The organism is Rhodospirillaceae bacterium, assembly GCA_018662005.1.
GTDB lineage: Bacteria > Pseudomonadota > Alphaproteobacteria > Rhodospirillales > JABHCV01 > JACNJU01.
Window position 1 is genome coordinate 57,672 of the sequence record JABJHA010000002.1, and the last position, 115,343, is coordinate 173,014.

Genomic DNA, 115,343 nt, shown 5'->3' on the forward strand with positions numbered 1-115,343 from the left:
GGAAACGGCTACCCGGTCAGTGCTGTGGCCATCAATCACGAGACGGCAGGTGAGTTGGAAGGAGGGACTTTCAAGTACGTGCAATCTCACCAGAATGACCCACTAGGGGCCGCCGTTGCCCGTACGGTTATAAAGTTACTGGATGAAAAGGGATTGATCGACAGAGCGGCCATTTTGGGCAAAAAAATCCTGCAAGAACTAGAAACACTCACCATGAGCAAACACGTCACAGAGGTTCGCGGACGCGGTATGATGTTTGCTGTTGAGTTCGCGCAAAAAACAGTTGGCGACAAGATTTATGACCAGTTGTTGGATAGGGGCTACATTGTCTGCAACAGGGGAGGAATGTTTCGGCTCGACCCGCCACTGATGATAGAGGAATCGGATATCCTTGAATTTGTAAGTGTGTTCAGGGGCTTGTTGGCCGATATATGATGACGTTGATCGTATTGTCGATTTCGTTCCCTACCGCTCATAATCCAAACTTGGGGCCAGCCAGCGTTCGGCTTCTTCTATGCTGATCCCTTTGCGGGTGGCGTAGTCTTCGAGCTGGTCTTTTGAGATTTTACCGATGCCGAAGTATTGCGCTTCCGGGTGGGCGAAATAGAAGCCGGATACCGAGGCCGCCGGCAGCATGGCCATGCTTTCGGTCAACGAAATGCCGGCCTGCGCCTCCGCATCAAGCAAATTGAACAGGGTCGATTTCTCCGTGTGGTCCGGGCACGCAGGGTAACCCGGGGCCGGGCGGATGCCCTGGTATTTTTCCTTGATCAGCTCTTCGTTGGCCAAATCTTCGTGGACCGCGTAGGCCCAGAATTCCCGGCGCACCCGCTGGTGCATGTGTTCGGCGAAAGCCTCTGCCAGACGGTCGGTCAGGGCTTCGAGCAAAATCGCGTTATAATCATCGTTTGCCGCCTTAAAGGCCTCGACCCGCTCGCGCATTCCATGACCCGTGGTCACGGCAAAACCGCCGATGTAATCGGCGACCTTGGTTTCCCTGGGGGCGATGAAGTCAGCCAGCGAGAAATTGGCGCGATCGGAATTCTTAAGCATCTGCTGGCGCAGAAAATGCAACGTCGAGGCAACATCGGTACGGCTGTCGTCTTTATACAATTCCACATCGTCATGACCGACTGTGTTGGCAGGAAAAAAGCCGATAACGGCGCTGGCATCGAGCCATTTCTCTTCAATGATTTTCTCGAGCATGGCCAGGGCGTCGTGAAACAGCGCCCGCGCCGCCTCACCGCTGGTCTCGTCTTCCAGAATTGCCGGATAGTTTCCCTTCATCTCCCAGGTTCGGAAGAATGGCGTCCAGTCGATGCATTCGACCAAATGGGTTAAATCGTAATTTTCAAAAGTTTTGACGCCTAAAAAAGTTGGCTTGGGCGGCGCTGCGTTCGACCAGTCGATGTTCAACCGGGCCTGCCGGGCCGCTTCCAGCGTATGTTGACGTCCGCTGCGGTTGCGATTGGCATGGCGTTCACGCAAATCCTCATAATCGGCGGCCACCCCGGCCACATATTCTATACGCGAACTGTCAGATAGCAGGTTGGTTGCGACGCCGACGGCGCGTGACGCATCGTTGACGTGGACGATGGGGCCTTCATAATTGGGCGCAATCTTGACCGCCGTATGAACCGGCGAAGTGGTCGCCCCGCCGATCAGAAGCGGTATATCCAATTCTGCGCGCTGCATTTCGGCGGCAACTGTACACATTTCATCGAGCGACGGCGTAATCAGGCCGGACAGGCCGATCATATCGACATTTTCCTGTTTGGCGACTTCCAGAATTTTGGCATAGGGAACCATGACGCCCAGATCGATGACCTCGAAGTTGTTGCATTGCAGAACCACGCCGACAATGTTTTTGCCGATGTCATGAACATCGCCCTTGACCGTCGCCATCAGAATTTTGCCCTTGGCCGACGAGCTGTCGCCGGAGGCTTTCTTTTCGGACTCGATAAACGGCAGCAAATGGGCCACCGCCTGTTTCATCACCCGCGCCGATTTAACCACCTGCGGCAGGAACATTTGACCCGAACCGAACAGGTCGCCGACCACATTCATGCCATCCATCAGCGGCCCTTCAATAACCTCGATGGCGCGATCCGTAGCCTGACGGGCTTCTTCGGTATCCTCGACCACGTATTCCGTGATCCCTTTGACCAGGGCGTGTTCCAGTCGCCCCGCAACGGGGGCTTCGCGCCAGCTTAAGTCAGGGACCATGTCCTTGGCGGCGATGCCTTTGGTAGCGTCGGCAACATCAAGCAAGCGTTCGGTGGCATCATCACGGCGGTTAAGAACCACGTCTTCAACCCGTTCGCGAAGTTCCTCGGGGATATCCGCATAAATCGCCAACTGACCGGCGTTGACGATACCCATGGTCATACCGGCGTTAATGGCGTGGTAGAGAAACACCGAGTGCATGGCCTCGCGTACCGGGTTGTTGCCGCGGAACGAGAACGACATGTTTGAAACGCCACCGGAAATGGAGGCGCCGGGAAGATTTTCTTTAATCCAGGCGCAGGCACGAATGTAATCGACAGAGAAATTGCGATGCTCGTCAATGCCCGTGGCAATAGGGAAAATATTGGGGTCGAAAATAATATCTTCAGGCGCGAAGCCAACCCGCTCGGTCAGCACTTTGTAGGAACGCCCGCAAATGTCGATCATCCGCTCAAAACTATCGGCCTGACCCTGCTTGTCAAAGGCCATGACGATAACGGCGGCACCGTAACGCAAAACCTCTCGCGCCTGGTTGGCGAAGATATCCTCGCCTTCCTTCATGCTGATCGAGTTTACCACCCCCTTGCCCTGCACACATTTAAGCCCGGCGACAATAACCGGCCATTTCGACGAATCAATCATCACCGGCACCCGGCTGATATCGGGTTCGGAGCCCAAAAGGTTCAGGAACGTGTGCATTTCCTTCTCTGCATCAAGCATGGCATCGTCCACATTGACGTCGATAATCTGGGCCCCGCTTTCGACCTGACCCCGGGCGATATCAAGTGCCGTTTCATATTCGCCTTCGCGGATCAGCCGGGCAAACTTGGCTGAACCGGCAACATTGGTACGCTCACCAATATTGATAAAGCCTGTGACGTCATCAATGCTTAAGGGTTCCAGCCCGGACAAATGGGCATGACCGTCAGGGCTGGCATAGAGCCGAGGCTTGATACCATCAACCGCCGCTGCAATGGCGTTGATGTGACCCGGCGTGGTGCCGCAACAACCGCCGACAATATTGACAAGGCCGCTTAAGGCGAATTCCTTGAGCATATCGGCCATATATTCCGGGCTATCGTCATAGCCGCCGAATTCATTAGGCAGACCGGCATTGGGGTGGACGCTGACGGCGATCTGAGCGACGTTTGAAACCGCCTGCACATGGGGACGCAAATCCTTGGCACCGAGGGCGCAATTGAAGCCGATGCTGATGGGTTTTACATGGGCGACGGAATTCCAGAACGCTTCGGGTGTTTGCCCGGTCAGGGTGCGTCCCGAAGCATCGGTAATGGTTCCCGACACCATCACCGGGACATGGATGTCGTGGTCATCAAAATATTTCAACACAGCATAAATAGCGGCCTTGCAGTTCAAGGTGTCGAACACGGTTTCGATCAACAGAAGATCAGCCCCGCCTTCAAGCAATCCATCTATTTGCTCCGCGTATGCTGCGACCAGATCATCAAACAGGATATTGCGATAACCCGGATCATTGACATCAGGCGATATGGAAGCGGTTCGATTGGTCGGCCCCAGGACACCGGCGACAAAGCGCGGTTTATTCGGCGTTTTCGCCTGCGCCTCGTCAGCAGCCTGTCGGGCAAGACGGGCCGAAGCAACGTTCATTTCGCGGACCCGGCCTTCAAGCCCGTAATCGGCTTGAGAAATCGTCGTCGCATTGAAGGTGTTGGTTTCAACAATATCAGAACCGGCATCAAGGAACGCGCCGTGCAATTCCTTGATCAGATCAGGCATGGTCAGGCTCAACAAATCATTGTTACCCTTCAAGTCCTGGCCATGATCTGCAAACAACTGGCCCCTGTAATCAGCTTCAACCAGTTTTCTGTCCTGGATCATCGTCCCCATCGCCCCATCAAGGACAAGGATGCGTTCGGTCAGTAGTTTTTGGATCGGGTTGTTCATATCAATTATTTCCTGACGCCCAGAATGTGACAGATTGCATACGTCAGATCGGCGCGGTTTAGAGTGTAAAAGTGAAAATCGTTGACGCCGCTGGCATGCAGAATGCGGCATTGTTCGGCGGCAACCGAGGCGGCGATAAGTTTGCGTGTTTCCGGGTCATCATCCAGACCGTCAAATAATTCGGTCAACCAGTCAGGAACAGTGGTGCCGCTCAATTTCGAGAATTTTTTCACCTGTGTAATGTTTGTCACCGGCAGGATGCCCGGAACGATAGGCACATGAATGCCAGCCGCGCGGGCCCGCTCAAGGAACCTGAGATAGGTTTCAGGTTCAAAGAAATACTGGGTGATGGCACGGGTCGCCCCGGCATCGATTTTTCGCTTCAGGTTATCAAGATCTGCTTCCGGGTTTTTCGATTCCGGATGGCTTTCAGGGTAAGCGGCGACACTGATTTCAAAATCAGCGACTTTTTTCAGACCCGACACCAGATCGGAGGCATAAGCGTAGCCGTCCGGATTTGCTTGATACGACCCTGCACCTTCGGGCGCATCGCCACGCAAGGCGACGATGTGACGAATGCCAGCTTGCCAATAACGTTTGGCGATGTCGTCGATTTCCTGACGGTGGGATCCAACGCAGGTCAGGTGGGCAGCCGCTTCCAGGTTGGTTTCCTTGGCGATCTTGACGACGGTTTCGTGGGTTCGCTCACGGGTCGTTCCCCCTGCCCCGTAGGTCACCGATACAAACGATGGTTTAACCGGGGACAATCTGTCGATACAGGACCACAGGGATGCTTCGGCTTTTTCGGTGGCAGGAGGGAAAAATTCAAATGAGACTTTGACTCCTTCAGGCAGCGGCAATGCGACGATCATGGACGGATGGGGCCTGCGACCCGCTGCGGTGACGTTTAATAATTCCTGATAACGGCTGGTTTTTTCTCTTCTGGTCATGATGCAGAATTTCCACTGTCATTCTTTTGCCCCAACCAGATGGCGACCGTCAGCGGGTCGCCCGTCAGATGCTCGCTTTTCAACAAGGACATGCCGCTTGCCTTGAACCATGCGGCTACTTCGGCTTCATCAAAACCCAGACGCCGGTGGGCATGTTCATCGCGCAGGCTTTCCTCGCCATGGGGAGCAAAATCAACCAGTAAAAGCAGACCGCCCGCCTTTAGCACACGCGCCGCCTCGCCCACAGCCCGGCCGGGACGATCAAGAAAATGTAGGACCTGATGCATGGTCACCGTGTCGAAGGCGCTCGCCTGAAAAGGAATTTGATACATATCAGCCTGACGCACAGCGCAATTATTGCGTCCTGCCCGCTCAAGATTGGCCCGCGCGACGCTCAACATTTCCCGTGAAAGATCAATCCCCTCGCCCTTGATCAGGCGCTCCCCAAAAAGCTCCAACATACGTCCTGTACCAGTTCCGACATCCAGCAGTTCATCAATTTGGCGCCCGTCAAGCATGTCGAGCAAGACCCGCTCAACAACACTGTCATCGACATGCAAAGAGCGCAGTTTGTCCCAGCTTTCTGCATTACGGCGAAAATAATCAGCCGCCGCCCGTTCACGCTCATTTTTAACCAGCGACAAACGTTCCAGATCCCGAGCAAGCGTCCCGTCATGATCGGGCAACATCGCATTTAACTGCTCGGCCAGATGGGCAGCAGCGCCTTCCTGCGCCTGCCTGTGGAACACCCAACTGCCTTCCCGAATGCGCTCAAGCAACCCTGCTTCGGTGAGCAATTTCAAATGTCGGGACACCCTGGGTTGGCTTTGTCCCAATATTCCAACGAGCTCACTGACCGTCAACTCACCATGGGCACACAACGCCAGCAGACGCAGCCGGGTCGGCTCCGCCGCCGCACGAAGGGCGCTCAACAAGGGTTCGATGGACTCCATAATGTGGCTCTTTCTGCTCCGATTTCGGGGTTTAAGAGGCTGAAAATTGAATTTAAATGTTATTAAATCAAGATATAAGCATATCTTTATATGGTTTTGACAAAAAGGTCCATTCCTTTTTACAAACCTTGTACAGGCATGTTTTTATTTAAGAATCCGGACTCTTGATAAATTTTACCTAAAATCGGGGTTGCCGTTGTTTTGGTCGCGAAGCTTGATGCCTTCATCTGTGTGGCTTTTTTGCAACATAGGTCTCCGCTCGTTTTGAAAGCGGGCTGTCTGCGCTGGTTTTTATCTGAATGCTATGTTATTTCATTAGTGGATTCGCATCGCCATTGGTTCCAATGACGACGTGGGTGTTGCAATCGGGACGCACTTAATGATCCCGGAGTTGAGGTTTTGTTATTTGGTGGTTTTTTTTGCTGCTTCCGAATGGCGTTTTACGACGCGGTTATAAATAACGACGGGACGTGTTTTTTTAGATGCTTATTCGCTTATTGGAAACAGTCACCAAATCCCGGTTAGGCTCACGCTTCCTGGTTCTGGCTTTTGCTTCTGTGCTGATGGTTGGTTGCGCAACAGCGCCCGATTCCAACGATCCCGAGGCCGTCGCTGAATATCAGGAGATCAATGATCCCGCAGAGCCAACCATGCGAGCGATTTTCGCCTTCAATCAGGCTCTCGACACGGCCGTTCTGAAACCGGTTTCCAATGTTTACCGTAACGTTGCACCTGATAAGGTTCGTACTGGCGTTCATAATTTCCTCAACCATCTGCGCACCCCGGTGATTTTCTTCAACGATGTCCTGCAGGGCGAGTTTGAGAGCGCCATCACCACCCTGGTGCGCTTCCTGATCAACACCACAGCTGGTATATTTGGCCTTAACGATACCGCTAGCGATTTGGGCATCGAGTTCAAGAACGAAGACTTCGGCCAAACCCTGGCTGTCTGGAACATGCCCGAAGGCCCTTACCTGATGTTACCGGTCTTTGGTCCCTCCAACCCGCGTGACGCCATCGGCCGGGTTGTCGATTTCTTTATTGATCCACTTAACATATGGGCCAGAAATAACAATGAAGACTGGACCATCCCGACGCGCACCGCCGTTGATGCAATCGATTTCAGAGCCCTTCATTACGACGCCATTGAAGATCTTGAAAAATCCTCTCTTGATTTCTACGCGACCATTCGCAGTCTCTACCGTCAGCGCCGAACAGACGAAATCAACAACGGCGAGGTTGATCCTTCGACGGCTGTCCCAAGCATTGGGCAATTCATGGACGACGAACCGGAACCGCGCACCAACGACGAGATTTCACAAACTAACTAGCAGGGGGCACAATGACAATCTGGCGTCCCTTGATTTCCTTTCTGCCCGCTTTCATCGTATTGGCCGGGCTTTCTTTTTCGCCACATCCAGCCTTGTCGGCCTCCTTTGAAGAGGAAGCAACAACCTTCGTTCAAGAGCTGGCCGAAAAGGCGATCCGGGAACTAACCGATAAGGAAACGCCACGGATTGAGCGCATCGAACGCTTTCGGGCATACTTCAATGATCATTTCGCCGTAAGCGGCATCGGTAAATGGATATTAGGCCGCCATTGGCGTAAGGCCAGTGAAGCAGAGCGTGCCGAATACCTGAAACTTTTTGAAGACCTGATGGTGGTTTCCTACGTAGATCGTTTTGCCGCCTACGTTGGGGAGCCCCTGCATATTCACAAAGCCACCCTACTGGACGAAAAAAACGTCACGGTGTTTTCCGACATTCACCAGAAAGATGGCGTCAGCGCCGTGCGGGTTGACTGGCGGGTTGCCCGTAAGGACGAACTTTTAAAGGTCGTCGATGTGATTGTTGAGGGTACTTCCATGAGCAACACGCTGCGCTCGGATTTTGGTTCAATCATCCGTCAGCGCGGCGGCAAGGTTGCAGGCTTGCTTGAAGCCCTGCGTGAAAAAACCGACACCCTTAATAAAGAAGAAGACGGCTAGAACAGGATCAAGCCCCTCAAGCGCCGGGCGGGGCCGTTCGGCTCCTTGCCCCGCCGCATAAGCGGCGGCCCGCAGTCGCGGGCTTGGGGGAGCCCGAAAAAATCAACAACAAAATGAAACTCCTGTTGCCAAGTGAAACTTGACTTCCAGAGGCTTAAGCCAAGCGAACGGAGTGAGCGCCCGGCGACTGAGGGGCATCCCTAACGTTTAAGTGGCTTGTACTTAATACGATGCGGCTGGTCGGCGTCTGTGCCCAGGCGACGATGACGGTCGGCTTCGTAGTCTTCGTAATTGCCCTCGAACCAAACCACCTGACTATCCCCTTCAAAGGCCAGCATATGGGTCGCCAGCCGGTCCAGGAACCAGCGATCATGGCTGATGATAATGGCGCAACCGGCAAAGTTGGCGAGCGCGTCTTCAAGGGCGCTGAGGGTTTCAAGATCAAGATCATTGGTCGGTTCATCAAGGAGCAGAACGTTGGAGCCGGACTTCAACATGTTGGCCAGATGGACGCGGTTTCTCTCGCCACCTGAAAGCTGCCCGACCTTCTTTTGCTGGTCACCGCCCTTGAAATTGAAGCGGGCCACGTAAGCGCGACTTTGCACCGAGTGCTTGCCGAGCATGATTTCATCATGGCCGCCGCTGATTTCTTCCCACACGGTTTTCTTGTCATCAAGAGAGTCGCGGGACTGGTCCACATAACCAAGCTCGACGGTTTCGCCCTTACGAAGCGTTCCGCCATCGGGTTCTTCAGAGCCGGTTATCATTCTGAACAGGGTCGTTTTTCCGGCGCCGTTGGCGCCGATAACACCGACGATCCCGCCCGGTGGCAGTTTGAAGCTCAAATCTTCAATCAGCATCCTGTCGGCATACCCCTTGTTAAGACCTTCGGCCTCAATCACCAGGTTGCCAAGGCGCTGCCCCGGCGGAATAACGATCTGTGCACGGTCTGTATTGCGCTCTTCAGCCTTGGCCAGCAGGTCATCATAGGCCGTGATGCGGGCCTTGCTTTTTGCCTGACGCGCCCTGGGGGAGGCTTGAATCCATTCCAGTTCTTTCTTCAGTGTGCGCTGTCTTGCGCTTTCTTCGTTTTCTTCCTGGGCCAGACGTTTGCGTTTTTGTTCCAGCCAGGCCGAATAATTTCCTTCGTAGGGAATGCCTTTGCCACGATCCAGTTCCAGAATCCAGCCGGTGACGTTATCAAGAAAGTAGCGATCATGGGTAACGATCATGACCGTGCCTTCGTAATCATGAAGAAAGTGTTCCAGCCACGCCACCGATTCGGCGTCCAGATGGTTGGTCGGTTCATCGAGCATCAGGATGTCCGGACGCTCCAGCAACAATTTGCATAAGGCAACGCGACGACGTTCGCCGCCCGACAGGGTGGTGACGTCGGCATCACCTGGGGGGCAACGCAACGCGTCCATGGCAATTTCGATGGTCCGTTCAACTTCCCAGCCACCCACGGCATCAATTTTTTCCTGCAAATCACCCTGTTCGGCGAGCAGATCATTCATTTCATCGTCGTCCATGGGTTCGGCAAAGCGAGCGCTGATTTCATTAAAGCGCTCAAGTAATTCCTTGGTTTCACCCAGTCCTTCCATGATGTTGGCTTCGACGTTCTTGGTCGGATCAAGTTGTGGTTCCTGTTCCAGATAGCCTACACGAATACCATCGGCGGCCCACGCCTCACCGCCAAAGTCCGTATCGATACCGGCGACAATCTTCATCAACGTTGATTTGCCGGCCCCGTTGGGACCAAGCACGCCAATTTTGGCGCCAGGCAGAAATGAAAGTGTGATGCCCTTCAATATTTCCTTTCCGCCGGGGAAAGTTTTGGTCAGGTTTTTCATCACGTAGGAGTACTGATAGGACGCCATTTAGGTCTCCGGAACTTTAATTCAAATGGAACAGGGGCCGTTTGTAACCTATTGCGCAAATGAATCCAAGACGCTGCAAACAGGTGGCGGATATGTTAGGGTAAAGGTGCCATGAACCATCACGCGACCAGCTTGAGAACCATCATCGCCGCCACCTTTGCCGGCTTGATAATGCTCGCCCTGATCATTGCCGCGCTTTCCTGGACATGGGCCGGTCAAACCGCTGCCCTGGGCGTGCTCGCCCTCACTGCCGTCCTGCTGCCGACATGGCTGGCCCTCGACCGGGTGATGGCGGCGCGCCAACACGATCACAGAAATTTGCCCGAAAGGCCGGAATTCTATGACCACGATTTGCTCAATCAGCCGATGCATATCGAGGAGTTGGGCGGCAGGTCCCTTAAATCCCTCACTTATGTGGTTTTCGATACGGAAACCACGGGTCTCAGCCCATCGGGCGGTGATGAAATTATTTCTATCGCCGGGGTTCGGGTTCGTGATGGCAAGATCGAGCGGGGTGATGTCTTTACCTCGTTGGTCAACCCCGGGCGAGACATACCCAAGGCTTCCATCCAGTTTCATGGCATCACCGATGACATGGTGGCCGGTGAGCGGGACATCGCCGCGGTACTTCCGGAGTTCAAGACTTTCATCGGCGAGTCCGTTCTGGTTGCCCACAACGCCGCTTTCGATATGAAATTCCTGAAATTGAAGGAAGAACATTGCCACATTGTCTTCGATCACATCGTTCTTGATACCTTGCTTCTGTCGGTGTTCATGCACGACAAAACAACGAAACACACCCTGGATGCCATCGCCGAACGCCTGGGTGTGGAAATTGAAGGTCGGCATACAGCCCTGGGCGACTCCATGGTTACCGCAGGTATTCTGTTAAGAATGCTCGATATGTTGGAAACACGTGGAATTAGCACCCTGAGGCAAGCCATCAATGCCTCCAACCAGATGGTCGAAGTGCGCAAACAGCAGGAACAGTTCTAGAGCATAAAACCAACGATCAAAATATGTCCGCGGTGAATTCGGATTTTACCCGTTTGCGCAGGTCATCAATGATTTTCAAGGCTTCTGTCAGGCGTTTTTGTTGACGCCCGGACAGGGTTTCCGGATCGACATGGTAGCCGACATGTTTGCCTTCTTTGAAATCCGATATCTGTTTATCAAGCAAAATTCCGGTCAGCAATTCAAAAGCGGCAGCCAATGTCTCGCGCTCGGTTTCGTCGAGAATTCCTTTTAAATGAAGCGCTTCGATGCGGCTTAAAGTCGCGGCTTCGGTGATCGCTTCACGCAGGGACAAAAGACGAATGGCCTCGACCATAGGCAAGGTGCCTGTGTGCTTGAGGTTGATCTGGCCTTTGAATTCCTGCTCTTCATCATCGGTTATGAAGCCGCCAAAAAACCCCAGGGCGACGTTATGATCAGCAATTTCCGAGAACATTGCCGATAAATAAAAATGATTTGCGGCAATCATTTTGGCAACCTGATTGCGCAGCTCGATGGCCAGGTTGACATCCCCATAGACCGATTGAAAATCGAAAAAGATATCCGACAGGCGAATGGCGACAAAGTTATGCTTGCGGCCCCACAAATCGATTTGCCTGACCCACTGTGAAGCCGTTTTACGCCATAACGGATTGATCGCCATGCAGTAGCCCTTGCACAGGGGTAAACCAACACCATCCAGCTCCCTGGTCATGCGATCAGCCAGCTCCATGAAAAAACCATCAACCCGGGTGTGATCCTCATCTGGATAATCTTCAAGAATGAAACCGTTATCCTGATCGGGAAACAGATAGTTTTCACCGCGTCCGCCCGAACCAAAAACAATGGCCGCAAACTTTACTGGTGGCGCGCCAAGCCCTTCGCTTTCCATGTCAGCCAAGCAGGCATCAATCACGCGCCGGTAGATAAGATTGTTCACATGAGTCAACAAAGCCTGCACTTCAGAAGCAGGAAGATTGTCATCAAGAAGTTCACGGGCAAGATCAACCTGGGCTTGCTTGACTTTTTTCAGGCCATCAATGCTGCCCCGGTGGGTCAACTGATCAATTTGGCCCATCATCTTTTCATTGGTTACGGCCATGGCGTCATGCAGATCGATCATGCCCATTGGGTTCCCATCTTCATCGACGACAGGCATATGCTTTAAGTCATAACGGCGCATCCGGGCGATCGCGCGGAACAGATAATCATCTGATGAAATAGACATCACCGGTGTCGTCATCACCTGTGCCAACGGGGTGTCCCCAGGAACCTGAAATGCGACCCGGCGGCTGATGTCCTGTTCGGTAACTATGCCAACAACCATGCCTTGTGCGTCGGTGACGACAACACTTGAAACACGTGCCTCCCGCATGGCCTCGATGGCTTCGGACACGGGGTTGGACGGGCCCAGCACAAGCGGTGCCTGGCGCATGAAATCACGAACCAATTTGGAAAAAATAGCCGTTTGAGAGCGCACCGAATCTCACTCCGATTCTGTCAATTTTTGACGTTTTTCGTTATTATTCAAAAACTCTAATATAAAAGTTAGTTCTTTTGCTCATTTTCCAAAAGAGTCACGCTTTAACATGATTTTTTCAAGCCGTGTTTACTAAACTTTACGCGTCAGGCTATAAAACCACATTAAATCAATAAGATAGAAAAATTAATGTGAAAAAATTCAGGTTTTTTTCAAGAACTTGCCCACCTTTTTTCTTGTAATAAAGTTTCAATTTTCCGAATTGTGAGAAACAACGTTTACAGCGTTGTTTATAATCCTTGGAAATGTTATCAAATTACCAACTTTTATTCGGCTTTTTCACGTTGTTACGCCGGATTAGTTGAGTACTTTTCGCAGTTAGATGCGGCATTTGACTTAAGTAATTCATTTAAGTTGGCGGCCCGTTTAACACAACAGGGACTAGATTAAGGGGAGAAATATCTTGTCTGCTAAAGTTGTATGGCTATTCAGCTTTGTTGCGATCTATTGGGCCTACTGTATTTTCTGGGGCATCAAAAGTTCGCGCATGGCTAAAACTGCCAGTGATTATTTTATTGCTGGTCGTCAGATTTCAATGTGGGTGTTTGTTCTTGCGGCTACCGCGACATCCTTTTCCGGCTGGACCTTTATGGGTCATCCGGGACTGGTTTATCGTGATGGCTTCCAGTATGCATATGCATCCTTTTACACCATCACCATCCCGTTCACGGGTGTTCTATTCCTGAAGCGCCAGTGGATGCTGGGCAAACGCTTCGGTTATGTAACGCCCGGTGAAATGCTTGCAGATTACTTCCAGGGCGATGGCATTCGCATCCTGACGGTCTGTGTGGCGTTGTTGTTCTCGATCCCGTATTTGGGCGTTCAGCTTGGGGCCTCCGGCTTCCTGTTCAACGTTCTGACCGACGGCATGATCGACAAGAACGTCGGCATGTGGGTTTTGTCAGCAGTCGTGCTGATCTATGTCGGCACCGGCGGTCTACGCGCCGTGGCTTATGTGGACACACTACAATGTGTCCTGCTGGCGCTTGGTATTGTCATCACCGGCTTTATCGCGCTTAACGCAGCTGGTGGTTGGGATTCCATGCAGCAAGGCCTCGCCGCTCTCGGCAAGACCGACATCGGCAAATGGGGTTCAACCAAGGGCTATGGCGGCGGTGACTATAACGCCTATCTGGCCATTCCCGGCGTCATTCAATGGACAGCTGGTCTTGGCAAGGAAACCCCGGTTGGCGGTCTTTGGACCGGCGTTATGTGCCTGACATATATGTTTGCCCTAATGGGTATTCAGTCGGCACCGGCGTTTACCATGTGGTCTTTCTCCAACAACAGCCCGAAACCTTTTGCGCCTCAGCAGGTGTGGGCCTCTTCCTTCGGAATTGGTTTCATCTTGTTCTTCTTTACGGCGTTCCAGGGCATGGGTGCTCACCTTTTGGGCGCCAATGGCGGAGTGACTGAAGCCGGCTTGGCGTTGAATAATATTTTACCGGACCTGACTGCTAACAAGCAGGGTGGACTGGTGCCGCATTACTTCAACTCCATTGGTGACAGTTATCCGTGGCTTGTCGGTATCCTGGCCGTATGTGCGCTTGCCGCCATGCAGTCAACGGGTGCTGCTTATATGTCAACCGCCGGCGGTATGCTGACGCGTGACCTGTACAAGCGTTACCTGAACCCGACAGCTTCACACACGACGCAGAAACTGTTCGGTCGTATGGGCGTTCTGTTCATCGTCCTGTCGGCGCTTCTGGTTGCCACCTACTCCCAAGACGCACTTGTGCTCCTTGGTGGTCTGGCTGTCGCCTTTGGCTTCCAGATGTGGCCATCGCTTGCCGCAGTAACATGGTTCCCGTGGATTACCCGTCAGGGCGCCACGGTTGGCCTGTTCTTCGGTCTTCTCGCAGTTATCTTCACCGAGAGTTTCGGTGCAGCCATCGCCGGCACGTTCGGCATGGAACTGGCGTGGGGTCGCTGGCCGCTGACCATGCACTCGGCCTTCTGGGGTATGTTGTTTAACCTTGGCTTCTGTCTGCCGATTTCGGCTATGACGCAGACCGACGAGGCAACGGCACACCGCATGAAGTACCACAACTTCCTTCGGGAACACGCATCGTTGCCTGCCGACAAGCAGGGCCTGAAACCGATCGCCTGGATCATCACACTTGCGTGGATGTTCTTCGGCATCGGCCCTGGCGCCGTTATCGGCAACGACATCTTCGGCGCACCGAATGTGGGCGTTGAAGGGTGGACTTTTGGAATGCCGTCAATCTGGGCCTGGCAGATCCTGTTCTGGATCCTGGGTGTTGGAATGATGTGGTTCCTGGCCTACAAGATGGAAATGTCAACCGTACCTGAACGTGAAGTTGAGGCATTGGTGGACGATATCGGTGATACAACGTTAGAAGCACCGAGCAATTAAGACTTCCATCGTCTGAAAATCGGGGAAGGGCCTTGGCCCTTCCCCCTTTTTTTTAGAGCAACCTGCGTTTAATCAAATGCAGTTTGATCTAACATCCCATCACTAAATAGAAACAAATACCCCTTTTTCCAGGCTGCGGTAACAATCATGCAAGTTTTATTTAACGCAGAATATCAATGGCTTTGGACATTGGCCCTGGCGCTTGCCCTGTTTTTACCGGTCAGGCAGTTAATCTGGGCGCTGACAGTTCGTCGTGCCGACGCCAAGGGCGCCAATGTCGATGAGGCCGAGAGCCTGCGCCTGAAGCGCCGCTCAGGTGTGACTGCGGGCCTTCTGTGTTTTCTTTTTTCGGTGCTCTACGTCAACAGTCTTTTTTAGTGGATAGATTCTAACTTATGCCCCCCCTGAATCCTTTTTCCAATCCTCAGGTTACCCGCCGTTTCATCATCCTGATGGCGCTCGCCACTTTTGCCATGTTCAGCATCTGGGCCGTGGTTAAATCATACACACAAACCCCGGCCGGCGATTACGAGGTGCGCCAGGGCGATATCTTCCTCAGCGACAAAAAATACGACGAAGCACTGGAACGCTTTAATGCCGCCTTAATCGTCTCGCCGGAACATCGTGGCGCCATGATGGGCCGCGCACTGGCTTTCATGCTGAACGGCAGAACCCAGGAGGCGGAGGCCGAGTTGACTAGCCTGATCGGCTTTTTGAAAGGAAATCTGGCCGCCGACGACCGTACCGGTATCGGCACGTTGGCCGCTGCATATAACAACAGGGCCATCATATATGACCGACAGTGTCGTCATAAAGAAGCCCTGGCCGATTATATTGAAGCCTTGAAAACAGACGAAGGCGCGGTAAAAGGGCCGGGCCTGATTGACAAGATTCTGCATGCCCCCGATCCATCAACGCCCCGAAAGCGGGCGCTTTTCCTGCATCAGCGCGTTGATGACCTAAAAGAAGGTGAGTGCCTGACAAATCCCGAGCTGGATGCCGAGGAACGTGTGTACAAACCCTAAAACTGGACGACTTCAAGAACGTCCTGAAAAAGCACCAGAAAGAAAAAGACGGCGGCGATAGAACCAAACAACAAGTGCACAAAATCCGTGTTTCCCTCTTCGTCACGAAAACGGATGCCGTGCAAGGCGATAAACCCGGTTACGGCCAGGAACACCATATTGATAAAGGACTCGTACTGACCGGCGAATTCAAACATGACAGGGACGTTAACCTGTCATGGCGGCGCTGGCAACATGCCCGTTTGCTGAGGGACACCTAAATCGGGAAGCGACGAGTTTTGGCTGATCGAAGCCGGAATTTTATCAGCGCGACCGAACAGAATGCTGGATTTATTAACTTTTAAATCTTCTTCATTTAGGTACGGCGGAAACTGGCTTGCCGGCTTCGTCACCGACAGATCGGCAAGGATGATGGCCCCGCCAATGAACAGGGTCAACATTCCGACAGCAGTCCAGAAACGGCGCACCCCGCCTGGTACCGATGATCGGTATTCGTGGTCATAGACATGAAAGTCAGGCGCATTGTCGTTGAGTGCGTTATTGGCCTCGGCATGGATAATCATACGGGCGTAATGGCGGGCCCAGTGGGGCACTTCGTTCTTCAGCATATATGATGAAAACAATTGTGAGACCAGGGCTTCAGGCAAATCCCTGTTGTGCCAGCCCTGATAGGCAAGTTGCAGCAATTGAAACTCGCCCACTTGCAGGATATTGGCGGCCTTTGCCACCAGCGTACGCTCGCCCAGTTCCATCTCTTCGCGGTCTGGCCGCATCAATGTCTGTAACAGGTTCATCAGTACGTACCCTTGTTCAACCCCTTCATCATATATAATCCTTGGGCAAAGGATATTCACGTTTAAGTCAACCAAATAGTCCCCAGTCGATAAAATGTTCGGTTAGCGTTTCTGTGTAGTTTACTTCTTTTTTTATGATGACGACTCCTTTGGGGATATCCAGTTTTTCTTCCTCCCGGGAATCAGCGCTGCTTATCAGGATAAATTTAGTGCCACGTGTTGCCCTGATGACAGAAAGTGCGCCAGCCAGGTCGACTCCCGACATATCGTCAAGGAAGTTACCTGAAATTACGACATCTGGACGGATGGATAAAACCGATGAAATTGCCTCGACGCCAGTTGCAACGAATGACACTCCGAAACCACACGATGACAATTCCTGGCCGATGATTTTTCGTTGAATATCGCGGGGCATCGCCAGCAGGATATTGACCTCCCTGGAAGGGCGAATAGCGGCGATACGGTTGTGGGCGCGCGGAAGACTGCGCACCAACCTGATATAATCTTCTTCATTTGGATTATGGCCCGATTCGGTGACTTCCCTGATTCTGTCCAGAAAAACCTGAATCTCGTCTAGATACGGGGCAACATCTTCCAGGGCCTCTAGGAAATCCTCGAGCCGGTGAGCGAACACGCTGATGGCCGGGAAGCCAAATGTCGCCGCCATTCCCTTTATGGAATGCACGTGACGTTGCAAATTGTTGTTTTGATTTTGGAAGTCACCGCGCCCATCGCGCATGTTTGCCAGCGCTTTTTCCGCTTCTTCAATATTGTCAAGACATTCGTCGAGAAAATCAGCGCTCAGACCGTAAATGATCGCATCTACATCAACCTTACCAGGTTTTTCCTGAACCATATTCGTAAAAACCTCCGCCTTTCTGAATCTACATAAATATAGAAAGCCCGGATATTTTTCTCTAGCCTTGAATCAATACCCTTATAAAAAATTGGGGTTCAGGCTATACATTTACAAGTTGGAAACCAATAACTGCCGGCGGAAACATGGAAGACAGCACACTTAAATTTATTGATACCTTAAAAGAATTGGCCCTTGGTTACGGCGTCGACATTGTCGGTGCCATCGCCATTTTGATTATCGGCTGGATGGCAGCAGGCTGGGCCCGGCGCTTGACATTGAGCGCCTTGGGAAGGGTTCCGCGTATCGATGACACGCTCAAGCCAATCCTCTCCAACAGTGTGCGTTATGTCATTTTGGCATTTGTCATCGTCGCCGTGCTGGCCCGCTTCGGGGTTGAAACAACGAGCATCATCGCCGTCTTTGGCGCAGCCGGTCTGGCCATCGGTCTTGCCCTGCAAGGAACGCTGTCCAACATTGCCGCCGGTGTCATGCTTTTGCTGCTGCGCCCTTTCAGCGTCGGGGAATATGTCGATGCCGGAGGTGTGTCGGGGACGGTCGAGGAGATCGGCCTGTTTACGACCCGTTTCAAAACCCCAGCCGGCCTATTCGTTGCCGCCCCCAATTCGAGCCTTTGGAATTCGACTATTACCAATTATTCCCGCAACCCCCTACGCCGCATTGATCTGGTCATCGGCATTGGCTATGACGACGATCTGAAGGGGGCGATGGCAGAGATGGTGGGTCTGATGAATGCTGACGCGCGCATTCTTATAGATCCTGAAGCCCAGGTTTTTGTTACCGAACTGGCCGACAATTCAGTCAATCTGACTTTAAGAAGCTGGGTTAATTCCGGCGATTACTGGGCAACGCTTACGGACCTGACCCGCGACGCCAAGTTATGCCTTGATGAGAAAGGCTATTCCATCCCCTACCCGCAGCGCGATGTCCACATGCTCTAAGTCTGCGAAAGGAATTCCTTGAATTCCAGATCGGCGGTGATGACGTCATCCATGATGAAATATACCAGTTCCTTTTTCAGGCTTTCACAGGCCATGTTATTTTCCGATGCCATTTTGGCAAATTCCAGCATGTGGTCGAGCTTGTCGTTCAAATCCAGATGATGTTTGCGGTGTTTTTCCACATCAGGATAATTTACGGAAACCAGAAGCGCCTCCTCGCGGGCGAAATGACGCTTTGACAAGGCTACAAATTCCGCCACCTGGGCCTGGCAATCATCCGTACTGCCAGCATCGACTTTTTTAATAATGGCATTGACCTGATCAATCATCTTCTGATGATCCTTATCAAGAGCTTCCGATTCCAACTCGAAGGATGCTGTAAGTTCAACCATTACTGCGCTGCTTTCACCAGAGAGGATGATCCGCTTTCTTCCCCATCAAGCGGGAAAACAAATGCGTAATCAGGATCGATTATCGCCTTTATTCCCAGCGCCAGTTCGGGCTCAAAAGCATGATGAACGCGAACATAAAGCTCGCTTGATGATCCCGACGCCAGACGCACTCGAACAATATTATCATGACCCAGCAAATGGGTCGATAACAACTCAACGGCGGTGCCGCTTGCATCCTCATGGCTTTCAAGGACGATGCCTTCCGGACGGATCAGAACCTGAACCTTTGTGCCATCGGCCATATCGGGTGCTGCGACGCTGCCAAGCGGCGTCTGGACCTGGGCATGACTGACAACACCGTCAAAACGGTTCATCAATCCAAACATCTTGGCGACGAATTCATGCTTGGGGTGATAGTAGATTTCATGAGGCCGGGCGGCCTGCAGGATACGACCATCGCTGCCGAGAATTTTTATCCTGTCGGCCATAAACATGGCTTCTTCCGGGTCATGGGTGACCATCAGGGTGGCGACGCCGAATTGTTTCAGAACACCAAGGGTTTCTTCGCGAATGCGGGCCCGCATGTTGGTATCAAGGCCCGAAAACGGCTCGTCGAGAAGCAACAATTTCGGTTCCGGGGCCAGGGCCCTGGCCAGGGCGATACGTTGTTGCTGGCCACCCGATAACATGTGCGGGTACTTCGATGCCTGATTGACCATATCGACCTGATCAAGCATTTCCATGGCCCTTGATCTGGCCTTGGCGGGTGCTGATCCGACCATCCCAAAAATGACGTTGTCGAGAACACTTAAATGCGGAAACAGTGCATAGTCCTGAAACATGAAGCCAATGCGCCTTTTTTCGGGCTCCATGTGGACAGTGTTTGATGCAACGGTGACATCATCGATAACAATGCTGCCTTCCTGCAAGACTTCAAGGCCCGCGGCGAGGCGCAACAGTGTCGACTTGCCGCAGCCTGACGGTCCCAAAAGGCATACCAGTTCGCCAGCCGGAACCACAACGGCGACCTTGTCGAGAACCTTGTGATCGCCATAAGCATGGCTGACACCGTGGATCAGAAGACCCTTCATGCGATTTCATTTCCCGGTCTTGATTTTCTAATCGCGTAGCTTAGCAGAATAACCGGAATAATACCGGTACCAACGATCGCCAGGGCGGCAAGCGAAGCCTCACCCAATTGCTCGTCAGAGGCAAACTGATGAACGTATGTCGCCAGGGTCTGGAAATTAAAGGGCCTGAGGATGATCGTCAGCGGCAGTTCTTTCATGCCATCGACAAAGACCAGCATTCCCGCCGTCAATATGGATGTCTTCATCAGTGGCAGATGGACCCGGCGCAGGGTGGCAAATGGGCCGTGCCCCAAGGTGCGCGCCGCGCCGTCCATGCTCGGTGTTATTTTCGTCAGGCTGGCCTCGACCGTACCAAATGAAAGCGCAAGAAAGCGGACCAGATAGCCAAAAATAACCGCCGCCACGGTGCCGCTAAACAGTAATCCTGAGGAAAAACCGAAGTGCTGGCGCATGAAGCCATCGATGGAATTATCCAGGGACGCCAAAACGGCGATCACGCCAACAGCCAGAACCGAGCCGGGCACGGCGTAACCCAGGGCGGCAATTCGGGTCATGACTTTCAAGACCGGGCCACCCTTGATACGGACCCCATAAGCCATAAAGATGGCAACAATAACCGCGATCAATGCCGCCGTACCCGATAGCAACAATGAGTTGCCCGCCGTCTGAATCACCTGGACAACGACATCCCCATCGAAGTGGATCACAGCATATGTTGCAAGTACGATGCTGGGCAGGGCAAATCCCAACACCACCGGCAGGGTGCAGACGACGGTTGCCAGCAAGCCCTTAATACTGCCGAGCTTATAACCCGGTAAGTTCTTGTAGGTTGTCGTTGTTTGATGAAAACGCTTTTTACGGCGCGCAAAGCGTTCGGCAAGGACAAGGGCGATGACGAACAACAGCATCAACGAGGCCAGTTGCGCGGCTCCGGCGATGTTACTCATATTCATCCACACATCAAAGATACCAAGGGTGAAGGTATAGACGGCGAAAAAATCGACGGTGCCAAAGTCATTTAGGGTTTCCATCAACACCAGCGACAGCCCGATAACAATAGCTGGCCTGGCCAGCGGCAGGGCGACGGAATAAAAACTTTGCCACTGGCTGCGCCCAAGCACCCGACTGGCTTCAAGAACGCCGACGGACTGTTCCAGAAAAGCGGCCCGCGCAAGCAAATATACGTAGGGGTACAGAACCAGTGTCATCATCGAGACGGCGCCCCCCAGAGAGCGAATTTCCGGGAACCAGTACTGTCGTATGGATGTCCAGCCAAACAGATGCCTGAGCGCCCCCTGCACCGGTCCTGCATATTCCAGAACGTCCGTATAGACGTAGGCGATAACATAGGCAGGCATGGCCATGGGCAAAAGCAACGCCCATTCAAAAAACCGCTTTCCCGGAAACCGGTAAATGGTAACAAGCCAGGCACCGCCCACACCAATGAAAAAGGTTCCAGTACCGACACCGATCATCAACTGCACGGTGGTCGTGATATAGAGCGGCAGAACCGTCGACGTCAGATGACCCCAGATATCATCGCCCGGCGTGAAGGCAAGAATAATGACCGCAACAATCGGCAGCATAACGGCCGTCGAAACTGCTGCTGTGCCTAACGTCCAGCCATCTATTTTCAAGCGCCACCCGGTATTGCCTGCAAGGGTTTGGCTGGTCGTCATTTATTGATTAAATCCGACTTCATCCATGATCTTTGAAGCCTCCGTCCGCGCTTCGGCTATGGCCGCAAGGAATACGGTGTCGGCCTTGAACTGGCCCCATCCGGCGACCAGGGGATGTAGGGGGATGTTCGCCCTCACCGGATATTCAAAGTTACCCATGGCATATAGTTTTTGCGCAGCGTCGCTGCTCAAATATTCAATCAGTTTGACAGCATTGGCTTTATTTTTTGCGTTCTTTGTCACACCGGCGCCACTGATATTAACATGCGCTCCCCTGCCTTTCTGGTTGGGAAAAATGATGTTTACCGAATTCGCCCATTGCTTCTGTTCAGGTTCTTTTTCATTGGTCGCCATCTTGCCCATGTAATAGGTATTGCCAAGGGCAAAATCACAAATACCCTCAAACACTGCCTTGACCTGCGAGCGATCATTGCCTTGAGGCCGGCGCGCCAATGCTGCTTTAAGCCCGCGCGCCCAGTTTAGGGCTTCCTGGCGACCCTTGGCCGCGATGATCGATGCCAAAAGCGAGATGTTATAGATATGCTTGCCCGAACGTGTGCAAATCCGGTCCGCCATTTCAGGACTGGCCAGATCCTCGTAAGACGTAACCTCGCCGGGTTTCGTTCTTTCCTTGTGAGCAAAGATAACCCGGGCCCGCACCGTCAATCCGAACCACAGGCCGCCCGGATCGCGAAGGTTGGCCGGAATATTACGTTCCAGAACAGACGAGGCGACCGCTTGCAGCAAATCCGCTTTGGCATGATTGTGAAGATTGCCGATATCACTGGTCAGGATCGCGTCGGCAGGACTGTTGCGACCTTCGAGTTTAAGCCGTTCAAGCATCCCTTTTTTCATGTAGACAAGATTAACCTTGATGCCGGTTTCCTTACTGAAGGTTTTGAGCAAAGGGTCAATCAGAAAGGTCTGACGTTCTGAATAAAGATTGACTTCGTTTTCTGCTGCGTGGGCAATTGATGAATGGGCCAGCACGATGGCAAAAAGTGCTGTGACGCCGCATTTCCAGGGGGTTTGCATGATTAAGTGTCCTTCGTTATCCTCAGCACAGGTTTATAGTTGAGAATGACTTGCAATTGCAACAACATAATGCAACGCAATAAGCCTACTGTCAATAGGGATAATTAGTACGGCAATTAAAAGGGTTCAGGTGTGCTCGCACCTGGCACGGATTTGCCTGATTTCATCTTCCGGAATTCCCAGAAACTGCAAAAAAGCCTGATGCTTTTTAGGGGCGCTTTTCTCAAAACCCCTATGCCAGGCCAGCATGTCTTTTTCTGAAAAGCCCGATGCGACCAGCAAGGCAGTCCAGCGTTTTTTATCCATAACCCCCAGATCCTGCGGCGGCTGACGCTTTAACAAACTTAAGACAAGTTGTTGCTGCCCGCGAAGACCGGCCATTTCTTCTTCCAGCTCCGCCAAACGCCTGTTTAACGCCTGATCAGGGATCCTCTCCGGTGAATCAATAATCTTTTTAATTCCGGCCAGCGGCAGACCCGCCTTCCTGTACAGGCAGATCAACTCAAGGTTCTTGCAATCAGCTTCACTGTATGCCCGATAGCCATTTTCCGCTCGCGCTGCCGGACACAGCACCCCCACCTTATCGTAATAAAGCAGGGTGCTGCGCGACAACCCGAAGCGACGGGCGAGTTCTCCAATACTTGTCATGGCGTCTTTCGTGTTTAAGCAGCCAGACTCATTCGCTGGCCGGTCGAAAGGTAATGATTGAGCATTTTTCCCAGCATAGCCATTTTTTCATGATAGCCGTCCACGTCAAAATTTTCGACAAAGCTGTTTCCGGCATCACTTGTACCAATGAGCATCTGGGCCCAAACCATATCGGTCGTTCCATTATCGTTTGGCAACAAAGAAAGATCGTATTTAACCACGTACAGGTCGGCCGCCATTTTGACAAACTCAATGGCGCGTGGCGGTTCGTAACGATTGATCAGCCAGGTTTCTTTCTCCGCATTAGGGAAATCCGTTTCAAAAACACAGTTGGCTTCGGCAAATCCTGATACCGAATGGATAAGCCGACACGACCAGCTTTCAATCCAGTCGTATTCGCGTACGGGACAAAGCAGGGGGAAAATTTCCGTAGCCGTAGCATTGACGCTAAAGCGATGAGAGACAGTTTTGCAGGCACCGGCAGTGTTTGACATGATAAATCCTATCCTGATTCAAGATTGAAGGATTATCACTCTCAACTATGAAGTCGTAGTCGGGTCAATCAGAAAAACAGCCGATTTAAAAATAAGCCGCCAGATTGCTCCTGATGCGCTCCAGCACCTGAATATCGCTACCCTCGGCGGTAAAATCCTTCCCGGTAACGGTCTCGTACAGGCGAATGTAGCGACCGGAAAATTCAACCAGTGTCTCATCGGGAATTTCCGGGATCGGGTCTTTATAGGGATCGCAACGGGCATTGACCCACAAACGCAGGAATTCCTTATCCAGACCGTCGGGGTTTTCTTCCGCCGCCATCTTCGCAGCATAGCTGTCATTAAGCCAAAAGCGGCTGCTGTCCGGGGTCAGAATTTCATCGGCCAGACAAACGTCACCATTTTCATCAAGGCCGAACTCGAACTTTGTATCAACCAGGATCAAACCCCGCTCCGCAGCAAGCTCTCGCCCCCGTGCGAAAACGGAGAGAGACAGTTCGGCCAGTTCATCCCATCTACTTTGCGATAACAAGCCCTGCTCGACGATTTCGGCCGGGGTTACCGGCGCGTCGTGCTCGCCCTGGGCGGCTTTGGTTGTCGGGGTCAGAATGGTCGCCGGGAGTTTCTGGTTTTTAACCAGCCCGTCCGGAAACGTCACCCCGTACATCTGTCGCGCACCATCACGGTACATGGGCCAAATCGAGGTATTGGTTGATCCGGTCATATAGTCACGGACGACCATTTCGACCGGCAGCATCTCGAGATTTTTACAAACGACAACGTTGGGGTCGGGGTATTCAATGACATGATTGGGGCAAATGTCGCTGGTCTCCTCAAACCAAAAGCGGGCGGTCTGGGTCAACACCTGTCCTTTAAAGGGAACGGCAGCGAGGTTCTTGTCAAAAGCGCTCTGGCGGTCGGTGGCGACAATGACCATGCGGCCATCTTCCAGCACATAGGTGTCACGGACCTTGCCTTTGTAATGATTGGGCAATTCGGTAATGGTGGCTTCGGTCAGAACGTTTCCGATCTGCGAGCGAATGATGTCATTATCAATCATAGTGTTTCTTTGATTCCTAAAATTATCTAAGCGATTTCAGCGTTAAATTGTGCACCACTTTCACGCAACAACTCCCACAGGGAAAGAGCAAAACCGCGGGGTAATAAAAGTTCGTATCCTTGTTCAGAGCGCCATAGCGTTACGCCCGTGTGGTGAAAAGCGGTTGAGGCAACGGCTCCGAGGGGAAAAGCGGCCTCTCGTAAATCCAGTGGCAGATGACGATTTAACAATATCGCCGCCTGCGGCCCGGAAATCCTGAGATGGCTACGCGAATGCGACAAGTCAAGAGACGCCCCTTGCGCTGCTGACAGGGCAGAAGATAACTCAAAATCATGATATCCAACAAGCCACCATTTAAGAGGCTCAATGCGCAAAAGTGTTCCTTTTTGCGTCACCGCAGCCCGGCCCGGACCGGGCGCCGCCTCTGCCCCAATAATGTCCGCTGCCTTGACAGCCACAGAGCCCAATGTGTCGGGCCAGGCCGCCAGTTGAATGAGTGACAAACCCACCATTTCGGCCAACGTCACCTCGCTATCGTCGTGACCGGTTTTTGAATAATGTCCGCTTAAGGCAGAAACGCGTTCAACCATGCATCCGCTCCCCGCCAGGGTCGACCATGTGTGGCGAGACCACTTCGACCTCGACATTGCCCTTTCGCAAAGGATCGGCGGCGACCAGCGTTTGTCCTGCCCAGGCTTCATGACCACCCGAAACAAATCCAATGCCAATCCAGTGGCCCAGTTCCGGCGAATGGGTGACCCCGGTTATCCAGCCTTCGCCAAAGCCGGAAACCGTGTCCGCCTTGCAAAGAAGCGCGCCGCCATTAAATGTTTGCGAGCGATCCTTGGGGAAAACACCCACGAGCCGGGGCCTGTCTTCACGCAGCATCTCGGGGCGCTTGCGAAGGGTATCGCCAATATAGGACTTTTTATCCGATGCCATTTTACCAAGCCCGGCATCATCAATGCTGACGCGACCATCCAGTTCGGCGCCGGTAACATGACCTTTTTCAATGCGCAGTGTGCCCAGAGCCTCTGTCCCGTACAGGCACCCATCCAGCAGTTGCGCTTGGGTCCATAACATTTCCATCATGGCGTTTGCGTAATCGGAGGGTACGTAGACCTCGAAAGCCATTTCACCGGAAAAACTGATCCGGGCAATGCGGCACGCGATACCGCCCTTAAGCGTGGTTTCAATAACCCCCATAAACGGGAACGCATCATTTTCCATCACCGCCGGGTCTTCGACGCAGGCTGCAAGGCAGGTGCGGGATTTTGGACCCGCCACAGCGCAGCCCGCCCACTGGTCGGAGACAGAGGTCACATGAACCTTCAAATCAGGCCAGCGGACCTGCAGCAATTCTTCGAGCCAGACCATCACCTTGCCCGCATGGGCGGTCGTTGTGGTCATGAAATATTCGGTTTCGGATAAACGCCATGTCGTCCCGTCGTCCATGACCAGCCCGTCATCACGCAACATGATACCGTAACGGGCTTTGCCGATAGGCAACTTGGCGAAGGGATTGGTATAGACACGGTTGAGCAATTCCGTCGCGTCGGGCCCCTGAATGGCGATTTTGCCAAGCGAGGTGACATCACAAAGACCAACCGTGCTTCGTGTTGTCGTCGCCTCGCGAATATAAGCCTCGGTAATGGTTTCCCCGTCGCGGGCGAAATACCAGGGTCGCTGCCACAATCCGGCATCGGTCATGGTCGCGTTATGGTTCAGATTCCAGTCATGCATGGGGGTGCGCCGCAAGGGCCGGAAATGACCACCCGAATTTCGTCCGCACAAAGCGCCAATACTGACCGGCGTGTATGGCGGGCGGAAGGTCGTGGTGCCGACTTCCGGTATCTGCTTTCCCAAAGCCTCGGCCATCAGTGCCAATCCGATGATATTGCCCATCTTGCCCTGATCGCTGGCCATGCCCAGGGTCGTATAACGCTTCAGGTGCTCGACCGATACGAAGCCTTCCCGGTGGGCGAGACGCACATCAGCGGCGGTGACGTCATGTTGAGGATCAACAAAGCTTTTAAGCTTTTTGCCCGCAACCTTGACTTCATAGAGCGGACGGATGGGATTTTCCCAGCCGCCGACCATAGGTGCTGCCATAGAGGGTGCGGATTTTCCAAAATCCTTCACTGCCGCCGTCCCGGCGACCATGCCGGAGACTTCGCAGTCGTCCAGGTTCCATATCCCTGCCGCCGATCCGGCCATGTGGATACGGTCGCTAAATTCCTCGGCAATAAAACAGGCGTTTTCAACATCCCAGGACAGTTTGCCGCCCCGGTGGGAAAGCAAACTTGCGACAGGTGACCAACCACCTGAAACGAGGACAAGATCGCAAGCCCGGTCTCCCCCGGCCTTCCAGCCCTCACCATCGGCAATGGCTACTTTCAGGCCGCAAGCCGCTTTTGTCCCCAGCGCTTTCATCGGCGCTGTCGCCAGTTGTATGGTGACGCCGTCCCTTTCAGCCGCCTCGCAAAGGGCATGGGATACCACTTTGCGGGCATCCAGCACGCCCACCCTGGCGCCTGCCCGGCTCAAGTCACCAGCGGTTTGATAAACCGAATCATTATTGGTGGCGATAGCAATGTTTTCACCAGCCAACACACCATAACGGTTCAGGTAGGCGCCTGCGGCAGCGGCGGTCATCACGCCGGGCCTGTCGTTATCGCCAAAAGCGATACTGTGCTCCAGCGCGCCGGTGGCAAGAATGGTGCTTTTCGCCCGCACCGTCCAAAATCGCTGACGGGGTAAATTCTGCGAGCCTGATGCCATATGATCGGTGACCCGTTCAAGCAGGCCGGCGACGCCGTATTCGTATAATCCAAAAGCCGTGGTCCGGGTCATAATCCGCACATTAACGGCCTTGATCAGGGCGATCAGATTAGTCCGTTTGGTTTCTGCTTCGCTGTCCGACCGGTTCAGTAAATCACCGCCAAGCTCGAAGTCCTGCTCAACCAGAATAACATCGAGCCCTGCCCTGGCGGCCCCGACTGCGGCGTTCAGGCCCGCCGGCCCGGAACCGACAACCAGCACGTCGCAATGATCATGGGCGTGTTCGTAACTGTCCGGGTCAGGGGCGCTGGGGGCGTCGCCCATACCGGCGGCTTTTCGGATCAGTTTTTCGTAAACCATCCAGATGCCCGTACCCCTGCCGCTACCCCATTCAAATGGCGGGATGCCCATAAAGGTTTTGTAATAAAATCCGGCTGCAAAGAACCGGCTGAACAAGCCGGTCACCGCACCAAAATCAAAACCGACGCTGGGCCAGGCGTTTTGACCACGGGCAACAAGACCATCGTAAAGCTGTTGCGTCGTCGCCCTGACATTGGGATCGTGACGAGCGCCCTCGCCTATACTGACGATAGCCCCTGATTCTTCGACCCCGGCGGACATCACACCACGCGGCCGGTGATATTTGAAACTGCGACCAACCACCTGCTGGTTGTTGGCCATCAGGGCCGAGGCCAGGGTGTCGCCAGCGAACCCGGAATACTCCCGGCCATCCCACTTGAAGGAAAGAGGCTTTGAGCGCTCGACCCGACCACCTGTGGGGAGACGCCGGGCGCTCATGTCTCGTCCTCCAGCGCTTTGGCCATGCCGGCATGGGCCGGGCGCACGGAACGAATTTCATGGCTCATGGTGTCGCGCTCGACAACCAGCCACATGCGGCAACCGTTTAGATGTTGCCAGGTCTCAAGCTGCATACCGCAAATGTTTTGGCGCTGGAAAACCGCGTTGTGCCATTCCGCGATGGGCGCATCAAGGGCGGGGTACGCAATCGTGGCATCGCTGCCATAGCTGAATTCGCTGTGGTCGCGCTCGCCGCAGAAGGGGCATGGAATGCGAATCATGGTGTTACATCCTCAACCATGCAATTTCGGGTCAGGGCCGGCGCCGCGCTCGTCAATATTGTAACCACGCTCGAAGCGTTTAAGATCATGATTAACGATAAACGGGTGGGGGCGGTCATTGGCGATCAGGTCGGCAAAATACCAACCCGATGCCGGACTGGCTTTAAAACCGCCATAGTTCCAGCCCGCGTTCAGATAAAGATTTTCCAGCGGTGTCTTGCAAATAAACGGTGATCCGTCCATGGACATATCCATCACCCCGGACCAGTGGCGCAGCAAGCGAACCCGGCCCAGGCAGGGCAGGATCGACATGGCGCATTCGGCGACATCCTGAACGATCGGTAAATTGCCGCGCTGGGCATAGGACTTGTACCAATCCAGATCACCTCCAAAAACCATGCCGCCCTTGTTGGACTGGGAAATATAGAAATGAGCGCCGCCGACACCAAAAACAACAACCTGATCAAGTAGTGGCTTTAACGGTTCGCTGACGAAAGCCTGCAACTTGTGAGACTCGATCGGTAAGGTGCCAAGGCTAGCCATATCCCACAGGCGTGAACTATTGCCGGCAACCGCAAAACCGACTTTCTTGCCCGTTATGGTTCCGCGTGAGGTCTCAAGGCTTTCGACCTGCCCGTTGGATCTGGTCACCCCGGTGACTTCGCAATTCTGGATGATATCGACACCCAGCTGATCGGCGGCCCTGGCGTAGGCCCAGGCGACTGCGTCATGGCGAGCCGTTCCTGCCCGCTTTTGCACCGCAGCCCCGGTGATCGGGAAGCGTGCGTCCGGGCTGTAGTTAAGAAGCGGCACGTTGGCCTTCAGGGTATCCAGATTCCAAAGCTCACCGTCAGATCCGGTCAGCCGCATGGTGTTGTAACGCCGGGCTGCGGCATCCCTTGCCGCCGGGCTGTGCAACAGGCTGATATGGGCGCGTTGACTGAACATCACATTATAGTTCAGGTCATGGCTGAGGTTTTCCCACAGCTTCAACGAATGCTCATAAAACTCACGATTGCCCGGCATCATGTAGTTTGAGCGGACAATCGTCGTATTGCGCCCGGCATTGCCACCACCCAGCCAGCCTTTCTCAAGCACCGCGATGTTTTTTAGGCCGTGATTTTTGGCAAGGTAATACGCCGTCGCCAGACCGTGAATCCCGGCCCCGACAATTAGCACGTCATAGTGTGATTTTGGTTCAGGGTCGCGCCATTGGCGCTGCCAACCCGTTTGACCGGTCAACCCGTTCCAAAAAACATTCCATCCGGAAAAACGCGTCATTGTAAAAAGTACTCATGAATGAATGATGGCAAAAACAAGAAATCCATCGTCTGAAATTATGTCTTATTTTTTCTTGATGGTAAAATTGATTTTAGGGCGGCCGCGTACAGCTGTTTACTCGAAACGCCAGTTCCGCCAAGTGGAATAAACGTCACCTTGGCTTGATCATGGCGATCCCGACGTAACATTCTGTAGGCGGTGAACAGGGCCAGCATTCCCGTAAGCGCAGCACTTGACATAAACATCCCCTCAGGCCCGAATTTTCCCATCATTTGCGCAGCGACGATAGGACCAACGCTGGCTCCGGCCCCATAGGCAAAAAGCAGCCCGGCTGCCACCTGAACCAGTTTATCGGGTTCGGCCATGTCATTAATCTGGGCCACACACAAGGGATAGACCGTGTAACAAAAAGCACCGAAAAAGGCCCCAACGACATACAACCAGATCGGCGATTGGCCGGTTGCCCAGATAACGGCAAGAGCCGCGGCAACGGTTGTAACCGTAACAATGAGCAAAATGGTTCGCCTGTCATATCTATCCGACAGGCGTCCTATGGGAAACTGCAACACCATACCGCCCATGATGATGCAAGCCATGAAAGTAGAAACACCCAGCAACGACAGTCCGCTGTCTTTTGCGAATATCGGCCCCATACTGTTGATGGACGAATTAACCATCCCGGCACTGATGGTGCCGATAACCGCTAACGGGGAAATGCCATACAGGTCACGAAATTTCATCCTTTGCGGGGTGACGGGTTTGGGCGCGCTTGCCCGGGTTAGCAGGACCGGCACCAGGGCAAGGGAGAAAACGATAGAAGCGACAACAAACAACTGGAATTTTCCCGGATCGGCGACACTCACCATGAACTGCCCCATGCCCGAACCCAGATAGTTGGTGATCATATATATGGATAAAATTTGGCCGCGCGTTTCATTGGTCGCCCGCTCGTTAAGCCAGCTTTCAACCACCATGACCATACCAGCCATACAAAATCCGGCAGCCAGACGAAAGAAGAACCAGGCAAAGGGGTCAATCAACAACACATGACCCAGCACGGCGACAGACATGATCGAGGCGAAGGCGGCGAATCCCCGAATATGCCCCACCGCCGAAACCACCCTGACGGCATAAAGTGCACCCGCCAACAGGCCAATAAAAAAACCGGCCATAACGAAGCCGACCGTTTCGGTGGAAAAGCCTTCGAGTTTGGCGCGCAATCCCAACAGAGTTGCGAACATGCCGTTGGCCAATAAAAGCAGCCCGTAGCTTAACAACAACGAGGCGACGGACCTTATGGATTGCAGCATCTGCCAGGACATCCCTTGGGAAAATTTATGCTTGAAACCCTATCGCGAGGAACACCACATGACGAGAGAAAAATTATCGATTTTTTAAGTTGACCCAAGGCAACAAAGCATCATTAATTCAGCAAGGATTTCGCATCCGGGGACATGAAAATGAAAAACCTGCCTTTTGGACAGCCGGGTCAGTTCTTCAGGGGAAACCTGCACACCCATTCAACACTTTCGGATGGCAAATTCACACCGGCCGAGGTGGTCACCCATTACCAAAAAGCCGGTTATGATTTTCTCGCCCTGAGCGAACACTTCATGGAGCAATACGATTTCCCCGTTGCCGATTCGACGCCCTATCGCAGCAAGGATTTCACCACCCTGATTTCCGCTGAACTGCATGTGCCCGAAACACAGGTTGGCGAGATCTGGCACATCCTCGCCGTTGGCTTGCCGCTGGATTTCGCACCCCCGATAAATGGCGAAACCGGACCGGAAATAGCCTCTCGCGCCGCCAAGGCTGGCGCCTTTATCGGTATCGTTCATCCATCCTGGTATGGCCTGACCCTGGAAGATGCCCGCTCCATAGCATGCGCCCACGGTATCGAAATTTATAACCATGGCTCCCATGTTGAAGTTGACAGGGGATCCGACTGGGGGTTTTGCGACAGCCTGCTGAACGAAGGCTGGCGACTGAGCGGCTTCGCCACTGATGACGCCCACCACATGACCCATGACAGTTTCGGCGGCTGGGTTCAGGTCCACGCCAGCAACCTTGATCCCGATGAGATCGTTCAGTCCCTTAAAGCCGGCCGTTACTATTCCAGTCAGGGGCCGGAAATTCTCGACGTTCGCATCAGTGAGAGTCACGTGGATATTGATTGCACACCGGTCGACTTTGTTTCGGCTGTCGGGCGGGGAGCCCTATCTGTGCAAAAAAATGGCGAAGGAATGACCCATTGCCGCTTGCCGTTATCGCGCTTCAAGGACAGCTATTTTCGTATTACGCTCAGGGATGCACAGGATCGCAGGGCCTGGACCAACCCGATCTGGAGAGATTGATTTATCTGAAACCAAAATTTTGAAACGCTAGCAGCGTCGTCATATGTACTTAATTACGTCGCACTGTTAAACGGTGTTTGTATTATTAACGTAAAGTCTTCAATACAAATACGCAGTCAGGCTTATTCTTTCATGGAGGCTTTTGAATGACGTCCGCATCCCCCGACCTTAGCCGCCGTCGTGGCGGCCGTTCCGCCAGACAGGCATTAAGAGCCCAACCCCTGACTCGCGACGCCCGCCCCGTCCATCCCGGCATGGAAAACGGCAACTACCGGCCTTTAAGCGAACCCGATGTTCAAAAAATTCACCACGCCATCCTGCATGTGCTCGAAAACGTCGGCTTTTCAAAAGCCCCGCCTTCTTGTGTCGAGGCGATTACGGCGGTCGGTGGTGTTATGGGCGACGATGGCCGTTTAAGACTGCCCCCGGCGCTGGTCGAAGACACCATTGCGAATGCCAATCGGGATTTTCAGTTGTGCGGACAAAAGCCCGAATATGATATGTCGCCCCATGGCAAGCGCCTCTATTTTGGCACCGGCGGGGCCGCAATCAATATCGTCGATGCCGAAACCGGAGACTTTCGCGAATCGACGATGAAGGATTTGTTCGACATCGCCAGGATGGTTGATGGCCTGGAGCATATTCACTATTGCCAGCGTCCGGTCGTGGTTCGTGATACGGAAACCAGTCGCGACCTTGATTTTAACACCCTTTACGCCTGCGTCAGCGGCACCTCAAAACATGTTGGCACCAGTTTCGTCAATCCGGCCCATGTGACCGAGGCATTGGAAATGCTGCACATGATCGCCGGTGGCGAGAAACAATGGCGGGAGCGGCCCTTTGTCAGCCAATCCAACTGTTTCGTCGTCCCGCCCATGACTTTTGAGGCCAATGCCTGTGCAATCCTTGAGACGGCGGCGCGCGGTGGTATGCCGGTGCTGCTGTTATCAGCCGGACAAGCCGGGGCGACAGCACCTGCGGCACTGGCGGGTGCGGTTGTCCAGGCCACGGCCGAGACATTGATGGGGCTTGTCTATATCAACGCGGTTGTGCCCAAGGCCAAGTGCATGATCGGTATTTGGCCATTTGTTTCGGATTTGCGCACCGGTTCCATGTCCGGGGGTAGCGGCGAGCAGGCACTGCTGATGTCGGCGGCCGGGCAAATGGGGCGGTTCTATGATTTGCCGACCTCTGTCGCATCGGCCATGACCGATTCAAAAATACCCGATGCCCAATCGGGTTCTGAAAAAGGTTACAACCACGCCCTGGTCGCCAATGCAGGAACCAACCTGATTCAGGAATCGGCAGGTATGCACGCATCCCTGCTGGCGTTCTGCTATGAAAGCCTGGTCATCGACAATGACACCATCGGCGCCGTCCAGCGCACCATCCGTGGCATTGATGTTAATGATGAGACGCTGTCGCTGGATGTCATTTCAGAGACCTGCGAGCGCGGACCCGGCCACTATCTTGGACACAACCAGACCATTGAGCGTATGCAAAGCGACTATGTGTATCCGGTTGTCGGTGACCGCATGAGCCCCAACGAATGGACAGAGAACGGAAGCCAAAGCGTTGTTCAGCGGGCCCGCGTCGAAAGCCAAAACCTTCTCGACAATCACTGGCCCGATCATATCTCGACTGATCTGGATCAAGCTATCCGCGACAAATTCAATGTTAAACTGCCACTCAGTGAGCGGTTCAAATCTAAATAGGGGCACATCATGAAAAATCACGCACGGGTTGTCATTATCGGCGGCGGCATGTTGGGCTGCGGGCTGCTTTATCATTTGGCTGAAGAAGGCTGGACCGACAGTATACTGATCGAAAAGGGCGAACTGACATCCGGTTCGACATGGCACGCTGCGGGTCAGTGTCCAAGTTTCATTGGCAGCTACAACATGGCCAAGATTCATCACTATTCAAACACCCTTTATCCGACGCTCGAGGAGAAAACCGGGACATATGTCAGTTGGCACGGCTGTGGCGGAATCCGCCTGGCCTATACTGAACCTGAGGTTGACTGGTTCAGGCGGGTCGCCGGTATGGCCCCCAACATCGGCTACGATATGGAAATCATCGGTCCCAATGAAATTAAAAACATCATCCCGTATCTGGATACCGAAGGCGTCATCGCCGGGGCTTACACCACCATGGACGGCCACATTGATCCCGCTGGCGGTTGTAACGCACTGGCCGCCGGGGCCCGCCAGATGGGCGCAGAATTATCCTTACGTAACAGGGTCACGGATATTAAAGCCCTGGAGAATGGCGAATGGGAAGTGGTAACCGAGAAAGGCAGCATCACCTGCGAACATGTGGTCAACGCTGCTGGCTGCTACGCCAACGAGGTTATGAAATGGGTCGACAGCGAAGCCCCGTTCATCAACATGCTGCATCAATATTTTGTCACCGATCCCATTGAGGAGTTCGTCCAGAGCGATGTGGAAATGCCTGTCATCCGCGATCCTGCAGCGTCGTGTTATTATCGCCAGGAACAAAAATCAGGCCTGATCGGCGTTTACGAAACTGCCCAGGGAACGGCGGAACAAGCCTGGCCCCCGCACGGATATCCGGAATGGGAATCCGAAAGCGAGTTATTTGAGGGCAATTTTGAACGCTCCATGCCGCATCTTGAAGCCGTCCTGAAAAGGATGCCGATCTGGGCTGAAGCAGGCATCAAGCGGGTCGTCAACGGCGCTATTTCACACACACCCGACAGCAACCCCTTGCTTGGCCCTGCCGCGGGCCTGAAGAATTTCTGGATGTGTACAGGCTCTTCCGTCGGCATCGCCCAGGGCGGTGGTTGCGGCAAGTATCTGGCCCAATGGATGGTTCACGGTGATGCCGAAATCAATATGGTTGAATTCGATCCGCGTCGCTTCGGCTCCTGGACAGATGAGGCTTTCGTCCGCGAAACCTCGTTCGAGGAATATAACCGTATGTATGCCTGCCCTGTGGCGGGTCTGGAACTGGAAGGCGGCCGTGAAAAACGCGTAACCCCGCTCTACAAGAAATTAAAAAATCGCGGTTGCGTCTACACCCAGGCCTTTGGCTGGGAACGCCCAAAGTGGTTTTCAACCGACGGGCGCGAGGAAAATTACGGCTACCGACGCAACAACGTTTTCGAGCTGGTTGGCCAGGAATGCAAAGCGGTGCGTGAACGGGTCGGGGTGCTCGACCTTTCCAGTTTCGCCAAGTTCGCCGTTACCGGCCCCGACGCCATGTCCTATCTTGCCCGCGTCACGGCCAACAGGATTCCGAAAAAAGATGGCAGGGTGGTTCTCACCCACGGTCTTTCTGAAGGCGGCAAGATTGCAGCCGAATTCACCATGACCCGCTGGGCCGAAGATGATTTCTATCTGTTATCGGGCGCCGCCTGCGAGTTGCGCGATCTGGATATGTTGTTAAACGCGGTTCAGGACGGCGAGGACGTCACCATCACCAACGTTACTGATTATTGGGGTGTATTGGTGTTGGCTGGGCCCAAATCAAGGGAACTGCTGTCCAAATTAACGATCACTGACCTCTCCAATGAAGAATTTTCCTGGTTCAGTGCCCGCAAATCGGCGGTTGCCAATATTCTGCTCAGGGCCCTGCGGGTGAATTATGTCGGTGAACTGGGCTGGGAACTTCACTGTCCGATGGCCCAACTGGAAGAGCTTTATGACGCCATTATTGCGGAAGGCGAAAAGCACGGAATAGCCGATTTCGGTGTCTACGCCGTCAACAGCTTACGCATGGAAAAAGCCTACAAGGGATGGGGTGCGGACCTGACCACAGAGATCACCCCGGCGGAGGCCGACATCGAACGTTTTGTCGATGACAAGAAAGGCGATTTCACAGGCCGTGAAGCTTGGCTTGCGCGCAAGGATGAGGGCATTAACACACAATGCATCTATGCCGAGGTTGATGCATCCGATGCCGACGTCATTGGCGGGGAGACCGTTTATGGCGATGGCAACGTCATTGGGGTCGCCACATCGGGCGGCTATGGCCACGTAACAGGAAAAAGTCTCGCCTTCGCCTATGTTGATCCGGCTTTCGCAGAACCGGGCAGCAGCATCGAGATTGAGATTATGGGTCAGCGCTGTACGGCCCGGGTTCTGTCCGAACCGGCCTGGGATCCGAACAACGACAGAATCCGCGCCTGAGGCAGAATTAATGACTCTTTTAAGTGGCAATGCCCTTTGTCGGCATCATGTTCGTGTTTCTGATTATGGTCACGTACATTCCGTGGATTTGACCTGGTTGCCAACCCTGTTCACGGGGCCGGAGATCATCACCAAGTAATTTACCGATCCCGGAACGTTATAACCAGCGCCGCAAGGCCCGCGATCAAGGCAATGGGCAGACCGGCGGGAACGGAAAAATACAGATACCAGTGATAGGTCTGAAGATAACTGCTGCCGGTGAGAAGCCCGATCAGGGCAATGATCAGTGGTGCCAGGGCAATAAAAACCCCGAACCCCGCGATCATCCACAACCGCTTCCGCCAGGGTGTCTTCACTTTGTCTCGAAAACCCAGACACCATCCCAATCTGCAGGTGGCGGAGTTTCTTTCAGGTGGGAAATGCGCTGCAAATAAACGACGGATGGGGGGTCATCCGGAGACAATTCCAGGCATTCCCTGAAAGCAACTTCAGCCGTCTCCCATTGCTGATGACGATAGGCGTCGATACCGGAATGAAATCCATCCAGGGCTGGTGCTGGCAGGACCTGTTGTGCACCCCTCTCGGCCATCAGTTCAAAGACACGGGTTGGCAGGGCCTTGCCCTTGACCCGGATCAGATCAATTTCACGGGTCACAAAAAGATCCCCCGCTAGTTCGCATGTGCGCTCGGATATGAGCACCCGCGTCCCGTAAGCCTTGCTGGCCCCTTCAAGCCTCGATCCCAGATTGACCGGATCTCCCATAACCGTGAAGTTCATGGAGGCCTTTGAGCCGATGGTGCCGACAATCATCTCACCTGTTGAAACCCCTATACGCAGGTCAATATCAAGACCGTCCGCGGCGGCGCCCAATTTTGTCTTAACGTCCGCGCGGAACGTTTCAAGGCGGCGCAATGCCTCAAGGGCGGCTTTGCAGGCAAGGGCCGCATGTTCATCGGCTCCTGTGAAGGGCGGACCCCAATAGGCCATGACCGCATCGCCCATGTATTTATCCACAACCCCCTTGTTGTCAGAAATGGCTTCCGTCATCAGGGTGAAGAAATCATTGATCAACTTAACCAGATCATTAGGCCCCAGTTTTTCGGAAATCGAGGTAAAGCCCTTAAGGTCGATGAACAGGACGGTCATTTCCCGGTTTTCACCGCCGGGTTCGGCAAATTCCGGATTATCGAGAAGATTGGAAACAATGCGGGGATCCATGTACTTGCCAAAAGTATTCTGAATCCGTTCCTTTAAGCGCAAGCCAACCACCATGGTGTTAAAGGAACTCGTCAACTTACCAATTTCATCGTCCGTGATGACCGGCACTTCCGTATCAAGATCACCGGATTCAACGGCCTGTGTCCCGGCCACAAGATTGCGCACATTCCTGACCACGGCGCGGGTCACCAGGGTGGCAAAGCCCAGCCCAAACACCATCGCCAGACCTGTCAAAATAATGCTGATCTTTAACAGGAAGCGCTCATCCCTATCGGCCCTTTGAACGGCAGCGGTGTTAAGCTCTTCAACATGAAGGCGCAGTGCAGCAATCGCCTGGTCAATGGCATCCTGATTTTTATTTAAATCAGGAAGCAGCTGTTCAAACATTTCCCGATTGCCTTTTTCCCGCGCTTCGACCAAACGCCAGCCATGGACTTCAAATTTCCGGTATGCCTTGTCGATACCCGTAAGGCCATTTTCGAGGGACTTGAATTTGCGTTGTCCTTTTGAACCCTCTGCCAGCAGATACCGGGTTTCGATAAACTTGGCGGCAACCCGCTCACCCAACGCCCTGAAACGTTTGCCACCACGGGACATCGCTGTTTTATTTTCTAGAACAAACAGCCGTTGCAAAACCACACCCTGTTCCAAAATATGAACATTGATTTCCGACATGGCGTCGCTGACCGGCAGATATTTTCCGGTGACCGCGTCCAGTTCATCGCTGATATTTGCCGTCAGCCTGATTGATAAAACGGCGACGGTGATCATCAACGCCAGAACAACGGCGGCGATGGAAAAAATCTTGTGGGCGATATTGAGATGCATAGGCGAGCCTTAGTTTTCCTTACGCTCTGCATCCGCAAAAAGCATCATCGAGCTTAAGATGGACGGAATGGCCTTGAATGCATGGGCAAAACCCAAAAGGATAATGCCGTGGTGTGCCCCGACCTCGCCCGAGAAAATATCTTCAAAGATGCTTTCCCCCGCTTCTGCGAGCCCCGTAAGAAGCAGAACAATACCGACAACGGCTTCAAAATAGGGGTTACGGGCAAAACGTTCAATTTTCTGAATAATGCTGTGCATAAGGCCTCCTTCATATCCAAAGCACGTGTCAGGGCAAAGGATTAAGAAGAATGTCCTTCAGCCCATAAAATCAATTGGCGCGGTCAACTGCCATCACCCCTGCATTTCGCTGTCATCAGTTGAACCGAATGAGTCATCCGGTCAACATCGGTAAACACCAATGAACCAACGGTGATCTTTTCAAGAATGGAAACGGCATATTTTTCCATTTTAACGATGGTATTAACAACGGAAATACGAATATCGACGGGCCAGTTGCCATTGGCGAAGGCAATGCTATCGATGGAAATATCGAAGCCACCCCCTGAATCCACCTCGATGTCAGCATCCGGGTTCGTCAATTGAATACAGGCGAGAAAATCGTAGATTCGCATCAATGTTTCATGATCCGTTTCCTTAACGTAGACATGGTCATTGGCAACACCATAGTCTCGCAAATCACTGACCACATCTGACGTCTTGTTAAATTTTTCGACCGCCGCTTTCATGTTTTCAGAAACGCCCCAGTCATATTCATTCGCTGCTTCCGCCCCCCCAAAGGGAAGGGCGGAAGCTAAAACGAACAGGAACGCAAAACGAATCATCGTTCGCATTTTTCCAGCCTCCTAGTAGTAGATGAACTGGATCGTGCGTTGGATCATCCGCTCGAGACGTCCGGGGTAATCCCACTTTTCCATTTTCACATCACCGGAACGGAATTCCTTGAAAAACTTTCCGTTCCTTAAGTGGTAGAGCACGGAATCAACGGTGGAAGCCGGGCGGAACCAGTCATCACGGTTTTGAAGTTCTTTCAGGTTTTCCTGCTTGGAACCTTTATCAGAAGTCACCGCCTTATCAATTTTATCGGTGCCATCTTCAAAAGTGTAACGAGCTTCCCGGGGGGTCAGCAGGATCAACACTGATTTCGTAAAGTCCAGAGTGGCTTCGTTGGAAAACAGGTACTGAACAATGGGAATATCCTGCAATAGCGGGACACCATCGCGCACGACTTCTGTTTCCTTTTCACTCAAACCGCTAAGCACGAGGGTTTGGCCGAACTTCAGGGCGACATTGGCCGTGACCAGTGTTTTGCTTGTCTGGGCAAAGTTGGCGAACGAGGTGTTACTAGATTGTCCCTCAACAAAGGCCCGTGCCGCTGAAACATTCAATTCGACAGCGTCGTTGTTCAGGAATTTTGGTGTTACATCCAGTTTAATACCAACCGGAATATCCGTAACCGAGCCTTCGCTGCCAGCGGCACCAGCCAGGGCAATGTGCCAAATGGCGCCTGAGAAAAATTCTGACTTCTTTCCGTCCAGTGAAATCAGGGTAGGTCGTGCGAGGACTTCATTACGATCGTTGACATCGTTGAAAATATTCATCGAATATGTCGTCCTGATGAACGTCAACGTCGGGGTCCAGGCGACAGAATTAACACGCGTCGTCGCGTCGTTATTCAGGGAAGTAGTTTTATTATAAATAACCGAACCGCCAAGTGTCGTCTGCAGCCCGTTTAATAAGTTTACACCCTTGTTCGTTGCCACACGTTCTTCGGTTCGAATGATGACAACATCAACCAGGACCATTCTTTTCGTTGAAGCCTTACTGCTGCTCGAAGATCCGGAGCTATCGTTGCTGTCAACTTTCACCCCTTCAGTGGTAGCGGCTGAACCGAAAATATCGGATGTTGATTGCGCTAACTGAAGGTAGGACTTTTTCTCATGGAAACGTCCCCATTCGCCCATCCTGGTGCCCAGGTGAGTTTTGCGAAATGAGTCCTTGCCCTTGGTTTGGTGATTATAGATAGCCAGGTCCACATTGGCCTCACTCAACTTACCCGATGCGGCTTTTATCATGGCGCTGTCGTAGGTGATGTCCGGATCGTCTGGTTTTATCTGGGCCGCCTTGGTAATGGATTCCAATGCCGTCTTCAGGTCTTGTGCATGGTAAGACGCCGTCGCCAGTGCGCGCAGGAACTCCGGATTGTCCGGGGCGTAAAGAAGGGTGTAGGCAAAGGCGTCCTGGGCCTCGCGGTAGCGCTGTTCCTTAAACGTGATTTGTCCCAACTGGTAAGCAGCCCAGTAATTACTGGGATCGTATTGAAGGGCCAGCCCATAACCGACCTTAGCCATTTCGATCTGCGATGAATCACCGGCTTCGGAACGAAGATGGTAGGTTAGTGCATTGAGAAAATGCAGGTGGGCATCGGCCGGGTCAAATTTAAGGGCCTTGTTGAAAGCCTTGTTGGCGATCAGGAAATCTTTTTTATCAAGCGCCGTAAGCCCGGCCCTGATGAACGGATCGCTTAGTCGGTCTGATTTGACTTCCTTGACCATGGACGCCAGGTTTCCGGAACCCCCATCCCGGTAATCAGCAACGTCCGTTGCCGTCGTACTACAGGCGCTCAAAAAGCCTGTAGCGACAACGACAGCGAGCTTAAATAAATGACGTATGGACATTTTGCCCCTCCCTTTATTGGTGCGAATCAAGTTTAACATGTTTACGTTCCCTTTCATTTTATCATTCCCTCGAAAATTCTTATAACTCAACGCCAGGAAATCACCTTGGCGTCGCCATGTTCAATCGACATCATCTGATTGGCCTGGACCGTGATCCATGGGCCCCATTCCCTGCCCGGCGACTGGGTCCTGACCTGGGCCTGCTTGGCTTCACCCAGTCCAAAGTGAAGCGCGCCCCACTGGCCGCCGGCATGACCGCCGCCGATGGTTACTTCCCGGCGCTGTACATGCTCACCCGTCTTCACTTCGACCCAGCTACCAACGGCCTTTGACCCCAGTCCAAGTTTCAGCCAGTTACCAATACCAGCGCTGACATTGCGCCAAATTTCAGCGGTGTGATTGCGATTGGAAACAACAAGGTCAAGTTTGCCATCGTCGTTCAAATCAACAAGTGAGCCACCCCGTCCTGTCTTGAAACTGAGCACCCCGGCTTCCTCGGCCCCTTCCTTGAAGGTGCCGTCGGCCCGCGCAATAAGCAGATTATTCGGGTCAGCATCAGCGGCGAAGTTGCCTGCCTCGACCTTTCCTTTGACGACCAGAAGGTCCGCCCGGCCATCGTTGTTTACGTCGCCGAATTCCGCATGCCAACCGGTCGACGCCCTGGTGTCACCACCGGCAAAAGGTTGCCCTGCAACGATGTTAAACGCCTTGGCCTTGTCTTGATAATGCGGCTTGGAAGCACCATCTGCGAGAACTTCAAAGCGATTGTCGGTAATATTGGTCAGGTAGTATTCAGGATAGCCATCACCGGTGACATCGTGGGCGGCAATGCCCATGCCCCAAATTTTAACTTCCTGCCAGCCTTCCTCACGAGGGTAGAGCTTTGGCCCATTTTCGGAAAACTGGAAAAGCTGCTCTTCACCAAAGCGGTAAAATTCCATATCGTTGGAGACCCGCAGGTCCGCAACGCCGTCCCGGTTCCAGTCGGAAAATAACATGGATAAAGCACAGTGGCCGGGCGTCAACGCTTCAAGGGGGGCGAACCCGTCGCCTTTTTTGTTGGGGCGATAAAGGTGATTATCATCGCAATCGCCGTAGCCCATTGTGATGGTGCCACGGTCCAGAAAATTGCCGACAACCATGGTTGGCCAGGTTTGTCCTGCTTCCCAGGTGGCGGAAAAGGCTGACGACCAGGCATTACCGCCATCAAAGTTCCAGTCTTCGTTGGCGCGCCTGAACGTGCAATCGCCCTGTCCGCGATAAAGAATGTTCTCGCCGATACGCAGCAGCAGAAGATCAACGTGACCATCGCTATCAACATCCAGTGGATAAGCGCCGACGTTACGCTCAAGCTCAAGCCCGGAAGATAGCTCAATGTCAAACTTCAACGCGCTGCCCTTTCGACTTAGATTTTTATACAGGCGCGACGTGCCGGCACCGCCAGTGAAAAACAGTTCCGGCTTTCCATCGCCGGAGCAATCAAAGGCGGCAAGACCGCCACCGGTCATATAAGTCATTTCTTCGCCACGGTATTGAACGTCGATACCGGATGACTTTGTTTCGGCGGCAAAGTGTGGTGTTTCCGAAGCAGGCGCAGATGTAGCCTGCAGGGCCACGCCAAACGCGAAAATGGTGAGGATGCGTTTCATCTAGAGGGTTCCTAAGAAACGATGCAGGGAATAACGCTGGGAATTTTCCAGGTCCCGATAAGCCTGAGCCGCCCCGGCCGCTTCGCCGCCATGCCACAAGATGGCTTCGCGCACGTCCCTTGCCCGACCGTCGTGCAGCAGGAATTCCTTTTTTTTCATAAGCCAGCCAAGCCCCATCAGGGGGGCGGTGCGCCACTCGCCGGACCCGGCGGAGCCTTCGACAAATCCATCGGCCAAGCCGGGGCCGGTATCATGCAGCAACAAATCCGTATACATGCGTGAAGTGCCGCCATCATCCAAAGGCACTTCGGGTATATGACAGGCAGCGCAACCGATTTGTCTGAACACCTGCTTGCCTTCCGGGTCGGCGCCGCGCGGCGGTGTGGGGACCAGGTCTAAAACACTGTCGGTAACAAGTTTTATGACGTTGTTTGAAATTTCACGGCCATCGTTCCGGGGCCGCTCGCCATGGGCGGCGCTATAACAAGCCTTTTGCCGCGGCGTGCAATCACCCCAGGCCGGCCCCATGATCTTTGAGGACATGCCCATGTCCATTCGGAATGCTTTTCCCGTTTGCACTTCCAGTGACCACTGGGCTGCCTTCCAGCCAAAACGGCCAAGGGCGGTGGAGCCATCAAATAATGTCACCCGGTTGATACGCCCTGAAATGCCATCGCCATTTTTATCTTCGGGGTCGGATAGGGCGATCAAGGTTTGCTCTGACACTTTTTCAAGATCGCCAAAACCGTGCAGTGCCGGTGACACCCGTCCCGCAATCAATGATTTTTCGCTTAAGGGTCCGTAGGCGGGGTCACGCAATTCAAATACCGGTTTGCGCAACATGGTCCCTGAAGGGTCGCGAATTTTTTCAAAACGCACTGCCGGCTGGCCTTCACCTTCAATGCCGGAAACGGCGCGTGGCTGAATTTGCCCGCCGTAAATGGGATCGCCGTATATACCGGCCCCTACTTTGAGCAGAAGGCTATCGCCCTTGATGGTGCCGTCTGCCCAAAACTCAAATTTCCCCCGGCTGCCATCAGGGTGACAGGCGTCGCACGAGCGCGCATTGAACAAGGGCCCCAGGCCATCGCCCGCCATTTCACCGTCGGCAAAGCGTTTTGCTGCGACCCACTCCTTGCCATAAAGGTCTTTGCCGGGGCTTCCGCCAGATGCAGGCGCGTTGGCGGTGAACACAGGTTTCGCTGCCAACAAGACCGGGTAGAAACGGGTAAAGACCCAATCCTGATCGGCCTCGTAATGGCAACCGGAACAACCCAGATTATCCATCGAGCCGATTTCCGGAACCTGCTCGCCGTAAGGCGGCCTGCCGAAGCTGAAGAAACCCCAGATTGAATCCGGATAGCGCTTGGAATCCTTAACCATCGCCGACAGGCCAATGTAGTCACCGGGGATCAGCGCGTGATTGTCCATATATTCTGCTTCGACCACCTTCAGGCGTTCCTGAACAATCATCGTGCCATTACGAAATGTGCCGGTTTTTTTCCAGTGAGCGAAACTTTCAGGATCGATGTAGACGTACTTGAAACCCGGTTGGTAAGCCTCGCCACTGTTCATGCTGTCGGGTGAGGTTGGCGAGCCGATAAACACCCATTCGCGCCAGTTTTCGGGCAACATCAAATCGCCATCCGTACTGTAACGCGCTGGCGTCGCCGCTTCGGCACCGGAAGAAATGATAATGGCGAACAACGCCAGTATGGAAAGCAAGTGCTTCATCAGTTTGTCAGATCCAGCATATCTACGGTGTAGTCAGCGCGGCTCAGCACCTCGAAGTTGGACGACAACGCATAATTGCCAAGATGGTTGTATCGGCAATACTGCCCTTTCCAGGTCCAGCCGATTTTAGTCTTGTCGTTAACCATCGTCCGGCAGCTATAAGCCGTTGCTGGCCATGGTTTTTGCCAGAATCCCGTCGGTATAGCGTTCCCAGGCAGGTGGCCACCGACATTCTTTACCCAGACTACACCCACCCCTTCCATCAGGATGTCATAGACCGGTTCTTTGATCATCGTTCCCTGGAAAGGCTCGCTGTAAACACATTTGCGATTGACGACGACACCAGGCACCCAGGCTTGATGAAGCCCGTTATAGCCGCGGCAAAGATACCACTTGGGTTCCGGCGCGGGGACAGCGTTCCTCGCCAGTTTTGCCCGCATGATTTCGATGTTGTAATCGTCGGAGCGAATTCGCGCTCTCATGCTTGCATTGTTGCGCGCTTCCCAGGCTTCGTGTCTTCGACATTGCTCATTAATGATCTCTATTTCCACATCCGCACGGGCTATATCCGCAAACCTGCCCCAGCCATGCGCATCGCGTTTGGAACGTTCCCAATAGGCGTGCTCGGAATTCTGGGATGGAGTACAGCCATTTTTAACGTTCCGTGCAGCCCAGTTTGCATCGTTCTTCAATTTGGCAAGCTGGGTGCGTTCTTCCGCATGTTTTTTAAGCGTATAGGCGGGCATTCTTTCGGCAACCGTATAGGCTGCGTCAAATTTGGAATGAAGGGGTATGGATTCTCTAAAACTACTCCCTTTCCAATAGGTGCCGTAGCTATACGCCGTTGTTGGCGCGAAGACGTTCAAGGACCAGTTTTCGCAGGACCCTTGCGCGACCGGCGCACCTTTCACCCAGTATTCCTGCTCGGTGCAGAAACCGGTTTGGGCGTTCTTGATTTTCCAGCCGCCGGGGACCTGAATGGCACCCCACCACTGGTAATCCAGTTGGGTGCAAACGGCCTCGGACAAATCGACACCTGTTTTATAATCATGAGGCTGCAGGCATCTGCCGGTACGGGTATTGATGAACTTGACCCGGCCTTCAATATCGACCAGATAATCGTAAAGCGCGACATTACCGCCTCGGCAATTTACCAGATGAACCGGGTCGTCGGCTTTGCTCGCATCGCTGAAGCACAAGCCACTGGTATCGGACCTAAATGCGACTTTGGCCTTATGGTACTTCGGCGAGGTGCTGTCGGCGACGCGGAAGACCTGATTGGCGGAGCCGACACACGGCGCCCATTCGGCCTTGGCCTTTTCTGGCACGCCGTTTGAATCATAGAAGTGCAGGCATTGGTCATTGGCCCGGTTGGCAAGCTGCATCCAGCCGTCACCGTGTTTCTGGACTTTCCAGTAATATTGCGTCGCATTGTTGCAACCGCCGACTTTAAGTTTGTTGTCGCCTTTGAAGACCGGGAACGGGAACGAGAAGTTGTCGAACTTCTTTTGCACCGTTGACCATTTACCGTCCATGGAGATGCAGTTGCTGCCTTGAGTCAGATAGACAAACCCGCGGGCTTCCTTGACGCTATCGGCGCCGAAAGCTGGTGTAGTCGACCATTTCTGATTTTCTGCATCTTTGTTATTACAAGGCAATTGGACGATAAAGCCGTTCTGGTTTGCCAGACAAAGCCCTGTGTGGCCGACTTCGATATACTCGTTCTTCAGTTTTAGGCTGACCGGATCATGGTCCAGGCCGCTCATTTTAATGGCTATCTGCTCTTTAACGTAGGCGGCGTTATAAGCTTTGTAGCGCGCCGTTATGGCCTTGCCCTGCTTGTTGTACCCCTTGAAGTCCTTGGAATACTTCGCCAGTTCCTGCTTTTGCGACGCTTGCTTGGCATCAATTTTACGTCCGATTACGGCTTGCACATGCCTTTTAAAGCCATGAGGCAAATGTTTCATGACCTTCTCGAACAAATGATCCAGGGCATACAGGCCCATCAGCCCAAGCTGTTCGACGTCGTATCCTAAATCCTTGATCTTGAACGAAAACTGCTCATGGATGTTGAGCCCGAACAGATCGGCGTCCAAAGTCAGATCGACCGGTTCATCCTTGGTTATAACACCACGAAGGTCGCCCTTGAACTCGGCTTTTTTGATGTCGATATCGGCGGCCTTGCCAAGGGCATCAGCAAATTTATCCAGCGCCCGTTCCATGATGCTGTCCAGATCATCCAGCCCTTCGATGGCTTTTTCGGCAATATACAAGACACCTTTGGCCGTATCGCGCTCTACGATGTAAAAGGCGACACGGGGGTCCAGATCGAGCGGGAAGTGGGCAACCAGGGTTTCCGCTAGGCGCAATGCTTCATCGGCGACATCCCTGAGCCCTTCTTCAAAGCGCGCGGCAATGCCCCATCTCGCCTTGCAGAAGGCTTTTTTCCAACCGTGGCAATGATGATACTTGTGCCAGTCGTGGTCGATGCTGCCGTTCAGGCTGTTGACCCGGTTTTCCGCACTGTGAAGGCCGCGTTCGGCGGCGGCCCGTTCACGACGAACCTTGGCCCGTTCTTCGTTGATTTTGGTGGTCAGGTGATCAACTTTTTTCTGGGCCTTTTTAACGGCTTTCAGCCCCTTCTTGAGCCCCTTGCCCATTTCATTAAAGGCTTCATTCATGGCCTTTTTGGCAGGGCCTTCGATGAAGGCCGGAATATCCAGGGTGAATTTGCCATCGATAAAGAAGTCGGCCTTCTTCATGTCGATCTTGGCCTTGTCCAGATCGAGGCCGGTCAGATCAAGGGTGAAATCGGCGGTAATATCCTTGCTGAAGCTACCTTTGGCATGGATTTTAATTTCCGATGAATCGAAGACGACGTCGAATTTTTCCTTAATGCCGATAATGTCGATTTTGGAATTGATCTTAAGCAGCGGGAACTTCGTCGGGCTGGCTTCCATCAGGAACTTGTTTTCTTCCAGGTCGATGGGGCCCATTTTAAAGTTATCGATACTGCCTTGAGCGTAAAGGCCCTTGGTCGGTGAAACCGATAGCTTCATTTCGCCCAATTCATGACCCAGCCAGTTGAGACTGCCATGCATACCGAAACCTTCCGATGTCAGGCCAAGGGATGCGTCCTGTGCGCCCGGCGAGACAAAGGCGAACAGAACCCCCTTGGTTCCCTTCGTCGCTGGATAGCCATTTCGTGCCGGTGAAGCCTTGATTCCCTTAAACGTCGGCATAATACCTTGTGGCAGGTCGAAGTGGATTTTCTTAGCCAACATGTTAAGAGCCACTTCCTCGATGAAATCCATGGGGATTTCAGTGGCCGTCGCCTTGAAAGCAACAGCTTCAGGAACCAGCGCTTCGGAAATAACCACGTCACCTGCCATGGTGAAGGTGTCGTTGGCGAGGGTCGTAGAGCCGCCGAAACCAAGCTTAAGGCCACCATCCTCGGTTCCGAGTTCGACTGTCACGTTGCCAAGCGAGAAACCGGGGATACCGAAGGGTTTGTGCCACTTGCCTTTCATCTGACCCAGAACTTCAAGGCCGAAACCGTCATCCAGAACCTGGACTTGAACCTTGGCGTCGAACAGAAGCTTGTCGCCTTTGATCGTCGTGTTAACGCCAACCTGAAGCCCCAAATCGAATTCATCCGGGTCGACGGTAATGAAGAAATCAAGATCGGCACTTTTCGACATTTTCATGAAGCCGGGCAAGGAGTTCGACCCGCCCTCGCTCAATTTACCCAGCAACGTTACTTTTGGCGTATCGCTGCCCCCGAAGATGCCCGTGACCTCGCCCATGACAAGGACTTCAGTTTTAACACCGATGCCCTTGACGGTTTTGCCCATTGGGCCTGCGTGATCAGGATGGAAACCGGCAACGAAGGCGACGCCCGGCTTGATGTTGATGCTCTCGCTGGGATTGGAATAGATGTCCTTCAGCGCGTCCTTGCCGACCTTTGAAAGTTCGGAATATGGTTTGTTCAAACCTTGTTCACTGAGCATAACCGCCGCGAACGGGAACTTGATGTGTTTTAAGGGCGTGTTTTTCAGCGGTGGGATGATTTCGGTGATCGCGAAGTCTTTTTGCGTCAGCGCCAGATTCCAGCCAGAACCATGGAAGGCGAACAGGTCCGTGGCGCGCCCGGCGATCATGCTGTCGGCCTCGATACCGTGTTCGGATACGATAAGTTTTGTCAGCGTGAACTTGTTGGCTTCCGGAATTTTATTGATCTCAGGAATCTCACCCAGCTTGATCGGCCCGTCCATTTCAAAGTAGGCATCGGTGATCAAGCCGTTGGTTTCGTGGACATCGACCTTGACGTCCATTTCCGAAGATGATCCGACCTTGGTTTTTGCGTTCACCGTAATATCGAATGTAGAAGTGCCGGACTTTTTCTTCTCGTCAATGTCGATGCTAAGACTCGTTAGATCGAGCCAGTGAATGCCGACCGGATGATTCCAGGGATGGATTGTTTTGCCGGTAAACTTCCATTCCTTGTCGCTGCTGCCCTGAGGGCTGTCGTATTCGACATCCATGAAGAAGGCGAGGCTATCGCTTTTAACTTTCACGGTGGTATCGCCCGATATGCCAACATCAATACCGCGCGCACCACTGGGTGTCTTGCCCTTGATGCGCAGATGGCCGTTTTGGAAGGTCAGGAATTTCGAGACCTCGGGAATATGAGGTGTCGGGATGGCGATTTTCAGGTCCAAATTATCCAGAATGTCGTTCTTGATATCCGCCGCGCTGTGATTCTTGATGAAGGTTTTGGGGCTGAACTTTCCATTTAGCGGTAGCGTCAGTTTGCTAACCCCAATCTTCTTCAACAGAGTCGCCACTTCGCCTGTCGGGTGGACCTCTAAATGTCCAAACACGTTCAAGCCGGGCTTCAGGGTGACCGGTTCCTTGGTTCCGCGCATTTTCCAGGCAATGTCGGGGCCAAGGTCGGCAAGCTTCACCTGCCTAGTTGTCTTTGTCGGGCTGTAAACAAGGTTGAGGGCCTTGAACGTCACATCCTTGAGCGGTGAATTGCCAGCATCAGGAATAAATGTCGCCGGAGAGAAATCATCAATTTCCATACTGAACTGGTATTTCGACGAGCCGCTGGGTTTGATCAGATCAATGTCCGCACTAATTCCCTTTAGCGTCAGGCCCAAACGCCAGAAGCTGTTACGAACCTGAATCCAGTCAAGTTCCACATCATCAAGTCCCGGAAGATTGGCGTCACCGACAATTTCGGCAGCCGTCATTTTGGTGCTGATATTAAGGAGTTTGTCACCCGCAGCCGTGTGGTTGTAAGACACGTCAATCGGCTTCTTGAAGTGGGATTGGGCCGCAACTGACCAGCCCCAGCCGGCCTTTGCCTTGACCATGTTGAAGTCCATCTCGGACAATGTGAAGGTTTCCATCATCTTGATGGTGACCTTGGTGCCGGGCACGGTTTTGCCGCTGATCGTCACCTCGACAGGTTTTCCGGCTGCTTCTTTCACTTCCACTTTGTAATCGAAAGCCACAGTCTTGGAATGAACGCTGACATCCAGTACGCCAATCACGTCAACGACGACAGCCTCCTTTACGCCTTTGATCGAAAGCTTTGAATGCTTAATGGTGGCGACTTTCGACACGCCCGGAAGGTTGATCTTCGGCAGCGGGATATTGAGGTCCAGATTGGCGAGAATCTTGCTCTTGAGCGTTGCGCTACCGCCCTTGACCTTACCAAAGACGGATGGTGACAAAGCGCCCTTAAGCGGCAGGGAACTCTTGGAAATACCAACATGTTTCAGCAACTTTCCGACCTTGGACGTTGACGCAATAACCATTTGCCCAAAAACATTGACGCCCGGCTTAAAGGCGAACTTTTCGGCCGTGAACTTGATCTGATCGCCAATACTGCCCGGCACGTCCGTCGGGTTCAGGTTACTTGCGGCCCCAGTTTTCGACGCCCAGACAAAGACCATGTGTTCAAATTTGGCGTCATCCAGGGGTGTGCCCTTAACCGCCGGAATGAACGAACCGATATCGAAATCCTTGACGATATTGGTCGCCATATATTTTTTTCCGCCATGGCGGAAGGCCGTGATGACGGTGTCCATGCCCTTGATCTTCAGTTGAGCTTCGACATAACCGGGAAGGATATCAAGCTCGTCAATTTCAACATCGCTTAAGCCCGGAACGCTGGTGCCGCCGGGCATCAGGTCGGCCAGGGTAATCTTCGAGGTAATCTTGACGCTTTCGCTCTTCTCCGTCTTGGTGACGAGGACATCCATCTCTTTATTATTAATCTTGGTCTTCGCGTCCACATGCGAGGCCCATTTACCACTGGTGCGGGTTGCCGTCAGGTTCATGGAATCCAGTTCCATGGGCTCGAACAGGCTGAGCGTCACCTTCTTGGTGGAATCCGCCGTTATCGTCAGGTTGGTGCCGCCACCGACGGTCTTGTCGGCCTCGATATCGAAAGCGAACTCGATGTCCTTGGAGCCGACCTTAACGTCGATATCGCCTGTCACAGCGACGAGAATATCGCGGGTCTCACCCTTCTTTTCGCCCTTGATGGCGAAATGGGCCTTCTTGAAGGACACCGGAGCGCCGGACATGCTGGGCAGCGGGACAGGCGCTGAAATATCCAGCGCATCAATGATGGCATTCTTCACCCCGCCCGATGGTGCACCTTTGTTGAACACCTCTGGGCTTAACGTGCCAGTCAGCGGCAAGCTTGCGGATTTGATATTTAACTTGCCTAGCAGGCTGGCGATTTTGGTTCCGGATTTGATATCCAGTGAACCCTTCAGGTTAAGGCCCGGATTTAGATCAATCTTTGCAGACGACTTGGTTATCACTGTCCCTAGGTCATTAGGCAAGTCAGAGGCATTAACCCCCTTCTCGCCATCGCCCTTGGGCACCCAAACGAAAGCCATGTTGTCAAACGTCGCATCATCCAGCGCCGTACCGGATACCTGCGGGATAAAACTGCCAACGCTAAAGGCACCAAAGGTGACGCCAATATGCAACTTGTTACCGGGGCCACGTTTAAAGGCCGTTACCTGGGTATCAAGCTTTTTAATCTTGCCGGTGAATTCGGCAAAGCCGGTGTAGAAATCGATCTCGTCAAATTCCACATCGCTAAGCCCCGGAATACTGGAACCGCTTGGCAGAAGATCAGCCAGGGTGATCTTGGTGGTGATTTTGACGGTGTCTTTACCATCCGGAGTCTTCGTTGCGACCACTTCAAGGGGTTTGTTGTTTATCTTCGATGTGGCGTCAACGAAGGAATCCCACTTGCCATCCTTGCGGCTCGCCGTCAGCTTCATGGCGTCCAGTTCAAGGGGCTCGAAGAACGGCAGCGTTACCTTGGATGTTGAATCAGCCTTGATCGTGACATCGGTGCCACCGCCCTGGGTTTTGTCGGCTTCAATATCAAAAGCAAAATCGATTTCCTTGGATCCCAGGCTGACATCAATAGCGCCGGTTACGGCGACAAGGATATCGCGCACGTCACCCTTCTTTTCGCCCTTGATGGCGAAGTGGGCATTCTTGAATTTGACCGGTGCGCCGGACATGCTGGGCAACGGCACCGGTGCCGAAATATTCAGTGCGTCGAGGATGGCGTTTTTAACTCCGCCTGAAGGCGTCCCCTTGGCGAACACCTGCGGGCTCAGGGAGCCCGTCAATGGCAGGCTGTTAGATTTAATACCGGCCTTGCTCATCAAACTGGCGACTTTGGTGCCGGACTTGATGACCAGAGACCCCTTCAGGTTAAGGCCGGGGTTCAGATCAATCTTTGCAGACGACTTGGTGATCACCGTGCCCAGATCGTTAGGTAAGTCAGAGGCATTAACCCCCTTCTCGCCATCACCCTTGGGCACCCAGACGAATGCCATGTCATCAAAGGTGGCGTCATCAATGGCCGATCCAGCCACGGCTGGTACAAAACTGCCAACCGTAAATGCGCCAAAAGTAACACCGATGTGCAGCTTGTTACCGGGACCGCGTTTAAACGCCGTGACCTGTGTATCCAGGCCTTTCAGCTTGCCCGTAAACTCGCCGTATCCTTCATAAAAATCGATCTCGTCAAATTCCACATCGCTCAAGCCCGGAATACTGGTGCCACTGGGCAATAAATCGGCGAGCGTGATCTTGGTGGTGATTTTGACGATTTCACCGGGATTGGGTTTGCGGGTAACAACGACTTCAAGGGGCTTGTTGTTAAGCTTCGATTTAGCATCAACATAAGAAGACCACTTGCCGTCCTTGCGCGTCGCCGTCAGCTTCATGGCGTCCAGCTCCAGGGGCTGGAAGAACGGCAGCGTCACCTTGGAGGTGGAATCTGCGGTGATCGTAACGTCCGTACCGCCGCCTTGCGTTTTATCGGCTTCAACATCAAAGGCGAAGTCGATTTCCTTGGTCCCCAATTTGACATCCATTGCGCCGGTAACGGCGACCTTGATATCGCGGGTTCCATCCTTGTTCTCACCCTTGATGGCAAAGTGAGCGTTCTTGAAGGTGACCGGCGCACCGGCCATGCTGGGCAGCGGCAGCGGTGCCGAAATATTCAATGCGTCGAGGATGGCGTTTTTAACGCCGCCTGATGGCGTCCCCTTAGCAAACACTTGCGGGCTTAAGGTGCCGGTTAAGGGCAGACTGTTTGATTTAATGCCAACCTTGCTCATCAGGCTGGCGATCTTGGTGCCGGACTTGATGACCAGAGAGCCCTTCAGGTTAAGACCGGGGTTCAGGTCAATATTGGCCGATGACTTGCTGATCACCGTGCCCAGATCATTTGGCAGTTCCGACGCCTTGACCGCTTTCTCGCCATCACCCTTTGGCACCCAGACAAACGCCATGGCGTCAAACGTCGCATCATCCAAGGCTGATCCGGCAACTGCAGGAACAAAACTAGCGACGGTGAAATCCCCAAAAGTCACACCAATATGAAGCTTGTTACCGGGGCCGCGCTTGAAGGCGGTGACCTGGGTATCGAGATTTTTAATCTTGCCGGTGAATTCGCCGAAGCCTGTGTAGAAATCGACCTCGTCAAATTCCACATCACTGAGGCCCGGAATGGACGAGCCGCTGGGTAGCAGATCGGCCAGGGTGATCTTGGTGGTGATTTTGACGGTGTACTTGCCATCCGCCGTTTTCGTCGCGACGACTTCGAGGGGCTTGTTGTTGAGCTTCGATGTGGCGTCGACGAATGAATCCCACTTGCCACCCTTGCGGCTCGCCGTCAGCTTCATGGCGTCCAGTTCAAGGGGCTGGAAAAACGGCAGCGTCACCTTGGATGTGGAATCAGCGGTAATCGTCACGTCCGTGCCGCCGCCTTGGGTTTTGTCGGCCTCGATATCAAAGGCGAATTCGATTTCCTTGGCGCCCAGCTTGACGTCGATATCACCCGTTACAGCAACCTGGATATCGCGGGTGCCGCCCTTGTTCTGACCCTTGATAGCGAAATGGGCGTTCTTGAAGGTTACCGGCGCGCCTGACATTTTCGGTAAGGGCACCGGGGCTGAAATATTCAAGGCATCCAAAATCGCATTTTTAACGCCGCCCGATGGTGTGCCCTTGGCAAACACCTGAAGGCTTAGCGATCCTGTCAGGGGGAGGCTATCGGATTGGATGCCAGCCTTGCTCAACAGGCTGGCAACCTTTGTGCCTGACTTGATAACCAGAGATCCCTTCAGGTTAAGGCCCGGATTCAAATCAATCTTTGCAGACGATTTTGCAATAACGGTGCCCAGATCATTTGGAAGCTCAGTCGCATTGATCCCCTTCTCGCCGTCACCCTTGGGCACCCAGACAAACGCCATGGCATCAAAGGTGGCGTCATCAAGGGCCGAACCAGCCACGGCTGGCACAAAACTGCCGACGCTGAAATCTCCAAAAGTCACACCAATATGGAGCTTGTTACCGGGGCCACGCTTGAAGGCGGTGACCTGGGTGTCGAGATTTTTGATCTTGCCGGTGAACTCGCCGAACCCGGTATAGAAATCGACCTCGTCAAATTCCACATCACTGAGACCCGGAATACTTGAGCCGCTTGGCAACAGATCGGCCAGGGTGATCTTGGTTGTGATCTTGACCGTGTCCTTGCCATCCGCCGTTTTCGTCGCGACGACTTCCAGGTCCTTGTTGTTAAGCTTTGATTTGGCATCAACCCGCGACGCCCACTTGTTGTCGCTACGCGTCGCCGTCAGGCTCATACCATCCAGTTCAAGGGGCTCGAAGAACGGCAGCGTAACTTTTGATGTGGAGTCCGCCGTAATCGTCAAATCGGTTTTCGTCCCCGCTGTTTTGGCGGCGGCGACGTCGAAGGTGAATTCGATTTCCTTTGAGGCCAGCTTGACATCAATGTCGCCATTTACCGCGACATCGACTTCGCGGGTGCTACCGGTTTGTTTGGTGGAAACCGAGAAGTGGGCATTCTTGAAAGTCAAAGCGTCAGGCGCGCCGGGAATTTTCGGCACCGGCAAAGGCGCGGTGATGTTCAAGTTGTTAAGAATCGCTTCCTTGATCTGGGCGCTTTCCTGCCCTTTGGCGAACAGGGAAGGATTGATCGAGCCACTCAGGGGCAAGGTATGATCAGAGACACCCAAAGATGACAACAGAGAGCCCACCTGACCCGAAGAACTGGCAGCGAAGGTTCCAAACAGGTTAAGGCCTTCCTTGAAGGCGTGGGTCGGGCCACCGGCCGTCAGGACCTTGTCCACATCGGCGGGAATGTTTGTCGGGGCTGTGGCGCTGGCCTCACCCTTGGGAACCCAGATGAAGGCCATATTGCTGAAGACGCCTGAATCCAGTGGCGTGCCAGCCAACGGCGGAATGAAAGTTGCCAGGGTGAAGGCGTCGGGCATCACCGCGATTTGCATCTTGCCGCTGCTTGATGTGCGGTAGAAGGCGATGTTGGCCTCCTCATCGCGCACCTTGATGCGGGTTTCGGCCCAATCCTTGGTAATTTCCAGCTTCTCAAGCTCGATCGCGCTTAAGCCCGGCGCGTTGAAACCGCCGCCAACAAAATCGGCCAGCGTCAATTTTGTATCGATAATAATATCGTAGGCAGCCCCGCCACCCGCACCGCCGGTCGAAAGCGCCGCCGTTAGGTCGAGCTCCTTTGAATTCAGCTCGGCGGTGGCTGCAAGACTGACGTCCCAGGCATTATCCTTCTTCGCCGCATTCAGGCTCAACGTTTTGGTTTCAAAATTGGTGAAGCCGGGGAACGAGAGAGAATCCTTGGTAATTGCGGCCAGTGAAATGGCCGATTGCTGGCCGGTTTTTTCAAGCAGGAAACTGCCGTCAAACGTCGCCTGCTTACCGGCGACGGAAACGCTCAGTCCATCCTTGACCTGAAATCGAAAATTGCGCGTACCGTTCGTGTTGGAACCATCAAAATGCAGGAAACCCTTATCGGCAAATTTGACGAAATTCGGCATACCGGGTGGCTTAAGCGCCGGCAGAGGCATGGTCAGATCGAGATTTTCGAGCACCGCATTCTTGATCTGCTCACCACCACCGGAGCGGAAGACGGCCGGATCAATGGAGCCACGGATCGGCAATTTCAGACTGGACATACCAACCTGGGTCAACAGCGAGCCAATGTCGCTGGAGGAAGGGAAGTCCACAGAACCGAACAGGTTGAGCCCGGCCTTGAAGTTCAAGCTGGTGCCGGCGGCTTTCAGTTTATCAGCGACGGATTTCTCTAGCCCAGAAACCTGGACACCTGTTTTGGCCTCACCCTGGGGAACCCAGATCACCGCCATGCTTTCAAATTTGGCGCTTTCCAGTGGCGTTTCGCTTAAGGTCGGGATGAAATTGGCAAGGGTGAAGGTATCGGGCAACACCGCAATCTGCGCCTTGGCATTTGGCGCTGTACGGTAATAGACGATAGCGGCTTCGGCTTCCCTGATCTTGATGCGGGCATCGGCGAGGCTTTCGCGGACCACCAGATTTTGCAGTTTTACATCGGAAAAGCCCGGCATGTTCAATTCGGGCGCTACATCTGCAACGGTGAGCTGGGTTGAAACGGCAATGTCGTAGACCGGTTGCGTGGTGCCGGTTTGGCCAGCCGCTACATGCAGGGCCACATCAATATCCTTGTTGTTGATGCTCGATTTGCCGTTAATCGTGACATCCCATTTATCCTGTCGGCCTTTGGCTGCGATGGCCATGTCCTTAATGTCGAAGGGCCTGAAAAGGGAAATTTTGATGGTACTTTTCGATGTCCCGGTAATGACAAGTTCGCGGGTTGCCGCGGTTCCTTGATCAAGGTCTAACTGGACATTAAAGACGGCGTCCGCGCCCTTTAGATCAGCGGTCAGCTCGCCGGTCATGGCGACGTCATAAAGGTAGGTGCCTTGTGCGTTCTTCGATGTTTTGATGCCCAGAACGCCATCCTTGAACGATTTGGAGCCTGGCATGGATTTCAAATCAACGGACGGTATTGGGGCCTGCAATTGAAGGTTATCAAGAACCTGCGCCAAAATCTTGGCCGAAGCAGCCTGGGCGTCATCTGTTGTTGCACCCGCGTCATAGGCAAAAAGATTTGCCGGCAAGGCGGTGTTAAAGGGCAGGTTGGAACTGGACGCCCCGGCAGCACTGAGCAGTTCGCCAATTGCCCCGCCGGAAACAGAACCCGTGCCATACAGATTAATCCCTGCCTTCAGATCAAGCGTGTCGCCTACCCCGGACAGGCTTGCCGACAGAGCCTGTGGCAAGTTGGATTTCGATACACCGGAAGCGCCATTTCCCTGACCAATAAAGATGAAAGCTATGGAATCGAAAGAAACCTGATCCAAAGGCGTTCCTGTAGGCAGGGGAACAAAGGTCTTAAGATCGAATTGCTGGGGAATAATTGCAGCGGCAGGATTGTTGCCTACAGAAAAGCCGATAGCGGTCGACTCGACTCCCTTTACTGTCAGGCTCGCCGTTGTTGTTCCTGAATTCTGGTCTGTATTGACATCACTGACACTTAAAGTCCCAAGCCCGGGGACATTGGCCAGGGCGGGGATGGCCTGCCCGGCGTTCTGCGTCGTCGATTGGGCGGAAGCCGGGATTGATGTGAATGGCTCCAGAATCAGGGCTAAAACAACAAAAAGACATAATTTCCGGGGGTTAATGCCTAACCATTCACCAATTCTTGATTTTCCCAACCGCACTTTTTTGCCCCCATATGAACCACCGAAGAACCATACACAAATTCGGTTCCTGAGTCCCAGTCACCCTTACAAGCTAATGGTTAATCGGATTTTCCGACAAGTATCAGATGTAACATTCATGTCTGTTTTCCAGCCAAAGCAATGTCTTGTAATTTCTTCCGGTCATGAATGTGAAGCACCCTGCCGCGTCTTTCGATGATGTTTTCCTGGTTCAGTTTTGACAGAACCCTGGCAACCGTCTGTCGCGTTACCCCTGCCCTGGCGGCCAGTTCGAGCTGCGTCGGCACCGGATAAACCCTGTATCTTTGCAGATTTCCGGGATCAGCTTCCACCTGACCCGCCAATTCGTTACACAACCGCTGTTCCGCATTCATCAGGCTCAGATTTGCAATCCGCTCGTTGGCGTCACGAATAATGACCGCAAGCCTACGCAAAAGAACCAGGGCCGGTTTTTCATGGGTAGCGACCAAGTCGAGAAATTGACGCCCGGTTATTTTTCCCACTGCGCATTCGCTCCTGGCAATAACCGTTGCCGATCGGGGCATATCATCAAGAATGGACAGTTCGCCAAAAAAGTTGCCGGACTTGATCGAATCGTAATGGACATCCCTTCCCGAACGGGAACTTCTAAGAACCTGAACCTGTCCGGAAAACAGGAAGCAAACATCATGATCCGTTTCGTCCTGGGCAATGATCGTTGCACCGGCGCCATATGTTCGCCAATCAATGATCCCAGCTACCTGCTCGCGGACTTCGGGCGAAAGTCCCTGAAAGAAGAGGAACCTGCTCAATGCGGCTTCAGGGGCAAGTTTCGGATCAGGCAGGCCATCAGCCGCATCCGGCCAGCTGGCCCCCGACTCACTTTCTGGAATATTTACCCTTTTGCTTATCACTGTTTCGTCCTCAAAAAAATTCACTTGAATAAAATTTCTGAGGATATTTTTGCGGATAAGTTAATATATAACAAATATATTTTTATCATATTTATTATTGAAAATATCAATAATAGCACACATCAGAGCAGACACTTGGCTGATCAATCAACCAGACGGCCCGGAGAATTATTCGGAAGGTGCTTCTTCTGTAGCGATCCAGATGCTTTCCACTGGATGTCCCAGTTCGTGAAGATCGCCAAGAATGGAAACAATGCGCGGCGTCAGTTCCGTAGCTGCGTGGATAAACAACCTGCCATCGGCGGTAAAAACATCGCGAGCCAGGACAGCGCCTTCGGGCAGTTGGTTTATAGGGCATAACTCACCTTCCAACTGCGGTCGGGCTGATGCCGGTGCGGCCCCGCCCAATACTTCCGGTGCCTGATCAGCTTGTGGTGTGGCTTCTGATGGATCGGGAAGGCCGCGGGCTTCCACGCCGACAACCTTTTCAGGTTCTTCAGGCAATCCCTTGACTTCGACTGGTCCCGTCTTTTCCTGCTTCTTTACGGGTTTGACGTTTTGGGGAATTTTTGAATTTCGAAAAAGCGGTTGCTGTTTAGGCAACAGCTCAAGGCCCCGACTGGTCTTTTGTTCGCTTTCAGGTTTTGAAATTTCTTCGAGAATGCCGTCAACATCCATGGCTGTATAACTATACGTTTCCTTGAGCCAGCTATCCGACTTCACCTGCTTCAACAATTTACCCAGACGTTTTTCCAGCCCGTCTTTTGAAACCGGTTTAACCAGGAACGCATTGACATCCAATGCAAGCGCCAAATCGACCAGCCTTTTGTCCGAGTAACCCGTCAGCATGGCAAAGGGCGTCGCTCGCTTGATATTATTGCTTCCGGTCCTTACTGCCCGCAACAACTGCAGGCCATGGGAAATCGGCATGTTGAAATCGGATATAATGACATCAACATCACTGTTTCCGGCACTCAGCACCTGCAGCGCCTCTTCGCCGTTTTCAGCGTACAGAACATCAAGGCACCCCAGTGAATTCAACATCCTGGCGACAGTCGTTCGACTGAATTTCTCGTCATCGACAAGCAGGATTGTCATCCCCCTTAACATTTGAGACGTTATGTTCAGATGGGTCGATGCGTGGATGTCGGACGTCATAGAAACTGGCCCCTATTGCCGGTGCTCATCGCAGAACCGGATAACTCTAGAATACTCGATTTTAATCGCCTCGACACGAATTTCAAGATCATCCCAGTTTTCCTGGTGGGCATCCACTTCTATACCCTTCAACATTTCCGTCAAAGCGGTTGCCGCGGCATTGGCGGCAGCCCCCTTTGCCGCATGAGCGCTATCGTGGACGCCGCGGACGTCACGCTCAGCAAGTACAGTATCCAGGTTTTCAAGTAATTTGGGAAATTCTTCATTGAAAATTCCCAGCATGAACATCAGTTCCGCCTTGTCCTCCTCGCCAAGGGTCCGCGCCAGCCTTCCCATGTCGATTGGGCTTGTTTCATCGGGCGCCATATCTTCAGGAACGATTGCCTCTTGGCTGATCGCGGTTTGATCACCGCCCAGATTTTCCAGAAGGGCTCGCAGCTTGATCGCATCGACAGGCTTGGTCAGGCATTGATCCATACCCGCATCAAGACAGGAATCAATATCTGACTGATTAGCCCCGGCGGTGATGCCGACAATGGGGATTGAGGCAAGCGGCCCCGTCATTTTACGAATGCGCTTCGTCGTCTCAAGACCATCCATGACAGGCATGTGACGATCCATCAAAATAACATCAAATGTGTCGGGTGTATAAATCTTCAAGGCCTCCGCGCCGTTTACGGCACTGGTCACGCGATGACCGACCCGGGTTAGCACCCGTTCAATAACAGTTCGGTTAATGGCGTTATCTTCAACCTGCAAAATCCGTAATGATCGCGATGCCTGCTGAGCGGAAGCCTGTGAAGATATGTCTTTTTCTTCCTGCGCCAGGGCCGCAATCTCGTCTTCGCTTGCCAGAGGGAAACGCGCCTTGAAGTAAAAAACACTGCCTTTATTGACGGTGCTCTCAACAGTTATTTCACCGTCCATCAGAGCCGCCAAACGGCGGCAGATGGTCAAGCCCAATCCGGTACCGCCATATTTTCGAGCAACATCAACGGAACCTTGGGAATAGGGAGAAAACAACTTTTCCAACACATCGGCGGGAATTCCCTTACCGCTATCGGTGATGCTAAAGGACAGGAAGGCGGCATCCCCGGTTTGCTTTTCCACACTGGCTTCAATGCTAACCGCGCCATGATCGGTGAATTTAATGGCGTTACTGATCAAATTCAGCAAAATCTGGCGAAGGCGCAAAGAGTCACCTATCACCGCAACAGGCATTTGAGAATCAATGTTGCTGGTAAAGGTCAGGCCCTTTTCCCTGGTCCGCAATTTCATCAAGGCCATGACGTGTTCAACGACCTGGATTGCAGAGAACGGCAGGCTTTCAACGTCCAGCTTGTTGGCATCGAGTTTGGAAATATCGAGCAGATCATTAATGATGGTAATCAAGGCTTCGCCGGAAGCAACGATGGTGTCCGCGAATTCCCTTTGCTCATCATCAAGTTTCGTTTCGGTCAACAAGCGAGCCATCCCTAAAACACCGTTCATGGGTGTCCTGACCTCGTGGGAAACAACGGCGATAAATTCCGACTTGGCATCGGCGATTTGCTCGGCATGCTCGCGCGCCTCTTTCATCATTTGTTCGGCGTGTTTGCGATCGGTGATATCAACCTGAATTGAGACCATCCCCCCAGATGATGTTTTGCGTTGGCGAATGTCTATCCATCTTCCGTCGCTCAATAATCGCTCGAAATCATCCCAGCGTCGTTGACCACGGGGAATATTACACTCCGACTCTTCTGCAATGGTTCCACGGCCGGTATCTATTTTTTCCAGTTCCAGCCACGTTAATCCCGGGTGACATTCCTTGTCTGTGTAATTGTAAAAATCCATAAATTTACCATTACACATGACAAGACGATCATCGATATCGTAAAGAACAAATCCGGCGGAGAAGTTCTCGATGGCATCATTAAGCAAGGCTTCGGCCGCTGCCGCCTGTTCCCGGGCCTCTTGGGTTAATTGTTCGGCCTGTTTGCGTTCGGTAATATCAGTAACAATGTTGACTACGCCGCCGGTAGGAACCGGGGCTGTATTAACCTGCAGTGTTCGGCCCTCAACCGTTGCCCGCTCCCAATTTAATGGCTCTGTCGTTAATGGTTTTTCTTTGAGCCACGTATCGGTCAATTTAGCCGGATCGCCTTCCCCGAAATCTCCGCGTTCGGCCTGAAAGATATTTTCTGCCCGGTAGTGCTCGCCAACCTTGAGCACGCCTTCGGGAAAATCGTAAAGCTCAAGGTATTTCGCATTGAACAGGACATAATTTCCATCTTCGTCAATATAACGAATGCCCCCCGGAACGTTTTCCATGACGGTTCTGAGTTGGGCCTGTTTCTCCGCCAGTTCCGCTTCAGTCCGCTTGCGGTCGGTAATGTCATATACTTGGCAGAAGATATAATTTATTGAACCATCATCCTTACGAACGCAGGATGTGAAAAGACGCCCCCAAACCGCGCTGCCATTTTTATGTTGGTAACGTTTTTCCAAAACAAAGTTGTCCCGCCCACCATCAACCATTGAGCTGTCTTCAACCTCTGTAAACTCAAGGTCATCAGGGTAGGTGACGTCGCGCCAGTTCATATTCATATATTCTTGCTCGCTGTAACCAAGCAAATCACAGAACGTGTTGTTAACCTTGAAGAAATTACCCGGCCCGTCATGCATGAACATACCGGCGGTACTGGATTGGAAAGCGCTAAGCATCTGCTGTTCACTTTCCCGCAAGGCGACCTCGGCCTTTTTCCTTTGCGCGACTTCGTGGCTCAATCGGCGATTCCAGACGACGAAGACAATCAGAACAATAATCGCCACCCCACCCACTTGCAGGACCACTTTCATATCGAGACCCTGTTCATAACGAATGCCAGCCCACTTGCTGCGAATGGCGCTTTCTTCTTCCGATGTGATCGACGCCAGGGTTCGGTTCAGAATATCGATGAATTCCGGCCAATCCTTGCGCACGCCAAAAGATAGACCCGGTAATTCGATATTTGCCGGGGCGGCAATTTTAAGATTGTTAATGTTGTGTTTTTTAATCAGGTAGGTGGCGACCGCAAGATTAAGAACCGTCGCTTCGGCATTTCCAACAGCGACGGCCTGAAGAACCTGCAGGGGGTCTTCAAACATCGTGCGAATAATGCTGGGGTGTTTGAATTTAACCCGGGCCGTCGCACCATAACCGCTCATCAAAGCAACCTTTTTGCCTTTAAAATCCTTCAACCCGGTAACAAAAGGATGATTGTCGCGGGTCACAACAACAAGCGGAAAGGCAATGTGTGGCTTGGCAAAGTTCATATAGGGGGCGCGTTCGGGGGTGCCTGAAATTGACGGCAAGACATCAATAACCTTGTTCTCGATACCCTCAAGCACATCAATCCACGACCTGTCGGATATCACTTCCATGGTGATGCCAAGACGCTCGCTAATCAGTTTGACGTAATCTGACGCCATGCCGGAAAAGGCGCCATTTTCATCAACGAATTCAAACGGTGGGTACAGGGTATCAATACCCATACGCATGTGTTGGTGCTCGCTGAGCCATTGCCATTGTTGATCGCTCAACTGAAGATTTTGACGTTCTGGTGCGTCACTGACGCCGCTCCACTTCTGGCGAAGGAGTTCCAGTTCTTTTGGATCAAGCTGGTCCATTGCCTTCCTGAAAATCGACGCAAGCATTGGCCAGTCCCAGCGCACCGCTATATTGAGTTTACTGAATTCCGGATTGCCCAACTTGAGCTCCCCCGAGACAATCAGATCGGTCATCATCTCGCGACTGATCAGGTGCTTGAGGACCGTTAATTCACCCAGGGCAGCGTCGGCTTTGCCAAAGGCTACGGCCTTCATGGTTTCGGTCGCATCGGTTCCCAGATACAATTTAATGCCAGGAAAATCACGCCTGAGAATTTCCTCCTGGAAGAAACCCTTGGTAACCGCAACGGTTTTACCTTCAAGTTGATCCAGCTGTTGGTAAGGCTTGCCCTGACGGCTGAGGATGGCATTGGGGTTGGAGGTATATGACTCGGTATAATGCATATAGGTTTCACGCTCGGGGGTACGAACAATATTGAGCATGACGTCCAGATCGCCACTTTTCATCATCTTCAAAAAACCATCCCATGATGGTCCTGTGATGAATTCAACATTTATACCGATCTTGGCCGCCAGCAATTTCATATAGTCAATGGAGAAGCCCTGCGGCCTTCCGGCTCCGAAGAAATTAAAGGGCGGCCAGTCTTTTTCATTATGAACACGAATAACCGGATGCTCGTTTAGCCACTGGCGTTCTTCTTCTGTAAGGCTCAGTTTTGCCCGCACCCCTTCGACATCGGCCTCAGGCGCTTTCTGGATGATAATGAGAGACCAACGCCGTTCAATGGCTTCTCTTTCAGCGTCATCAATAAGTTCCATTCCGGCATTAATTTCATCAATGAGCTCTGTATTGCCCTTGCGGGCGGCAGTGAACCAGGTATTGCTGTAGAGCGGTTTATCAATCGGGTATTGAAAATCAAAACCCAGTCCCGCTTTTTGCAAATGATACAGGCCGGTTGGCGTATCGGCGGCAAAAGCTTTGATCACGCCACCCTTCAGGGCAGACATCATCGATTCATAACTCTCGAAGCCGAAGATATTTTCAGGCGGTAGTTTCTCCTTCAGAAATCCCTCGACAAAATCACCCGACAAAACGCCGACCCTGTGATCTTTCAGGCCCTCTACGGTTTTAATCCCGGCCAGGCTTTTGTGAACAAAGAAATGGGTATCGGTTTCGGTCAGTGCCGAGCCATATTCAAGATATTTATTGCGTTCATCATTAAAGAAAAGACCCGCATGAACATCGGCCTCGCCAGCGCCAACCATACGCAGGGTCTCTTCCCACGATGCCGCCTTGAATTCAATTTCAATGCCGGTTTTCTTCGACCACAAACGCCATATGTCGATGATCAGGCCATCGGCCTGATTCTGATCGTTCTGGAAATGAAACTGGACACAATCGATACAGTGGACGACGGAAATTTTGTCGGGCTTGGCTGCACTTGCCGATGAAACAGTTTGGCCGAAAACAAGCAAGGATACGGCGAAAACATAAAACATGTTGAGAATTCGTTTCATTGGTTTTCCTCGCAGCAATCAGGCGCCTTGGCATTGGTTACGGCGCAATCCCGACCTTCGGCCTTGGCCCGGTACAAGGCCTTGTCAGCACAGATGGTCAAGGATTTGCTGCAATCCGGATCGGCAATGGCGATGCCGATGCTGGCAGTAATCTTAATAATTCCGTCTTTTCCATCAGGAATTTCCAATTTCCGGGTCGCCTCCAGCAAGCGACCGGCAACAACCTCGGCCTTCTCCCTGTCCGTATGGGGCAGAAAAATCAGAAATTCCTCACCGCCGATGCGGCCAAGAACATCGTGAATGCGCAAAACCTCACTCCAGGATTTGGCGACATTTTCTAAAACCGCGTCACCCCTGTCATGGCCAAAGCTGTCATTGACCGATTTAAAATGGTCAAGATCAAGGGCCAGCAAGGCGTAATCCTGTTTATAGCGTTCGGCCCGGCTAATTTCCTTTTCCATGACCTCAAAAAAATGACGGCGATTGAAAACGCCGGTCAACGGATCTGTACTTGACAAGCGGGTCAATTCTTCATTGGCAGACAAAAGCTCACGACGAGCGCGGCTAAGCTGCAGGTGGTTGTTGACCCGGGCGCGGACGATGGAAGCGACAATCGGTTTATAAAGATAATCAACGGCGCCAAGGGAAAGACCTTTTTCCTCTTCTTCAGCCTCGTCTTTGGAGGTCACAAAGATGATCGCAGGTAACGGTTCTTTGCCGGACTCGACTGTCCGGCGGCAAATTTCAAAACCGTCAACATCAGGCAGCATGATATCAAGCAGAACAACGTCGAAATCCTCCTTACCCATCATTTCAAGGGCTTGCGTCCCCGTTGATGCAATGCTGACAGGGGCCAGCGATGACACTGCCTTTGACAGGATCTGGGCATTAAACCTGGAATCTTCGACGATCAGGATTTTCTCGTCGGGATATTGCATCAAAGGCCCCCATTTCTTCTTGCCTGAACGGAATAAACATTAATCGAACGCCTGTCATGTGGCACGGTTTTTTCTGAATGGGAAGATTGAGGCTAAAGTTAATATTTAACAAATACAGTTTTCCCATATAAACTATTGATTATGGCAATAAGTGTAGCACACCTTCGCGCCTTCCATGGTGTCGCCATGGAGGGCGGTTTTTCAAAAGCGGCGCGGGCCCAGAATATCTCGCAATCAACGCTCTCTCTGCATGTTTCCGCACTCGAGGAAGGATACGGTGTTCAGTTGTTTGAACGTCGGGGACGTAAAGTAACCCTAACAAAATTCGGGGCCGATTTACTACCGATCACAGGCAAACTGTTTGAAAGCATGGAGCAGGTGGAAACGCTGCTGACCGGGGCGATGGATTTAAAAGGCGGCTATCTTTTGCTGGGCGCAACCGGCCCTCATCAGCTCATCCCCTTTATGAAAGCCTTCAAGGACCAGTATCCCGAACCCCGGCTATCGCTTTTCCTTGATAACAGCGAAAAGCTTCTGATTTCCCTGAAAGAACGCCATATCGATGTTGCCGTCCACTCAGCACCGCCGCGGGGCGAGGGTTTCGGAGTCATTCCCTTAAGCATCGATCCGGTCGTCGTTTGCCTTGCCCCGGACCATCTTCTGGCAAAAAAGAAAGCGATCAAGCTGAATGACCTGATCGAGGAGACCCTGATTGTCAGAGAGAAGGCAACCTATATCCGTGGCTTGATTGACGACGCCTTGGCCAGGACCGGGCTGCAACCAGCAGACATTTTGGAAACTGACAGCTGGCAGGCGGTCCATGAACTTGTTATTGCCGGCCTTGGCGTCAGCCTGATGTCCGTTGCCGATGCCGGTTCGGATGACCGCATCGTGCGGGTGCCACTCAATGATCCGGCACTGGAAATCACCGAATACCTGATCTTTGACCCCCAAAGGCGGCGTTTGAAAACGGTCAGGGCATTTCTTGACCTGGTCGAGAAAATAACCGGAGAACCCTGGTACACATTGTAGTAGATTAGTTTGTAATTATTACAAAAGGTGACGAGACTTATGACCGGGGAAAACAACAAAATTCTTATCTGCGACTGTGACGCCAGTATGAGTCTGGACGCCAAGGCTCTTTCCAAGGCCCTTGATGACGCCCCGGTCTCCTCCCACACCAGTTTATGTCGGGCCCAGATTGAAAACCTGTCCAGGGAACTGGCGGGAGATACACCCGTTACTGTGGCCTGTACCCAGGAAGTGCCGGTATTCCTTGAAGCCATCGACGAGCAGGAAAAACCCCCGGCGGTGACGTTTGTAAATATCCGCGAGCGCGCCGGCTGGTCCGGTGAAGGCAAGAAAGCAGGCCCAAAAATTGCTGCCCTGATCGCCGAAGCCGCCGTCCCGGTTAAACCGGCAATCAATCTGACCCTTGAATCTAATGGATCCGTCTTGATCCTTGGGCGGGACGAAATGGCGCTAGGGGCGGCCATACGTCTGTCACAACGCCTTGATGTCACCCTGGTTTTTCAAAACACGACCAAGGAATCCGTCATGCCGCCAGCATTGATGGATTTTCCCGTGTTTTCGGGCGCCGTTGAGACCGCGAGCGGGCACCTGGGCAATTTCGAGATCGCTTTTTCAGCCCTCGCCCCCAGTCTGCCTTCATCAAAGGGCAACTACACATTTGGGCAACCGGGTTCGCCAAACCCGTTGAAGACCGATCTTATTCTCGACCTGAGCGGGTCAGACCCCCTGTTCACCGGATCAGAGAAACGCGATGGTTATTTCAATCCGTCGACAAGCGATCCGGTCAGCATCGAACGCGCCTTGTTCGATCTTGCCGATATGGTCGGAGAATTCGAGAAACCCCGTTATGTGGACTATGACGGCGCCATCTGCGCCCATGGTCGCAATGGTATTCCCGGCTGCACCCTGTGCGTTGATCTGTGCCCGACCGGCGCCATTACATCAGCCGATGAGCGCGTCGCCATAGACCCCTATATCTGCGCTGGCTGTGGAAGTTGCGCCGGGTCCTGCCCGACCGGTGCTATCGAGTACGCCATGCCGGGTGGCGTTGATACCCTGGCGCGTCTGCGCACGTTGCTGGCAACGTATCTTAAAGCCGGAGGCAAGAATCCTGTCCTTATGATTCATGACCGGACATTCGGTGATGAAATGATCGCCACAATAGCCCGTTCCGGCAAAGGACTACCGGCAGGAGTTTTGCCTTTCCTGCTGAACGAGGTCACCCAGGCCGGAATTGATACCCTGCTTGCCGGCATCGCTTACGGGGCATCTCAAATTCTGGTTATGACGCCACCCCACAAGCAGGACGAACAGGATGGCCTGAACCAGCAGCTCGCCACATCCAACGCTATTTTAAAGGGCCTGGGTTACGGGGAGGATCGCCTGTCCCTGATTGATCAGGCCGATCCCGAAAGTGTCGAAGCCCGCTTATATGCCCTGAGCCCGCCCGCATCCGTTGGCGCTGCAACCTTTATGGCACTGGGTAACAAGCGCCAGCGCCTGAACCAAATTCTCGAAAGTCTGCACGGCCAAGCGCCCGCCCCCGTTGATGTGATCGAACTGGAACAAGGCGCGCCATTCGGGGCCGTCGTTATTAACACCGAAGGCTGTACCCTTTGCCTGTCATGCGTTAACGCCTGCCCGGCAAAAGCCCTTAGAGACAACCCGGACGCACCGGAGCTGAAGTTCCAGGAAAGCAATTGCATTCAGTGCGGATTGTGCAAAACCACCTGCCCTGAAAATGTCATCAGCCTGAACCCGCACATCGACTTCACGACGCTGAACGCCCAGGCGATAATCTTAAAGAAGGAAGAGCCCTTTGAGTGTATCCGTTGCAGCAAGCCGTTCGGGGTCAGCTCGACGATTGAGAAGATGATCGAGAAAATGCGTGGCCACAGCATGTTCCAGGACCCCAAATCCCTGGACCGGTTACGCATGTGTGACGACTGCCGGGTCATCGATATGGCCGAAGGGGAAGAGCACCCCTGGGCATCAAAACAACGTGGCACGAAAACCACGGAGGATTATCTGAAAGAGCGCGAAGACCTGCGCCAGCAAGCCGCCGAAGCGATGGAAAATGACAGCCCTGATGATGATTAAGCTTTTTCCAGCTTGTTAAATGACAAAATAAAATCGGCGACGGCGCTGACATCATTCAAATCAATCAACGGCACACTTAAGCCCTCAATCGGGCCGTCACTGGCAACGGCAATAATTTTATCGTCACCGGGGGCCAGTAATTCCTGTTCGTGATCGTGGCGGAAAACTTCCAGCTTGGCATGACTTTCGCGCTTGAAACCTTCGATCAGCAACAAATCGACCGGTTCCAGTTTTTCAATGAGCTCCCCCAGCGTTGGTTCGGGGGCATCGCGCAGTTCACGGATAAGCGACCAGCGCCCGGCAGAGGCAACCATCACTTGCTTGGCGCCGGACTTGCGATGGCGGTATGAATCCTTGCCCGGTTTATCGACTTCAACATTGTGATGAGTATGTTTGATGGTCGAAACCCCGACCCCCCGGGCCGTTAATTCGGGGATCAGCTTAACCAGTAATTCTGTCTTGCCGCTGCCGCTCATGCCGACGATGCCAAAAATTTTCATTTATTCCTCATCGTCTCTTATCCCGGGCAAGGCCTCGACCAATGAACAGAATGCGTCACCATCACCTGAACCGCAACCGGGTGCGAAAATAACCACATCCCACGCCCCTCCCTGTGCGGCTTGCACGGCTTTCTCTAAATTATCACACGGCCGGGTCCGAATGCTTCCCTCTAGGGCTTCGGCCAGATCCTTACCGGCCTGACCGAAAAGATAAGCTCCTTTGATGCGATCGGAAACTGCTTTAAGACCATCTATTGACCCGCCAATTTGATCACCACCGCCGATCCAGCAAATATCATCATAACCCTGGAAACTGCTGGCCACGCAATCAAGGGATGTTGAGGCGGCATCGTTGATATAAAGAACGCCGTCAATTTTCCCGATCTCCTCGCGATGATCAACAAGGCCCGGAAAACTCTGAATGGCCGCCATCGCCGCGTGCGGCTCAACACCAAGGGCACGCACGGTGGCAAAGGCCGCGACCACGTTCGCCTGGGCATGGGGTCCCGCGAATTGTCGGATCGATGATAAATCCATCACCACCACCGGCTCACCACCATCGAAACTGTCATAGAGCGCTCCATCCTGAACAAAGGCGCCACCCTTAATCACTTGTTTTGTTGAAATGGGGAACACCCGTTGTTCAGCGGCTTTCGATAATTTCTTAAAAATCGCCTGCGATGCTTTATCGTCAATACTGATGATGGCGGCCCGCGGTTCGGTCTGGCGATGAAAAATCTGCAAGGCTTCGGCACGCTTCATTGCGCTATCCATGTTCAACAGCACCGCAACATCGAACGTGATGGAAACCGTATGGGCGACCCTGAAAGGCGTCATCTCGGCAACATAAACCCCTTCGACCCCAAGCGGATCGGTGTTCAAGGCGGACGTGCCGGACAATCCCGCCATTTCCCCTTCACGGCCTGTAACCTGCAACAGGTAGGTGACAATCGCCGCCGTTAAGGATTTGCCGTAAGCACCCGATATTCCAACATAAGCCGCCTCGCGCTGGGTTCGCGCCAAAAGCTCGACATCGCAAATGACTTCCACATTCTGCTCAAGAGCCCGGGCTGCAAGATCTTTAGCCGCCGGATCGGTTTCCCATGCATGGGCGGAAACCACCAGCGTCGTGAACTGCCGAAGATCGTCTGCTGTGAAATCTTTAGTCGTGATGCCGCCTCCAGCGGCGTGTGCCCGATTATCCGGGTCGCTATCCCACGTCGAAAGTTCGGCCTGTCCCGCGTGCAGGGCGCGGGCAGTATAAAGCCCGGCCTCATCAAGACCGTACAAGGCTACGGGGTAGCCGGCAAAAGGGAAGACATCTATCAAGAGTTAGTCATCGAGGTATTCGGCCACCAGTTCAGTGAGTCCCAGAACGGGAAGGTCCATCCCGAATTCGTCGATGGCCTCTTCCAGAACATTTCGGCAATTACCACAGGCCGTAACCAGCGCTTCGGGGCCCACCGCATCAAGTTGCTTCTTCTTGGCCCCAAATGATTTAATCCGCAATTCTTCGGCTCTTGAATTGGAACTGACGCCACCACCGCCGCCGCAACAAATATTGGCGACGCCATAATTTTCCATCTCGATGAAATTGTCACTTACCATATGCAGAAGGTTTCTCGGTTCATCAACGATACCGCCCCGGCGGACGATTTGGCATGGATCATGGAAAGTGACCCGGCGTTGATCAAGCTCGCTTTTGGTTTTGATCCGGCCTTCACGGACAAGTTGGTCGAGCAACTCGAGAATATGAATAACTTCAAAATCATAATTCTTGCCGACAAGATTAGGGCCTTCCCAATTCAGCGCCGAATAGGCATGGCCACATTCCGGACTGACAACGTATTTGACCTGCAGTTTTTCAGCCGCATCAACGATACGCTGGACCAATGTTCTGGCGATTTCCTTGTCGCCCATCTGGATACCGACATTTGTTGCCTCATAAGCTTCCGTCGATATGGTCCAGGTCACACCGGCCTGTTTGAAAATGCGCGCCAGTGCACCGATCACTTCATAGAAGTTCAGAACTTCCATCGCTGACAGGATAATCATGTAGTCAACGCCGACCTTATTAAGTTCGATAGGGATGCCAACTTCTTCGGCTTGTTCGCCGACAATCTTGGCCATGATTTCAGGTTTAATACCAAGTGGGCGGCCAATTTCCAGCACCCGCTTGGCGGCTGCGTTCAGGCCTTCAGGCACCAGCCCTGCGGCGACCATCGCTTCACGGGATTTGCGCACAAGACCCGCAATGTCGATGCCCATAGGACAAACAATGGTGCAACGCCCACACAAGGTGCATGAATCATAAATCAGCTCTTCCCACTCTTTAAGCATATCTTCGTCGACTTCATCAGGAACCAGGCCAAACATCTTCTTGATGCCTGAAAGCGGAGCTTTATGGCGTTTGTAAACACGCCGCATGGGTTCCAGCTTCCATACCGGTGTGTAGCGCACATCGCCGGTCGTCTCATAAAAATGACAAGCCTGGGCACACTGGCCACAATGAACACAAGAATCCAGATAGGCCGCGGCAGAGGCATCAATATTATTGACGAAAGTTTCGATAGCGGCTGAAACACTCATGGCACGACTCCCCGGCGACCAAAGAAGGCGCCTGTATAGCCACGACTGAAGACAAAGGTAACCGCGTGCATCAGGCGGCTAAACGGGAAGTATATAAGCCAGATTTCGACGCTCAGCATGTGAAGGGCGCGCAAACTGTCGTGACTTTCATCCAATGCAAGGCAGCCGGTCAACATGGCAAGGAACGTCAACCATGATGCAATATGATCATCGGCATCGGAAATTTGAATCATCACCGGATCCGAGATGCGCCTGATCCACAGCAGGATCAAACCGGCAAAAGCAATTTCGGCGCTCAGGATAAAGCCCCAGCGCGGCATCGTCACCCAATCGAAGCCAACGACATTTTCTTTCAGGAACAACACATGTGGGGCCGCATAAATCAACAAGGCGAAAAGTCCCAGATGGAACATATAGCCCGCGACCAGGTGATAGCGGGTACGGAAAGAAAAACCACCGTGGGGGACAAAGTGGAGGAATTGCCCCTTGATCGCACCCATCAGGGCCGACGCACGAGGAATTGAAATATCCGGTTTACGGCCAAACCGGATGATACCGATAATCCGCCACAGGGCACCGAGGACAAAAACGCTTGATGCCAACACCCACAGCGGACCTTCTGTAATTTCAAGAAATGTCATTCGCCTCGTCCTTCTTTTCGTGACCGTTTTAATTTATGCGATCATTCCGCTGGCATGTTGTCTGGTTGACCAGCCTGCACGGCGCCTTCTACAACGTCCTCGCCTTCAGCCATCGCCTCTTCGGCCCACCAGCCGTGATGTTCCTGGGCCCACTTTTCATCGACATAACCTTGTGTCATGCCTTCAAGCGCCCCTTCAACACCGATGGTGCCCAGATAGATATGAACAAGCGAGACGGCGATTAGAATAACCGCAGACCCGCCATGTATCAGGTGCGCCAGTTGCAACTGCTGGACGCGCTCCGCCAGCCACGGGAAATCGAGCAATAAGCCTGAACCCGAAACCGCCAGCCCGGCAAAGAACAGCAACCAGTACCAGAATTTTTCGCCCAGATTGTATTTCCAGCTTGGCGGATGCCCCTTGGAGAAGAAGCCGCCCTGCATCACCCAGGTCAAATCACCCTTCTGCCAGATATTATCCTTCAAATAGACGCCAAGCATGATGACCAGGGCGACAATAAAAAGTGGGCCCAGCAGGTTATGGGCTTGCATCGAGGCGCTGGCGACGGCTGACCAGGCGTCTTTGCCGATGATCGGCGAAATCACATAACGCCCGAACATCACAAACAGGCCACTGAAACCAAGCAGAATAAACAGGCTGGCAATAAACCAGTGTATCCATCGTTCCGGTTGCGAGAACCGGGGAACCGCCCTGCCCGTTCGCCCACCCGTCATCTTGATGCGGCCATGAACAAGGAAGAACACGATAACAAAAACCAGGGACACAAGGATTAATAGACCGCCCCAGTAGGAAAGTGGGCCATTTCTTAATGACCGCCACTCTTCCCCCGGCGTCTGAATAAGAACCTGCATCCCGCCCGGGGTGCCCGAAAGGTCAAAAGGCTGGCCACGACGCAGCTGGCGCCAGAAATCAGAATCGCTCTGATTGCCCAGGGTTTTTCCCGGAACATTGCCACTCGTTTGCGCATAAGCCTGGGACTTAAGATCAAAAGACCCGGTCATTCCAGCGGCAAACACCCAGACAAACAACATCATGAAACACGCCATCACGGTCAGGCGTTTGAAGGGCAGTCTTTTTTTCATCGACTTATTCATGGCTATTGTCTTCCCGACTGAGACCAGGCCCTGATACGCATGGATTGCAATTTCGCCCTGTTGATAGAAGCAGAGCCGGATATTTTCGCCCCACCAACCGGTCTGGAAGAGCCGGACTGATGAACCATACGGTTACGTAAACTGGCCAACTGATTTCGGCTTAAGGTTTTGTCCGGATTTGATCCAAGAAATTTACCCGCTTGTAGGCTTAGCAAGCGTCCTTGTTCCTCATCGCGGCAAGCGCCAAGGGATACGGCGATCAATGTCACCATTCCCAAGAACAGCACACGCTTATGCAAATCGGCCATACTACAGTCGCTCCTTTGAGAAGGTGTCTGCCCCGTTCGTGCGAGGCAGACTTGCCTGCTCAACCTCCGCCTTTTTTCTCGTAGGCCGTTCCCCAACCCCAGGCACCCGAGCCGAAGCCGCGGGACACAACACGCTCCCGGTAAATGTTGGAGACTTCATTGCCATCACCACCGAGCAAGGCCTTGGTCGCGCACATTTCTGCGCACAACGGAAGCTTTCCTGCGGCCAGGCGATTGGCGCCGTATTTGGTTTTTTCGGCCAACGAGAAATCTTCTTCAGGGCCACCGTTGCAGAAGGTGCATTTGTCCATCTTGCCGCGCGAGCCGTAGCTGCCGGCTTGCGGGTATTGCGGCGCGCCAAACGGGCAAGCGTAGAAGCAATAACCACAACCGATGCATAAATCCTTGGAATGCAAAACGACGCCCTGTTCGGTGTCGTAGATGCAATCAACCGGACAGACCGCTATACACGGTGCATCCGAGCAATGCATACAAGCCACCGAAATGGATCGCTCGCCCGCCCTGCCGTCGTTAATGGTGACGACCCTGCGGCGGTTGATGCCCCAAGGAACTTCGTTAGCGTTTTTACAAGCCGTAACACAGCCATTACATTCGATGCAGCGTTCGGCGTCACAGAGAAATTTCATACGTGCCATTTTCTTGCTCCCCTTATGCTGCTTCGATGCGACAAAGTGTCACTTTGGATTCTTGCATTTGCGTCACCGAATCATAACCGTAGGTGCCGCACATATTGGCCGCTTCACCAAGAACGTATGGATCCGTGCCTTCGGGATATTTATCCCTTAGATCTTTGCCCTGCCAATGGCCACCAAAGTGGAACGGCATAAAGCAAACACCGGCGGCAACCCGATCGGTAATCATCGCCTTGATCAGAACCTTGCCGCCTTCAGGGCTATAAAGCCACATATCCTGACCGTCCCTGATACCGGCGTTATTGGCATCGACCGCATTAACCTCACAGAACATTTCCTGCTGCAATTCGGCCAGCCACTTGTTGGAACGGCTTTCATCGCCGCCACCTTCGTATTCAACAAGTCTGCCTGTGGTCAGGATGGTCGGGAACTTTTTCGAGAAATCCTGCTTTTGGATCGACTCGTAAAGGGTCGGCAGACGGTAGTTCCTGGTATCCTTGTAAGTCGGATAATCAGGGACCAGATCACGCCTTGGTGTGTACAGGGGCTCCCTGTGGATGGGCACCGGGTCGGGGAATGTCCAGACCACGGTACGGGCCTTGGCATTTCCAAACGGTGCGCAACCATGCTTGATAGCGACGCGCTGGATACCACCTGAAAGGTCGGTTTTCCAGTTGCTCTTGTCACCGACACCCTTGGCCATGATAGCCTTTTCAGCCGCCGTCAGGTCCTTGTCCCAGCCCAGTTTCTTGAGCATCGCCATGGAGAATTCAGGATAACCATCCTTGATTTCCGAACCGACTGAATAAGATCCTTCGGCGAGAAGATTTTGACCGTCTTTTTCGACGCCAAAGCGGGCCCGGAAAGTCAGGCCACCTTCGGCCACCGGTTTTGACGGATCATAAAGAACAGGTGTTCCCGGATGACCCATTTCCGCCGTTCCCCAGCAAGGCCAGGGCAGACCATAATACTCACCATCGCAGGGGCCACCTCTGGCTTGCAAGGTGGTCCGGTCAAAGGTGACTTTGTTGGCCATTTGTTTTTTCATCCGTTCCGGCGACTGGCCGGTATAACCGATGGTCCACATTCCCCTGTTAAATTCGCGGGTAATGTCTTCGACAAAAGGTTCGTTACCGTTGACCTTGATGTTCTTGAACATCTCTTTGTCCATGCCCAGCTTCTTGGCAAACATGTACATGATTTCATGGTCGGGCTTGGATTCGAAAACCGGTTCAACGACTTTGTCACGCCATTGCAGGGAACGGTTTGACGCTGTCACCGAACCATAGGTTTCGAACTGTGTACAGGCCGGTAGGACGTAGACCCCGTCCTTGCGATCAGGAATGACCGCAGCAAAAGTTGGTACAGGATCAATGACCACCATCAGGTCGAGTTTTTCCATCGCCGTTTTCATTTCCGGCAGACGGGTCTGCGAGTTGACCGCGTGGCCCCAAAGCACCATCGCCCGAACGTTATCGGGTTGGTCGATGTTGTCCTTTTTCTCGAGCACGCCATCAATCCAGCGTGATACCGGGATGCCTTTTGATTCCATCAGTTTCTGGGTCGCAAAACGGCCCTTCAACCAGTTGTAATCAGTCTCCCAGACACGCGCCCAGTGCTTCCATGAACCGGTTTTAAGGCCGTAATAACCGGGCAATGAATGGGACAGGATGCAGAAGTCGGTCGCCCCCTGAACATTGTCGTGGCCACGGAAAATATTGGCACCACCGCCCTGCTTGCCCATGTTGCCGAGGGCCAGTTGCATGATGCAGTAAGCGCGGGTGTTGTTGTTACCATTGGTGTGCTGGGTGCCGCCCATGCACCAGATGAACGTGCCGGGACGGTTATTGGCCATGATCCGGGCGACGCGCTTCAACTGCGAACCCGGAACGCCCGTAACCCTTTCGGTTTCTTCAGGTGTCCATTTGTTGATCTCTTTGCGAACCTGGTCCAGGCCCCAAACGCGCTGGCGGATAAACTCTTTATCTTCCCAGCTGTTCTCGAACACATGCCACAGAATACCCCAGATCAAAGCAACATCCGTACCGGGGCGGAAGCGGACGTATTCATCAGCATGGGCCGCGGTGCGGGTGAAGCGCGGATCACAGACAATCAGCGCCGCATTGTTCTGTTCCTTGGCTTTAAGAAGATGCTGCAAGGCAACCGGATGGGCTTCGGCCGGGTTGGAGCCAATCAGGAACATCGCCTTGGAATTATGGATGTCGTTGTACGAGTTGGTCATCGCCCCGTAGCCCCAAGTATTAGCAACACCGGCGACGGTCGTTGAGTGGCAAATACGCGCCTGGTGATCACCGTTGTTGGAACCCCAGTAGGCGTAGAACTTGCGGAACAGGTAAGACTGTTCGTTACTGAATTTGGCCGATCCCAGCCAATAAACCGAATCAGGACCAGAGGTCTTGCGGATATCGAGCATCTTGTCGCCGATTTCGCCGATTGCCTCGTCCCAGGAAACCCGCTTCCATTTGCCGCCTTCCAATTTCATCGGGTATTTCAGGCGGCGCTCGTTATGGGCATGTTCGCGGACACTGGCACCCTTGGCGCAGTGGCTGCCAAGATTGATCGGGCTGTCGAAGTCCGGCTCCTGACCGGTCCAGACACCGTCTTCAACTTCGGCAATAACGCCGCAGCCGACAGAACAGTGGGTGCAAACCGAAGCAATGCGCTTGGCTTTGCTTGCCGTGGCCTGGGCAGCAGCCGGTTGAACGTGACCCAGTGTCGCCGCAGAGGCCAGCGCCACACCACCAGCCGTCAGGCCGGAGTTGCGCAGGAACGTGCGTCGATCAATTGCCCCGCCGATTGATCCGGCAAGGGCCTGACTGAGCCGTGAATTCTTTGATGTTCCGTTTGATTTTTTAATTAACATGCTGTTCTCTCCCCTCTAGAACCGGGCCAAGGAATAGTACGTGCGGACATGGTCGGTTTCCTGATAACCGCCAGTAGCTGAAGTCTTCGATTCGGCAGCTTCGCTGACCTTCGGTGCGGTGCCGACCGCGGCAACTGCGGCAGCGCCAGCCGACAGGGCGGCGCCTTTAAGGAATTCACGTCTGGGCAACCGTTCTGATTTGATTTCGGTTTTCTTCTTCGTCATCTTGCTCTCCCACTTTCATTCCGGTGAATGCCGGAAAAAATTAACGTTCCTTTGCGGCCCTGATCATCAGGCCGCCATGTCAAATGCCTGTTCTTCAATTTCCATCAACAACGTGCCAATCGTTCCAACCGGCACGTACAGTGATGCGTTTTCCGCCTCTTCAAGATCAGTGAAAAACATTGGTGCCCACGACAAAAGATGGGCTCTGAAAAATGATTGCTGACAGCCGTCGCCTTCCGGGCCGCGATGGCCCAGGATAAGCGTGTGCATGACTTCCAGCACGGTTGCGATGTGGTCTTCGGGTTCCGTTGCTTTCGGGTCACCCTGCAGCCCCAGGCGCGACATCTCGCCACGCAAGACGGCCAGCGGCTTGTCATAAAGCAGCCCGGTCAGGTAATGGGATGCATAAGGCAGCAGCTCGCCACCGGCGCCAACCCCGTAAAACAGCTTGGTGAATTCTTCTTCGATATCCTCAGGTGTCGCCTTCCTGGCAGCGGCAGATAAAGCGCCAAGAGCTTTTCCCATGGGGCTATCGTCGCCTTCAATGGAACGCAACATTTCGATGGTTTCAGGGGTCGGAGGTTTCGTGAGGAGGTTCGATAAAAGGGCATAGAAACGGGCGCGCAGAAGCTCGTCATCACCCTCAGCTTGTGAAATCTGGCCTCCCCGACCTTCATTCATAACAGCCCCTCCGAGGCTTTTCGTTATGGCTCGTTGTTCTTTTTTATTAAGACTAAAGTTATAGCAGAAAAACCGCCATTTATCCATGCATTTGGGAGGACTCTCGGCATCGAGTCAATTTTAATTATTGTAATGAACAGGAGGGGAGCAAGCTTAAAGTGCCATAAGCCCTTATAAAGACTATTACCTTAATTTTCTCTAATATTAATCTTTTCCACCATGCGGAACCGGCAGTTCGGCTTGCTCGGCCAATTGAGATGGCTCGTCATCGGCGTGTTCCGAGGATTCCTGCTCCGCAACAGGGTCTTCGCTTACAGCTTCATCTTCTGCCAGTTCCTCTTCAATTTCGGCTTCATCTTCCTCAACCAGTCCCTTGCCGACTTTGTACGCCGTCTCGACAACCATTTCGACGATGCCGAGGGCCGAATAATCATCGTCATAATCATTGAGGCCATCAAGGTTGGCGAATACCGGGTTGCTGGTCCACAGTTTACGCAAAGCCTTCCGGGCCAGTTCCTCGGGCACATTCTCACCCAAAAAGCCCGTGTAATCGGAATCCCCGTCAAGAGACTCGATGGGCGGCAAATCGGCGACTACCTGCTCTTCCGTCGTTGCTACTTCATCACCTGAGCCATCAGGAAGCGCTTCGGCAAGCTGATCAGGTTCATCAACCTTGTCGGTGTCGGCCAGTTTGGTTTGTGACCATCTGTTGATAAATGTTTTTTCAGCCATTTTGCCTTCCGGGAGGTCTGCGTTCACCCCGCGCCTTACGGGGATCGTAGGCTTTGCGTTTGCGTTTCTTGAACGGCACATCAACATGGTGACGCTCGACAAATGCTTGCGCCCAGCCATGAATTATTTCCGGCATCTGGACACCTTCGACCCATTCATCGCCGCTCTCATCATACCCTTCTGCCTCGAACGGGCAGAGTGTTGCCTCAAAAGCCGTTACTTCGTGTTCATGGGCGCCTTCTTCTTCGGGGCGCAGAACGACAAATACCTGTGGTGGTGACTGGCTGAGATTGACTTTGTAGCCTTCGGTTTCTCTGGGGAACAGTTCCAATTGCATCATGCCGGCGAAAAAATGGGTCCAGCCATCGCCCTCGCGCAACACTTGCCAGTCTTCCATATCCACTCCGCCGGGAATGACCCCGACCAGTTTCCATTCATGATCGGCCCAGCGGTTATCAATATCACGACGCTCAAGAACAACGCCGATATCCATGGTTCGGGGAATATCGTCTGCCTTTTGGGCGGGCGGTTGATCTGTCATAAGTCTTCCTGCGCAGGGTTTAAATTATACCAATACTATCGGACCAGCATGTCCTGAATGTCAAACACACACCGCAATCCGTGCCCTGTCCATAGAAATCTATTTTATTAAAGTCATGTTTTGACTAGGCTTTGAAATGATTATCGCAAAACCAAAACCACCGAGGCTGCATTATAATGTCTGATAATAATCCTGAATCCGAACAGGTTTCCCTCTCCAACCACATCATCAATCTGGCCAATGACGCTATGGGCGATGGCCACGCAGCAGAAGACGTTGCTGAAAGTTTGCGTCACGCGGCGGCTAATTTTTCAGCTTACGCTTTTTTCCGCTCCGAACAGTCACCCAAGGACCCAAATCATACGGTCGAAAGCTTTATTTCGCTGTTTGAGTATTATCTTGATGCCCACAAACCGGAAGATTCAAGCGGTCAAGGCTTGATGCAAACCATAGCCCAGGCCAAGGAGGAATTATAATTTTACCTAATTTTCCACAAAAGCGTTGTGGGGATTGTTTAATTCCAGTAATTTGGTACGAGAAGACATATTAAAAAACAATACGAATGCAAAAAGCCCTAAAACAGGAAGGAAAATCAGGATGAAATCGCTTTTCAAAAAGGCCGGGCTCACGGCCCTTGTCGCGGCTAGCGCCATTGGCTTGGTAGCAAGCAATGCAAAGGCCGCAGAGCCCATCAAGATCGGCTCGTTTCTAGCCGTTACAGGTGGCGCGTCATTCCTTGGCGATCCGGAAAAGAAAACCCTCGATATGTACGTCGAGAAAATCAACGCCGAGGGTGGCGTTCTTGGCCGCAAACTTGAACTCATTGTTTATGATTCCGGCGGCAATCCAAAAAAAGCCGTTCCCTTCGCCAAGCGTTTGATCAACGACGATAAGGTTGACATTCTTCTCGCCGGTTCGACCACCGGGGCGACCATGGCAGTTATTCCCATCGTCGAAAAAGCGGGCATTCCCTTCATTTCCTTTGGCGGAGCCGGCGTCATTATCAATCCGGTCAAAAAATGGGTCTTCAAGACACCCCATACGGACACATTGGCCGTTAAAAAAATCTACACAGACATGAAAGCCCGTGGCATTTCCAAGGTCGGCTTGCTTTCAGGCAGTGGTGGATTTGACAAGTCCTGCCGCAAGAACGTTCTCGCCCTGGCCGCAGGCGCCGGCATGAGCGTTGTCGCCGATGAGACCCATGGCAAGGGTGACACCGACATGACCGCCCAGATCACCAAAATCAAAAACGCCGCTGGTGTACAAGCCATGCTGTATTGCGGTTTTGGCGGCGCGACATCGATTGTCGCCAAGAACTTCAAGCAACTGGGTGTCAGCATTCCTCATTACCAGACGCACGGTTCAGCATCCAAGTCCTTCATCAAGAACGCCGATGGCGGTGCTGAAGGCGTTCGCCTTCCGGCAGCGGCCCTGGTTGTTGTCGATGCCTTGCCTGACAGCCATCCGCAAAAGAAAGTCGCTAGCGCTTACAAAAAAATGTACGAAGCAAAAGCCGGTAGTGAAATTTCATCCTTTGGCGGACACGCCTATGATGGCCTGATGCTTGCTGTTGAAGCGATCACCCGGGCAGGTTCGACCGACAAGGCCGCCGTTCTGGCCGAACTCGAAAAGACCAATAACTTCATTGGTGTTGACGGCATCTACACGATGTCCCCGACCGATCACTTGGGTCTCGACGAAGCTTCTTTCGTCATGGTCGAAGTTAAGGGTGGCGACTGGAAGATGCTTAAATAAATCTTCGCACTTTGTAGATAATGGCTCCCTCATTTCCGTATGGGGGAGCCACTTTTTTTATGGCATAATTTTATCCCATGTACGCAGAGTTCTTACAGTTTCTGTTTTCAGGCATTACTGTCGGCGCCATTTACGCCCTCGTCGGCCTTGGCTTTGCGATTATTTATAATGCCAGTAACGTCATCAATTTTGCCCAGGGCGAATTTGTCATGCTTGGCGGCATGGGCACGGTCTTTTTTATTGGTCTGGGATTACCCATGCCAATCGCCGTTTTGCTCGCCATTGCACTGACAGTGGTTGTTGGCTTCGGTCTTGAAAAATTAGCCGTTGAGCCAGCCCGCGACGCCCCCATCGTCACCTTGATTATCATCACCATCGGGGCTTCCATTTTCCTTAGGGGAGCTGCCCAATTGGTCTGGGATCGCAACTTCCACAGCGTGGACTCGTTTTCAGGTAGTGACCCGATCATGGTCGCGGGCGCATCGATCCTGCCGCAAAGTTTATGGATTCTTTGCAGCACGGTCGTCATCGTTATTGCCTTGCACATGTTCTTTACCCGCTCCATGACGGGCAAGGCGATCATCGCCACATCCCACAATCCGCTGGCCGCCAAATTAATGGGTATCGACACATCCATGGTCCTGCTGATGAGCTTCGGACTGTCGGCCCTGCTTGGCGCCAGTGCCGGCATCCTGATCGCACCCATATCGCTGACCTACACGGGCGTCGGCATCATGCTGGGCCTGAAAGGGTTTTGCGCTGCGGTACTGGGCGGGCTTGGCAAACCCATGGGTGCGATTGCCGGGGGGTTGCTTGTCGGCATCAGTGAAGCCATGACTGCAGGCTATATTTCTTCGGCCTACAAGGACGCGGTCGCCTTCATCATCATTCTGGCCGTTCTGTTCCTGATGCCCAACGGCCTGTTTGGCGGACGCGGGACCGAACGGGTATGAACGCTTTATCAAAACCTGAAACCGGCGGCATCCTCAGTCTGGCTCTTATCATTGCCATCCTGCCATTCTTCCTGCCCAACAGTTTTTATTTTGACGTCGTCATTCTGGTTGGCATCAACGCCATCGTCTGTGTGGGCCTAAATCTGTTGATCGGTTATGCCGGTCAGATCAGCCTGGGACATGCCGGTTTTTTTGGCCTAGGGGCATATTTTTCCGGCATTCTGGTGAGCAACCATGGTTGGTCGCCGATCGTCGCCTTGATATCGGGGGCGCTGTTTGTCGGTCTCCTCGCCTATATTCTCGCCCGCCCGGTAATGAAACTGCGTGGCCATTATCTGGCCATGGGTACGTTGGGGATGGGTATCGTTATCTCGATTGTCCTCAACCAGGAAGGCGATTTGACCGGCGGCCCCGATGGTATGCCGGTCGCCGGTTTTTCCATTTTTGGCTGGGAACCGGGAAATGAGCTGACCTGGTACTGGATGGTTAGCGGTCTGTTACTGATTGCGGTGTGGATGGCCCTAAACCTGATTAATTCACCCGTTGGCCGGGCCCTGCGCGCCGTCCATGGGTCGGAAGTGGCGGCTTCTGTCGCCGGTGTTGATGTGGCCCGTTACAAATCCCTGGTGTTTGTCGTCTCCGCCGTATTCGCCAGTATCGCGGGTTCCCTGTATGCCCATTATTCCGGCTTCCTGACGCCCTCGGAGGCCGATTTTTTCCACTCCATCGAGCTCGTAACCATGGTCGTGCTGGGCGGCATGGCATCTGTTTTCGGTGCTGTTGTCGGGGCTGCCGTGCTGACCCTGCTGCCCCAACTGCTGACCGTTTTTCATGACTACGAAATGCTGGTGTTCGGGGCGGCGATGATGATCACCATGATCTTCATGCGGCGCGGCCTGGTGCCAACCCTGCAATCCGCTTTCAACAGGTGGCGCAAATGAGCATGCTTCGCGTCGAAAACCTGAACATGTCTTTTGGTGGCGTTCACGCGGTTGAAGACATGAGCTTTAGCGTCAATCCGGGCACCATTCATTCCATCATCGGCCCGAACGGGGCCGGAAAAACAACTCTGTTTAATTTAATCACCGGTGTTTACAGCCCAAGTTCGGGGCAGGTTTTCTTCAACGACCGGGACATCACCAACGTCCCCACCTATGAACTCGCCAGGCACGGCATATCGCGCACGTTCCAGAACTTGCAGATATTTTTCAATATGAGCGCCGTTGATAATGTCATGGTCGGCAATCACCTGAAAACAGACAGCCGATTTCTACCGGGCCTGTTTGGTTTGGCTTCGATCAAACGCGGCGAACGTGAATGCCGTGAGCGGGCCGAACAAATCATGTGTGATGTGGGGCTTGAAAAGTTTATTGGCAGTGACGCAGGCTCCATGCCTTATGGCGCCCTAAAGTGGCTGGAAATTGCCCGCGCCCTGGCCAGTGAGCCGGGCATCCTGTTGCTCGATGAACCGGCGGCCGGCCTGAACCCTTCAGAAACCAGCGAAATTGACGATCTGATCAAGCGGGTCGCTGAAAAGGGCATTACGGTCATTCTGGTTGAGCACGACATGAAACTGGTGATGGGTGTGTCCGATCACATCCTGGTTCTCGACAGCGGTCGTAAACTGGCCGAAGGCACGGCCGAGGAAATCCGCAAGAACCCAGATGTCATCGAGGCTTATTTGGGCCACAGGCGGGGTGCTCGCTAAATGTTATTGGAAATCCGAAATCTCTCAAGCCGGTACGGTCGCATCCAGGCCCTTCACAGCATTGATGTTGATGTTGATGAAGGCGAACTGGTTGCCCTTGTCGGCGCCAACGGGGCTGGCAAAACAACCCTGCTTCGCACCATATCGGGCGTTCAACCGCCCAGCGAGGGAACCGTCACGCTGGCGAACAGGGATATTACCACGTTTTCGTCTTCCCGGCGGGTCAAGTTAGGCGTTGTCCAGGTGCCCGAAGGGCGACAGGTGTTTGGCCCCATGTCGGTGGAGGATAACCTGCTGCTCGGTTCCTATACCCGGGAGCGTGCGGAAGCCGCGCGCACCATTGAGGAAATGTATGCCCGCTTTCCAATCCTTAAGGAAAAGCGCCACCAGATGGCCGGAACCTTGTCAGGTGGCCAGCAACAAATGTTGACCATGGGTCGCGCCCTGATGGCCAAACCGCGCATTCTGTTGCTCGATGAACCCAGCATGGGGCTGGCGCCGCTTCTTGTTGACGAGATTTTTGAAATTGTCAGCCAGCTTCGCAGCGCCGGGACGACCATCTTCATGGTCGAACAGAACGCCTTCATGGCCCTGGAAATTGCCGACCGGGCTTATGTGCTGGAAGCCGGACACGTCACCCTGTCGGGGACCGGCGAGGAACTTTTATCCAACGAGAAAGTCATCGAAGCCTATCTTGGTATTTAGAGCATTTCCGGGATAATATGAACCACTCTGACCATGTTATTTTGTTTCGTGGCTAGGAGCGTGTTGCGACCCGATGCCTGCGCATCGGGTAAGGCGCGCGACAACGTCACGGGACAAAAGAACGTGGCCTTCGGTGGGGCATACCGGCCCGTCGGGGGCGTTGCGGCCCTTGCCCGATGCGATGGCATCGCGCGGCAGGCCGCGCCTACCCGAGCAAACCGATCTGTCCCATCAGAGTGTTTCATATTAGCCCGGAAATGCTCTAAGACTTAATCTTTCGGCCGCATGTCGCGGACACGCACCGCCTTGCCTTCGGAACGTGGCACCTCGCCCGGGGCCAGGACGACCGCCCTGCATGTCACCCCGACCCGGGATTTGATGACATGCTCGACACTTTTTCCAATGTCATCGTAGCCGCTTGGTTCTATATGCGGGCTGGCCTCAATTTCAACGCTCAGGGTGTCCATATTGCCTTCGCGCTGAAGGACCAGTTGATAATGGGGTTCGATGCCCGGTTGGCCAATCAGGAAGGCCTCGACCTGAGACGGATAAACGTTGACGCCGCGAATAATCAGCATGTCATCATTGCGCCCGGTAATGCGCATAATGCGCGAATGGGTACGACCGCATTCGCACGGCGCACTTTCCAGCCGCGTCACATCGCGGGTGCGGTAGCGGAGCATCGGCTGTGCCCACTTGGTCAGGGTCGTAATAACCAGTTCACCAACCTCGCCCGTGGGCAGCACATCACCGGTTTCGGGGTCGATGGTTTCAAAGAGGAAACAATCTTCCCATCCATGCAGGCCGTTGCGCGCTTCGATACACTCAGCCGCCACACCCGGCCCCATGATTTCAGACAGGCCGTAAATATCGACGGCCTTGATGCCCAAGCGCTCGTCCAGTTCATGGCGCATGGCCTCGCTCCACGGTTCGGCGCCGAAGATGCCGACGGCGAGCGGTAATTTTTTGATATCAACGCCTGAACGCTCCGCCATTTCAGCAATATTGAGTGCGTAGGACGGGGTCGCGCACAACACCCGCGCGCCAAAGTCTTCAAGCAAGACAATCTGGCGTTCCGTAAAGCCGCCCGATACCGGCGTTACCGTACAGCCCAGCGCTTCGGCCCCGTAGTGAGCGCCAAGACCGCCCGTAAACAGCCCGTATCCATAGGCGTTATGAACCATGTCATCGGGCAAGGCGCCGGCGCAGGCCATGGACCGGGCCATCAGTTGCGACCAGATATCGACGTCGCCTTTGGTGTAGCCCACGACAGTCGGCTTGCCGGTGGTGCCTGAGGATGCGTGAACCCGCAGCACTTCCTCGCGGGGCACGGCGAACATGCCGAAGGGATAGTTGTCACGAAGATCGTCTTTGACGGTAAAGGGGAATTTTCCGAAATCGTCCAGGGACTGAAGATCATCAGGCGTGACCCCGGCGTCGGCGAAACTTTTTTTGTAATGATCGACATTTTCATAAGCGTGGCGAACAATCTTCTGCAGCTTTGTCAGCTGCAGGGCCGCCAATTCATCGCGCGTCATGGTCTCTATTTCGGGATTATGCATATGCGTCCGGTAGGTTGTTTCACTCATTTTCTTGTCCCCTTTTCCCCTGTTTCCCGCACTCTTTGTCCGGATCGTGACGGGCCTGATCCAGTATTCTGTCTACTTCTATTTTCAATGCCGCCGGATCGTTTGCAAGTTTGTCGCCCCAATTGGCAAACAGCTCATCCAACTTTTCCATACCCCTTGCCCGAACACCCCCGTAGCCACGTGCAAGGACTGCCAGTTCTGCCGTGGCAACGGACAATTCGGGTGCCACTTTCATGGTTTCCCGGACGACCGCCAACCAGCGTTCAATGGCCTTTTGTTCATACTGATAACGATAAGTCCTCGGCCGCCATAGGCGCAACCCGGCAAGCACCTTAAGCGCCCCAAAACCAAAAACTGTTGTCGTCGATAAACGCAGAGCCAGACCAGAGGTTGAGCGGGACGAATGCCCCTTCATCACCTTTTTGCCAACAGCAGATGGCAACAGGCTGGCGAATTCTTCACGCCCGGGCTTAAGAAACTCTGTCACCGTTAGCGGGGCCGCTTCATCAACACCGATTTCCGCGCGGATGCGGGACAATCTTCCGGGCCGGGTTTTAAGTTGGGCGACGCGGATGACATCTTCATACATCATCCAGGAACCAAGCCTGCGAGCCACCTCAACGGCAAGGCCACCCGTTGCTTCTGCGAACGGCTTCAAGCGGCTCAAAAACAGACGAACGTAAGTTTCATTCTGATAATCGAGAAGGTTGGCGCAGGCATGAGCGGTCATATCGCGCAGGGGCGCAGGCACTGTGTTGATCTCATTTTCAAATCCAGCCGGGGCCGCGCTAAATTGCAGTAAGGTGCTTGTTGCTTCTGTCGGCTTTGACGTGCGGGCACGCTTAAACCCTGCCGCAAAATCCTCAAGGCTTGCCTCTACAGCGACACCCTTGATGCGGATCGCCGTTTGATAATCCTGCTCGGCCATGGGCAGGATTCCCGATCCTGCAATGGCCCCAAACATGGCGGCGTTTCCGGGACCACCTGCCTTTGTACTGAGGCTGTCAAGATCAAGCCGGGCCACATCTTTGGCCGCACCCTCAAGGGCTTCGAGAAGAACATCGCTGGCAAGTGCGCCATCCCCGGCCACGGATTTTTCGACCATACTGTAGATACGACTGGTCGCGCTGAGCACCGTTGTGCGTTTCGTAATTAGGCCATTTTCAAGGGCGCGGGCTGCTTCCAGCGGTTCCATGGCGATCATCAGGTCAAGACCGTCCGCATCGGGAGACAAACAGAAGACCGGTTTATCCGGGCAGTCCGCTTGAGGATACATTTCAAAATAATAGGTGGTCGCACCAGTTCGCTGGGCGACGCCGGGAATAGATGTCATTTGGCCTGGGTAGCCAGCGTGACGGGCCGCTTCGGCCAGCCATTCCGCCAGCACCCCACCGCCCTGACCGCCGAGCGCCGCAATCTGCACACATAAGGGTTCTTTGGCGCTCATGACGCCCCCATCAATTTCAGCACTTTCATGTTCAATGCCGCCTTCCAGCGCTGCAAAGTACTGGCGTTGACGGTGCCCTTGGCCTTGTAGAACGACGGGCACAATTGTGCCGCGTGAGCATTTTCCCCACACAGATTACAGGCCGCGCAGTTATTGTCGACATGTGCCGTCGGCCCGTCTTTCAAAGGGTCCGTGGCGGGCTTGAGGGTCAATGACGGGCATCCGTTCATGCGCATACAGGAATGATCGCCCGTGCAAATTTCCGCGTCCACACCGTAACGGGCATTGCGTACAGACAATCCGGAACCAAGAGCCTTCGCCTGGAGCGCATTGCCGCGGCGTTTTTTGGCGAGCATACATTCATTGCCTGACATGATCACCCGAAGGCCCTTGCCGCGGGCATCCAGGGCTTCTTCCACGGCCGCTCGGGTGCCCTTGATATCATAGGAATCCACATGCCTGATCCACTGGACTCCGATGCCCCGCAGCACTTTCTCGATGCTGATCTGAACAGGTTCACCAATGGGCGTGGCCCCGGTTGACGGCAGATGTTGCTGACCGGTCGCCGATGCGTAGCCGTTGTCGAGAATAATCAGGACCGCGTCCATGCCCTGCCACTGGGCATTGATCGCCCCGGTGGCAAGCCCGTTATGCCAAAACGCCCCGTCACCCATAACCGCAATGGCTGGCTGATCCAGCGACCCTGCGATAGCGCCGCTGCTGGCCAGACTAAGGCCATAACCCAAAACCGTATTGCCCATATTAAAGGGCGGCAAGGTGGCGAAAGTGGAACAGCCGATATCCATGGAAATATGCAAAGGCCCGCGCTCAGCCATGATCAGTTTGAAGGCCGTAAAGATTGGCCGTTCCGGACAGCCCGTACAAAAGCTGGGCGGACGCGGTGGCAGGGGCTTTCCCGGTTTGTTTTCACGGGCAACGCTAACGCTTTTTTCAATAGCGCTGTTGAAATCCTTTGTTTTGTTGGCAATCGTTGTATCGCTAAGCGAACTTAAGTATGTGGCGATCCCGGCGCGAACCACCGGAGTCACATATTCGCCGGTCGTGGGAATGACGTTCTTGCCATAAACAACGCAGCGCATGTCCGCCTGTTGAATGATTGAGCGGATCTGCTCTTCGATGAACGCCGGGTGGCCTTCCTCGACAATCAACACACTGTCCTTGTCTTCCAGAAAGCCGATAATTTCTTCAGGCACCAACGGGTGAACGATGTTGAGAACCAGCAATGGAATATCAGAATTGCCGAACACATCGCCGTGGCCAAGCCGCGACAGGGCCCGCATGACGACCCCATACGTCCCGCCTTGCATAATAATGCCTTGACGACCGCCCTGACCCTTGAAGACTTCGTTAAGCCGGTTGCTCTGGATATAACGCCGGGCGGCAGGCAGGCGCTCTTCGACCTTGGCCTTTTCCTGGACGTAGGTGGCAGGTGGCAGGACGATGCGGGATGAATCAAAATTTGCCGACAGCGGTGCGTTCAGCCTTTTGCGCAATGCCGGGCGGTTCTCCTTACAGGTAAAACTGCCGGTCATATGACAGGCCCTAATGCGCAAGGATAAAAGAACAGGAAGATTGCAGGCTTCAGATAACTCGAAAGCGTGTTCGGTCATATTGACGATCGTTGGCATGTCATAGCGCGGGTCAATCAGCGGCATCGATGATTTAAGCGCCGTCGCGTGGGTGCGCTCCTGAATAACGCTGGCCCCCTCCCCGTAATCATCGCCGATGACAACCACCGCCCCACCCTTGACCCCGGCCGAGGCAAGGTTGGAAAGCGCGTCGGAGGCCACATTTGTGCCGACAATGGATTTCCATGTCACCGCGCCCCGTATGGGGTAATGAATTGATGCGCCAAGCATCGCCGCAGCCCCGGCTTCGGACGCAGACTGTTCAAAATGTATGCCGTAGGGTTCGAGCACACTGTCGCGGGCATCGGCGAGCACGTCCATCAGGTGCGAAACAGGTGCGCCCGGATAGCCGCCAACGTAAGAAACACCGGCTTGTAGCAACGCCTTGGTGACCGCTAAAATCGCCTCGCCGTGAAATTCATCGCCTTGCCCAAGCAGCAGTTTCTCTGCCTCACGGGCAAAGGAACGCTCCCTGGTAATGGCTTTCAAGGCGGAACTCATCTATGCGTTACCCCAACCAGGTTTACCACCCGCCCCGCCGCCGCCGGCACCTCGTTCGGGCGTGTGATTAATGGCGTAGCCCTGATTATAGGATGCTTTTGTCACCAACATATATTTCATCCACCAACCGGCGACCAACGCACAAATTCCGGCCAGCACACCGACAACAGGTGCGGCCCCGACAAAAATGTAACCACTGGCAATCAGGATGATCGGCAACAAATGACCAAGCAAGCTTATGGGTGTGCTCATTCTTTTAATGACCTGCAACGCTTCATCGGGTGCGGAGGTATTCAGGACTTTCCGGTAGGTGCGCCAACTGCGCAACCTGAGAACCAGAAGCACCGCCAATACCGTGGTCAATCCGGCGTAGACGGGCGGCGGCAGGAAACCGACGGCGACCAGTAACCCCGTACCTTCACACAAGCCACTGGTCATGATCAGCCTGACGATGGCGGGGGTGCGCCAGACAGGGATCCCCTTGCTTGCTTTAAGAAGGCGGGCCTGACAATACAGGAAGCCCATTGCGACCACGGCGGCGACGCCCAAAAGTATTTCTGTACCAAACCATCCGGCGACAAGCGCCAGCGGGAACAACAACCCAGCAACCATGGATTCACGGCTCATCCATGATGTTTGCGGATTGAAAAAGACATTCAGAGGGGCCCGCCATGGCCTGCCCGTTTCAAGCCAGACCAGGAACAATCCCGCGCCGACAAAGGCCAGGGCCAGCAGCACATACGAAAACGATAGAGGCGCATAAAACGACACAAACGCAATCGCCGCCAGCAAGCCGCTACCGGTACCGCCGCCGATAAAGTTTCCAGCCGCCCGCCAGTCCCAATGTTGCTGCAACCACGGTGCGGCCCCGCCGACGTTTCCGATACCGGTGGAAAACAACGACGGTGCTTCCGCCTCATCATCGGTCTCGTCATTATTCTTTCGTTTCCAGATATAATGAAAGCCGGGATTTGTCCCAAGCTCCTCGTGCATACGAAACGTTCTATGGGTATCCAGTAATTTCGAGACGTTACTGTCCGGATCTTTCAGGTCGCCGAAATGCAAAGCTCCGGCGATGCAGGAATTAACACAGGCCGGGCTGGCTTCATGATCGATGCCGGGTGTCAGGCCCTTTGCAAGTCCATCGTCAACCCGGTCCGAACAGAAGGTGCATTTCTGGGCCACCCCCAGACGCGCCGGATCTTCACGGCGGGCTTCGTTTTTCATTTGCCCGCCGCCGCCATAGGCGAAGGTTGGTCCGTTGACCTTGTAGCGGGCCTGATAGGGACAGGCGACGGCGCAATAGGCGCAGCCGATACAGAGATCGTAATCAATGGTGACGATGCCGTCGGCGCGCTGGCCCGTCGCCGTTGACGGGCAGACATGCATACACGGCGGGTCTTCACAGTGCATGCAGCCGACCGGAACAAAAACCCGCTTCACATCGGGATAGGCACCAACTTCAAGATCAAGAACCTTGCGCCACTGAACGGAAGGCGGTGTGGCGTTGGTATGTTTGCACGAAGCCGTGCATGTCTGGCAACCGACACAGCGCTCAAGATCGGCGACCATTCCCCAACGGGTCATGAGGCTTTCTCCACCACGCTGATGGAAGCGCGCACCAGATCAGCGCCCGAGCCTGTGGAATCGGTTAAATCCAGCAGCATCGGCGTCAGCTTGTTCATGCTCGGCACATCGAAGGTTTTGGCAAGCGGTGTCGCCCAGTGATCAAACTGTCCGATCATGACCAGGGTATCGGGGCGTACGCCCTGCCTAAGAATGGCCCGACCCCGTGTCGTGTTCAGGGGCGAGGCAATCTCGACAAGATCACCCTGAGCGATACCCAGTTCAGCGGCCCGACCGGTGTTCATGATGACCCCGCCATGACCGGCGATGTTGGAGGCGACTTCGCGGATCATCTGAATATCGGCATTGCCGCCCCAGGCGTATTGCATGGAGCGCGAGGTCACCAGCCAGAAGGGGAAATCGTTAATGTCGATATCAAAATTTTCTTCAAGAACCCGCTCCCAAAGGGCGGCGAGGTCCTGCCAGACAGGCAGGGGTTCGTACTCATCAAGCTGGGCGTCCCACCAACTGATGCCACTTTCATGAAGCCGGTTGGCCAGCTGCTTGCCGATCCTGTAGAGGCCTTCCTGGTAGGGCATTTCAAAGCGCAAGCCCTGATCTTCCAGTTCCGGGTACAGGTACCAGTTCAAACGCTCGTAAGGGATCGTCTTCAGTCCGTGTTCAAGATAATAGTCCAGACCGTCCTGATTTTCCCCGTCAGACATTTCAATACTGGCCGCCCGGCAGACCGCGTCCCAGATTTCCTCGACCGAGTGTTCCTGCCCCTCATCCAGCGAACAGTCGACCACATCGCTGATCAGCCGCACACCGGCAGCGCCGCGGTTGATAGCATTGTTATAGGCTTCCAGAAGCCCTGTGCGTTTGGCAAGTTCCGTGGCGATCCAAGTGAAATCCTTGGCCTCGCCTTGCGTCTCGACGACGGGTTGGCGCAAGGCGAAACCCTGATGATCCCAGTATTGTTCAAAGTACTTGGTGCCGCCGATTCGGATCAGCTGAAGGCTTTCAAGGTCGGTGCATTCAGGCAACAGGATGTCGGCCATGTGGTTTGTTTCATCCGGTGTGTAGGCAAAACACACCGTAAAAGGGAACCGGGATACCGTGTCGGCAATGGAGTCCGTATCCCAGAACGAGATCACCGGATTGGTCCGGTAAACAAACCAGACATCAGGCAACGTCGGTTCAGGCCAATTTTCCGGTGTTTGGTTTTGCAACATCCAGGCGATATGGGTTGGCCCCAGCGCCTGGCTCCACGGCGAGTTGGCGACCAGCGGAATAAGGGTCCGGTTGGCATTGCGCACATCGGGTCTTGATGTCCAGTTTTCCTTGTCCGTCGGGTTCATGGGGTATTCCATAAACCCGTCGCGGGATGGTTTGACACTGGCCTGGCGCGAAGTGGCAGGTCGGTTCAGGCGCACCGTTGTGCCCAGCGTTCCCCCGGGAACTTCAAGAGCGCCGACCAGACAGGCCAATAAGGTGCGGGCCCAGCAACAGTCAAACCCGCCCCAGCCGTTGTTGACGGTTTTGCCGAGCGTAATGGCGACTGGCCTGAACGGCAGTGTGCGTCCTTCAATTTCTATGGTCTCGCCGATGTGGGCGTGTTCAAGATATTCCAGGGCAATACGGCGGATGGTTTTAACCGGCACGTCACAAATGTGAGAAGCCCATAACGGACTGTAGGGTTCGGTATGCTCAACCAGTTTTTCCCAAGCCGTCTGACAGCGTTCGTTTTCGTGGACCCATTCCTTGCCATCAGCACCTTCTTCAACGCCGTGTTCAACCAGAAACGCTGCCTCCAGCACCGGGTCCGCACCCGGCGTATCAAAGGGCACCGGCTTGTTTGTATTGGCGTCCCAGATTAACGGTTTGCGGGTTTCGGGATCGCGCATGTAATAGCCAAACTTGCCAAGCAGATAGGGCGAGGAGGTTCGGTGCTTGATGAAATCAAGATCAAGCTCTTCCCATTTACGCTCATGAAGAAGGACATGGATCATGGCCATCAGGAATGCCGGATCGCTTTTCGGGCGGATCGGCACCCATTCGGCTGAACAGGCCCCAGTGATCGAAAGGTGTGGTTCCAGTTGTACCCGCTTCATGCCCCGGGCACGCCCATCGGCATGACGTTTGACCCCGCAGACGCCGCCAGATGCTTCAACGTTGCTGCCAAAGGAAAGCAGGTATTCGCAAAGCGGTGTATCAGGGGCAACCGTGAAGGCGCGATGCCAGAATTCGCCGTACAGATGTTCGGAATGGTAACACTTTACCCCTTGTCCACTGCCGAAGCCTGCATCAATGGGCCCCCAGGCGCCAAGAAAAGCCGGGAAGGTTCCCATGTAGGATGTCGGTGTACCGCCACCGCCGAAACTGGCGGCAACACGGGGGTATCCGGATTCATCTTTTAGTCCCTTAGCCCGACATTCGTTCAGATTTTCAGCGACAAGATCAAGCGCCTCGTTCCATGAAACCGGGACAAACCCCGGATCTTCATCCGGACCTTTTTTCGGGTTTGTCCGCTTCATCGGGGTTTTGATGCGATGAGGGTTATAGGTTTTTTGTATAAGCCCGTATGCCTTAACGCAGACTTTACCGGCAGCCGGATGCACGGTGGCTGAGTCAAAGTTTGGTTGAACCTCAGTCGCCACTCCGTCTTCAACCCCGACGCTCAGCAGGTCGGGGCCGGAAACGCACTGGTAACAGTAGGTCGGAACGTCGCGACGCGTCTGCGGATCTTTCTTGCTCATTGAACTATATCTTTTCGGCTTTTGCCTTAAGCCGTTGTTCCAGTTTTGACATCTCTACAACAAAACGCACATGGGTACACTTGGCGACCTGTTCAATATCATCTTCGGCGGTGACCTCGAAAGTGATCAGGCGGCCTTCAACGGATTTGATGGTTGTTGAAATATTCACCGTCATGTTCAGAAGGGTTGCCCCCATATGATCGATCTCGACCCGGGTTCCAACGGAGTCTTCGCCCGCGTCCAGATGTTCGAGCAACAGATCACGGCAACAGATTTCGATATCCTGAACGAGCTTGGGCGTCGCATAGACGCGCAGCGCATCGCCCATGAAATCAATGGTGCGCTCTTTATCGATGCTAATCTGACGGCGGCTCTGCACGCCTGCCTTGAGTGAATCTTTCATTTGGTATTCTCCGGTGACGTCCTGAATAATTGTTAGCCTATTGAACAATCTATTTCAGGTAATCATGTACGACAATACTTATTTGAGCGTCCGGTAGGTGTTTTTCGATAGATTTAGTGCCGTTAGCTTGCGACGGCGGATTCGGGAACGTCTTTGCCTTCAGCCATACCGTATCCTTCGGCGAGAGCCTCCAGATTAAGGGTCAGGAATTTGCTGGGGACCATGGCCCGGACAGCTTCTTCCAAAAAGGCGTAGGAGCAAATATCGCCAAGGCTGATCAATGCCCCCAATGAAATGATATTGGCAACACGCTCGTTGCCCAGTTTCAGGGCGGTTTCGCTTAAGGGCAGATGATAGACGCTATAGGCCCCGGAGGGTGGTTCGGGGACGTGGCGTGTGTCGGCGATGACGATGCTTTGCTCTTTAAGCAACGGCAATGAAATATCGAGCGCGTCCTGATCCAGCACAATCAGATAATCCAGTGATGTGACCAGCGGATAGACGGCGACCCCTTCGCTGACGACAAGATCTGAACGGCTGAGGCCACCACGCGAGGTCGGCTCATAACTTTGTGATTGGGCAATGCGCTTATCAGCCAGATTTAGCGCGTAGGCAAGAATCTTGGCCGAAAGCTGCAACCCCTGCCCACCTGAACCGCTGAAACGAATTTCATAATCCTGCATGGCCTACTTCCCCGAACCGGCTTGAACGGATTTTACGTGGGCACGATACAGAGCCCCGTATTCAGGCCGCTCGGTTTCGGCAAATACGCCGGTTTTCATGTGATTGGGGCGGAACGGTTCGTCGACGGCATTGCCGTAAAACTCAGGGCGCATACTGCCCTTTTGGCTGAGAATCATTTCAGGAGAATCGCCAAGATCATTCTTACGGCCGAAAATCTCGGTACAGTCGGAAATCACCTCGACAAAAGAAAAGCCGTCATGGGCAAGGCCCTGTCGCAGAAGATTTTTCAATGACGGGGTCTGCAAGGTCACTTCGCGACCGACAAACCCGGCCCCCGCCGCCACCGCCAGATCACAGGCGTTGAAGACGGGCTCGATACTTCCTGTCGGTGAGGTGGTCGTGTAGCGCGTCTGGCTGGTGGTCGGCGACGCCTGACCGCCGGTCATGCCGTAGACTTCATTATTCAGCATCATGCAGGTCATGTTCAGATTACGCCTACAAGCGTGGATCAGGTGATTGCCGCCAATGGCCAGACAGTCGCCATCACCGGTAATGACCACCACTTTCAGGTCGGGTCTGCTTAAGGCCAGGCCGGTGGCGAAAGCCAGCGGGCGACCGTGGGTGACATGGAATGTATTAGCGTCCACATAAGCACCGATGCGTCCCGAACAACCGATCCCCGAAACAATGGCCAGTTTATCATTGCTAATTTTCAGCTCATGGACGGCCCACAGCAAAGCCCGCAGGGCTATGCCATGGCCGCAGCCGGGACACAGGAAGTGCGGGAACATATCTTCACGCAGGTAGTCACGGATGTTGAAGGATTCCGGACCTTGTTCACTCATGCTCAGATTACCTCCTCAATTTTTTCGAGGATGGCCACAGGATCAATAACCTCGCCATCGATCCGGTTGATGCCGACGGCAGTCTGTTTGGGGCCCATCAGGCGTTCGATTTCCAGGATCAACTGACCGGCATTCATTTCAGGGACGATGATGTGCGTGGCCTTTTTCGATGCCGCCCTAAACGCCGCTTCTGGAAACGGCCAAAGGGTGATGGGACGGAACAGGCCAACTTTAAGACCTTTTTCGCGCGCCTGTTGCTGAGCCCGAGCGGCGGCGCGGGCACTGATGCCAACCGTCACAAGGATAACTTTGGCGTCCTTGCAGTCGATTTCTTCAAAGGAGGCAATATCCGCCGCGTGATGTTCCAGCTTGCCAAGACGGCGGGTGACCATGGCCTCAACCTGCTCTGGGTCTTGTGTCGGAAAGCCGCTTTCTGACGTGGTCAGCCCGGTGGTATGGGCCCGGTATCCATCACCGGGATGAGCCATCGCAGGCACCATGTCCTTGGTTTTTTGATAAGGCAGGAATTCGGCGCTGGGGCCGCTCGCCCATTTCCGTTCAGCCTGCTCAATGGATTCAGGACTCGGCAATTCCACGGTTTCGACCAGGTGGCCGATGACCTCATCAAAAATCACCACAACCGGTACCCGCAGGGTTTCGGTCAGCCAGAAGGCGCGGATCATTTCCTGATAGATTTCCTTGACCGAACACGGTGCCAGCACGATCACTCCATGGTCACCGTGGGTGCCCCACCTGGCCTGCATGATATCGCCTTGTGCGGGACGGGTCGGGAGGCCAGTGCTGGGACCACCGCGCATGACATTGACCACGACGCAGGGAATTTCAGCACCCGCGGCATAACCAATATTTTCCTGCTTTAGGGAAAAGCCCGGCCCGCTGGTTGCCGTCATCGCTTTTGAGCCACCCATGGAAGCCCCAAGAATTGCCCCCATGGAGGCAATCTCGTCTTCCATCTGAATGAAAATGCCATCGACCTTTGGCAATTCAAGCGACATTTTTTCGGCAATTTCCGATGACGGCGTGATCGGATAACCGGCAAAAAAGCGGCAGCCGGCGGCGATCGCGCCCATGGCGCAGGCATGGTTGCCTTGTAAATTCTGAAGGTGGCCGGTTGCTCTCATGGTTTAAGCGCTCATTTTCTGTGCTGATGGTCTGATCACGTCGATGGCAAAATCCGGGCACAGCCATTCGCAGACCCGACACCCCGTACAGCGTTCCGGGTGGGTCAACTCGACAAGTTGTTCCGCGTCCAGTGCAAGACAGCGTTCCGGGCACATCTTGACGCAAATATCGCAACCCTTGCACCACTCCCGGGTTAGGCGAAGTTCAAAATCATCAGTGGTCTGAATTTCCGGAACAATGGATTTGATCTGCGGGGCAAGCGGTTCGGAAACGGTTTCGTTTTTCGCCCGTTCGGCCCAGGCCCGCCCATCAAGAAAGGCCTGACGATTGATTTCGATGGTTTTTGGTGGCACGAAATCCGAAATCACCTGTAACCATTCATCGGTTTCAAAATCCAGCGCCGTTGACAGGGTTCCAAGCAGCACCGTGTTTGATGCCCGCAGATTGCCAAGTTCAGAAGCCATCGTCGTCGCGTCTAATGCCAACCCGTTGGCGACCTCGGCGACGATTTGCTCAGGCGTTTCCTTTGAATAAATCTTGTCCGCTCCACGCTTGCGATTAAGGCAGGCAAAGGGCGGCACGATATGCTGGGTGTCGGTGATATAGGTGCCGTTTGTCGGCTCAAGATAATTTAGCCAGCGCAGGCCTTCTGCCCATTCAAGAGACAACAGGACATCGGCTTCACCGGCCGGGATCGTCGGTGACCAGACCTGCTCGCCAAAACGGACGTGACTGAAGACTGAGCCGCCGCGTTTGGCCATTCCATGAACTTCGCTTTGTTTGACCTGATAGCCATTCATCTGGCACAGCGTCGCCAACACCTTGGAGACCATGATGACGCCCTGGCCGCCGACACCGACGATCAATACGTTCATCGTTTTTACTTCGGATGCCTGATTTCTCATGGGGTTCTCTGCTTTACAGACTTAATGAACTTCGGCTTCAAGCGGACGGATGCTGTCAGCGGGACAAACCTGTGCACAAAGCGAGCAACCAATACAGGCGTCCTGATCGATTTTGACCTTGTGATGACCATCGTACCATTCATCAGACCAGGACAGGGCCGGGCAGCCGAGGTTCATACAGGACTGACAGGCGACACAGTTTTCCGAAACGACCGTCAGGGACGGCCCCTTGACCTTGATCGGGTCAAGTACACAGGGACGATCAGAAATAACAACGGAAACGCCCTTGAATTCGGCCGCCTCGCGGAATGTCTGGTACATGGCAGCGACGTCATAGCTGTCGATTTTTTTAATCCACGTCACACCAATGGCGCTGATCAGTTTCTCAAAATCAATGCGATGGGTTTCTTCTCCCCGCAGGGTCTTCCCCGTCGCCGCGTGGTTCTGGCCGCCGGTCATGGCGGTGATGTGGTTGTCGAGCAGGATCACCGTAATATCGACTTCGTTATAAACCGCATCAATCAGTGCCGGGATCCCCGAATGCAGGAAGGTCGAATCACCGATGGTCGCAATGATCGGCTTGGTTTCCAGACCAGCCTTGGCGACACCGATGGCATTGCCGATACTGGAGCCCATGGAAACACAAGTATCGATGGATTTCAAAGGCTCGACAGCGGCCAGGGTGTAGCAACCGATATCCCCCATGACACGACCGTTCATGGCCCGGATCGCCATGTAACCCGAGGTATGGGGACAGCCGGCACAAAGCACCGGTGGCCTGGGTGTGATCCGCTGATCATGGGCCGGGGCCAGATCGCGTTTTTCCAGAACACCAGCCGCCTCCAAACCCTGACGAACAATTTCAGGAGAAAATTCACCGACACGGGAGAAATATTTTTTCCCTTCAACGGCAAAGCCCATAACCTTGACTTCGTCTTCAACGACGGGCTCAAGTTCTTCGACAATCAAAACCCGGTCAACGGACTTGCAGAAATCGGCAATCAGTTTTTCAGGTAAGGGATAGGAGGCGCCCAACTTTAGAATGCTTGCGTCGCTTATGGATTCCTTAACGTAGGCATAGGACGTGGCCATGGTGATGATGCCAATATCCTTGCGGCCTTTCTCCCATTTATTGATGCCCGAAGTGGCGAAATGTTCCTTCAGTTTTTCCTCGCGCTCGATCAATAGCGGATGACGAGTACGCGCATTGTTGGGCATCATGACGTTCTTGGAAGGATTATCGACAAAACCCTTTGATGGTTTTTCCTGGCGCTTACCCACTTTGACCGTACTGCGGGTATGGGACAGGCGGGTTGTTGAACGGACAATAACCGGGGTATCAAAGTCTTCGCTCAGATCAAAAGCCAATTTTGTATAATCGAGCGCTTCCTGGGCGTCGGAAGGTTCCAGACATGGAACCATGGCGAACTTTGCAAAGATCCGTGAATCCTGTTCATTCTGTGAAGAATGAATACCCGGATCATCACAAACGATAAGAACCAATCCACCGTTGACGCCAATGTAAGTAACCGACATCAGGGCGTCCGAAGCCACATTCAGGCCCACATGCTTCATGGACGTCATCGCCCGCACTCCTGCGAAAGACGCACCAATAGCGACATCGCAGGCGACTTTTTCATTGGTAGCCCATTGCGCCTCAACATCCTCGCTGGGGTACTTGGACAAATTTTCCATAATTTCGGTGCTTGGCGTTCCTGGGTACGAAGAGCCCACTCTGACACCGGCTTCCCACGCGCCACGCGCAAGCGCCTCGTTACCCGTCATCGGGCGCTGGCTATCTTTCTTACTGCTTTTTTTCGTCGTCTGCTTCACAAGATCATCCATTGCGCCCCGCCACTGGCAAAACCAAATTACCAAAATCGTTATTGGAGATATCTAAAGAAATTCAACGGCAACCCCCAGCATTGCCGACAGATTTATTGTTGTAACCGAGCCTACTAAACCGAGGCTTGATTTGGATCAATCTAAAATTAATAGTGGGCTCAGTTTAACTGAGTGAGCGGGGCGTTGTCAGGCAAAATCAGACAGCGCTTTTAAAATCACCCTGTGTTAGCAAAATCCTCGAACAGCGGCATATAAGAAAAGAACTCGTAGTAGGGTTGGTTAAAGAAAACCAGATGATCGTTCAAATCAATCCTCTTGCCACATCCTATGAGCGCGCCCTAGGTTATAATCACGTCGTTACAACAGGAGTTTTGGACTATGCCGCAGCCTCAATTAGTGGAAGACCCATTTGGCGAACAACGTATCGACATGGCGGCGGCATTCCGCTGGACAGCGCGCCTGAACATGCACGAGGGTATCGCCAATCATTTCAGCCTTGCCGTGTCCGATGATGGCTCGAAATTTCTGCTCAACCCATACGGTCGGCACTTCTCGAAGATGCGGTCTTCTGATTTATTGCTAATCGACGCCAATGACCCGGCGATGGGTGAACGCGACGACATCGACCCCACGGCCTGGTGCATTCACGGGGCCATGCACAGGAACAACCCGGGTGCCCGCTGTATCATGCATGTGCATTCAAAATACGTCACCGCACTGGCCAGCCTCAAAGACAGCTCGATGCCGCCCATCGACCAGAACACCATGCGTTTTTATAACCGCATCGCCGTTGATGAAGGGTTTGACGGCATGGGCATGGACGATGAAGCCGAACGCCTGAGCACCGTCATGGGCAACAAGCGGCTGGCGATCATGGGTAACCACGGCGTTATGGTTGTCGGCAATTCCGTCGCCGAAGTTTTCGACGAGATGTATTACTTTGAACGGGCCTGTGAAACCCTGATTACGGCCTTGTCCACGGGCCGCGAGTTGCGTATCGCTTCACCCGAAGTAGCCGAAAAAACGGCCCAGCAATTCGAGAACTATCCCGGGTTCGCCGAACGTCACCTGGCCGCCCTGAAAGATATCCTCGACAGTGAAGAGCCCGATTACCGGGACTAGACCTTTCGCGGCCTGACCAAAGCCAATGCAGCGAGCATGATCGCCAACGAGACCCATATCCAGTACGAGTGCTTCTCGTCAAAAATCAAGACGCCCCAGAAAACGCCCGAAAACGTCACCACATAGGCAGTCTGACTGGCGAAAACCGGTCCGGCGTGAGTGATTAAAAATATAAACATGCTGTAAGCGGTGACGCTTAGGATCGCCATCCCGACAATAGCCCATTCCACCGTTCCCCATGGCCAAGTCAGGGGAACGAAAGTGCCCGTTGCAATCACAAACGGCGTTGTGATGACGGTTGCGGCAATAAACAGGCCACCGGCCACCGTCGTCGAGCTGACATTGCTGGGCATGTGCAAGGCGACAACCATATTTTCGCCCGCATAACAAACTGAAGCGATCAAAGCCGCCAACACCCACGGCACGGCAGTCCGGTCAGGTAAACTTGCATCAGGCCCGACCAGCAACAGAATTGAAAGGCAGCCAAAGATAACGCCCAGAATTCGACCAAGCTGGAACTTTTCGATGCCGAAGAAGGCCGCGGCAACAAAGGTCAGCAACGGCACGGTGGCCACGGTGATTGACAGAATCCCCGGCGAGACCCTTGAGGCGGCATAAAAAAACAAAATCCCCGGAATCACTGAACCCAACATGCCACAGGCCATATAAAACAGGATATTTTCCCGTTTCATGGGCAACCTTCGGCGGGTCACCACCATCACCGTGATCAGGGCAATAGCACCAATCGTTGACTGCCAGTAATTAATTCCCAGCGGATGGCCACCGCCATCAGCGGCAATTTTGGCAAGCGAAAATGTCGCCCCCCATATCACCCCCATAACCAGCAACAGCATCCACGCCTGGGCGCGGCCAAGGGTGCTTTTACTTAAATCAGGTTCAATAATTTCTTCTGGCGAAAGAAAGGCGGCGCTGACCGCCTGTTCCGCAATTTCAGGGCCGTAGGTCCGTGATGTATCTGGCTTATCTTCCACGGCCCACCGTCCTGAAACATATACTTTAGAAAATTCAGATTTGACCAATATGCCCTATTATCCATTCGGTCAAGGACTCCTGAAGGTATGAATTTACGTCATAGCCCGCACGTATTGGGACAACGGCACGAAGACAAAACCGGCAAGCCTGAGAGACCGCCTAGCAGCTGCCAGTGTGCTGTCTTCAAACGCATTCTTTACAGCCCTGGTCATGGCCTTGACGTCCGCTTCAGCCAGATCGGCCCTGGTGATATAGGGCAGGCCCGGAGCAGGCGGGCTTTGCTCGAAAACCTGCGTGCCCACCAGTCGTTCGGGTTCAACATCACTGATCAATGCATGGGTAACGCAATCAATGGCGGCTATATCGGCCCGGCCTTCCCGGACAAGGTCGATGCTTTTTGCGTGACTGCCGCTGACAACAAGTTCGCTTGAGCCATCGACAAAATCACGCAATACCCGCCAACCCGAAAAAGAGTCCATGCCGTTTAGCGCGATCCGGGCGGGCAATGCGGCGGAAAGATTTTCATAGATCGCGCCGGTTCGGGCAATGAACAGGCTTCGATAGTACGCCCCTTCGCAGCCGGGTGCTTCGTAACATGGTGTGCCCAGCAATTGCACCTGACCCTCCAGTTTGTGGATTAATGGAAAGCCGCAGGTCTGGGCAAAAAACAGGTTTGGGGCCTGCCAAATATCATAAGGATCGGCATCCGATCTATTCAGATCGACCGGTATATTGGAAAAACCCTGTGCCTGGAAATGCCCCTTTAGACCAACCCACCATGCTTCCTGGGCGGGGTGAAGGGCCGGAAAATCGTACATACCCAGATAGGCCTGTTGGTCATTCATGGGCATGGTGCATTTTCCTCTGGTCACGGCGACTATTTGAGCACATTATTTTTCCTAACAACAGAAATGTCCATCATCAGGGGAGCAAGATCATGCCGGAATACGTAAACTGGACACGCATGGAAGACGGCGTACAGGAAGACTGGAATCTTCTTTTTGAGCTTGAAGAGCAAGCCAACGCCGATCTTGTTGAACGGGTTCTAACTCACCTGAAGCTGCTAGATGTTAATTGGGGTGGCTATCGCATCAATCGCTATCAACATTCCCTGCAATCGGCGACCATGGCCGAGCGTGATGGCTGCGATGAGGAAATGGTTGTGGCCGCCCTGCTGCACGACATGGGCGACATTATCTCACCTTATAATCATAGCGAATTTGCCGCCGCAATCCTGCGTCCTTATGTGTCGGAAAAAACCTACTGGATCATCAAGCATCACGGTCTTTTCCAAAGCTACTATTATAATGAATATCTTGGCGGTGACCCTGGCGCCCGTGATCGCTTCAAAGACCATCCCCATTATCAGGCGTGTGTAGATTTTTGCCATAAGTATGATCAAAACGCCTTCGACCCCGATTATGACACCTTGCCGCTGGAGCATTTTATACCGGCGGTCAAAAGGGTGTTCTCCAGACAAACCGAAAGCCATCTGGAACTGGCTCCGGCCGAATAATAAAAGGTGGGAGGCAAACCTGTGGCAAAACGAACCCGAGCACGTGCGAGAACCGGGAACCGAAGAGAAAGCGGCGAAAGTTTTCAGCAACTACCCTTCAGGCAACCACAAAACCCCTATCAGCCATTTAATATTATTTCCGACGATGAAGTTGAAGCGCTGCATAACAAATCCCTTGATGTTCTCGAAGAGCTTGGTATCAATTTCCTGCTTGAAGAAGCACGCGATATTCTAAAAGCCGCCGGTGCCGATGTTCGCCCTGGCGATCCCTGCGTACGCTTTGATCGGGGGCTGATTGAAGCATCCATTAAAACCACACCCAAACAGTTCACCGTACACGCTCGTAACCCTGCCTATAATATGGAGTACGGTGGAAATTATACGGCGTTCTGCCTGGTCGGCAGCCCGCCCAACGCCACCGATATGGACAACGGTCGCAGGCAGGGGAGCTTTAATGACTACTGTGATTTTATTCGTCTTGGCCAAAGCCTGAATATCGTCCATCAGATCGCCGGGTATCCGGTCGAACCGACCGATATTGCTCCCCCAATTCGTCATCTCGTTGCCGAACAGGCGCTGATAAAGCTGTCCGACAAAATCGGTTTCGGATATTGCCTGAACCGCCAACGGATCAGGGATTCCATTGAAATGGTTCGCATTGGCCGCAACATCAGCGAGGAGCAACTGAAGAACGAACCTTCGATTTTCACCGTCGTCAACGCCAATTCACCACGCCAGTATGACGTCGCCATGTTAAGCGGCATCATCGAAATGGCGCGCATGAACCAGCCGGTCATTATTACCCCGTTCACGTTGGCCGGCGCCATGGCCCCGGTAACAATGATTGGCGCTATCGTCCAGCAAAATGTTGAAGCGCTTGCCGGCATCGCCTTTTTGCAGATGGTCAATCCTGGCGCCCCGGCACTGTACGGAGGTTTTACCTCAAACGTCGACATGCGCACCGGCTCGCCGGCATTCGGCACCCCTGAATATTCCAAGGCGGTTTTGATCGGCGGCCAACTGACACGGCGCTATGACATTCCGTATCGCTCATCAAATGTCAACGCATCAAATGCGCCGGACGCGCAGGCGACTTACGAGTCACAAATGTCACTATGGCCCTGCATGTTGGCCCACTGCAACATGGTCAAACACGCTGTGGGATGGCTTGAGGGCGGCCTTGCCGCATCATTTGAAAAAGCCATCATTGATGCCGAAATGCTGCAAATGATGTCCGAGTTCATGAAACCGCTCACCGTCAATGACGATGAAATGGCCATGGAGGCGATGCGCGAAGTCGGCCCCGGCGGCCATTACTTCGGCTGCGCCCATACCATGGAACGTTACGAAAATGCCTTTTACACCCCAATTCTGTCTGATTGGAGCAATTTTGAGAATTGGCGTGATAAGGGTTCCATTGATGCCACCACGCGGGCCAACACAATCTATAAGAAATTGCTTGAGGACTATCAGCAACCGCCCATGGACAAGGCTATAGAAGATGAGCTGGACGCCTTTGTTGAGCGTCGCATCGCCGAGGGCGGGGCCAAAGAAGATTAATGACTGACCTTAGCAACGTACTGGACAGCTTCCAGCCATCGGCGATCAGTGTCATCTTCACGTTGACCAGTCGGCTTAAGGAAGAAGGCCGTGACATCATCGACCTGAGTATCGGCGAGCCGGATTTCCCAACCCCGGACCACGTCAAGCAAGCCGCCATTGACGCCATCAACGCCGACTTCACCCGCTACACACCGGTCGATGGCATCAGCACCCTTAAAGAGGCCATCAGCAACAAATTTCAGCGTGATAACAATCTCGAATATGGCCCCGACCAGATCGTTGTCGAGGCGGGTGCAAAGCCGCTGCTGTTCCATGCCATGCAGGCCATCCTGAACCCGGACGATGAGGTCATCCTGCCGGTGCCGTGCTGGGCATCCTATACCGGCATGGTGTTGCTCGCCGGTGCCAAACCAGTGCCGGTTCCCTGCCGTGAGGACAGGCATTTTAAATTACAAGCCGATGATCTGGAAAGTGCCATCACAGACCAGACCCGCCTCATTTTGCTTAACTCACCAAGCAATCCAACCGGTGCGGCGTATAACGCAGATGAATTGAAAGTCCTGACCGATGTCCTGATGCGACACCCGCAGGTGTGGATCATTGCCGATGATATTTACGAGCATATCGTATTTGACAATTTTGCCTTCACCACACCGGCCCAGATTGAGCCCGCTCTTTATGACCGCACACTAACCATCAACGGCGCTTCCAAAGCCTATTCAATGACCGGCTGGCGCATTGGTTACGCGGGCGGCCCGAAGAAGCTGATTGCTGGCATCACCAAGGTGCTGTCCCAAAGTGTCGGCAACCCCTGCTCGATCAGCCAAGCCGCGGCCGTTGCCGCCCTTGAAGGACCACAGGATTATCTTGGCGAACGGGCGGCCTTGTTCAAAGAGCGCCGCGATTTTCTTGTTGAACGACTGAACACCTTCAATGGCCTTACATGTCACGCGCCGGAAGGGGCTTTTTACCTGTTTCCATCATGTAAGGGACTGATCGGCGGCCACACCCCCGAAGGGGCGACAATTAACAGCAGCACTGATCTTGCCAGTTACCTGCTGGAAAGTGCCGGTGTCTCCGTGGTGCCCGGTGCGGCGTTTGAATTCGATCCCAATATCCGGATCTCCTACGCCACCTCAATGGACAATCTGGAAATCGCCTGTGACCGGATGGAACAAGCCTGTAGAGAGATCACCTGAACAAAGGAACCCTTCCATGCCCATCAATGCCGCCGATGCTGTTTATAACAAGGGTGCGCCACGCCAACATGGCGCCATGGAATTCAGCGACTGCCCGGTTGATTTGGACAGTGTTCGCCTGTACCGGCTTGGCCGGATACGTGACGAATTAAGAAAAAAGGATTGTGGAGGTGCCTTGCTGTTCGATCAGGTCAACACACGTTACGCCACCGATTCGACGAATATGCAAATCTGGTGCTCCCATTACGAAACGCGCTGTGTCTTCATCGCCACGGACGGCCCGGTGGTTTTGTTCGATTACTCCAACCTGCCCCATCTGGCCGCAGAATTGCCGACCATCGACGAATACCGGGTGATGCCATCATTCTATTATTTCGCCGCCGCAGAATACGGCCACGAGCGGGCCAGGGAATTTGGCAACCAGATCGCCGATTTGATGAAACAGCACGGGGCGGGCAACAAGCGACTGGCCGTTGACAGGCTTTCGCACATGGGCACCGATGCCATTCGTTCCCACGGCATTGAACTTTTTGATGGTTTGGAAATTACCGAACAGGCCCGCATGATCAAAAGCGCCGACGAACTTGTGCTGATGCAACGAGCCATAGAGGTGTGCGAAACCGGCATGAAAGCCATGCACGACGCCATGGTTCCCGGCATTACCGAAAACGCCTTATGGGCAAAACTGCATGAAACAAACATCGCCCTGGGTGGAGAATGGATTGAAACCCGCCTGTTATCATCCGGGCCACGCACCAATCCGTGGTTTCGCGAATGCTCCATGCGCCCTATTGAGCCCGGCGATATGGTCAGTTTCGATACCGACCTGGTCGGCCCCTATGGCTATTGCGCCGACATATCGCGTTCCTGGCGTTGCGGTGATGGCAAACCTGATGATGAACAACGCCGCCTGTACGCCAACGCTCATGAACAACTTCATCATGACATGGCATTGCTGAAACCGGGAATGAGCTTCCGTGAGGTCATTGAAAATGCCTGGCCTATTCCTGACGAGTTTATGTCCAACCGTTACACATGCCTGCTTCATGGGGTCGGACTGGCCGATGAGTATCCGTCCCTTAAACACCGCATCGATTTTGAAAAGAAAGGCTACGACGGATACCTCGAGGAAGGGATGACCGTTTGCGTCGAATCGATGATCGCCAGCGAAGGTGGCCGCGAAGGCGTCAAACTTGAAGAACAGGTGTTGATTACCAAAGACGGGGCCAAAGCCATGTCATCCTACCGCTTCGAGGAAGACTGGCTTTAGCAAATTAATTAGCCCCGCATTCGTTCGGCGTCAGGATCAAAAAGCGGTTCGCTTAACAGTTTTGCGGGGCGTTTGACGCCCAGGATTTCGATCTCGAAGCCGTCACTCCCGTCTGCCAGACCAACAGGGATATAGCCAAGCGCCACCGATTGATCCACATGGTGGCTAAAGCCGCCAGATGTGATCCAGCCGACCACATCCTCCCCGTGCCAGATCGGTTCGTCGCCCAATACGTCGGCGTCATCGGCGTCAATGGTAAAGGTGACAAGCCGCCGTTCAGGCCCATCGGCCTTTTCACGGGCCGCAGCCTCGCGGCCTATAAAGTCGTTTTTACCCAGATCGATAAAGCGTCCCAGCCCGGCCTCGAAGGGTCCATAGACGGGCCTGTATTCCGTCGCCCAACCGCCGAACCCTTTTTCAAGACGCAGGGAATTCAGGGCACGACTGCCAAATAATTTCAGTCCGAATTCTTCACCCGCCTGCATCAGCAAATCGAATATCTGGGCCTGGTATTCAGGCTTCATCCAGATTTCATATCCCAGATCGCCGGTAAAGGTCAGGCGTCCGACAAGCGCCGGATACATACCTAAATCCATCTCACCTATAGACATGAAGGGAAAAGCGGCCGTCGAGACATCCGTAGCGGTAACCTTGGCCAGTAATTCCCGGGATTTCGGCCCGGCGATCGACAAGCCAACAAGACCAAGCGACAACGCCTCTATGTGCACGTCGCTTCCCTGGCTGTGCACTTTGAACCAGCGCATGTGGTATTCTTCGGCGATGCCGGAACCAAAAACCATAAAGGTTTCACCGTCAAGATTAGCAACCGTAAAATCACCGATCAGCTTGCCCGCCTCGTTCAGCATGGGCGAAAGCAGGACGCGGCCCGGTTTGGGCAGCCGGTTGGCGAGAACCTTTGAAATCCAGGCTTCGGCATCGGGGCCGGTGACACGGTATTTGGCGAAAGACGACGTTTCCATCATGCCAACCGCCGATCGCACCGCCGCACATTCTGCCTTAACCGAAGCCCAGGCGTTGGAGCGTTTGAAAGTCGGGGTTTCGTAAGGGGTTTCGCCCTCTGGCGCGAACCACTGGGCACTTTCCAGGCCGTATGCGGAACCGAAAACCGCATTATTCTCTTTCAGGCGATCATAGACTGGCGTCACGCGCAGGGGCCGACCGGCGGGGCGTTCCTCGTTAGGATAAACGACCGAAAAACGGTTTGAATAATTTTCACGCACCTTGGCGTTGGTATAGGCCATGGTCGTCCAGTCACCGTAACGCGAAACATCCATCCCCCATACATCGAAACCCGGATCGCCGTTAACCATCCATTCCGATAACGCCAGCCCGACGCCGCCGCCCTGGCTGAACCCGGCCATCACCGCACAAGCGCACCAGTAATTCTTCAGCCCCCGGACAGGGCCAATGATGGGATTGCCATCGGGTGCAAAAGTGAAGGGGCCGTTGATAATCTGCTTGATGCCCGCATTTTCAAAGGCCGGGAAGTGAGAAAAACCAACTTCCAGTGATGGCGCGATGCGATCAAGGTCGGGTTGCAGCAGTTCGTGGCCGAAATCCCAAGGAGTCTCGCGTTCAGCCCAGGGCACACAGGCTTTCTCGTACGTGCCCATAAGCATACCTTTGCCTTCCTGGCGCAGATAAAGTTCACCTTCAAAATCGATAGCGTGCTTGATCTCCTCGCCCTTGGCCTCGTTATGGGCGGTCACCTCTGCCATTTCCTCGGTCAGCAGGTACATGTGTTCCATCGCCAGAATGGGCAACTCCAGCCCGACCATGCGCCCGACTTCGCGCGCCCACAGGCCACCCGCGTTGACCACATGGTCGGCGTGAATGGTGCCTTTGTCGGTGACCACATCCCAGGTGCCATCCGGACGATGCTGCAAGTCTTCAACCTTGGTATGACGATAGACTTCCGCACCGCCCACACGTGCCGCCTTGGCAAAGGCGTGTGTCGTGCCCGAGGGATCAAGATGGCCTTCCGTCGGGCTCCACATGGCGCCAACAAAATGCTTCTTGTCCATCAGCGGAAAAATGTCGGCCGCCTCGTCGACGGAAATAATGTCCATCTCCTCGCCAAGATATCGGGCGCGGGCGCGCGCCATCTTCAACCAGTCGAGACGTTCCTGGGTTCCCGCCAGCATCACACCACCGGTCAGATGAAGGCTGCAGGATTGCCCGGAAATTTCCTCAATTTCCTTATAAAGCTCAATGGTATAGCGCTGGAGTTTGGCAACGTTAGGGTCGCCGTTAAGGGTATGAAAACCGCCTGCCGCATGCCAGGTCGAGCCTGATGTCAGCTCATCGCGCTCCAGCAGCACAACATCTTTCCAGCCTGCTTTCGTCAAATGATACAGAACGCTGCAACCAACGACGCCGCCGCCAATGACGGCGACTTGCACATGATCTTTCATCGGTATTTCCCTTACCCCTCGCGATGTCTTTTTGCCGTTTCACCTGAGCATTAAGTGATGTCACATGGTGGATTTTAAGGTTCCGCCGCGCCGGCAGTGGGAACGGAATGTTGATCAGAAACCTTAATCACCGGTTCAACCTCGCGAAGTTCATCCATAGGTATATGGCAGGCAATGCCATGGCGATCTGCGTTAAACTGCACGGGTGGCGGTTCGTTGTCGCAGATTTCGCCGATCCTGCGTTGGCAGCGGGTCGAAAACGGGCATCCCTTCGGCGGATTGAGCGCGCTGGGCAGGTTGCCTTCCAACACGATGCGCCGTTTCGTGACTTCCGGATCGGCGATCGGCACGGCCGACAGCAGCGCCTCGGTATAAGGATGATAGGGCGGGCTGAACACTTCGTCGGTGGTGCCACGCTCCACCAGCAGGCCCATATACATGACGACGACCCGGTCGGCCAGATACCTGACGGCGCTCAAGTCGTGGCTGATAAACAGCAACGTCGTCTGGTTTTCGCGCTGGATATCGGTCAGCAGTTCAGTAACGGCGGCGGCCACCGATACGTCAAGCGCCGAAATCGGTTCGTCGGCAATGACCATGGCCGGGTTGCCGGCAAACGCCCGGGCGATACCGATGCGCTGCTTCTGCCCACCGGAAAGTTGCCGCGGCTTGCGGATGGCGAAATCACGCGGCAGCTTAACGACATCAAGCAACTGCAGGACTCTTTCCTGGATTTTGACAGGATCGGTCTCGACACCGAATTTCTTGATCACCCGGCCGATTTGGGCACCGATGGTTAAGCTGGGGTTGAGGGTGTCGTTGGGATTTTGGAAGACCATCTGCAAGTTGCCTAGCTGACCCGGCGTACGGCTTTGCACCGGCAGATCACCAATATTGACGCCGCCCATAAGGACTTCGCCATCGGTCGCCTGTTCCAGGCCCATCAGGACCTTGGCGAAGGTTGACTTGCCGCAGCCCGACTCGCCGACGATAGCGACGGTTTCGCCGCGCCCGGCGCGGAAGGTTATATCCTCGTTGGCTTTGACGTGGCGCACACCTTCACCCGAAATCATTGCCGCCATTGAGGTGTCGCGGACCTCGTAATATTTCTGCATGGCATCGACTTCAAGCACCGTCTCGCCAATTTCCGCCGGTGGCTTCGCCTCGCTCACGGAAATCAACGCATCGTGGTCGATGCTGTTCCACAATTCGCAGCGGACCCGGTGCGCCGAATCTTCGTCGGTGTGGACAGCGGTCATTTTTACCAGTTCATTATCACAGGTTCCGGCCTCGAAGAAATCACAGCGCGGACCGAAGTAGCAACCGGTGGGACGTTCGTGCGGCAGCGGCAACTGCCCGCGGATGGCCTTCAAGGGACGTGCGTTCTTGTCGGCATGGGGCAGTGGAATACAGCCGAACAGCCCGTGCGTATAGGGGTGCTTGGGCCAGGAAAAGATCGAATCGATGTGTCCTTCCTCGACCACCTCGCCGGAATACATGACGCAGATGCGGTCGCAGACCTCAAGCATCAAACCCAGATTGTGTGAAATATAAAGCAGCGACGTATTGAACTTTTTGCTCAATTCGGCGATTAACTCGACGATGCCCGCCTCGACGGTGACATCAAGCGCCGTCGTCGGTTCATCCAGCAGCAACAACGACGGGCTCGACAACAGCGCCATGGCGATTACCACACGCTGCTGCTGGCCGCCTGAAATCTGGTGCGGGTAGGCATCCATGACCCGCTCGGGGTCGGGCAAGTGGACATCGCCAAGCATTTGAACACTGCGCTTGAAGGCCTCGTCACTGGATGCGCCCTCATGAGTCATCGGCACTTCCATCAACTGGCTGCCGATGGTGAGTGACGGATTGAGCGCCGCCATCGGCTCCTGGTAGATCATGGCGATTTCCGAACCGCGAATATTTTGCAGTTCTTCACTGCTAAGGGTCGCCATGTCGCGGCCCTTGAACTTGACGGTGCCGCCGACGATATCGCCGTTGCCGCCCATATAACGCATGATCGCCATGGCCACGGTCGACTTGCCGCAGCCCGACTCACCGACCAGTCCGATGCTTTCACCCGGGGCCAGGGTCGCGGAAAAGTCGACAACGGCGGGAATTTCACCGGCTCGGGTGTAATAGGACAGACACAGGTCCTCTATTTCCAGGACCGGGCCATCGTAACTGTTTGCAGAATCTGGCATAGCTTAATCCCTCAGTGAAACTTCACGCAAGCCGTCGGCGAGCAGGTTGAAGCCCAAAATCAACGATGAAATAGCGATGCACGGAAAGATCGTCATATGCGGGAAGATCATTGCCATCTTCCGCGTTTCATTGATCATGCCGCCCCAATCCGGGTCTGGCGGCGGCAGACCAAGTCCCAGGAACCCCAACACGCCGATGGTGATGATGACGTAGCCTAAGCGCAGACAGGCATCGACGATCAGCGGCCCGCGCGCGTTCGGCAAGATTTCCACCAACATAATATACATGGGGGATTCACCGCGCGTCTGGGCGGCGGCGACGTAATCGCGGTTTCGCAGGTCGAGCACCAGTCCGCGAACGATACGCATGATGCCTGGGGCGCTGGCGAAGGTGATGGCGATGATGATGTTGATGCCGGAGGAACCGATGGTGGCAATGATGATGATGTAGAGGACAAGCACCGGGAACGACAGGATGATGTCACTGATACGGGACAGTAAGATATCCCACCAACCCAGATGATAGCCAGCCGCCAGCCCCATCAGAATGCCCAGCGTATAGGCGCATAGCGTCGCCAGCGGCGCATAGAACAAGACCGTTTGAGAGCCAAAGATAATGCGCGACAGAATATCGCGGCCAAGATGATCAGTGCCGAGCCAGAAGGTGCCGCCCTGGGCGTAGACGGTGCCGGGTTTGGCCATGGGTTGCAGGGTGGCCAGCGGATCGAAGGGGGCAATGAGCGGTGCCAGGATGGCGATGATGACCCAGAACAGGACCAATAGGGCACCGACCATGCCGGGTGTGCTTTCACGCAGCAGTGCAAAGGACTTGAGCGCACGCATAAAGGCGGCTCCTGGGGTCGGCGCTGGGGTGACGGTTTCGACGATATCTGTCATCTTTCATCCTCCCTCAGGTGAAGCGAATTCTGGGGTTAAGATAGGTATAACCGATGTCGGCGATGGTCTGGCTGGCGACGGCGACGAACACGGCGACCATGGCACAGGCCTCGATAACGAAGATATCCTGATTGAGCGATGCCTCCAGCAGCAAGGCCCCAAAGCCTTTGTAGGCGAAGAAGAATTCGACAACGATAACCCCCGACAGCAACCAGTTGATCTGCAGCATAATCACCGTGAAGGGCGCGATCAGCGCATTCCTGAGCGCGTGCTTCATGATCACCTGTCTGTACGGCAGGCCCTTTAGCACGGCGGTGCGGATATAGTGGGTGGTCATCACTTCAGCCATAGACGCCCGCGTCATCCGCGCGACATAGCCAAAATCATAGATAATCAGCACCATTACCGGCAGAATCATTTGTTTGACATCGAAGCCGCTGGTCATTGACGACGTGCCCGGCAGCCATTTCAGGCCGAATACGAATATGGCCGACAAAAGGACGGTGCTGGCGAATTCCGGAACTGATGTGGTGATGATCGAGCCTATCGAAATGACGCGGTCCAGTCTGGAGCCCTCGCGCATGCCGGCCAACACGCCAAGAATGAGCGATAGCGGGATCATGATGGCGAAGGTCCAGAACCCCAAGATCGCCGTGTTCCACAGACGCGGCCACAAAACTTCGGATACCGGCACCCTGAAGCGCACGGAATCGCCAAATTCCCCGCTCAGGAAATTACCCAGCCAAGACCCATACCGGTACCACAACGGTTCGAAATAGCCGTGTCTTTCAAGCCACAACTGACGCGCTTCTTCAGATGAATAGGGCCCCAGAACCTTGGTCGCGACGTTGCCCGGCGAAAACTCGAGCAACATGAACAGCAACATCGACACCACCAGCATGGTCAGTATCATAAAACCTATACGCTTGCTGATCATAATCAACATGAGGATGTTATCCTTAGTCTCAACCGTCGTAACAGGACACCGCGCTCACCGGCATTTCTTGTAAAGAAATGCCGGTGGCGCTTTTTGATGCTCGAAAATCAAGTCAGGAATCAATCCAGACTTTGTTCCATTGGTGATAGTTGGTCGGGTGAATTCCTAAATTCTGGACCTTGTCACTGGCCGCCGTCATCACCGAACGGAAGTACGGCTGGATCATGATGGCGTCGTCCTGCAGGCGTTTTTCAACCTTCGCCATAATTTTATGGCGCTTGTTGATATCCACCGTCGATTCTGCCTGGGTCAGCAAGTCATCAAATTCCTTGCTGGAATACTTGGCTTCGTTCCACGGCACACCGGTGCGGTAAGCGACGCCGAGCAACATGGTGCCAAGTGGCCTATGCGTCCACACCGTCAGGCTGAAGTCCGCCTTGTCCCAGACATCCCAATACTGTGCAGCAGGCATGACATTAACGTTCACGTTGATTCCTGCTTCGGCTAGATTCTGCTTCAGCACGATAACCTGATCCGTCTCCCACTGGCCATTGGTGTTGCCGACATTACACGTAATGTCGAGACCACCGCCATGTCCGGCATCAGCCAAAAGCTGTTTGGCCTTGCCAACATTGCGCTTGATCTTGGGTAGCGGCGCGTAATCGGGCTGGCAGCCACAAACATGGTGATTTTCTGCAACCATACCACGGCCCTGGTGAGCGGTTTTCAACATCTGCTCGTTATCGGCAGCCAGTTGCATCGCCTGACGCACCCGAATGTCTTTATAGGGCGCTCTTTCGGCCTGGATACGCATGCAGCCGGTTTGTGCCGTCGTTACCTCATGCACC

86 protein-coding genes (2 of these 86 cut by a window edge) are annotated in these 115,343 nt (G+C 53.6%); 24 read left to right on the forward strand and 62 right to left on the reverse strand.

Annotated features, from left to right (window positions below):
* Nucleotides 1–435, forward strand: the final stretch of a protein-coding gene (locus HOL66_00335) for an aminotransferase class III-fold pyridoxal phosphate-dependent enzyme (GenBank protein ID MBT5242670.1). The gene continues 723 nt to the left of window position 1, outside the view; 435 of the gene's 1,158 nt are visible here — the last part of the coding sequence; its start codon lies beyond the left edge, outside the window; it ends in the stop codon at nt 433–435.
* 30 nt (nt 436–465) lie between these two features.
* On the opposite strand, the gene metH is transcribed toward HOL66_00335, so the two are convergent.
* The 3 genes from metH to HOL66_00350 all read right to left on the reverse strand — a co-directional run bounded on the left by metH (nt 466) and on the right by HOL66_00350 (nt 6,046).
* Nucleotides 466–4,161, reverse strand: a complete 3,696-nt coding sequence (metH, locus tag HOL66_00340) for a methionine synthase (protein ID MBT5242671.1) — start codon at nt 4,159–4,161, stop codon at nt 466–468.
* Nucleotides 4,158–5,024, reverse strand: coding sequence for a methylenetetrahydrofolate reductase (gene metF / locus HOL66_00345; GenBank protein MBT5242672.1), 867 nt, complete (start codon nt 5,022–5,024; stop codon nt 4,158–4,160). Before metF ends, metH begins: the two co-directional genes overlap by 4 nt.
* Nucleotides 5,025–5,098: 74 nt before the next feature.
* On the reverse strand, nt 5,099–6,046 hold the full coding sequence (locus HOL66_00350; protein MBT5242673.1) for a metalloregulator ArsR/SmtB family transcription factor: 948 nt from the start codon (nt 6,044–6,046) through the stop codon (nt 5,099–5,101).
* A gap of 491 nt (nt 6,047–6,537) precedes the next feature.
* Here HOL66_00350 and HOL66_00355 point away from each other — a divergent pair, with 491 nt between their 5' ends.
* Entirely contained in the window at nt 6,538–7,386 is an 849-nt protein-coding gene (locus tag HOL66_00355; protein MBT5242674.1) for a VacJ family lipoprotein, read from the forward strand.
* A gap of 11 nt (nt 7,387–7,397) precedes the next feature.
* Nucleotides 7,398–8,042 carry an ABC transporter substrate-binding protein gene (locus HOL66_00360; GenBank protein MBT5242675.1) on the forward strand — a complete coding sequence of 215 codons (645 nt, stop codon included), beginning with the start codon at nt 7,398–7,400 and terminating at the stop codon, nt 8,040–8,042.
* Nucleotides 8,043–8,242: 200 nt separating this feature from the next.
* On the opposite strand, the gene ettA is transcribed toward HOL66_00360, so the two are convergent.
* Nucleotides 8,243–9,922, reverse strand: a complete 1,680-nt coding sequence (gene ettA / locus HOL66_00365) for an energy-dependent translational throttle protein EttA (protein ID MBT5242676.1) — start codon at nt 9,920–9,922, stop codon at nt 8,243–8,245.
* A gap of 111 nt (nt 9,923–10,033) precedes the next feature.
* Between ettA and HOL66_00370 the strand changes: the two genes are divergently transcribed.
* Nucleotides 10,034–10,918: a hypothetical protein gene (locus tag HOL66_00370; GenBank protein ID MBT5242677.1), complete on the forward strand. Its 885-nt coding sequence runs from the start codon at nt 10,034–10,036 to the stop codon at nt 10,916–10,918.
* A 16-nt stretch (nt 10,919–10,934) separates the two neighbouring features.
* On the opposite strand, the gene HOL66_00375 is transcribed toward HOL66_00370, so the two are convergent.
* Entirely contained in the window at nt 10,935–12,395 is a 1,461-nt protein-coding gene (locus HOL66_00375; GenBank protein MBT5242678.1) for a CBS domain-containing protein, read from the reverse strand.
* Nucleotides 12,396–12,858: 463 nt separating this feature from the next.
* Here HOL66_00375 and HOL66_00380 point away from each other — a divergent pair, with 463 nt between their 5' ends.
* The 3 genes from HOL66_00380 to HOL66_00390 all read left to right on the forward strand — a co-directional run bounded on the left by HOL66_00380 (nt 12,859) and on the right by HOL66_00390 (nt 15,857).
* Nucleotides 12,859–14,832 carry a sodium:solute symporter gene (locus tag HOL66_00380; GenBank protein MBT5242679.1) on the forward strand — a complete coding sequence of 658 codons (1,974 nt, stop codon included), beginning with the start codon at nt 12,859–12,861 and terminating at the stop codon, nt 14,830–14,832.
* A 147-nt stretch (nt 14,833–14,979) separates the two neighbouring features.
* Nucleotides 14,980–15,210: a hypothetical protein gene (locus HOL66_00385; GenBank protein ID MBT5242680.1), complete on the forward strand. Its 231-nt coding sequence runs from the start codon at nt 14,980–14,982 to the stop codon at nt 15,208–15,210.
* A 17-nt stretch (nt 15,211–15,227) separates the two neighbouring features.
* Nucleotides 15,228–15,857: a tetratricopeptide repeat protein gene (locus tag HOL66_00390; GenBank protein MBT5242681.1), complete on the forward strand. Its 630-nt coding sequence runs from the start codon at nt 15,228–15,230 to the stop codon at nt 15,855–15,857.
* On the opposite strand, the gene HOL66_00395 is transcribed toward HOL66_00390, so the two are convergent.
* The 3 genes from HOL66_00395 to HOL66_00405 all read right to left on the reverse strand — a co-directional run bounded on the left by HOL66_00395 (nt 15,854) and on the right by HOL66_00405 (nt 17,507).
* The gene (locus HOL66_00395) at nt 15,854–16,054 is read right to left on the reverse strand and encodes a hypothetical protein (GenBank protein ID MBT5242682.1); all 201 of its coding nucleotides are present in this window, start codon (nt 16,052–16,054) and stop codon (nt 15,854–15,856) included. The two genes, HOL66_00390 and HOL66_00395, sit on opposite strands and share 4 nt — an antisense overlap.
* Before the next feature lie 18 nt (nt 16,055–16,072).
* Entirely contained in the window at nt 16,073–16,651 is a 579-nt protein-coding gene (locus HOL66_00400; GenBank protein ID MBT5242683.1) for a hypothetical protein, read from the reverse strand.
* 67 nt (nt 16,652–16,718) lie between these two features.
* Nucleotides 16,719–17,507 (reverse strand): hypothetical protein, encoded by a 789-nt coding sequence (locus HOL66_00405; GenBank protein MBT5242684.1) that lies wholly within the window; start codon nt 17,505–17,507, stop codon nt 16,719–16,721.
* 146 nt (nt 17,508–17,653) lie between these two features.
* Here HOL66_00405 and HOL66_00410 point away from each other — a divergent pair, with 146 nt between their 5' ends.
* Nucleotides 17,654–18,469: a mechanosensitive ion channel gene (locus HOL66_00410; GenBank protein MBT5242685.1), complete on the forward strand. Its 816-nt coding sequence runs from the start codon at nt 17,654–17,656 to the stop codon at nt 18,467–18,469.
* Here HOL66_00410 and HOL66_00415 read toward each other — a convergent pair.
* From HOL66_00415 to HOL66_00470, 12 genes are all read right to left on the reverse strand, one after another.
* Nucleotides 18,466–18,861 carry a hemerythrin family protein gene (locus HOL66_00415; protein MBT5242686.1) on the reverse strand — a complete coding sequence of 132 codons (396 nt, stop codon included), beginning with the start codon at nt 18,859–18,861 and terminating at the stop codon, nt 18,466–18,468. The genes HOL66_00410 and HOL66_00415 overlap by 4 nt on opposite strands.
* Nucleotides 18,861–19,952: an ABC transporter ATP-binding protein gene (locus HOL66_00420; GenBank protein MBT5242687.1), complete on the reverse strand. Its 1,092-nt coding sequence runs from the start codon at nt 19,950–19,952 to the stop codon at nt 18,861–18,863. The genes HOL66_00415 and HOL66_00420 overlap by 1 nt, the downstream gene beginning before the upstream one ends.
* Nucleotides 19,949–21,631, reverse strand: coding sequence for an iron ABC transporter permease (locus tag HOL66_00425; GenBank protein ID MBT5242688.1), 1,683 nt, complete (start codon nt 21,629–21,631; stop codon nt 19,949–19,951). The genes HOL66_00420 and HOL66_00425 overlap by 4 nt, the downstream gene beginning before the upstream one ends.
* The gene (locus HOL66_00430; GenBank protein MBT5242689.1) at nt 21,632–22,666 is read right to left on the reverse strand and encodes a Fe(3+) ABC transporter substrate-binding protein; all 1,035 of its coding nucleotides are present in this window, start codon (nt 22,664–22,666) and stop codon (nt 21,632–21,634) included.
* Between the two features lie 126 nt (nt 22,667–22,792).
* Nucleotides 22,793–23,314 (reverse strand): MerR family transcriptional regulator, encoded by a 522-nt coding sequence (locus HOL66_00435; protein MBT5242690.1) that lies wholly within the window; start codon nt 23,312–23,314, stop codon nt 22,793–22,795.
* A 14-nt stretch (nt 23,315–23,328) separates the two neighbouring features.
* Nucleotides 23,329–23,808, reverse strand: coding sequence for a hypothetical protein (locus HOL66_00440; protein MBT5242691.1), 480 nt, complete (start codon nt 23,806–23,808; stop codon nt 23,329–23,331).
* Nucleotides 23,809–23,893: 85 nt separating this feature from the next.
* Entirely contained in the window at nt 23,894–24,868 is a 975-nt protein-coding gene (locus HOL66_00445) for a phosphoribosylaminoimidazolesuccinocarboxamide synthase (GenBank protein MBT5242692.1), read from the reverse strand.
* A 26-nt stretch (nt 24,869–24,894) separates the two neighbouring features.
* Nucleotides 24,895–25,458 (reverse strand): sarcosine oxidase subunit gamma, encoded by a 564-nt coding sequence (locus HOL66_00450; GenBank protein MBT5242693.1) that lies wholly within the window; start codon nt 25,456–25,458, stop codon nt 24,895–24,897.
* Nucleotides 25,451–28,447: a sarcosine oxidase subunit alpha family protein gene (locus tag HOL66_00455; protein MBT5242694.1), complete on the reverse strand. Its 2,997-nt coding sequence runs from the start codon at nt 28,445–28,447 to the stop codon at nt 25,451–25,453. Before HOL66_00455 ends, HOL66_00450 begins: the two co-directional genes overlap by 8 nt.
* A complete protein-coding gene (locus HOL66_00460) occupies nt 28,444–28,728 on the reverse strand; it encodes a sarcosine oxidase subunit delta (protein ID MBT5242695.1) in 285 nt (94 codons plus the stop codon). Before HOL66_00460 ends, HOL66_00455 begins: the two co-directional genes overlap by 4 nt.
* Before the next feature lie 12 nt (nt 28,729–28,740).
* On the reverse strand, nt 28,741–30,009 hold the full coding sequence (locus HOL66_00465; protein MBT5242696.1) for a sarcosine oxidase subunit beta family protein: 1,269 nt from the start codon (nt 30,007–30,009) through the stop codon (nt 28,741–28,743).
* A gap of 56 nt (nt 30,010–30,065) precedes the next feature.
* Complete coding sequence (locus HOL66_00470) at nt 30,066–31,319, reverse strand: MFS transporter (GenBank protein MBT5242697.1); 1,254 nt, start codon at nt 31,317–31,319, stop codon at nt 30,066–30,068.
* 150 nt (nt 31,320–31,469) lie between these two features.
* Between HOL66_00470 and HOL66_00475 the strand changes: the two genes are divergently transcribed.
* The 3 genes from HOL66_00475 (at nt 31,470) to HOL66_00485 (ending at nt 36,520) form a co-directional block, all read left to right on the forward strand.
* Entirely contained in the window at nt 31,470–32,366 is an 897-nt protein-coding gene (locus HOL66_00475; GenBank protein MBT5242698.1) for a CehA/McbA family metallohydrolase, read from the forward strand.
* Nucleotides 32,367–32,512: 146 nt separating this feature from the next.
* Nucleotides 32,513–34,081 (forward strand): methyltransferase, encoded by a 1,569-nt coding sequence (locus tag HOL66_00480; protein ID MBT5242699.1) that lies wholly within the window; start codon nt 32,513–32,515, stop codon nt 34,079–34,081.
* 9 nt (nt 34,082–34,090) lie between these two features.
* Nucleotides 34,091–36,520, forward strand: a complete 2,430-nt coding sequence (locus tag HOL66_00485) for an FAD-dependent oxidoreductase (protein ID MBT5242700.1) — start codon at nt 34,091–34,093, stop codon at nt 36,518–36,520.
* 140 nt (nt 36,521–36,660) lie between these two features.
* Here HOL66_00485 and HOL66_00490 read toward each other — a convergent pair whose 3' ends face one another.
* The 12 genes from HOL66_00490 to HOL66_00545 form a co-directional block, all read right to left on the reverse strand.
* Complete coding sequence (locus HOL66_00490; protein MBT5242701.1) at nt 36,661–36,876, reverse strand: hypothetical protein; 216 nt, start codon at nt 36,874–36,876, stop codon at nt 36,661–36,663.
* A complete protein-coding gene (locus HOL66_00495) occupies nt 36,873–38,567 on the reverse strand; it encodes a HAMP domain-containing protein (GenBank protein MBT5242702.1) in 1,695 nt (564 codons plus the stop codon). Before HOL66_00495 ends, HOL66_00490 begins: the two co-directional genes overlap by 4 nt.
* Nucleotides 38,568–38,576: 9 nt before the next feature.
* Complete coding sequence (locus HOL66_00500) at nt 38,577–38,825, reverse strand: hypothetical protein (GenBank protein MBT5242703.1); 249 nt, start codon at nt 38,823–38,825, stop codon at nt 38,577–38,579.
* Between the two features lie 83 nt (nt 38,826–38,908).
* Complete coding sequence (locus HOL66_00505; GenBank protein ID MBT5242704.1) at nt 38,909–39,418, reverse strand: hypothetical protein; 510 nt, start codon at nt 39,416–39,418, stop codon at nt 38,909–38,911.
* Between the two features lie 12 nt (nt 39,419–39,430).
* A complete protein-coding gene (locus tag HOL66_00510) occupies nt 39,431–41,263 on the reverse strand; it encodes a tetratricopeptide repeat protein (GenBank protein MBT5242705.1) in 1,833 nt (610 codons plus the stop codon).
* 86 nt (nt 41,264–41,349) lie between these two features.
* On the reverse strand, nt 41,350–42,912 hold the full coding sequence (locus HOL66_00515) for a VCBS repeat-containing protein (protein ID MBT5242706.1): 1,563 nt from the start codon (nt 42,910–42,912) through the stop codon (nt 41,350–41,352).
* Nucleotides 42,913–44,646, reverse strand: coding sequence for a hypothetical protein (locus HOL66_00520; protein MBT5242707.1), 1,734 nt, complete (start codon nt 44,644–44,646; stop codon nt 42,913–42,915).
* Nucleotides 44,646–57,800 carry a DUF3421 domain-containing protein gene (locus HOL66_00525; GenBank protein MBT5242708.1) on the reverse strand — a complete coding sequence of 4,385 codons (13,155 nt, stop codon included), beginning with the start codon at nt 57,798–57,800 and terminating at the stop codon, nt 44,646–44,648. Before HOL66_00525 ends, HOL66_00520 begins: the two co-directional genes overlap by 1 nt.
* Before the next feature lie 116 nt (nt 57,801–57,916).
* A complete protein-coding gene (locus tag HOL66_00530) occupies nt 57,917–58,693 on the reverse strand; it encodes a Crp/Fnr family transcriptional regulator (protein ID MBT5242709.1) in 777 nt (258 codons plus the stop codon).
* A gap of 168 nt (nt 58,694–58,861) precedes the next feature.
* Nucleotides 58,862–59,851, reverse strand: coding sequence for a response regulator (locus HOL66_00535; GenBank protein MBT5242710.1), 990 nt, complete (start codon nt 59,849–59,851; stop codon nt 58,862–58,864).
* Nucleotides 59,852–59,863: 12 nt separating this feature from the next.
* Nucleotides 59,864–64,960, reverse strand: coding sequence for a transporter substrate-binding domain-containing protein (locus tag HOL66_00540; GenBank protein ID MBT5242711.1), 5,097 nt, complete (start codon nt 64,958–64,960; stop codon nt 59,864–59,866).
* Entirely contained in the window at nt 64,957–65,898 is a 942-nt protein-coding gene (locus HOL66_00545) for a diguanylate cyclase (protein MBT5242712.1), read from the reverse strand. Before HOL66_00545 ends, HOL66_00540 begins: the two co-directional genes overlap by 4 nt.
* Before the next feature lie 141 nt (nt 65,899–66,039).
* Here HOL66_00545 and HOL66_00550 point away from each other — a divergent pair, with 141 nt between their 5' ends.
* Both HOL66_00550 and HOL66_00555 read left to right on the forward strand, forming a co-directional pair.
* The gene (locus tag HOL66_00550) at nt 66,040–66,930 is read left to right on the forward strand and encodes a LysR family transcriptional regulator (protein MBT5242713.1); all 891 of its coding nucleotides are present in this window, start codon (nt 66,040–66,042) and stop codon (nt 66,928–66,930) included.
* Between the two features lie 39 nt (nt 66,931–66,969).
* Complete coding sequence (locus HOL66_00555; GenBank protein ID MBT5242714.1) at nt 66,970–69,030, forward strand: 4Fe-4S binding protein; 2,061 nt, start codon at nt 66,970–66,972, stop codon at nt 69,028–69,030.
* Here the strand turns inward: HOL66_00555 and mobB are convergent.
* The 12 genes from mobB to HOL66_00615 all read right to left on the reverse strand — a co-directional run bounded on the left by mobB (nt 69,027) and on the right by HOL66_00615 (nt 79,899).
* A complete protein-coding gene (gene mobB, locus HOL66_00560) occupies nt 69,027–69,530 on the reverse strand; it encodes a molybdopterin-guanine dinucleotide biosynthesis protein B (protein ID MBT5242715.1) in 504 nt (167 codons plus the stop codon). The genes HOL66_00555 and mobB overlap by 4 nt on opposite strands.
* Nucleotides 69,531–70,859 carry a hypothetical protein gene (locus tag HOL66_00565; protein ID MBT5242716.1) on the reverse strand — a complete coding sequence of 443 codons (1,329 nt, stop codon included), beginning with the start codon at nt 70,857–70,859 and terminating at the stop codon, nt 69,531–69,533. It abuts the gene before it with no gap.
* A 3-nt stretch (nt 70,860–70,862) separates the two neighbouring features.
* Complete coding sequence (locus HOL66_00570; protein ID MBT5242717.1) at nt 70,863–72,119, reverse strand: (Fe-S)-binding protein; 1,257 nt, start codon at nt 72,117–72,119, stop codon at nt 70,863–70,865.
* Nucleotides 72,116–72,760, reverse strand: a complete 645-nt coding sequence (locus HOL66_00575) for a hypothetical protein (protein ID MBT5242718.1) — start codon at nt 72,758–72,760, stop codon at nt 72,116–72,118. Before HOL66_00575 ends, HOL66_00570 begins: the two co-directional genes overlap by 4 nt.
* A 41-nt stretch (nt 72,761–72,801) precedes the next feature.
* Nucleotides 72,802–73,875 (reverse strand): formate dehydrogenase subunit gamma, encoded by a 1,074-nt coding sequence (locus HOL66_00580; GenBank protein ID MBT5242719.1) that lies wholly within the window; start codon nt 73,873–73,875, stop codon nt 72,802–72,804.
* Between the two features lie 2 nt (nt 73,876–73,877).
* Complete coding sequence (locus HOL66_00585) at nt 73,878–74,183, reverse strand: hypothetical protein (protein ID MBT5242720.1); 306 nt, start codon at nt 74,181–74,183, stop codon at nt 73,878–73,880.
* Between the two features lie 59 nt (nt 74,184–74,242).
* On the reverse strand, nt 74,243–74,839 hold the full coding sequence (locus tag HOL66_00590; protein MBT5242721.1) for a 4Fe-4S dicluster domain-containing protein: 597 nt from the start codon (nt 74,837–74,839) through the stop codon (nt 74,243–74,245).
* 13 nt (nt 74,840–74,852) lie between these two features.
* Nucleotides 74,853–77,720 (reverse strand): molybdopterin-dependent oxidoreductase, encoded by a 2,868-nt coding sequence (locus HOL66_00595; GenBank protein MBT5242722.1) that lies wholly within the window; start codon nt 77,718–77,720, stop codon nt 74,853–74,855.
* 15 nt (nt 77,721–77,735) lie between these two features.
* Nucleotides 77,736–77,945, reverse strand: a complete 210-nt coding sequence (locus tag HOL66_00600) for a twin-arginine translocation signal domain-containing protein (protein ID MBT5242723.1) — start codon at nt 77,943–77,945, stop codon at nt 77,736–77,738.
* 66 nt (nt 77,946–78,011) lie between these two features.
* Entirely contained in the window at nt 78,012–78,626 is a 615-nt protein-coding gene (locus HOL66_00605) for a molecular chaperone TorD family protein (GenBank protein MBT5242724.1), read from the reverse strand.
* 204 nt (nt 78,627–78,830) lie between these two features.
* Nucleotides 78,831–79,358 (reverse strand): DUF3306 domain-containing protein, encoded by a 528-nt coding sequence (locus tag HOL66_00610; GenBank protein MBT5242725.1) that lies wholly within the window; start codon nt 79,356–79,358, stop codon nt 78,831–78,833.
* A complete protein-coding gene (locus HOL66_00615) occupies nt 79,351–79,899 on the reverse strand; it encodes a DUF3305 domain-containing protein (GenBank protein ID MBT5242726.1) in 549 nt (182 codons plus the stop codon). The genes HOL66_00610 and HOL66_00615 overlap by 8 nt, the downstream gene beginning before the upstream one ends.
* A gap of 176 nt (nt 79,900–80,075) precedes the next feature.
* Here HOL66_00615 and HOL66_00620 point away from each other — a divergent pair, with 176 nt between their 5' ends.
* The 6 genes from HOL66_00620 to HOL66_00645 all read left to right on the forward strand — a co-directional run bounded on the left by HOL66_00620 (nt 80,076) and on the right by HOL66_00645 (nt 85,023).
* Nucleotides 80,076–80,375 carry a DUF3144 domain-containing protein gene (locus HOL66_00620; GenBank protein MBT5242727.1) on the forward strand — a complete coding sequence of 100 codons (300 nt, stop codon included), beginning with the start codon at nt 80,076–80,078 and terminating at the stop codon, nt 80,373–80,375.
* 121 nt (nt 80,376–80,496) lie between these two features.
* Nucleotides 80,497–81,657 carry an ABC transporter substrate-binding protein gene (locus HOL66_00625; protein ID MBT5242728.1) on the forward strand — a complete coding sequence of 387 codons (1,161 nt, stop codon included), beginning with the start codon at nt 80,497–80,499 and terminating at the stop codon, nt 81,655–81,657.
* Nucleotides 81,658–81,734: 77 nt separating this feature from the next.
* A complete protein-coding gene (locus HOL66_00630; GenBank protein MBT5242729.1) occupies nt 81,735–82,610 on the forward strand; it encodes a branched-chain amino acid ABC transporter permease in 876 nt (291 codons plus the stop codon).
* A complete protein-coding gene (locus HOL66_00635) occupies nt 82,607–83,551 on the forward strand; it encodes a branched-chain amino acid ABC transporter permease (protein ID MBT5242730.1) in 945 nt (314 codons plus the stop codon). The genes HOL66_00630 and HOL66_00635 overlap by 4 nt, the downstream gene beginning before the upstream one ends.
* A complete protein-coding gene (locus HOL66_00640) occupies nt 83,548–84,318 on the forward strand; it encodes an ABC transporter ATP-binding protein (protein ID MBT5242731.1) in 771 nt (256 codons plus the stop codon). The genes HOL66_00635 and HOL66_00640 overlap by 4 nt, the downstream gene beginning before the upstream one ends.
* On the forward strand, nt 84,319–85,023 hold the full coding sequence (locus HOL66_00645; GenBank protein ID MBT5242732.1) for an ABC transporter ATP-binding protein: 705 nt from the start codon (nt 84,319–84,321) through the stop codon (nt 85,021–85,023).
* Between the two features lie 269 nt (nt 85,024–85,292).
* Here HOL66_00645 and HOL66_00650 read toward each other — a convergent pair whose 3' ends face one another.
* The 11 genes from HOL66_00650 to iorA all read right to left on the reverse strand — a co-directional run bounded on the left by HOL66_00650 (nt 85,293) and on the right by iorA (nt 100,359).
* On the reverse strand, nt 85,293–86,612 hold the full coding sequence (locus HOL66_00650; GenBank protein MBT5242733.1) for a phenylacetate--CoA ligase: 1,320 nt from the start codon (nt 86,610–86,612) through the stop codon (nt 85,293–85,295).
* Complete coding sequence (locus tag HOL66_00655; protein MBT5242734.1) at nt 86,605–88,059, reverse strand: indolepyruvate oxidoreductase subunit beta family protein; 1,455 nt, start codon at nt 88,057–88,059, stop codon at nt 86,605–86,607. The genes HOL66_00650 and HOL66_00655 overlap by 8 nt, the downstream gene beginning before the upstream one ends.
* The gene (locus HOL66_00660) at nt 88,056–90,209 is read right to left on the reverse strand and encodes an indolepyruvate ferredoxin oxidoreductase subunit alpha (GenBank protein MBT5242735.1); all 2,154 of its coding nucleotides are present in this window, start codon (nt 90,207–90,209) and stop codon (nt 88,056–88,058) included. Before HOL66_00660 ends, HOL66_00655 begins: the two co-directional genes overlap by 4 nt.
* Nucleotides 90,210–91,796, reverse strand: a complete 1,587-nt coding sequence (locus HOL66_00665) for a 4Fe-4S dicluster domain-containing protein (protein ID MBT5242736.1) — start codon at nt 91,794–91,796, stop codon at nt 90,210–90,212.
* Nucleotides 91,793–94,534 carry a molybdopterin-dependent oxidoreductase gene (locus HOL66_00670; GenBank protein MBT5242737.1) on the reverse strand — a complete coding sequence of 914 codons (2,742 nt, stop codon included), beginning with the start codon at nt 94,532–94,534 and terminating at the stop codon, nt 91,793–91,795. The genes HOL66_00665 and HOL66_00670 overlap by 4 nt, the downstream gene beginning before the upstream one ends.
* A 4-nt stretch (nt 94,535–94,538) precedes the next feature.
* Nucleotides 94,539–94,937, reverse strand: a complete 399-nt coding sequence (locus tag HOL66_00675) for a LysR family transcriptional regulator (protein ID MBT5242738.1) — start codon at nt 94,935–94,937, stop codon at nt 94,539–94,541.
* Between the two features lie 122 nt (nt 94,938–95,059).
* A complete protein-coding gene (locus HOL66_00680; GenBank protein ID MBT5242739.1) occupies nt 95,060–95,620 on the reverse strand; it encodes a pyruvate ferredoxin oxidoreductase in 561 nt (186 codons plus the stop codon).
* Nucleotides 95,621–95,623: 3 nt separating this feature from the next.
* Nucleotides 95,624–96,466, reverse strand: coding sequence for a 2-oxoacid:ferredoxin oxidoreductase subunit beta (locus HOL66_00685; GenBank protein ID MBT5242740.1), 843 nt, complete (start codon nt 96,464–96,466; stop codon nt 95,624–95,626).
* A gap of 2 nt (nt 96,467–96,468) precedes the next feature.
* Nucleotides 96,469–97,608 (reverse strand): 2-oxoacid:acceptor oxidoreductase subunit alpha, encoded by a 1,140-nt coding sequence (locus tag HOL66_00690; protein ID MBT5242741.1) that lies wholly within the window; start codon nt 97,606–97,608, stop codon nt 96,469–96,471.
* A 3-nt stretch (nt 97,609–97,611) separates the two neighbouring features.
* Nucleotides 97,612–98,514 carry a 4Fe-4S binding protein gene (locus tag HOL66_00695; GenBank protein MBT5242742.1) on the reverse strand — a complete coding sequence of 301 codons (903 nt, stop codon included), beginning with the start codon at nt 98,512–98,514 and terminating at the stop codon, nt 97,612–97,614.
* A gap of 21 nt (nt 98,515–98,535) precedes the next feature.
* Nucleotides 98,536–100,359 (reverse strand): indolepyruvate ferredoxin oxidoreductase subunit alpha, encoded by a 1,824-nt coding sequence (gene iorA / locus HOL66_00700; GenBank protein ID MBT5242743.1) that lies wholly within the window; start codon nt 100,357–100,359, stop codon nt 98,536–98,538.
* Nucleotides 100,360–100,755: 396 nt separating this feature from the next.
* On the opposite strand from iorA, the gene HOL66_00705 reads away from it, so the two are divergent.
* Nucleotides 100,756–101,481 (forward strand): hypothetical protein, encoded by a 726-nt coding sequence (locus HOL66_00705; protein ID MBT5242744.1) that lies wholly within the window; start codon nt 100,756–100,758, stop codon nt 101,479–101,481.
* On the opposite strand, the gene HOL66_00710 is transcribed toward HOL66_00705, so the two are convergent.
* Nucleotides 101,478–102,473: a DMT family transporter gene (locus tag HOL66_00710; GenBank protein MBT5242745.1), complete on the reverse strand. Its 996-nt coding sequence runs from the start codon at nt 102,471–102,473 to the stop codon at nt 101,478–101,480. The genes HOL66_00705 and HOL66_00710 overlap by 4 nt on opposite strands.
* A 93-nt stretch (nt 102,474–102,566) precedes the next feature.
* The gene (locus HOL66_00715; protein MBT5242746.1) at nt 102,567–103,325 is read right to left on the reverse strand and encodes a PhnD/SsuA/transferrin family substrate-binding protein; all 759 of its coding nucleotides are present in this window, start codon (nt 103,323–103,325) and stop codon (nt 102,567–102,569) included.
* An 86-nt stretch (nt 103,326–103,411) separates the two neighbouring features.
* On the opposite strand from HOL66_00715, the gene HOL66_00720 reads away from it, so the two are divergent.
* From HOL66_00720 to HOL66_00735, 4 genes are read left to right on the forward strand one after another with little or no spacing between them, the layout of a single operon-like run.
* Nucleotides 103,412–103,990: an HD domain-containing protein gene (locus HOL66_00720; protein MBT5242747.1), complete on the forward strand. Its 579-nt coding sequence runs from the start codon at nt 103,412–103,414 to the stop codon at nt 103,988–103,990.
* 21 nt (nt 103,991–104,011) lie between these two features.
* The gene (locus HOL66_00725) at nt 104,012–105,550 is read left to right on the forward strand and encodes a trimethylamine methyltransferase family protein (GenBank protein ID MBT5242748.1); all 1,539 of its coding nucleotides are present in this window, start codon (nt 104,012–104,014) and stop codon (nt 105,548–105,550) included.
* On the forward strand, nt 105,550–106,752 hold the full coding sequence (locus HOL66_00730; protein ID MBT5242749.1) for a pyridoxal phosphate-dependent aminotransferase: 1,203 nt from the start codon (nt 105,550–105,552) through the stop codon (nt 106,750–106,752). Before HOL66_00725 ends, HOL66_00730 begins: the two co-directional genes overlap by 1 nt.
* 16 nt (nt 106,753–106,768) lie before the next feature.
* Nucleotides 106,769–108,022, forward strand: a complete 1,254-nt coding sequence (locus HOL66_00735) for an aminopeptidase P family protein (GenBank protein MBT5242750.1) — start codon at nt 106,769–106,771, stop codon at nt 108,020–108,022.
* Between the two features lie 8 nt (nt 108,023–108,030).
* Here HOL66_00735 and HOL66_00740 read toward each other — a convergent pair whose 3' ends face one another.
* From HOL66_00740 to HOL66_00760, 5 genes are all read right to left on the reverse strand, one after another.
* Nucleotides 108,031–110,457, reverse strand: a complete 2,427-nt coding sequence (locus HOL66_00740; GenBank protein MBT5242751.1) for an FAD-dependent oxidoreductase — start codon at nt 110,455–110,457, stop codon at nt 108,031–108,033.
* 74 nt (nt 110,458–110,531) lie between these two features.
* Nucleotides 110,532–112,661, reverse strand: a complete 2,130-nt coding sequence (locus tag HOL66_00745) for an ABC transporter ATP-binding protein (protein ID MBT5242752.1) — start codon at nt 112,659–112,661, stop codon at nt 110,532–110,534.
* 3 nt (nt 112,662–112,664) lie between these two features.
* Nucleotides 112,665–113,504: an ABC transporter permease gene (locus HOL66_00750; protein ID MBT5242753.1), complete on the reverse strand. Its 840-nt coding sequence runs from the start codon at nt 113,502–113,504 to the stop codon at nt 112,665–112,667.
* A 67-nt stretch (nt 113,505–113,571) separates the two neighbouring features.
* Entirely contained in the window at nt 113,572–114,504 is a 933-nt protein-coding gene (locus HOL66_00755) for an ABC transporter permease (protein ID MBT5242754.1), read from the reverse strand.
* Nucleotides 114,505–114,607: 103 nt separating this feature from the next.
* Nucleotides 114,608–115,343, reverse strand: the end of a protein-coding gene (locus HOL66_00760; GenBank protein ID MBT5242755.1) for an ABC transporter substrate-binding protein. It continues 974 nt past the right edge of the window; the window shows 736 of its 1,710 coding nt (coding positions 975–1,710); its start codon lies off the right edge, out of view; its stop codon occupies nt 114,608–114,610.

What these genes read in the sequence shown, in the direction of transcription:
- metF (MBT5242672.1), bottom strand. Translation starts at nt 5,024, where the DNA reads ATGATCGTCGCATTGCCGCTGCCTGAAGGAGTCAAAGTCTCATTTGAA.
- HOL66_00355 (MBT5242674.1), top strand. Translation starts at nt 6,538, where the DNA reads ATGCTTATTCGCTTATTGGAAACAGTCACCAAATCCCGGTTAGGCTCA.
- HOL66_00360 (MBT5242675.1), top strand. Translation starts at nt 7,398, where the DNA reads ATGACAATCTGGCGTCCCTTGATTTCCTTTCTGCCCGCTTTCATCGTA.
- ettA (MBT5242676.1), bottom strand. Translation starts at nt 9,922, where the DNA reads ATGGCGTCCTATCAGTACTCCTACGTGATGAAAAACCTGACCAAAACT.
- HOL66_00370 (MBT5242677.1), top strand. Translation starts at nt 10,034, where the DNA reads ATGAACCATCACGCGACCAGCTTGAGAACCATCATCGCCGCCACCTTT.
- HOL66_00385 (MBT5242680.1), top strand. Translation starts at nt 14,980, where the DNA reads ATGCAAGTTTTATTTAACGCAGAATATCAATGGCTTTGGACATTGGCC.
- HOL66_00390 (MBT5242681.1), top strand. Translation starts at nt 15,228, where the DNA reads ATGCCCCCCCTGAATCCTTTTTCCAATCCTCAGGTTACCCGCCGTTTC.
- HOL66_00395 (MBT5242682.1), bottom strand. Translation starts at nt 16,054, where the DNA reads ATGTTTGAATTCGCCGGTCAGTACGAGTCCTTTATCAATATGGTGTTC.
- HOL66_00400 (MBT5242683.1), bottom strand. Translation starts at nt 16,651, where the DNA reads ATGAACCTGTTACAGACATTGATGCGGCCAGACCGCGAAGAGATGGAA.
- HOL66_00405 (MBT5242684.1), bottom strand. Translation starts at nt 17,507, where the DNA reads ATGGTTCAGGAAAAACCTGGTAAGGTTGATGTAGATGCGATCATTTAC.
- HOL66_00410 (MBT5242685.1), top strand. Translation starts at nt 17,654, where the DNA reads ATGGAAGACAGCACACTTAAATTTATTGATACCTTAAAAGAATTGGCC.
- HOL66_00415 (MBT5242686.1), bottom strand. Translation starts at nt 18,861, where the DNA reads ATGGTTGAACTTACAGCATCCTTCGAGTTGGAATCGGAAGCTCTTGAT.
- HOL66_00420 (MBT5242687.1), bottom strand. Translation starts at nt 19,952, where the DNA reads ATGAAGGGTCTTCTGATCCACGGTGTCAGCCATGCTTATGGCGATCAC.
- HOL66_00425 (MBT5242688.1), bottom strand. Translation starts at nt 21,631, where the DNA reads ATGACGACCAGCCAAACCCTTGCAGGCAATACCGGGTGGCGCTTGAAA.
- HOL66_00430 (MBT5242689.1), bottom strand. Translation starts at nt 22,666, where the DNA reads ATGCAAACCCCCTGGAAATGCGGCGTCACAGCACTTTTTGCCATCGTG.
- HOL66_00435 (MBT5242690.1), bottom strand. Translation starts at nt 23,314, where the DNA reads ATGACAAGTATTGGAGAACTCGCCCGTCGCTTCGGGTTGTCGCGCAGC.
- HOL66_00440 (MBT5242691.1), bottom strand. Translation starts at nt 23,808, where the DNA reads ATGTCAAACACTGCCGGTGCCTGCAAAACTGTCTCTCATCGCTTTAGC.
- HOL66_00445 (MBT5242692.1), bottom strand. Translation starts at nt 24,868, where the DNA reads ATGATTGATAATGACATCATTCGCTCGCAGATCGGAAACGTTCTGACC.
- HOL66_00450 (MBT5242693.1), bottom strand. Translation starts at nt 25,458, where the DNA reads ATGGTTGAACGCGTTTCTGCCTTAAGCGGACATTATTCAAAAACCGGT.
- HOL66_00455 (MBT5242694.1), bottom strand. Translation starts at nt 28,447, where the DNA reads ATGAGCGCCCGGCGTCTCCCCACAGGTGGTCGGGTCGAGCGCTCAAAG.
- HOL66_00460 (MBT5242695.1), bottom strand. Translation starts at nt 28,728, where the DNA reads ATGATTCGCATTCCATGCCCCTTCTGCGGCGAGCGCGACCACAGCGAA.
- HOL66_00465 (MBT5242696.1), bottom strand. Translation starts at nt 30,009, where the DNA reads ATGACGCGTTTTTCCGGATGGAATGTTTTTTGGAACGGGTTGACCGGT.
- HOL66_00470 (MBT5242697.1), bottom strand. Translation starts at nt 31,319, where the DNA reads ATGCTGCAATCCATAAGGTCCGTCGCCTCGTTGTTGTTAAGCTACGGG.
- HOL66_00475 (MBT5242698.1), top strand. Translation starts at nt 31,470, where the DNA reads ATGAAAAACCTGCCTTTTGGACAGCCGGGTCAGTTCTTCAGGGGAAAC.
- HOL66_00480 (MBT5242699.1), top strand. Translation starts at nt 32,513, where the DNA reads ATGACGTCCGCATCCCCCGACCTTAGCCGCCGTCGTGGCGGCCGTTCC.
- HOL66_00485 (MBT5242700.1), top strand. Translation starts at nt 34,091, where the DNA reads ATGAAAAATCACGCACGGGTTGTCATTATCGGCGGCGGCATGTTGGGC.
- HOL66_00495 (MBT5242702.1), bottom strand. Translation starts at nt 38,567, where the DNA reads ATGCATCTCAATATCGCCCACAAGATTTTTTCCATCGCCGCCGTTGTT.
- HOL66_00500 (MBT5242703.1), bottom strand. Translation starts at nt 38,825, where the DNA reads ATGCACAGCATTATTCAGAAAATTGAACGTTTTGCCCGTAACCCCTAT.
- HOL66_00505 (MBT5242704.1), bottom strand. Translation starts at nt 39,418, where the DNA reads ATGCGAACGATGATTCGTTTTGCGTTCCTGTTCGTTTTAGCTTCCGCC.
- HOL66_00510 (MBT5242705.1), bottom strand. Translation starts at nt 41,263, where the DNA reads ATGTCCATACGTCATTTATTTAAGCTCGCTGTCGTTGTCGCTACAGGC.
- HOL66_00515 (MBT5242706.1), bottom strand. Translation starts at nt 42,912, where the DNA reads ATGAAACGCATCCTCACCATTTTCGCGTTTGGCGTGGCCCTGCAGGCT.
- HOL66_00520 (MBT5242707.1), bottom strand. Translation starts at nt 44,646, where the DNA reads ATGAAGCACTTGCTTTCCATACTGGCGTTGTTCGCCATTATCATTTCT.
- HOL66_00535 (MBT5242710.1), bottom strand. Translation starts at nt 59,851, where the DNA reads ATGACGTCCGACATCCACGCATCGACCCATCTGAACATAACGTCTCAA.
- HOL66_00540 (MBT5242711.1), bottom strand. Translation starts at nt 64,960, where the DNA reads ATGAAACGAATTCTCAACATGTTTTATGTTTTCGCCGTATCCTTGCTT.
- HOL66_00545 (MBT5242712.1), bottom strand. Translation starts at nt 65,898, where the DNA reads ATGCAATATCCCGACGAGAAAATCCTGATCGTCGAAGATTCCAGGTTT.
- HOL66_00550 (MBT5242713.1), top strand. Translation starts at nt 66,040, where the DNA reads ATGGCAATAAGTGTAGCACACCTTCGCGCCTTCCATGGTGTCGCCATG.
- HOL66_00555 (MBT5242714.1), top strand. Translation starts at nt 66,970, where the DNA reads ATGACCGGGGAAAACAACAAAATTCTTATCTGCGACTGTGACGCCAGT.
- mobB (MBT5242715.1), bottom strand. Translation starts at nt 69,530, where the DNA reads ATGAAAATTTTTGGCATCGTCGGCATGAGCGGCAGCGGCAAGACAGAA.
- HOL66_00570 (MBT5242717.1), bottom strand. Translation starts at nt 72,119, where the DNA reads ATGAGTGTTTCAGCCGCTATCGAAACTTTCGTCAATAATATTGATGCC.
- HOL66_00575 (MBT5242718.1), bottom strand. Translation starts at nt 72,760, where the DNA reads ATGACATTTCTTGAAATTACAGAAGGTCCGCTGTGGGTGTTGGCATCA.
- HOL66_00580 (MBT5242719.1), bottom strand. Translation starts at nt 73,875, where the DNA reads ATGAATAAGTCGATGAAAAAAAGACTGCCCTTCAAACGCCTGACCGTG.
- HOL66_00585 (MBT5242720.1), bottom strand. Translation starts at nt 74,183, where the DNA reads ATGGCCGATTTGCATAAGCGTGTGCTGTTCTTGGGAATGGTGACATTG.
- HOL66_00590 (MBT5242721.1), bottom strand. Translation starts at nt 74,839, where the DNA reads ATGGCACGTATGAAATTTCTCTGTGACGCCGAACGCTGCATCGAATGT.
- HOL66_00595 (MBT5242722.1), bottom strand. Translation starts at nt 77,720, where the DNA reads ATGTTAATTAAAAAATCAAACGGAACATCAAAGAATTCACGGCTCAGT.
- HOL66_00600 (MBT5242723.1), bottom strand. Translation starts at nt 77,945, where the DNA reads ATGACGAAGAAGAAAACCGAAATCAAATCAGAACGGTTGCCCAGACGT.
- HOL66_00605 (MBT5242724.1), bottom strand. Translation starts at nt 78,626, where the DNA reads ATGAATGAAGGTCGGGGAGGCCAGATTTCACAAGCTGAGGGTGATGAC.
- HOL66_00610 (MBT5242725.1), bottom strand. Translation starts at nt 79,358, where the DNA reads ATGGCTGAAAAAACATTTATCAACAGATGGTCACAAACCAAACTGGCC.
- HOL66_00615 (MBT5242726.1), bottom strand. Translation starts at nt 79,899, where the DNA reads ATGACAGATCAACCGCCCGCCCAAAAGGCAGACGATATTCCCCGAACC.
- HOL66_00620 (MBT5242727.1), top strand. Translation starts at nt 80,076, where the DNA reads ATGTCTGATAATAATCCTGAATCCGAACAGGTTTCCCTCTCCAACCAC.
- HOL66_00625 (MBT5242728.1), top strand. Translation starts at nt 80,497, where the DNA reads ATGAAATCGCTTTTCAAAAAGGCCGGGCTCACGGCCCTTGTCGCGGCT.
- HOL66_00630 (MBT5242729.1), top strand. Translation starts at nt 81,735, where the DNA reads ATGTACGCAGAGTTCTTACAGTTTCTGTTTTCAGGCATTACTGTCGGC.
- HOL66_00635 (MBT5242730.1), top strand. Translation starts at nt 82,607, where the DNA reads ATGAACGCTTTATCAAAACCTGAAACCGGCGGCATCCTCAGTCTGGCT.
- HOL66_00640 (MBT5242731.1), top strand. Translation starts at nt 83,548, where the DNA reads ATGAGCATGCTTCGCGTCGAAAACCTGAACATGTCTTTTGGTGGCGTT.
- HOL66_00645 (MBT5242732.1), top strand. Translation starts at nt 84,319, where the DNA reads ATGTTATTGGAAATCCGAAATCTCTCAAGCCGGTACGGTCGCATCCAG.
- HOL66_00650 (MBT5242733.1), bottom strand. Translation starts at nt 86,612, where the DNA reads ATGAGTGAAACAACCTACCGGACGCATATGCATAATCCCGAAATAGAG.
- HOL66_00655 (MBT5242734.1), bottom strand. Translation starts at nt 88,059, where the DNA reads ATGAGCGCCAAAGAACCCTTATGTGTGCAGATTGCGGCGCTCGGCGGT.
- HOL66_00660 (MBT5242735.1), bottom strand. Translation starts at nt 90,209, where the DNA reads ATGAGTTCCGCCTTGAAAGCCATTACCAGGGAGCGTTCCTTTGCCCGT.
- HOL66_00665 (MBT5242736.1), bottom strand. Translation starts at nt 91,796, where the DNA reads ATGACCCGTTGGGGAATGGTCGCCGATCTTGAGCGCTGTGTCGGTTGC.
- HOL66_00670 (MBT5242737.1), bottom strand. Translation starts at nt 94,534, where the DNA reads ATGAGCAAGAAAGATCCGCAGACGCGTCGCGACGTTCCGACCTACTGT.
- HOL66_00675 (MBT5242738.1), bottom strand. Translation starts at nt 94,937, where the DNA reads ATGAAAGATTCACTCAAGGCAGGCGTGCAGAGCCGCCGTCAGATTAGC.
- HOL66_00680 (MBT5242739.1), bottom strand. Translation starts at nt 95,620, where the DNA reads ATGCAGGATTATGAAATTCGTTTCAGCGGTTCAGGTGGGCAGGGGTTG.
- HOL66_00685 (MBT5242740.1), bottom strand. Translation starts at nt 96,466, where the DNA reads ATGAGTGAACAAGGTCCGGAATCCTTCAACATCCGTGACTACCTGCGT.
- HOL66_00690 (MBT5242741.1), bottom strand. Translation starts at nt 97,608, where the DNA reads ATGAGAGCAACCGGCCACCTTCAGAATTTACAAGGCAACCATGCCTGC.
- HOL66_00695 (MBT5242742.1), bottom strand. Translation starts at nt 98,514, where the DNA reads ATGAGAAATCAGGCATCCGAAGTAAAAACGATGAACGTATTGATCGTC.
- iorA (MBT5242743.1), bottom strand. Translation starts at nt 100,359, where the DNA reads ATGGATGATCTTGTGAAGCAGACGACGAAAAAAAGCAGTAAGAAAGAT.
- HOL66_00715 (MBT5242746.1), bottom strand. Translation starts at nt 103,325, where the DNA reads ATGCCCATGAATGACCAACAGGCCTATCTGGGTATGTACGATTTTCCG.
- HOL66_00720 (MBT5242747.1), top strand. Translation starts at nt 103,412, where the DNA reads ATGCCGGAATACGTAAACTGGACACGCATGGAAGACGGCGTACAGGAA.
- HOL66_00730 (MBT5242749.1), top strand. Translation starts at nt 105,550, where the DNA reads ATGACTGACCTTAGCAACGTACTGGACAGCTTCCAGCCATCGGCGATC.
- HOL66_00735 (MBT5242750.1), top strand. Translation starts at nt 106,769, where the DNA reads ATGCCCATCAATGCCGCCGATGCTGTTTATAACAAGGGTGCGCCACGC.
- HOL66_00740 (MBT5242751.1), bottom strand. Translation starts at nt 110,457, where the DNA reads ATGAAAGATCATGTGCAAGTCGCCGTCATTGGCGGCGGCGTCGTTGGT.
- HOL66_00745 (MBT5242752.1), bottom strand. Translation starts at nt 112,661, where the DNA reads ATGCCAGATTCTGCAAACAGTTACGATGGCCCGGTCCTGGAAATAGAG.
- HOL66_00750 (MBT5242753.1), bottom strand. Translation starts at nt 113,504, where the DNA reads ATGCGTGCGCTCAAGTCCTTTGCACTGCTGCGTGAAAGCACACCCGGC.
- HOL66_00755 (MBT5242754.1), bottom strand. Translation starts at nt 114,504, where the DNA reads ATGTTGATTATGATCAGCAAGCGTATAGGTTTTATGATACTGACCATG.